Source organism: Motilibacter aurantiacus, from assembly GCF_011250645.1.
Taxonomy (GTDB): domain Bacteria; phylum Actinomycetota; class Actinomycetes; order Motilibacterales; family Motilibacteraceae; genus Motilibacter_A; species Motilibacter_A aurantiacus.
Map to the genome: position 1 here is coordinate 90863 of NZ_JAANNO010000005.1, position 114498 is coordinate 205360.

A 114498-nucleotide genomic window follows, 5' to 3' on the forward strand; every position below is an offset into this window, starting at 1 on the left:
GGCGAGACGACCTACGACGAGGTCGCCCGGGTCGTGCCGCGCTACTGACGGACGTAGCGTCGGACAGGTGGACCGTCAGCCGCGGGGCCGCCCGCCGGGGCGCAGCGAGCGGCTGGGGCTGGCGCTCGAGCGCGACGGCGCGCGCTGCGTCTGGTGCGGGCGCGGCTTCGGCCCGCTCGTCCGGCCGACCACCGAGCACCTGGTGCCGCGGGTCAAGGGCGGCCCGTCCTGGCTGGAGAACGAGGTGCCGGCCTGCGCGCGCTGCAACCGGGAGCGCGGGCACCGCGGGGTCGTGGAGTGGCTCGAGGAGTGCGAGCGCCGGGGCTGGTCCCCGGACGCCGCCGTGCTGGCACGGGCGCTCGACGCGCTGGAGGGCGCGATCCGCGCCCGTGGCGGGCAGCGCCGCGCCCGGGCGTACCTCGACGCCCAGCGGCGCCGGCTGCGACGACGGGCCGCCTGAGCGGCCGAGCCGCTCTCAGTCGTCGAGCAGCTTGCGCAGGACACCGTCGAGCGCGTCGAGGTCCTCCGGGCTCAGGCGGGACATCACGTAGTCGTTGACCCCGCGCAGGTGGGTGCCGGACGCGCTGCGCAGCCGCTCGTAGCCGGCCTCGGTCAGCACGGCGAACAGCCCGCGGGCGTCGCTCTCGCAGGCCTCGCGCGCGACGAGCCCCTCCCGCTCGAGCCGGTCGACCAGCCGGGTCAGCCCGCTGCGCGACAGCATCACCGCGTCGGCGAGCTCGGTCATGCGCAGCCGCCGCTCCGGCGCCTCGACCAGCTGGACCAGGACGTCGTACGAGGCCAGCGGCAGCGCGTGCGCGTCGAGCAGGTCGGACTCGAGCCGGCGGATGATCGTCGAGTGTGCCCGCAGGAAGCGCTTCCAGACCGCGATCTCACGCTCGCCGAGGCGGACCGGGACGCGTGGGGCGGGAAGCGAGGTCATAACGTCACCATGCTAGTCCGCTCGCCCTACCCCGCGCCCGTGGGAACGTCCCCGCGTTCTCGGCGGTTCGATCCCGTCCGCGGGGCTCGTAGCATTCTCGACATGCCCGCCCCCACCGTCGCGTCCGTCGAAGCGGCCCTCGCCCGTGTGATCGACCCCGAGATCCGCCGGCCCATCACCGAGATCGGCATGGTCGAGTCCGTCGACGTCGCCCCGGACGGGGCGGTGACGGTCGGCATCCTGCTGACGACGGCCGGCTGCCCGCTGCGCGACCGGATCAACGCCGACATCGCGCGCGAGGTCGGCGCCGTGCCGGGCGTCACGTCCGTCGGCACCCGCATGGGGGTGATGTCCCAGGAGCAGCTCGCGGCGCTGAAGAGCTCGCTGCGTGGCGGCGCGCCGGAGAAGGAGGTCCCGTTCGCGGCCCCCGGCTCCCTGACCCGGGTGTACGCCGTGGCCAGCGGCAAGGGCGGCGTCGGCAAGTCCTCGGTCACGGTCAACCTCGCGGCGGCCATGGCCGCCGACGGGCTGTCGGTCGGCGTCGTCGACGCCGACATCCACGGCTTCTCCGTGCCGCGCATGCTCGGCGTCTCGGGCAAGCCGACCAAGGCCGGCCAGATGATCCTGCCGCCTGTCGCGCACGACGTGAAGACGATCTCCATCGGGATGTTCGTCCCGGACAACACGCCGGTCGTGTGGCGCGGGCCGATGCTGCACCGCGCGCTGCAGCAGTTCCTCGTCGACGTGGCGTGGGGCGACCTCGACGTCCTGCTGCTCGACCTGCCCCCGGGCACCGGCGACATCGCGATCTCGCTGTCGCAGCTGCTGCCGACCGCCGAGGTCCTGGTGGTCACGACCCCGCAGCTCGCGGCCTCCGAGGTGGCCGAGCGTGCCGGCTCGATCGCAACGCAGACGCACCAGCGGGTGGCCGGCGTGGTGGAGAACATGTCCTACCTGCCCTGCCCGCACTGCACCGAGCAGGGCATCGACCACCGGCTCGACGTCTTCGGCTCCGGCGGCGGCCAGGCGGTCGCCGACGCGCTCGCCCTCAAGCTCGGCGCGTCGGTGCCGCTGCTCGGGCAGGTCCCGCTCGACACGCGGCTGCGCGAGGGCGGCGACGCCGGCGTGCCGCTCGTGCTCTCGGACCCGGAGGCGCCGGCCGCGGCGGCACTGCGCGAGGTGGCCCGGGGGCTCGCGCGCCGCGGGCGCGGCCTGCTCGGGCGCCAGCTGGGCATCACGCCGATCAGCGCCTGAGGCCGGCGCAGCGGGCACGTCGGGCCGCCCGACCCCTCCCGAGGGGACGCGTCCCGGCGTAGCCTGCGGCCATGTGCCGCAGCATCAAGACCCTCCGGCCTCCGTTCACCGAGGGTGTGACCGACGAGGACGTGCACGCCGCCGCCCTGCAGTACGTCCGCAAGATCAGCGGCTTCCGCGCCCCGGCGGCGCACAACGCCGAGGCGTTCGAGTCCGCGGTCGAGGCCGTCACCGAGGCGACACGGGAGCTGCTGTCGTCGCTACGCGTGCGCGCCGGCCACTCGCGCTCCTGACGGGCCGCTGACCCCGCGCCCAGGACTGCTGCCGACCGGCGCCTCAGGTGGCGTCGTCGTCGTAGGCCGGGCGGTCGTTCTTGCTGAAGTCCACCCCGCCGGCCGCGCTCGAGCCGTTCACCGGGGCGGACGGGGCCGTGGCCGCCGCGGGACGCGGCCGGCGGCGGCGCGGCTCGTCGTCATCGTCGTCGTCGTCGTCGAGGCGGACGTTGACGTCGATGTCGTCCAGCGAGTCGTCGAGCAGGTGCTTGGAGACGAACTTGCGCGGGTTCAGGTCACGCACGTCGATGTCGGCGAACTCCGGGCCGAGCTGGTCGCGCACCTCGTTCTGGGCGTCGCGCGCCATGCGCCGGACCTGGCGGGCCATCTTGCTCGCGTCGGACACGAACTTGGGCAGCTTGTCCGGCCCGATGACGACGAGCGCGATGATCGCCAGGATGATGAACTCCCAGCCATTGATGCCGAACATCGCGCTCCTAGCTCGAAACGGGCGCACCGGCGCGGACGGCCGGCGCTTCCTCGCGGGACGACTCCGAGCGTAGCTCCCCGTTCCCGCCCCGGGGAGCGCTCCGCGGCATCGTCCATCCGGGCGCGTCAGTCCGAGGTGGCCGCCCCGAGCGTGACCGTGACCTCCTGGCTGCGGCCGTTCCGGACGTAGGTGAGGGCGATCGTGTCGCCCGGCGCCTTCGCCCGGATCGCGACGATCAGCTCGTCGGCGTCGAGGATCTTGCGGCCGTCGGCCTCGGTGATGACGTCGCCCTCGCGCAGGCCGGCCTGGTCGGCCGGGCCGCCGGGGGTGACGGCCGGCTGCCCGGAGCTCTCGCCGGGCGGGATCCCGATGCGGGCACCCTCCAGCCGGGCGGACCGGTCGAGCGTCACCTGTATGACCGGGTGCGTCGCCTTGCCGGTGCGGATGATCTCCTCGGCGATCCGCTTGGCCTGGTTGCTCGGGATCGCGAAGCCGAGCCCGATGCTGCCGGTCTGGCCGCCGCTGCCCCGCGACAGGCTGGAGATCGCGCTGTTGACGCCGATCACGTCGCCCGCCTCGTTGACCAGCGGCCCGCCGGAGTTGCCGGGGTTGATGGCCGCGTCGGTCTGGATCGCGGAGTAGAACGACTCCTCCGAGCTCGCGCCGGTCTCCCCGCGGGCGGTGACCGGGCGGTTGAGCGCGCTGACGATGCCGGTGGTGACCGTGCCCGACAGCCCGAGCGGGGAGCCGATCGCGATCACCGGGTCACCGACCACCACCGCGTCGGAGTCGCCGAAGCGGGCCACCGGCAGGCCGTCGGCGTCGACCTTGAGGACCGCCAGGTCGTAGCTGGCGTCCCGGCCGACGATGCGGGCGGTCGCGGTGCGGCCGTCCTCGAAGGCGACCCGCACCCCGCCGCCGCTCTCGGCCGCGCTGGCGATGACGTGGTTGTTGGTCAGCACGAAGCCGTCCTGCTGGATCACGAAGCCCGACCCGGAGCCGCCGGACACCTCGATCGACACCACGCGCTGCAGCAGCTGCGCGGCGATGTCCGGCACGCTGCCGGGGTCGCGCTCCTGGGAGCCGCGCGCGGTCGAGGGCAGGCTGGTGCTGCCGGAGATCGACGCCGAGTCCTGCCATTCGGACAGCCGCCAGCCGACGACCCCGCCGGTGGCGCCCGCCACGAGGGCGCCGAGCAGGGCCAGCGTCACCACGAGGCCGGTACGCCGCCCCGCCCGCGGCGCGTCGAGCTGCGGGGACTGCGGATAGCCCGGGTGCCCGGCGCCGCCCCACCCGCCGGAGGCGTACGGCGGGGCGAACGGCGTGCTGAAGGGCGCGTCCTCCGGCCGGCGCGCCTCGGGGGCGAGGCCCGGGGCCAGGGCGGACACGCCGCCGGGGTAGCTCGGGCCGTACGGGCCGGGCCCGGCCGCGTAGCCGCCCCACCCGGGCGGCCCGCCGGCGGCCGTCGCCCAGGCCGGCTCGGGATGCTGCTGGTCGCCGGAGGAGTACGGGCGGGGCCAGACCTGCTCGGGCTGGCCGGCCTGTTCGCCCCATCCGGCCTGCTCGCCCCACCCTGGCTGCTGGGCCGGCGCGGGCTGCTCGCCCCACCCGGCCTGCTCGGGCTGGTCGGCCTGTGTGGGCTGCGCGTCGGTCCCGTACGCGGCACCGGACGGCGCTGCGTACGGGTCGCCGGCGGGGGCGGCGTACGGGTCACCGGCGGGCGGCGGCTGCGCCCCCCAGGGCTCGGCCGGGGCAGGCGTGGCCTGCTGCCGGCCGCTGTCCAGGACCTCGCCGGCCGCCCGGGGCGGCGCCCAGGGGTCGGGGTCGGGCTCGCGGGCCCACCAGGCCCCCTCGGGCTGGTCGCGCTCATCGGTCATGCGGAGGGTCCTGTCCTTCTCGTGGGCTGGGCCGCCCGTACGGCGTTCACGCGCTGGGACTGACGTGCCCGTGGCACTAGCGCCCCCACCGCCCGGGGGCGCGCAGGACGCCCACCGACCGGCTGCGGGCGGGGACGGCCCACGCCGGGCGGGCCGTCGTGGGTGCGCTCTGCTGCACACCGGCGGAGATGCTCGCGGAGGGGATCGTGACCGGGACCATGCGCAGTGCACGCACCGCGGGCAGGCCGGCCGGGCGCGGGGCGACGGCCGAGGAGGGACGCGGGTGCGCGGCGGCGTTCGAGGTGTGCGGCGAGACCGGGGCGACGACGAGCACCGCCGCGCCGAGGGCCAGCCCCATCGCCGACGCCGAGACGGGCCGCAGCCCGCGGGCGACGCTCACCACGCGGCGCGACGGCCCCGCCAGCGGCCGGGGCGCGGGCAACGCGCCGGCCACGAGCGCACCGGGCCCGTCCGGCAGGGGCCGGGCCAGCGGGAGCGGCGCCCGCCGCGGGCCGGCCGGCGCGCTGCCCGCGGCACCGTCGGCACCGTCGGCGGCCGCGAGGGCGAGCAGCCGGCTGGTCAGCGAGTCCGGCACGGAGGGCGCGGACAGGGCGGTGAGGCGCGCCTTCACCTGCCGTGCGGCGTGCAGCTCGGCCCGGCACTGGGGGCAGCGGCTCACGTGGGCGAGGGCGCGGTCGCGCTCGTCGTGGCCGAGCTCGCCGTCGACGAGGGCGTCGAGCCGCTGCCCGAGGTGGCTGCGCTGCCCGAGCGGGGTCATGGCCGGGCCTCCCCTGCCGCGACGTCCGCGAGCGCGAGCACGCCGTCCGCGCCGGAGGCGGGCCCGATCAGCTCCGGCGCCGGGCGCCCGGGTGCCTCGTCGGCGGCCGCCGCGTCGCTCGCCCTCCGGGCCGGGTCGCGGTGGGCCAGCCCGGCGCGCAGCAGCGCGCGCCCGCGGTGGATGCGGCTGCGGACGGTGCCGAGCTTCACCCCGAGCGTCGCGGCGATCTCCTCGTAGGACAGGCCTTCGATGTCGCACAGCACGACGGCCGCACGGAAGTCCGGCGGCAGCGCCGACAGGGCGGCCTCGACGTCGGGGTCGAGGCCCGAGTCGACCAGCAGGTGCTCCGGGCTCGGCTCGCGGCTGGCGAGCCGGTCGCCGGCGTCCTCGGGCAGGGCGTCGAACCGGATGCGCTGCTTGCGCCGGACCAGGTCGAGGAAGAGGTTCGTCGTGATGCGGTGCAGCCAGCCCTCGAACGTGCCCGGCGAGTAGCTCGACAGCGAGCGGAAGACGCGGACGAACACCTCCTGCGTCAGGTCCTCGGCGTCGTGACGGTCGCCGGTCAGGCGCAGCGCCAGCCGGAAGACGCGGGCGGAGTGGGTGCGGACGATCTCGTCCCAGGTCGGCGGCGCCCAGACGGCCCCGTCCGTGACCGCCAGGCCCTCGGCACTGCCGGTAGGAAGGCGGTCCGGGCCCTGCGCGGGGCCCGCCGCGGCCCGGGCAGGCGCGGCGCCGCCCGGGAAGGGCTGCACCCCGGCAGCTCCGTCGCGCACCTGCGTCCTCCTGGTGTCCGTGCCGTCCCCGCGGGCTTTCCTTACCCGCCCGGGGCACCGTTGGCAACGTGTCGGGACGGTGTGTCGTTCCGGCGGAGCTGCGGCCGCCGGCGCCGAGCCGGCGAGGTCCCCGCGATGGCCGCCTGGCCTGCCCCGTTCCGCCCGTCGAGCCTACGTCCCGGGCCGGGCCAACTAGGCTTCGCGCCGTGCGCGAGGCGACATGGGAGTACTCCGAGTCCTGGGCCGGCGAGGACGCCGTGCTCTCCGACGCGCGTGCGCGCGCCACCGAGCTCGGCTGCGTCCCGGTGGGGCGCGGCGGGGCGGCGGCGCTGCGGCTGCTCGCCGCGCTGCTGGACGCCCGGTCGGTGGTGGAGGTCGGGACGGGCACGGGGGTGTCCGGCGTCAGCCTGCTGCGCGGGATGCGGGCGGACGGCGTGCTGACGACCGTCGACATCGAGCCCGAGCACCAGCGGGCGGCGCGCGAGGCGTTCTCCGCGGCCGGCTTCGCGGCCAACCGGGCGCGCGTCATCAGCGGCCGGGCGCTCGAGGTCCTGCCCCGGCTCGCCGACGGCGGCTACGACCTCGTCTTCTGCGACGGGGACAAGACCGAGTACGCCGCGTACCTGTCCGAGGCGCTGCGGCTGCTGCGCCCGGGAGGCGCGGTGGCGTTCGACAACGCGCTCTGGCACGACAAGGTGCCGGACGCCGCGCAGCGCGACGACGAGACCGTCGCGCTGCGCCAGTTCGCCGCCGCCGTGCGCGAGGACGAGCGGCTCGTCGCGGCCCTGCTCCCCGTGGGCGACGGCCTGCTGGTGGCCGTCAAGCGCTGACCGGCGGCGTGCGCCTCAGCGCACCCCCTCCAGCCAGCGCAGCAGCAGCCGGGTGCCGAAGCCGGTGCCGCCCTTGGTGACCTCGTGCTCGTCGCCGTCGGACCGCGCCGGCCCCGCCACGTCCAGGTGGGCCCAGCGCCGCCCGCCGGTGAACTCCTGCAGGAAGAGCGCCGCCGTGATCGACCCGGCGCCGACGTGCTTGTCACGGGTGACGTGCGCGAGGTCGGCCACCGGCGAGGCCAGGGCCGCGCGGTAGTCCTGCTCGAGCGGCATCCGCCAGAGCCGCTCGCCGCTCGCGTCCGCGGCCTCGAGGAGGGCGTCGGCCAGCGCGTCGTCCGTCGCGTAGAGCGCGCCGTGCCGGCGGCCCAGGCCGAGGGAGGCCGCGCCGGTCAGGGTCGCGATGTCGACGATGACGTCCGGCGCCAGCTCGCGGTGGGCGTACGCCATCGCGTCGGCCAGCACGAGGCGCCCCTCGGCGTCGGTGTTGAGCACCTCCACGGTGGTGCCGCCGAACTGGGTGATGACGTCGCCGGGGCGGTAGGAGGCGCCGCCGATCGAGTTCTCGGCGAAGGGCACGAGCCCGGTGACGCGGGCGCGCACGCCGAGCCCTTGCAGCGCGGCCATCACCGCCAGGACGACGCCGCCGCCGGACATGTCGGTCTTCATGGGGACCATGGCCTCGCGCGGCTTCAACGACAGGCCGCCCGAGTCGAAGGCGATGCCCTTGCCGACGAGCACGACGTGCGGGGCACGCCGCCCCCCGCGGCCGGTAAGCGCGCCGTCGCTGCCGGGGGCGTAGCTCAGCTGGACCAGGCGCGGGGGGCGGGCCGAGCCGCCGCCGACCGCGAGCAGGCCGCCGAACCCGCCGGCCGCCAGCTCGGCCTCGTCCCAGACGCGTGCCTCCAGCCCCGCCACGGCGGCGAGCCGGGCCGCCTCGGCGGCGAGCTCGACCGGCCCCGCGACGTCGGCCGGGGTGTTGGCGAGGTCGCGGGCGCGGCAGAGCGCCCGGCCGGTCTCGAGGGCGCGGGCGAGCGCCTCCTCGGCCCGGGCGCGACGGGAGGCGGGGACCACGACGGCGACGGTGCGCAGCGTGTCGCCCTCGGGGGCGAGCCCGGCCCGTGGCTGGCGGTAGGACCCGCCGACCACTCCTTCGGCGAAAGCCCGCAGGCCGGCCGGCCCGGAGTCCGCGGCGACCGTGGTGGCCACCGCGCCGCGCGCGCGGGCGCGGCGGGCGAGGGCCGCCCCTGCCCGGCGCAGCGCCAGGTCCGAGCCGTCGCCGACGCCGACGAGGTAGAGCTGCTCGGCGGCGCGCCCCTCGTCCGCGACCGGCACCTCGACGATCTCGCCGGGCTCCCCCTTGGCCTTCGCCAGCGCGAGCTCGTCGGCGACGACCACTCCGAAGGCCTGCTCGACCTCGCGTGTGCCCGCCCCGGGCCGGGGGCCGTCCGCACCGGGCACGACCGGGATCGCGAGCACGGGCACCGCGGCGTCGACGAGCACCGTGCCCGCGACCGTCACCTGCGGGAGCTGCGGCTCGCGCGGGAGCGCCGCGGGCGCGCCCGTCCGGGCGCGCGAACGGGGGCCGGCGGGGGCGGAGCGGGGCATCGGGCGCCTTCTTCCGACGGGGCAGCCGCCCGCGGGCGCCACGGTCGAGCGCCTGCCGGTCGGCGGGGGTTTGGTGCTGCGCACGCTACGGCCCCGGCCGCACGGGCCCTGAACAGGGGCCGACGACCGGGGCCGGGAGCGTTGCCCGCCGGGTCAGCGGCGAGCCGGGTCGAGGAGCCCGGTCAGGGGACCACGTTCTTCAGCGCGTCGCCGAGGGCGCCCGCCTCGTCAGCGGACAGCTCGACGACCAGGCGGCCCCCGCCTTCGAGCGGGACGCGCATGACGATCCCGCGACCCTCCTTGGTGACCTCGAGCGGGCCGTCACCCGTTCGCGGCTTCATGGCCGCCATGCTTATCCCCTTCCTCGTGGGCGGCGCCGGTCGGCCCCGAAGGGCCGCCGGCGTCGTCGGTCTCGTTCATTATCGTCGGGCTTCCCCCTCGGAGTCACGCTCCTCCCTCGCCGGGCCCCTCCGCGCGGGGCCGGGCAGGCACGGCGCACCCCGCCAGATGGTCGTCCACCAGGCCGCACGCCTGCATCAGCGCGTACGCGGTGGTCGGCCCGACGAACCGCATCCCGCGCGCCTTGAGCTCGCGGGCGAGCGTGGTCGACTCCGGGGTGCGGGCGGGCACGTCGTCCGGGGTGAGCGGCCGCGGCCGGGGCGGCGGGGCGTGGGACCAGACAAGGGCGTCGAGGCCGCCCGGGTACGACCGGGCCAGCTCGACGGTGGCACGGGCGTTGGCGACGGCGGCGAGGATCTTCGCCCGGTTGCGCACGATCCCCGGGTCCGCGAGCAGCCGCTCGACGTCGTCGGGCCCGAAGCCTGCGACGGCCTCGGGCTCGAAGCCGGCGAAGGCGGCGCGGAAGGCCTCCCGCTTGCGCAGGATGGTGATCCACGCCAGGCCCGACTGGAACGCCTCGAGGCACACCCGTTCGAGCAGGCCGCGGTCCCCGTGGACCGGGCGCCCCCACTCCTCGTCGTGGTAGCGCAGGTAGCCCTCGTCGCCGGTGACGGCCCAGGGGCAGCGCGGCCGCCCGTCCGGCCCGGCGGCCGTCACCGCCCAGGCCGCGCGCTCGCCTCCACCACGCGGCGGAACCGGGCGAGGGAGAGGCGCAGGGCGGCCCGGACGAGCGGGCGGGCCAGGGGCCAGCCGGCCCGGCCGAGCGGCCCGAGCGGCAGGTCGAGGAACTCGGACCAGGTGAACCGGGAGCGGCCGCCGGCGAGCCGCTCGATCTCGAAGGCGCCGCCGCCGCGCACGAGGCGGCCGGTGTGCCGGACGGCCACCCGCACGTTCGGCTCCCACCCACGCACCACCATGGTGTCGAGGAACCCGACCGGGCCGACGCCGGTCCAGCCCTCGACGCCGCCCCCGACGCCCTGCCCACCGTTGACCGTGCCGCGGACACGGGTGAGGGGCATCCACTCCCCCTGCCGGGCCCAGTCGGTCAGGACGGCCCAGACCTGCTCGGCGGGGGCGTCGACCTCGACCGAGGCGCTGACGGGCGCCACCTCAGACCTCGGCCGGCGGGGTCGACGACCCGGTGGCCGGGGCGCCGCCCTGGCCGCGTGGACCGTGCAGCGTGTGGGGGCTGTCGGGGCCGTTCACGGAGGCCGTGCTGCCCGTGCTGCCCGTGCTGCCCGTGCTGCCCGTGCCGCCCGTGCCGCCCGTGCCGCCCGTGCCGTCTGTGCCGTCTGTGCCGTCTGTGCTGCCCGGGGCGGGCCGCCCAAAGGCCGCCGACTCCAGCTGCGCGATGCGCGCCTCCCGCGCCGCGAGCTCGGCGGCCAGCCGGTCGAGCACCGCGTCCACCTCGGCCATGCGGTATCCGCGTAGCGCCGTCGGGAACCGCAGGTCACCGAGGTCGGCGGCGGTCAGCGGCCCGGGCGGGAGCGACACCGGGGCGACGTCCGGCTCGGTCTCCTGGAGCCCGTCGCCGCGCCCGGCGGCGACGAGCGCGATGGCGGCGAGCACGCCGAGCGCGAGGAGCAGGAAGAGGATCGGCACGGCAGGATCGTGCCACGCCCGCGACCGCGGGAGTCAGGCGTCGCCGCTGGAGAGCCGCGCCGTCGGGCCGCTGATGGGGAGGGATGCGCGTGCCGCTCCGGCTGGGGACGAGGACGTTCGAGGACACCGACCTGCTCGTCATGGCGGTGGTCAACCGCACGCCGGACTCGTTCTTCGACCGGGGGGCGACGTACGCGGAGGACGCGGCCCTCGACGCCGTCGGCCGAGCCGTCGCGGAAGGGGCGCAGATCGTCGACATCGGCGGCGTGAAGGCCGGCTACGGGCCGGAGGTCGATGCCGCCGAGGAGGCGCGCCGGGTCGTCGGGTTCGTCGAGCGCGTGCGTTCCTCCCACCCCGACGTCGTCATCAGCGTCGACACGTGGCGGGCGGACGTGGGGCGGGCGGTCTGCGCGGCCGGCGCGGACCTGCTCAACGACGCCTGGGCAGGGCACGACCCCGGCCTGCTGGACGTGGCCGCGCAGTTCGGGGCGGGCTACGTCTGCACCCACACCGGTGGGCTGCCGCCGCGTACGGACCCGCACCGCCCGGCGTACGACGACGTCGTGGCGGACGTGCTGGCCACCGTCACCGGGCTGGCCGAGCGGGCCGTCGCCGCAGGCGTGCGCCGGGACGGCGTGCTCATCGACCCCGCCCACGACTTCGGCAAGGCGACGCGGCACTCGCTGGAGGTGACGCGCCGGCTGCCCGAGCTGGTCGCCACCGGCTGGCCGGTGCTCGTGGCCATGTCGCGCAAGGACTTCGTGGGCGAGTCGCTCGGGCTGCCGACGGACGAGCGGCTCGAGGGCACGCTGGCCGCCACCGCGGTGTCGGCCTGGCTCGGGGCGCAGGTGTTCCGCGCCCACGACGTGCGCGCCACCCGGCGGGTGCTGGACATGGTCGGCTGCATCCGCGGGACGCAGCAGCCCGCGGAGGTACGCCGCGGCATGGCCTGAGCGGCGCCGCTCGGCCGAGTGCGACCACGCCGGGCCTGGGCGCCGCGAGCAGGCCCGGCTGCGCGGAGGCCGTTGCCCGGCCTCGGGCCCCTGGGCTGCACCTGCGGGCCCCTGCGCCCGGTCCGAGGTGGCGCTGCGGGGCCCGAGGTGGTGGCACACCCTTCGACGGCCCCCGGCCCTGCCCTACGGCTCGAACTCCAGCAGCTCCTCGGCCTCCTCGCGCGCGGGCCGCTCGACCCGGCCGGCGGCCCAGACCCGGTCGAAGGCGTCGAACGCCTCGTCCACCGTCGTCGCCCACACGCACGCGTCGACGGCGGCCGGGCGGACGAACCGCAGGCCGGCCAGCTTCTCGACCTGCTCGCGCAGCGGGGCGTAGACGCCGTCCGGGTCCAGGACGACGACCGGCTTGTCGTGCAGGCCGAGGCTGCGCGCCACCCAGATCTCGAGCAGCTCCTCCAGCGTGCCGAGCCCGCCGGGAAGGGTGAGGAACGCGTCGGCGCGGGCGTCCATCAGCGCCTTGCGCTCGCGCATGCCCGGCGTGACGACCAGCTCGTCGGCCTCGACGTCGGCCACCTCGAGGTCGCGCAGCGCCTGCGGGATCACGCCGAGGGTGTGCGCGCCGCCGGCCCGGGCCGCGCGCGCGACGGCGCCCATCATGGAGACGCGCCCGCCACCGCTGACGAGCGAGTGGCCGCGGGCGGCGATCTCCGCCCCGACATCCGAAGCCAGCTTCTTGTACGAGTCGTCGATCGCCTCGCCGGAGGCGCAGTAGACGCAGATCGCCGCCACGGCTCAGGCCCCGTCGTAGCGCGTGCCGCGCACCGACTCCATCTGGTCCTCGTGCAGCTCGGTGCCGACCTCGCGGTCCCGGTCCGCCTTGACCACCAGCTCGACGGCCTCCGCGGCGGTGTCGACGATCTCGATGAGCGCCATGTCGGCGTCGCGGATCTTGCCGCCGTCGAGCACCGGGCCGCGCAGCCAGTCCAGCAGGCCCTGCCAGTACGCCCGCCCGACGAGCACGACGGGGAACTGCGTGACCTTCTGCGTCTGGACCAGGGTGAGCGCCTCGAAGAGCTCGTCGAGCGTGCCGAACCCGCCGGGCAGCACGATGAACCCCCGCGAGTACTTCACGAACATCGTCTTGCGGGCGAAGAAGTAGCGGAAGTTCACCCCCATGTCGACCCACTCGTTCATCGACTGCTCGAACGGCAGCTCGATGCCGAGCCCGACGCTGACACCCCCGGCCTCCGAGGCGCCCTTGTTCGCCGCCTCCATCGCGCCCGGGCCGCCGCCGGTGATGACGGCGTACCCCGCGTCGACGAGCAGCCGGCCGAGCTCCTCGCCCAGGGCGTACTCCGGGCTGTCGGACGGCGTGCGCGCCGACCCGAAGACCGCCATCGCCGGCCCGAGCTCGGCGAGGGCGCCGAAGCCCTCGACGAACTCGGACTGGATGCGGAGGACGCGCCAGGGGTCGGTGTGGGTGAAGGAGCCGCCCGCGTCGGAGTCGAGCAGCCGCTGGTCGCTCGTGGTCGAGGGGACCTGCGAGCCCTTCAGCGTGACCGGGCCCTTGCGGTACTCGCGGATGCGGCGGTCGGAAGCCATGGCCCCGACCCTAACGGCCCCCGGCGCGCGGGCTAGAAGCCCTCGGCAGCGTCCATCTCGCGCAGGGTCTGGAGCAGCTGGCGGCCCTGCGCCAGCAGCGCGGCGCGTACCTCGGCGTCCTTGACCTGGTTCTCCGCCCGGGCGAGGTACTGGCCGAGGAACCCGATGGCCCGCGCCTCGCTGCCGGCCTCCGCCGCCGACTGGGCGCGCCCGAGCCGCTCGCGCAGGCTGGCGAGCACGTGGGCGGGCAGGTCGCCGGCGGTGAGGGCCTCGGTGGCGTCGTCGAACCAGGTGCCCTCCTGCGCGGGCACCCCGAGGTCACGCACCCGCACGTTGCGGAAGGTCACGACGTCGGGCGCGGAGCCGTGGGCCTGCAGCCCGATGTGGCCGACGAGGCCGCGGGCGTCGGACAGCGGGTCCAGCGGGCGGCCCTGCAGCGGCACGCCGGGGACGTTCTCGTACTCGTTGATCACCACGCCGTTGCGGATGACGGTGTAGTGCTGGCCGACGACGCGGATCTCGAAGTCGTTCCACACGCCCTTGCCGGTCGGGCGGGCCGCGGCGAGGCCGATGTCCTTGAAGCCGTAGACCGACCCGGTCTTGCGCGGGTCGTTGCTGCCCCCCTCGGGCGAGTCGTTGATCTGGATCTCGTGGCCGCAGTTGACGGCGATCCAGGAGAGGTTGTTCTGCTCGCTGCCGTTGAACGTCGTGGGGCAGCCGGCCACGGGCCCGTTGAGCGCCGGGAAGCGCACCTGCACGCCGCTGTTGCCGCGGGTCGTGCCGGGGGCGTCGTCGCGGAACTGCAGCCGGAGCGAGAAGTCCGCGAACTGCTTCGGGGTGTACCAGAGCGTCCCGAAGCCCCCGGTCGCGCCGACCCGGCTGGTGACCGTGCCGTCGGCGTTGCGGGTGAAGCCGCCACGGCCCGCGTACGCCCACCTGGCCAGCGACTCCGGAGTCCCGTCGTAGATCGTCTCGTACGCCGCGGCCGTGCCGACCGCGGAGTGCGCCGCTGCCTCGACCAGCTCGTCGCGCTCGTCGCGGTCGAGGACGTCCGCGCGCAGCAGGTCGTTGGCCACGGTCTGCACGTGGTGGACGAAGGACCCGTGGTCCGCCCACTCCTGCTCGTCATCGATGAGGTCGTTGACCGAGCAGCCGCCACCCGCGGCGCGGCTCGGCACCCCGCTGTCGGTGTCGAGCAGCCAGACGGTGGGCCGGCTGTCGGCCACCGCGCAGGTGCGGTCCGCCGCGGCGGCGGGGCCCCCGCCGGTGAGCGTGGCGGCCGCGAGCGCGAGGGCTGCGGCCGGGACGAGGGCTCGCCGGCCGGCGACGGCGGGGGCGTGCGTGAGACGCATGGACGGTCCTCCCTGGGACGTCACGACGGTGTGATGCCTGACCGGCATACTTGCGCGTTCATGGTCGAAAGGGAACCCCGGCCGTCCCACGAGGACTGTTGAGCCCGCCGGAGCGCGGGTAGGCAGGGGCCGCGGCGTCGTCGGGAGGCGGGAGGGTCTGGTGGGCCAGGAGGACCGTGGCTCGCTGCCCAGCCCTGACTTCGCGCGGGTGTTCGACGAGGCGCCCGCGCCCTTCCTGCTGCTGACCCCCGACTTCACCATCGTGCACGCCAACCGCGCCCGGCTGCAGGCCACCGCCACGACGCTCGAGGCGACGGTCGGACGCCACCTGTTCGACGTCTTCCCGATGAACCCGGACGACCCGGCGGCCGACGGGCTGCGCAACCTCAGCCAGTCGCTGGCCCAGGCACGCGACACCAAGCAGCCGGTGACGATGCCGATCCAGAGGTACGACATCCCGATGCCGGACGGGACCTACGAGGAGCGGTTCTGGAGCCCGCGCAACGTGCCGATCCTGGACGAGAAGGGTGATGTCGTCCTCCTGCTGCACCGGTCGGACGACATCACCGACTACCTCCGCGACCGGGACGACGCGCGCCGTGAGGCCGCCCGCAGCCAGCAGTGGCGCGAGAGGGTGGAGCAGGCCGAGACGGACCTCTTCGCGCGCACCCGCGAGCTGGAGGCGCTGAACGCGCAGCTGCGGGCGGCGAACGAGCGGGAGCGCCGTAGCGCGCTGCGCCTGGCGGGGCTCGCGCTGACGGCGTCGGCGCTGGCCGGGGCCGAGACGCTCGGCGACCTGCTGGCACGGCTCTTCGAGCACTGCGCGCCTGCGCTGGACGTCGAGGCCGTCGTCGTGGCGCTGCGCCAGCACGACTGCCTCCGGCTGGCCATGACCGACAGCTCCGGCGAGCGGCCGTACCGGGACGGGGAGGCGGTGCCGCTGGACAGCACGATGCCGGTGGGCGTCGCCGCCCGGGGCGTGCCCGTGCTCGTGCACGAGCGCGCCGAGATGCTCGAGCGGTACGGCGCCGAGGCGGAGCGGCTCTCCCCCGCACCCGAGCTCGAGGCGTGGGCGGTCCTGCCGCTGCGCGTGGGCGACGAGCTGCTCGGGTCGCTCGCGCTCGGCTGGAAGGAGCCGCAGGCCTTCGACGAGGACGACGTCCGCCTGCTGTACGCCTTCACGGCCCAGTGCGCGCAGGCGGTCGACCGGGTGATGCGCCTGGAGGCGGAGCGCGACCGGGCGTCGGCGACGCGGACGCTGGCCGAGGCGCTGCAGCGCTCGCTGCTGACCGAGCCGCCGCAGCCGGACCACCTGGAGATCGCGGTGCGCTACCTGCCCGCCTCCGAGCAGGCCCAGGTCGGCGGGGACTGGTACGACGCCTTCCTCTCTCCCGACGGCGCCACGACGCTGGCCATCGGCGACGTCACGGGCCACGACCGCACGGCCGCGGCCGCCATGGGCCAGCTGCGCAACCTCCTGCGCGGGGTTGCCTTCGCCCTCGACCGCGGGCCGGCCGAGCTGCTCGCCACGCTCGACGCCGCGCTCCGCCAGCTGCGCATCGGGACGCTGGCCACCGCCGTCCTGGCCCGTGTCGAGCAGACGTTCGAGGAGCGCGCGGCCGGGCTGCGCACGCTGCGCTGGTCCAACGCCGGCCACCCGCCGCCGCTGCTGGTCGCGCCGGACGGCACTGCGCAGCTGCTCGAGCGGCCGGCAGACCTGCTGCTCGGGCTGGCACCGGACATCCCGCGGGCCGACCACTCGGCGGTGCTCACCCCCGGCAGCACCGTGGTCCTCTACACCGACGGGCTGGTCGAGCGGCGTGGCGAGGAGCTCGACGAGGGGCTGGCCCGGCTCGCCATGACCGCCGCGCGGCTGCACGCGCTGCCGCTGGAGCAGCTCTGCGACCGGCTGCTGGCCGAGCTCGCGGGCGGCGCCGACGACGACATCGCCCTGGTCGCCCTGCGCGCGCACCCGGAGGACCGGCCGCGACCGGCCGGCCTCTGAGCGGTCAGCCGGCCAGCCAGGCCCGCAGCCGCTCCTCGCACGCGACGAGCTGCTCGACCGGCACCCGCTCGTCGTCCCGGTGGGCCAGCGACGGGTCCCCCGGCCCGTAGTTGACGGCCGGTACGCCGAGCGCTGAGAAGCGCGCGACGTCCGTCCAGCCGTACTTCGGCAGCGGCTGCGCGCCGACCGCCCGCACGAAGGCCGCCGCGGCGGGGACGTCGAGCCCGGGGCGCGCGCCGGCGGCGGCGTCCACGACGCGCACCTCGTAGCCCTCGAACAGGTGCCGGACGTGGTCGGCCGCCTCGTCCACCGACAGGCTCGGCGCGAAGCGGTAGTTCACCGTCACCACGCACTCGTCGGGGATGACGTTGCCGGCGACGCCTCCGCGTACGAGGACCGCGTTGAGCCCCTCCTTGTAGACCAGCCCGTCGACCTCGACCGAGCGCGGCTCGTAGGCGCGCAACCGGTCGAGCAGGACCCCGGCCTCGTGGATGGCGTTGCGGCCCATCCAGGCGCGCGCGCTGTGCGCGGCCACGCCGCGGGTCGTCACCTCGGCGCGCAGCGTGCCGTTGCAGCCACCCTCGACCTGGGCGTTGCTCGGCTCCATGAGGATCGCGAAGGACCCGACGAGCCAGTCGGGGTGCGTGCGCGCGATGCGGCCCAGCCCGTTGCGGGCGGCCTCGACCTCCTCGTGGTCGTAGAACACGTACGTCACGTCGCGGGTGGGCGCCGGCACGGTGGCGGCGAGCCGTAGCGCCACCGCGACCCCGCCCTTCATGTCGACCGTGCCGCGGCCGTGCAGGACGCCGTCGGCGAGCCGGGTCGGCAGGCTCCCCGAGGCCAGCGGCACGGTGTCCAGATGGCCGGCGACCACCGCCCGCTCCGGCAGCCCGAGCGAGGTGCGTGCCACGACGGCGTCGCCGTCACGGTCGACCCGCAGCCATGGCACCTGCCGCAGCGCGGCCTCGACGGCGTCGGCCAGCACGGTCTCCGCCCCGCTCACCGAGGGGATGTCGCAGACCGCGGCGGTGAGCGAGACGACGTCCTGCGACAGATCGAGCGACGGCACGGCGATACCGTAACCGCGTGACCGAGGCACCTGGGCCCGTGGCCATCGCTGCGGACGAGACGACACGCAAGGCGTGGGGCTGGGGCCTCGCGACGTCGACGTACGAGGGGGTCACGCTCGACACGTGGTTCCCGGCGCCCGCGCTGGGCGAGCCGACCGACGAGCACGACGGCGGTCACACCGCCGACCAGCTGCGCCGGCTGGTGGGCGACGACGCGGACCGCGGCGTACGCCTCGACACCGTGCGCCGGGTGATCGACCTAGACGCCCCGCCCGTGGACGCGTCAGACGCGTACCTCCGGCTCCACCTGCTCTCGCACCGGCTCGTGCGGCCCAACGACGTCAACCTCGACGGGCTGTTCGGCATCCTCGCCAACGTCGTGTGGACCGAGTCCGGCCCCTGCTCGCCCGACGGCTTCGAGGAGACGCGGCTCCGGCTGCTGGCCGCGGGCCGCAAGGCGCACGTGCGCGGCGTCGACAAGTTCCCGCAGATGACCGACTACGTCGTGCCGGCGGGCGTGCGGATCGCGGACGCCTCGCGGGTACGCCTCGGCGCGCACCTCGCGGCCGGCACCACGGTCATGCACGAGGGTTTCGTGAACTTCAACGCCGGGACCCTGGGCGCCTCGATGGTCGAGGGCCGGGTCAGCCAGGGCGTGGTCGTCGGCGACGGGTCGGACGTGGGCGGCGGGGCCTCGATCATGGGCACGCTGTCCGGCGGCGGCACCGAGAAGATCACGATCGGCGAGCGCTGCCTGCTCGGGGCCAACTCCGGGCTGGGCATCTCGCTCGGCGACGAGTCGGTCGTCGAGGCCGGCCTCTACGTCACGGCAGGCACGAAGGTCACGCTGCCGGACAGCTCGGTCGTCAAGGCGCGCGAGCTCTCGTCCCGCAAGGGCATCCTCCTGCGCCGCAACAGCGTCAGCGGCGCCGTCGAGGCCGTCGCCCGCACCGGCAGCTGGGGCGGGCTCAACGAGGCGCTGCACGCCAACGACTGACGCCGCCTGGGCGCACGCACGACAGCGCCCCTGTCCCGCCACCTCGGTGGCACGACAGGGGCGCTGCTTCCGTGCGGCGCGGAAGCGTCAGGCGGCCGGCGCGTTCTTGACGGCCGAGATGTCGAACTCGAGGACGATCTTGTCGCTGACGAGCACGCCGCCGGTCTCGAGCGCGGCGTTGTAGGTCAGGCCCCAGTCCGAGCGCTTGATCGTGGTCTTGCCCTCGAAGCCGGCGCGCAGGTTGCCGAACGGGTCCTTCGCCGAGCCGGTGAACTCGAAGTCGACGGCGACGGGGCGGGTGACGCCCTTGATGGTCAGGTCGCCGTGCAGGCGGTAGCTCTCGTCGCCGAGCGCCTCGGCGGAGGTGCTGGTGAAGGTGATGGTCGGGTAGGCGTCGGCCTCGAAGAAGTCGCCGGTCCGCAGGTGCTCGTCGCGCTGCGCCTGGTTCGTGTCGACGCTCGCGACCTGGATGGTGATCTGCGCGGTCGACGCGGCCGGGTTGGCGGCGTCGAGGTGCGCGCTGCCCTCGAACTCGCCGAAGTGGCCGCGGACCTTCGTGACCATCGCGTGGCGGGCGACGAAGCCGACGCGGCTGTGGGCGGCGTCGATCGTGTAGTCGCCGGTCAGGTCCTCGATGGCCGAGGTGGGGGCGTCGAACTCGGTGGCGGTCATGTCTGCTCCTCCTGAGGAAGCTGTCTCGGCCGGCGCCGATGCGGACGATGTCCGCACTTCGTTGCTCCGGCAACTACGCTGACGGTACACCGAACGAGGTTGAGCTTTCAACCATTCCCGGGGCAGATTACGCCGTCCGCGTGGCGGCGCGGGAACGCGCCCGCGGTCGGGCACAGTTGCGAACGACGTGCCGCCTCCCACCCGCCGACCGCCCCGACCCGCGTCCTCGACGCGCGGCGGAGCCGGCCCGCGTACGCCCGCGGCCCGGCCCGGACGGCCTGCGACCGGGGAGTCGCGCCCCCGCAAGCCGCCGGCGCGCCGCCCGGCCGCGCACAGGGACACCCGTTGGGGCTGGGCGGCCGTGCTGCTCGGCCTGGGCGTCGCCGTGACGCTGCTCGCCCGCAACCTGCTGGACTGGCTGCCCGACGATCTCCCGCTGATCCCCGGCGACAAGCCGTGCCAGGTCGTCCGGGACGGGGAGACCGTGCTCAGCCTGGAGCTGGACCAGGCCGCCAACGCCTCCACGATCGCCGGCGTCGGCCTGCGCGAGGGGATGAGCCGGCGGGCCGTCACGGTGGCGCTCGCGACGGCGATGCAGGAGTCCGGGCTGCGCAACCTCGACCACGGCGACCGGGACTCGCTCGGGCTCTTCCAGCAGCGGCCGTCGCAGGGCTGGGGCAGCGCCAAGCAGGTGCGCGACCCGGTGTACGCCGCCGGCAAGTTCTACGCCGGGCTGCGCGACGTGGTCGGCTGGCAGCGGATGCCGCTGACCCGGGCGGCGCAGGCCGTCCAGCGCAGCGGCTTCCCCGACGCGTACGCGAAGCACGAGGACGACGCCGCCGCGCTCTCGCTGGCCCTCACCGGCTCGGCGGAGGGAGCGCTCACCTGCGAGGTCGCGCTGCGCGACGTACGCCGCGAGGGGCTGGGCCGCTCCGGCCTCACGCCGCGCGCCGCCGCGGTCCGTACGCAGGTCGAGCGCGTGTTCGGGCGCCAGTCGCTCGGCGGCTTCGCCCCGGGCGGCGTCTCCACCGGCCACATGGAGGGGTCCGCCCACTACGAGGGGCGGGCGCTCGACGTGTTCTTCCGCCCCGCGTCCCGGGCGAACCAGCGCAGCGGATGGGCGGTGGCGCACTGGCTGGTGACGCACGCCCGGCAGCTGCACGTCGCGACCGTGATCTACGACGACCAGATCTGGACCGCGCGCCGCTCGGACGAGGGCTGGCGGCCGTACCGCACGTCGGACCCGTCGAACGACATCCTCCAGCACCGCGACCACGTCCACGTCGACGTCTCCCGCGGGACGTGACGGCCTGCCCGGCGCGAGCGGGAGGAACGTCGCGCCCGCGCGGGTAGTTGAGCAGGCGATGACCGGAACCGCCCGATTCTGCGCACTCGCCCTGGCGGCCGCGGCCCTCGTCTCCGCGTGCACCGACGGGTCGAGCACGCCCTCGGCGGCCGCCCCGCCCTCGGCTGCTCCCGAGCCGGCGGTCGAGCCCTACGCACCACCACCGCCGTGCACGCTCGCGCTCCCGGCGGGGCGCACCGTCCCCCTGGAGGCGGCGCAGGCGCAGCGGCTCACCGACGCGGTCGCCCGCTCGCTACGCGACGGCTCGGGTGGCCTGGCCGCCCGGCGGGCGGTCGCCACCGCGGTCCCCGTGCTCGGGGCCGACAGCGCGGCGGCCGTGCGCGCGCTGCAGCGCCCTGCGGGGCTGGCCTGCACCGCCGAGCGCGACTACAGCCTGCGTGACGAGAAGCTGACCGCCAACGGGCTGACCCCGCGTGGGGCACGGCTGCAGCGCGCCGTCCGCGCCGCGTTCGGCCCATTGCCGATGGGCGGGTTCGCGGCCGGCGGCGTCTCCAGCGGGCACGTGGACAACAGCGCGCACTACGAGGGCCGGGCCATCGACGTCTTCCTCACCCCGCGCAGCGCCGAGCAGACGCGGCGCGGCTGGGTGCTCGCGCACTGGCTGGTCGCGCACGCCGAGCCGCTGGACCTGCTGTCGGTGATCTGGTCCGACCGGATCTGGACGGTGTGGGCCGGGTCGGCGGGCTGGCGGGAGTACGTCCACCCGAGCGGCAACACGACCAACCCCACGCTGCGGCACCTCGACCACGTCCACACGGCCGTCGTCGGGGCGCCGCGTCGGCGCGGGCCGTCGCCGGCCCCGACGGGCTGAGCGCGGCCGCCGGCGGTCAGTCCGGTCGGTAGCGGACGCGGTACATCCACCCGCAGCGGCCGGCGAGGGCCACGAGGTAGCCCAGCAGCAGCACCACGAACGTCCACGGGAGCCGCTGCCCGTCCGATCGCGCGGCCTGGGTGCTCAGCACCGTGAGGCCCGCGAGGAGAAGGAGTGTCGCCGCCCCGATCCAGAGCACGTCCGACCGGAGCCGTGTGCGCAGGGCCGGCACGTTGGCGGCGGATGTCCAGTGGTCGGTGTGCGGGACGTTGACGTACGTCAGCGGGATCCGGCGCACCAGCGCCGCGAGGCCGGTGAACAGCGCCGCCAGAGCCGCGCCACCCAGCGCCGCAGCGGTCACGAGACCGGCACGCGACCCCCAGGCGTCCGGCCTCAGGTCCGCACCCCAGTGGGTCGGCACCCGGTCCGGCAGCACGGCGGCGCTCCAGGCCACCGCCGCGGCATGCGCGAGGGCGGAGACCAGGAACGCCAGACGGGGCACCGGGCGAGCTTCTCATCGGCGTGCGGGTCCTTCTCCGGTGGCCGGGTCAGCGGCGGCGTGCCACCGCGGCTGCGGTCCACCGAGTGCCGGGCACGCGGCCAGGCCTGCCGGGGACGGGACCGGAACAGGCCGGGGCGCCGCGGGCGTGCTCGACCAGCCACTTGTCCTCGTGCACGGTCCGGTCATGTCGCTACGTGGCGACGTCAGCTCCGCGCCTCGACCCGTTGATCGAGGGCCGTCGTGCCGGCACCCGGGCTCGAGTCGCGCCGCTCGGCTCGACCGGTCAGGCACCGGCCTCGCGGGCCCGGATGCCGCCGGCCCGACACCCTGCATCCGGTGCCGTCCTCCCGACCCCGGATGCAGGATGACAGCGGCGTCCTGCCGACCGGCTCCTACGTCAGCGGCTGCCCCCCGGTCACGCCGAGCACCTCGGCGGTGACGTAGCTCGACTCCTGCGAGGCGAAGAACACGTACGCGGGCGCGAGCTCGGCGGGCTGGCCGGCGCGGCCCATGGGCGTCTGCTCACCGAACGACTCCACCTTCTCCTCCGGCATGGTGGCCGGGATGAGCGGCGTCCAGATGGGGCCGGGGGCGACCGCGTTCACCCGGATCCCCTTCTCCGCGAGCATCTGGCCCAGGCCCTTGGTGAAGTTGACGATCCCGGCCTTCGTCGTCGCGTAGTCGAGCAGCGGGGGCGAGGGCTGGGACGCCTGGATCGACGCGGTGTTGATGATGGCTGAACCTGGCTTCAGGTGCGGGATGGCCATCTTCGACAGCCAGAACATCGCGTAGAGGTTCGTCTTCATCACCCGGTCGAACTGCTCGGTGGTGATGTCCTCGATGCCACCGGGCTGCGCCATCTGGTACGCCGCGTTGTTCACCAGGACGTCGATCCCGCCGAGCTGCTCGACGGCGGTGTCGATCACCGTCCGGCACTGCGCCTCCTCGCGCAGGTCCCCGGGGCAGGTGACGGCCTTTCGGCCGGCGCTCTCGATCAGGCGCACGGTCTCCCGGGCGTCGTCCTCCTCGGTCTCCAGGTACGCGATCAGCACGTCGGCGCCCTCGCGGGCGAACGCGAGCGCGACGGCACGACCGATGCCGGAGTCACCGCCGGTGATGATCGCCTTCTTGCCCTCGAGCTTGCCGGTGCCGCGGTAGGTCTCCTCGCCGTGGTCCGGCTTCTCCTCCATGGCCCCGGTCGTCGAGCCGCTGCCGCCGGGCGACTCGATCTGCTCGCCCCCCGATTGCGGCTGCTGGTACTGCTGGGTGGGGTCCTGCGGTGCGTGCTGGTCCTGCTGGCTCACGGAAGGCTCTCCTCGTCGTCTGCATCCCTCAGGCGCAGCCCTGCCTACCCATCCACACCGGGATGACCCCGGGCAATCGCGACGTGGGCGTCAGGAGGCCGGCGATCGTGATCCCGCACACGGAGCCGGTCGCGCCGAGGGGGACGACGGCGACCCCGCCCGGCTGCTCGACGACGTCGTACGTCGCGCCTGTCTGCCCCATGCGTACGACGTCGCGGCGCACCGCGATCTTCTCGCCCTCGAGGGCGATGCGGGAGCGAGCGTCTCGTCGGCCATCTGGGCGCGGTGCCCGCTGGGCACGGGGCCGAACGTCAGACCGCCAGCGCCTCCACGCCGCGGCGCACGGCGTCGTCGGACGCCGTCAGGGCCACCCGCACGTGCTGGGCGCCCGCTGCCCCGTAGAACTCCCCCGGCGTCACGAGCACGCCGCGCTCGGCGCAGGCCCGCACGGTCTCCCAGCAGTCCTCGCCCCGGGTGGCCCAGAGGTAGAGCCCGGCCTCGGAGGCGTCGACCCGGAAGCCAGCGGCGTTGAGCGCGGCCAGCAGCAGCGCGCGGCGGGCCCGGTAGCGCTCCTTCTGCTCGGCGACGTGCGCGTCGTCGGCGAGCGCTGCAGCGGCGGCCGCCTGCACGGGCGCCGGCAGCATCATCCCGGCGTGCTTGCGGGTATCCAGCAGCCGGGCCACCAGCGACGGGTCGCCAACGACGAACCCCGCGCGATAGCCGGCGAAGTTGCTCCGCTTGCTCAGCGAGTGGACGGCGAGCAGCCCGTCGTGCGACCCCCCGCACACGTCCGGGTGCAGGATGGAGACCGGCGCGGTGCCCTCCCAGCCGAGCTCGATGTAGCACTCGTCGGACGCCACGACCACGCCGCGCTCACGCGCCCAGGAGACGATCTTGCGCAGGTGCTCGACGGGCAGCACTCGGCCCGTCGGGTTGGCCGGCGAGTTGACCCACAGGAGGGACACCCGCCCGGGGCCGGCCGCGGTCAGCGAGTCGGTCGCGAACGGCGTGGCGCCCGCGAGCAGCGCGCCCACGGCATAGGTCGGGTACGCCGCCGCGGGGAGCACGACGGTGTCGCCGGCGCCCAGCCCGAGCAGCGTGGGCAGCCAGGCGACGAGCTCCTTGGAGCCGATCGTCGGCAGCACGGCCGCCGGGTCGACCCCCGGCACGCCGAGGCAGCGCGACATCCAGCCGACGGCGGCCGAGCGCAGCGCGGACGTGCCGTGCGTCGTCGGGTAGCCGGGTGAGTCGGCGGCGGCGGCCAACGCCTCGCGGATCACCGCGGGGACCGGGTCCACGGGGGTGCCGACCGAGAGGTCGACGATGCCGGCGTCCCCCGCGGCCTGCTCCGCCGTGCGCCGGAACGGCACGAGCCGGTCCCAGGGGAAGTCCGGCAGGGCGGGACGGCCCACGGTGGAGCCGGCCACGAGGGAAGCGCCGCTCAACTACTCGGCCTGCGGGGGCAGGGCGACGATCAGCGGGTGGTCCTTCTCGATCAGGCCCATCTTCGAGGCGCCGCCGGGGGAGCCCAGGTCGGAGAAGAACTCCACGTTCGCCTTGTAGAAGTCCTTCCACTGGTCCGGCACGTCGTCCTCGTAGAAGATCGCCTCCACGGGGCAGACCGGCTCGCACGCACCGCAGTCGACGCACTCGTCGGGGTGGATGTAGAGCATCCGCTCGCCCTCGTAGATGCAGTCGACAGGGCACTCCTCGATGCAGGCCTTGTCCTTCACGTCCACACACGGCTGGGCGATGACGTACGTCACGGGGTGCTCTCCTCCTCCGAGCCCGGCGGGCGGCGGGATGCCCGCGCCGGCCGCACCAGTATCCCGTCAACGCCGCGCGGGCACACGCATCCCCTCCGTTCTTCCGCGTTCGGGACGTCACATCCGGCGGAGCGGGGCGCCGCGAGCCCGCTCACCCGGCGGCTCCGGGCCACGGCTGAGCGGGCCCGCCGGCCACCTGGCGGGCCAGATCCGCGCCGACCCAGCCGAACAGCGCGGCAACGTCCGGGGCCGCCACCGGGGTGAGCAGCTCGCCGCCCGCGGCCCGTCTGTCCAGCTCGCCCAGTTGCTCGGCCCAGGTGCGGAAGGGCGTGCTGCGCAGGGCGTCCGGGAGCCGGACGTCCACGACTGCCTCCCCCTCCTGCGCGGCGGCCAGGCGCTGGCCCTCGACCGCGAGCAGCACCTCCTCGTGGGAGGTGCGCAGGGTGGCCACGAGCCGCCGGAGGGCCGGGTCCGTGCCGGGGCCCGCCTCGGCGTCGTCGGGGCCGACGAGCAGCAGGCATTCGCGCAGCAACGCCTCGACGTGCTCGCGGAGACGCCCCCCGAGCCCGACGGGGTAGCCGCGGAGCACGAGCTCGCCCTCGGGGCCGGGCGGCGCCGGCTCGTCCGGCCACTCGTCGTCGCCCCAGGCCGCGAGGAGCGCGTCCGGGTCGGGCTCGGCCACCTTCGCCTCCGGGCCCAGCCGGCACCACACCGCCTTGGTCCGCGCGTCCACCCGGTGCACGCCCCACCGCTCGGACAGGCTCGCCACCAGGTCGAGCCCGCGGCCGGTGGCCGCCCGCTCGCTGTGCACGAGCCGCCGGGGCAGCGCGGGGCTGAGGTCGCGCACCTCCAGCAGCACCCCGTCCCGGTCCGGCTCGACGAGGACCTCGACCGGGGTCGCGGCGTGCACGACGGCGTTCGTCACCAGCTCGGACACGCAGAGCTCGGCCCGGTTGGCCAGGTCGGCCGAGCCGTGCCGCAGCCGCTCCCGGACGTAGTGCCGGCAGAGCGGCACCGACGCGGCCATCGGCTCGACGAGCAGCCCGCGCTCGCGCTCGGTGCCTGCCCTGCCCTGCGGCAGCAACGGCGCGGCGAGCCGCCGGACGATGCGCACCTCCTCCCCGGTGGAGGACCGGTCGACCGTGAACGAGTCGCTGGTCGCCGCGAGGAGCACCAGCCCGCGCCCGAGGTCCGTGCTCCCCGGGGGCAGCCCGATGTGCCCGGGGGTCCGCACGATCGCCTCGACCCGGTCCTCGAACAACGACAGCCGCAGCTCGCCGATGGCGGGCTCGTCCGGCGGCGACGTCACGGCGCAGGCCTCGTTGACGGCGACGAGCAGGTCGCTCGTCTCGTCCTCGTCGGCCCCCCAGTGCTGCATCCAGCCGCGCACCTGCGAGCGCACCCGGGCCACGCCCTCGGCGTCGTTGGGCAGCGGCATCTGCACGGCGGCCCGCAGCGCGGCCGGGTAGAGCTGCAGCCAGAGCATGGCCACGTCGTCGGTCGAGCTGCCCGGCGGCAGGAACCGCGCGACGAGCGCGTCGCAGCCGGCCCCCGGCTCGACCGGCGCGGTCGCCATCGCGTGCACGAGGTCGTCCAGCCCGCTGGTGATCGCCGACCCGGGCCGCTCGATGAGGCCGTCGGTGTAGACGAGCAGGCTCCCGCCGGGCTCCAGGAACGCGCTGGTCTCCTCGTACGTCGCGTCGGGGTACGCCCCGAGCACCACGCCCGGGTCGACGGCCAGCAGCTCGGCGCTGCCGTCGGCGCGGCGGACGACCGGCGGCAGGTGACCGGCGCTGACCGCGCGGACGCGGCCGGTCGCCGGGTCCACGGCCGCGAGCGCCAGCGTGGCCATCTCGTCCTCGCCCATGGCGAGCACGGCCTCGTTGAGCCGCTCGGCGACCTCGGCGAGCGCGAGCCCCATCTGCACGTAGATGCGCACGGCGTTGCGCAGGTTGCCCATGACCGAGGCGGCGCGCACGCCGCGTCCCATGACGTCGCCGATGACGAGCAGCACCTCGCCCGCGGGCAGCTCGAGCACGTCGTACCAGTCGCCGCCGACCTGCATGCCGCTCGTGCCCGGGAAGTAGCGGGCGGCCACTGCGCCACCGACGACCGACGGCAGCCGCTCGGGCAGGAGGCTGCGCTGCAGCGCCTCCGCGATCCCCCGCTCCCGCTCGAAGGCCGCGGCGCGGTCCACCGCGAGCGCGACCCGGTCCGCGGCCGGCTGGAGCAGCTGCAGGTCGTCGGAGCCGAACTTCGCCAGCTCCGGGGAGGCGACGGTGAGGACACCGACGACGTTGCCCTCGACGATCAGGGGCACGGCGATGAGGCTGCGCAGCCCGGCCAGCTGCATCGTCGGGCGGTACGTCGGCGCCCCCGTCGCACCGGGCGAGCCGAGGTCGGGCACGATCACCGGCTGGGCGTCGCGGGCGACGCGGCCGCCGACCCCGACGCCGACCGGCATCGACCGGTCCTCCCCCTCCGGCTCGGGCATCCCGTGGGTCGCGCGCACCACGAGCCGGGTGCCGGTGTCGTCGACCAGCAGGACCGAGCCGCTGGTGGCCCCGAGGACGTGCACGACCCGGTCGAGCATCTCGTGCAGCAGGTCGTCGAAGGGCAGCTGCGCCAGGCTCGCCTCGGTGATGCTCTGCAGCTGGGCGAGCCGCTCCCGGGACGCCCGCTCCGACGCCAGCAGCGCGTCGGTCGCGGCCTCGGCCCGCTTGCGCTCGGAGATGTCCGTGACGACGCAGATGACCAGGCCGGGGGCGCCGGCGGCGACCGCGAGCCCGACCTCGACGGGGAACTGGGAGCCGTCCTTGCGGCGGGCCGCGAGGTCGCGCCCGTGCCCCATGAGCCGGGTCTCCGGGTCGAGGAGGAAGCGGCGGCGCAGCCCCGGGTGGTCGATCGCGTCCGGGTGCGGCAGCAGGACGTCGACCAGCTCGCCGACGAGCTCGCCGTGGGCGTACCCGAAGACCCGCTCGGCGGCCGGGTTGATGGCGACGATGCGCCCGTCGGAGTCGACGAGCAGCATCCCGTTGGGCGCCGACTCCAGGATGAGCTGGGCGGTGGCCTCCTGGCGGCGCAGGGCCTGCTCGGCCTGCACCCGCTCGGTGACGTCCGCGACGATCGCTCCCACTCCGACGACCCGGCGGCGGCGGCGGTCGTAGATCGGGTAGAAGCGCTCCTCCCAGAAGCGGCGCCCGGGGGCGGCGGGCGTCTCGCCCTCGATCCGGATCGGCGGCGACACCTCGCCGCGGAAGGCGGCCTCGATCATGGGGAGGTACTGCTGCGGGTCGATCGCGGGCAGCAGCTCCATCGGCGTACGCCCGAGGTGGGCCTCGACGGGGAGCCCGTTCATCTGCGCGAGCAGCGGGTTGATCCGCTGGAACCGCAGCGCCCGGTCGAAGGTCGCGAAGCCGAGCGGGCTGCTCGCGAGCACCTCTTCGATGTCCGGCGCCGGGCTCACCAGTCGGCGCAGGGCGGCCGCCAGCGACGACGCCAGCGCAGGCGCGCGGCCGGCCGCGTCCCGCGGACGAGACACCACGAGCTCCTCCGTCCTACCCGCGGGCGGGCGGCTCCCCACTGCCGCTTCTTGGCACGGGTCGTCGCGACCGGACGACCGGTCCGTACTTACCCGGCCGTCGCTGTTCTACAAGCCTTGCTGCTCGGCGAGGGTAGGCCTCCTCGAGCGGCCGGCGACCTGCCACGCCGGCATGGCCCCCGGACGGCTCAGTGCGTGTGCCGGTGCGCGCCGTACTGCCCGCGGTACCACAGCAGCGGCTCGTCGTCGGCCGGCGTGGCGGCCGAGCGCACCTCGCCCACCAGGATGCTGTGGTCGCCGCCGTCGTGGACCGCGTGGGTCGTGCACTCGAGGGTCGCGAGGGCGGTCGAGAGCAGGGGCACCCCGGTGGCCGCGCCCCGGACGAACGGGACCCGCTCCAGCTGGCCGTGCAGCGGCCGCCCGCGGGTCGCGAGCCAGCCCGCGGTCGCCCGGTCGTGCTGTCCCAGGATCGAGACGCCCCACACCCCCGCCGACACCGCCGCGTCGTGGAACCGCGCCTCGATGTCGACGCACACGAGGACGAGCAGCGGGTCGAGCGAGACCGAGGTGAACGCGTTCGCGGTCATGCCGTAGTCGTTGCCGCCCCACGTCGTGGTGAGCACGGTGACGCCGGTCGCGAAGCGGCCGACCACGCGGCGGAACGCGTCCGGGTCGGGCGGGACGGGCAGGGGGACGGCGGGCACGGTCATCGCGCGCCGAGCCTACGTGAGCGGCGGGCGCCCCTCCGCCGACGGCCGCTTGCGCAACGTGCCCGAAACGTTCACGACCGCGCAGAGGCCGACGACGAGCATCCCGCCGTACGCCCAGCAGTAGCCGATCGTGTCGCCGGGGACGACGACGTCGCCCTCCGGGCGCGCCGCGGCCAACGGGAGCGCTGCCGCCGCCCAGGCCAGCGGGGTGACGAGCGACGGCACCAGGGAGCGGGTGAGCGAGCCGGCGAGGACGACCGCGGCGCCGCTCGCGACCAGCCCCGCCACCAGCCCGGCCGGCAGCCCGCCGGGGCGCGACTCCTGCAGGAACGAGCCGGCGACGCCGGTCACGAGCCCCAGGACCGCGCCGAGCACCGAGGCCACGGCCGCCGCTGCGACATCGGCACGGGTGCTCACGCCGTCGGATGCTACGGCGCCTGCACCGGTCCCGCGGGCCGCACCGGGGCGTCGGCGGCAGCCGGGAGCGGCGCGGGCACGTCGCGCCCCCGCAGGTCGATGACCTCGGGCGCGGCCCCGCCCGCGGCCGCAGCGGTGAGCACGTCCGTGATCTCGGACCCCACGAGCTCGTGCCGCTCGAGCAGCGCGTCGCGCAGCGCCTCGACCAGGTGCCGGTTGCGCCCGAGCAGCTCGCGCACCGCGGCCTTCTGCGCCTGCAGCAGCGCCTCGACCCGCTCGCGCCCCTCCCGGTCGCCGATGACGCGGCCGACCAGGTTGGTGTCCGCGAGGGCGTTGGCCTGCACCGCCGCGTACGACACCAGCGTGTCGTCCATGCCCGCGACGCCGACCATCTGCGCGGCCACGCCGGTGGCGTACTGCAGGTCGCCGCTGGGACCGGTGGAGACGTCACCGAGGAAGAGCTCCTCCGCGACCTGGCCACCCATCGCGATCTGCACGAGCCCGGTGAGCTCGGCACGGGAGCGGGTGAAGACGTCCTCCCGGTCGCCGTGGGCGAGCAGGCCGAGGGCGTCGCGCCGCTTGACGATGGTGAGGATCTCCAACCGGCGCTGCGGGGCGACGAGCCAGGCCACCGTCGCGTGGCCGGCCTCGTGCGTCGCGATGAGCCGCGCCTCGTGGTCGGTGTACGCCACCGGCTGGGCGATGCCGACCTCCAGCAGCATGCGGGCCTGCTCCACGTCGCGCCACGTCATCGCCCGCCGGCCCTCGCGCAGCGCCTGCACGAGCGCCTCGTCGAGCAGGCCCTCGAGCCGCGCCGGGCTGTAGCCCGTGGTCACGGCGGCCAGGGCGTCGCGGCGCTCGGCCTCGTCCAGCTCGTTCGTGTGCGCCTTGCGGGCCAGGAAGTGGTCGACGAGCTCGCGCCGCCCGGCCTTGGTCGGCAGCTCGAAGCTGAGCCGCGCGTCGAACCGGCCCGGCCGCAGCAGCGCGGGGTCGAGGGCGTCGGCCCGGTTCGTCGACGCCACGAGCAGGATGTTCGGCCGCTCCGCGCGCGGGCCGCGCAGCTGGCGGTGCGCGGGGAGCAGCGCGTTGACCGCGTCCACCAGGCGGCCCGCGAGCTTGTGCGCGCCGCTCGGCTCGTCGAAGGACTGCATCTGGACGAGCAGCTCGTTGACGATGTGCTGCACGTCCCCGCCGCCCTGCGTGTACGCGGTGGTCACGGCCCCGGAAGCGGCCGGTGCGGCCTGCGCGGGCAGGCCCTCCAGCCCGCCGCAGCCGAGGACGGTGGCGCGGGCCGGGGCCGGCACGGCGGCCATCCCCCCGCGCGCCATGGCGATCGCGTCGAACTCGTCGATGAAGCCGACCGCGCCGCCGTGCTTGCGGGCCGCCTTGCGCAGCGCGGTGAAGTACTGGCGCACCTTGCGCTGCGACGCCCCCTGAAGACCGGAGACGAACGATGTCGCGGTGGCGAAGAGGAAGGGCACGCCTGCCTCGGCGGCGAGCGCCTTGGCCGTGTGGGTCTTGCCGGTGCCCGGCCCGCCCTCGAAGAGCAGCCCGCGGCGCGGGCGGCCGCCCATCTGCTCGGCGAACTCGCGGTGGGCGAGGAACAGCTGCAGGGAGCGGACGACCTCGTCCTTGACCACGTCGATCCCGACGACCTCGTCGAGGGTGACGTCGAGCTGCTCGGGCCGCACCACGGTGTGCGGGGACCGCCCGCCGGCGCGCATCTGCCACAGCAGCAGGCCGATGAGCGCGACGGGGTAGGCGAAGGCGGCGACGATCAGCCAGTCCGGCTGCGGGAAGCCCCATCCGACCGGGTCGCCGGTCAGCAGCCGGAACCACAGGAAGGCCGCGAGGGGCGCCAGCCACAGGGCGATCCGCCGCAGCCGGCGCAGCCGCTGCCGCTCCCGGTCACGGGCCACGTCCGCCCGGTCGCGCCCGGCGCGCAGGCCTCTCGCCCCCGAGGAAATGTCGAGCAGGGACTCGGGCGGCGCGGCAGGCGGGGTCACCCTGCCGATCCTGCGTCCGCCCCGGCCGGGCCGCCAGGGCTGTCCCCGCCAGAGCACGCGACCGGGGCGGAGAACCACCCGTTCGGCCCATCCAGCCGGCCCGCGACGGGCCGAAGGTCAGAGCCCGGTGAAGAGGTCGTCCTCGACGCCGTCCGGGACCGCCCGCTCGCCGCGCACCTGCCGGTAGTGCTCGATCGCCCAGACCTCGTCGCCGAGGTTGTTCGACAGCGCGAAGAAGGGGCCGTCGAGCGAGATCTGCGTCGCGTGCGCCCGCATGGCCGCGAGCTTGGCCGCGACGTACCCGGTGCCGTCGACGGCCGCGGTGATCTGGTCGTCCGGGACGACGAAGGACGGCATCTCCCCCTCGGGGTCCATGCCCTCGAACGAGGTGGTGTCCCCCGCCTCGCGCAGCCGGCGCAGCCCTTCCCTGAGCCGCGATTCCGGCATCGCGTTCCAGTAGACCTTCTGCGTGCGCCAGGGCTCGCGGCCCTCGGCGTCGACGTGCGCCGGGTCCGCGGCGAGCTCCAGGCCGCGCATCGCGGCGCGGTGGGCCTGGATGTGGTCGGGGTGGCCGTAGCCGCCGTTCTCGTCGTAGGTCACGAGGACCTGCGGGCGCACCTCGCGGATGACGTCGGCGACGAGCCGCGCCGCCTCCTCGAGGTCGGCCTGCCAGAAGCAGTCCGGCCGGTCGTTCGTGGCCAGCCCCATCATCCCGGAGTCGCGCCAGCGGCCGGGGCCGCCGAGGAAGCGGAAGTCGCGCACGCCGAGGGCCTCCATGGCCGTCGCGAGCTCCTCGACGCGGTGCTCGCCGAGCCGGTCCTCGCGGTCGGCCGCGAGGTGCGCGAGCTCGGGGACGAGGACCTCCCCCTCCTCCCCCAGCGTGCAGGTCAGCAGCGTGACGTGCGCGCCCTCGGCGGCGTACTTCGCCATCGTCACGCCGTTGTTGATGCTCTCGTCGTCGGGGTGCGCGTGGACGAGCAGGATGCGGCGTGGGATGTCCAGGATCGCCATCTCGCGCTCGGCCTCCGCGGTCAGCGGGGTCGCCTCGACCGCGGCCGCGGCCTCGTCCAGCGCCGCGCGCTCCTCGGAGAAGGGCCCGTCCTCGGGGGTGCCGGTCGTCATGCGGCCGAGCGTACGGCTCGGCGGTCCCGGAACGCCGGACGGCGCCGCCGGGACCGTGTCCCGGCGGCGCCGTCGCGAGGAGCGGGCGTCAGCTGACGGCGTCGAGCGCGTCCACGAGGCCGTACCCGAACAGCGAGTTGTACGCCGTGGTGCCCGTGCACTGGGCCGCGGCCGCGCCGGTGGTCGGGCAGGCCAGCGGGTCCGCCTGGGCGCGCAGCGCGGCGAGGACCTCGGCCTGGCCGGCCCGCGGGTGCGCGCTCTTGTAGAGGGCCGCGACGCCGGCGACGTGCGGCGATGCCATCGAGGTGCCGCTCTTGAGCCCGTAGCGCCCGTTGAGGACGGTCGAGAGGACGCTCGAGCCCGGGGCGGCCACGTCGATGTGCCCGAGACCGTAGTTCGAGAAGCTCGACTTCGCCTTCGCCTGCGTCACGGACGCCACGCTGACGACGCCGCCGGCCTCGGCCGGCAGGTGCAGGCAGTCGTCGCTCACCGGACGGGTGACGGGGCCGGAGTCGTTCGGGCTGGTGGTGTCCGTCGTCTTGTTCGCGAGGTCGTAGTTCTGGTTGCCCGCGGCGGCGACGTTGAGCACGTCCTGCTTGTGCGAGTACGCGACGGCGCGGCGGACGGCCTCGGCGGCTGCGGCCTGGTCGGGGTCGTTCGCGCACCAGAACAGCCACGGGTCGATGTAGTAGCTGTTGTTGGTGACGTCCATCTTGTGCTCGGCGGCCCACATGAAGCCGCAGATGGCGGACTCGGGGTAGATGAAGCCCTCGTCGCTGACGACCTTGACCGAGGCGATGCGGACGCCCGGGGCCACGCCCACCATGCCGATGCCGTTGCGAGCGGCGGCGACGGTCCCGGCGACGTGGGTGCCGTGGTCGCTGGTGGTGGGCAGCCAGGACGCCCGCGTGGTGTCGGCCTTGCCGGTGATGCATCCGGCCGAGCTGGCCGCGTCGACGTTGGGCGCGAGGTCGGGGTGGGTGTCCTCGACGCCGCTGTCGAGGATGCCCACGAGGACCTTGCGGCTGCCGTCCTCGAGGACCTGGGCCTGATCGGCCTTGATGAGCGGGAGGTCCCACTGCTGGGCCTCGAGCGGGTCGGCGGCGCTCTGCGCGCCGGTCGCCACCGGCGTGTCGATCAGGGTCGTCTCGTCCTCGGACTGCACGACCGCGGTGGTGCGCGTCGCGCCGACCGAGTCGACGACCTTCGGGCCGAGGGAGCGCAGGTTGGCCGCGAAGCCGGGGTCGGTGGACCGGGCGACGACCACGCCGATCTTGCGGTAGGTCTCGACGACCGTGCCGCCGAAGGCCTCGACCCACTCGGCCGCCTCGCGGGTGCTCGAGGAGTTGGCCTTGGTGTTGACGACGTAGCTGAGCAGCGGGCCTTCGACGGCCGCGGGGGCGGCCACGGCGCCGGGCGTCGCCGAGGCGGTCGCCGCGGGGGCGACGGCACCGACGGCGGACAGCGCCAGGACGGCGGCGGCGACACCGAGCCGGGACCGCCGGCTTCTCGCGTTCGGCAAAGCTCCTCCTGGAGCGTCAGGGACAAGCCCGCACAGTTCGGACGAAGCGGGAGAATAGCCCGACCTTCTGCCGGGATCTTTGCCCCCGGCCACGACCGTTGCCGGAGCGTTATGAACCGCCACCCCGCCCCGGACGCGCGACGGCCGCCGTCCCCGCGGGAACGACGGCCGTCGAGGAGAGGGCGCCCCTCCGGCCCGTCGGCCGGCAGCGGGGCGCCCTCGCCCGGCGTCAGCTGACCGCGTCGAGGGCGTCCACGAGGCCGTAGCCGAACAGCGAGTTGTACGCCGTCGTGCCGGTGCACTGCGCGGCGGCCGCGCCGGTGGTCGGGCAGGGCAGCGGGTCGGCCTGGGCGCGCAGCAGCTGCAGCAGCTGGGCGGGGTCGGCCTTGGGGTGGGTCGACTTGAGCAGCGCGGCCACGCCGGCGACGTGCGGGGAGGCCATCGACGTGCCGGAGATCGTGCCGTAGCGGTCGCCGGGGAAAGTCGACAGGATGCTCGAGCCGGGGGCCGCTACGTCGATCTTGCCGTAGCCGTAGTTCGAGAAGCCCGACTTGGCCTTCGCCTGCGTCACCGAGGCGACCTGCACCACGCCCGGCGCCTCGGTCGGCAGGCTGAGGCACTCGGCGTCGACCGGGCGGGTCACGGGCGTGCTGTCGTCAGGGCTCGTCGCGTCCGTGGTCTTGTTCGCCAGGTCGTAGTTCTCGTTGCCGGCGGCGGCCACGTTGAAGACGTCCTGCTCCGTGGCGTACGCGATCGCCTTGAGCACCGCGTCCTGGACCGCGGCCTGGTCCTCGTCGCCCCGGCACCAGAACAGCCACGGGTCGACGTAGTAGCTGTTGTTCGTCACGTCGAAGTCGTGCTGGGCGGCCCACATGAAGCCGCAGATCGCAGCCTCCGGGTAGATGAGGCCGTCAGGGTTGACGACCTTCACCGCCGCGAGGGTGACGCCGGGGGCCACCCCGACGACGCCCACGCCGTTGCGGGCAGCCGCGACCGTCCCGGCGACGTGCGTGCCGTGGTAGTCCGCCGTCGGGCTGGCCGGGCGCCACGAGCCGACGCTCGAGTCCGGCTTGCCGCTCAGGCAGTCGGTCGAGAGCGAGTCGTCGACCTGCGCGGCCAGGTCCTGGTGCGTGTCGTCGATGCCGTCGTCGAGGATGCCCACGACCACGCGCTTGCTGCCCGGGTTGATCTCCTGGGCCTGCGTCGCCTTGATGAGCGGCAGGTCCCACTGCCGCGACTCCAGGGGGTCGGGCGTGACCGCGGACGCCGTCGCCCTCGCGGTCCGCCGGCCGGCCGATGCGACGGCGGTGGCGTCGTCGACGGAGGCCTCGATGCCGGCGGTCCGGGTCTGCCCCACCGACCAGATGTCGCCCTTGGGGCCGCGGGCGCGCAGGTTGTCGGCGAACTCGGGGTCGGACGACCGCGCGATGACCACGCCGATCTTCCGGTACGTCTCCACCACGGTCCCGCCGTTGGCGACGACGGCCTCCGCGGCGGCTCGGGTGTGCGAGGAGTTCGGCTTGGTGTTGACGACGTAGCTGAGCAGCGGGCCGTCCTCGGCCGCGCTCGCCGGGGCCGAGGGCAGCGAGGCCCCCGCGGCCGCGAGCGCCGTGCCGAGGGCCAGGGTTCCGAGCCGGGAGGCCCGGCGTGGCGAAGAGATCAAGGCAATACTCCTGCGACGAGCTGCGCGCCCCGGACGGGGCGACGCCGGAGGCTACCCCGGGTTCGTTTCCCGGGGACGCGACTTCCGGGAAAAATGTGGCCGAAACGGTGCCGCGCCCGGAGCCCTGCTCCGGCGCGCCCGGTGCGCCGACGGGCCGCGACGCACCGCGCGGCGGCTGCTTTGATGCTTCCGTGACCGACCCCACGCCCTCCGGCCCCGACGAGCTGACCTTCCCCCGCCTCTCGGCCCGCAGCCAGCGTTTCCGGCTCGGGGCGCCGCGCACCGTCACGGTGTCGCCCGACGGGGAGCGGGTGGTGTTCGTACGCTCCGGCGGGCCCTTCGACCGGGTCGGGCGGCTGCTGGTGCTCGACGTGCGCAGTGGCCAGGAGCGCGTGGTCGTCGACCCGCACACCCTGCTCTCGGCAGGCGAGGAGGACCTGCCGCCGCAGGAGCGGGCCCGGCGCGAGCGGTTGCGCGAGGGGGCGGGCGGCGTGACCGCGTACGCCGTCGACCGGGACTGCCGGGTCGCGGCGCTCGCCCTCGGGGGGCGCGTCGTGGTGGCCGACCTCGTCGCCGGCACGGCCCGCCTGCTCGGCACCGCGACCCCTGCCGTCGACCCGCGCCCCTCTCCCACCGGCGGGCACGTGGCGTACGTCGCGGGGGGCGCGCTGCGGGCCGTGTCCCTGGACGCCGGGGACGACCGCCCGCTCGCCGAGCCCGACGGCCCGGACGTGACGTGGGGGCTCGCGGACTTCGTCGCCGCGGAAGAGATGCACCGCTACCGCGGCTTCTGGTGGTCGCCCGACGGCGAGCGCCTGCTCGCGGCCCGCGTCGACGAGTCGCCCGTGCAGCGCTGGCACATCGCCGACCCCGCGCACCCGGAGCGGCCGGCGACCGAGCTCGCCTACCCGGCTGCCGGCACGGCGAACGCCGACGTACGGCTCGCCTGCCTGGGGCTGGACGGCTCACAGGTCCCGGTCCAGTGGGATGCATCGCAGTTCCCGTATCTCGCTTCGGTGTCTTGGGCTTCGGGCTTCGACCCTCTCCTGCACGTGCAGGCACGCGACCAGCGGTCTGCCCGGGCCCTCGCCGTCGACGCGGCGAGCGGTGCGACCCGCGTCGTGCACGAGCAGTCCGACGAGCACTGGCTGGAGCTCGTGCCGGGTGCACCCGCATGGCTCCCCGACGGCCGGCTGCTGACGACGCTGGACGACGGCGACACCCGCCGGCTGGCGGTCGACGGGGCGGCGGTCACGCCCCCCGGCCTGCAGGTCGAGGCCGTCACCGCGGTCGACAGCGACGGGGTGGTCTTCTCCGGCACCTCGGACGGCTACTCGGCGGGGCCGTGGCTCTGGCGGGCGGACGGCACGCTGGAGCGGCTCGCCCCGGCCGAGGGCGTGTTCTCGCTGCAGCGGGGCGGCGGCACCGTGGTGCTCACCGGCTCCACTCCGACGACGCAGGCCGCGACGCGCGTCTGCCGGCCGGACCGGCCCGAGCAGGTGTTGCGCAGCGACGCCGCGCGGTTCCCGTTCCCCGCCGCCCCGGACAGCATCTTCGCTGCCGGGCCGCGCGGGGTGCGGACGGCGGTCGTGCTGCCGCGCGCGCAGGCCGAGGGCCCCTTGCCGGTCCTGCTCGACCCGTACGGCGGGCCGGGCCACCGCGAGGTGGTCGCCGCCCAGGGCGCGTGGCTCGAGCCGCAGTGGCTGGCCGACCAAGGCTTCGCCGTGGTGGTCGCCGACGGCCGCGGCACGCCGGGGCGCGGGCCGCGCTGGGAGCGGGAGATCGCCGGCGGCCGCTGGGCGCAGGCCGTGCTGGAGGACCAGGTGGACGCGCTGCGCGCGGCGGCCGAACGCTACCCCGGGCGCCTCGACCTCTCCCGGGTCGCGATCCGCGGCTGGTCCTTCGGCGGCTACCTGGCGGCGCTCGCCGTGCTGCGCCGCCCCGACGTCTTCTGCGCCGCGATCGCCGGCGCCCCGGTCACCGACTGGAGCCTCTACGACACCCACTACACCGAGCGCTACCTCGGCTCGCCCGCCGAGCATCCCGACCGGTACGCCGCGAACAGCCTGCTGGACGACGCCCCCGGCCTGCAACGGCCGCTGCTGCTCATCCACGGCCTCGCCGACGACAACGTGGTCGCCGCGCACACGCTGCGGCTCTCCACCGCGCTGCTGGCGGCAGGCCGGCCGCACACCGTGCTGCCGCTGTCCGGTGTCAGCCACATGACGCCTCAGGAGTCCGTCGCCGAGAACCTCCTGCTGCTGCAGGTGGAGTTCCTCAGGGACGCCCTGCGCCGGCCCGCTCCGCCCGACTGACGCCGAGGGCGGCCGGCGCGGCGAAGCGCCGGTAGAGCGCGACGTGCGCGGCGGCCGCCGCCTCCCAGGTGTGGCGGGCGGCGAGCGCGCGCCCGGCCCGTCGCATGGCCGGGTCCGGCGCGTGGACCAGCTCGCCGAGCTCCCAGGCCATCGCAGCCGGCGACGCCGCGAGCGCGACGGCCCCGCCGAACGTCTCGCGCACCTGTGGCGCGTCCGGCAGCACGACGGGGACGCCGGCGGCGAGCGCCTCGAGGGCCGGGCCGGTCGCGCCCTCGGCGCACGCGACAGCCACCGCCGAGGCCGCCGCGACCAGCGCCGGCATCTCCTCCTCCGGCACCCCCGCGAGCACCAGCGGGCGTACGCCGAGGTGAGCCGCGCGGGCGTCGACCAGCGTGCGGTAGGCCGGGTCGTCGAGCGCCGGCGACGGGCACGCCAGCACGAGCCGGACGTCCTCGAGCTCGGGCCCCAGCGCGGCGAATGCCTCGACGAGCTCGAGCGTGCGCAACCGCTCCTCGACCGGCCCGACCGCCAGGACGTACCTTCCCAGCCGGGAGCGCCAGGACCGGCGCGCCGCCGTCGCGACCGGGTCGGCCTCGTCCGCGGCCGCCACGAAGCGGGCGGCGTCCACGCCGGGCGGGATCACGGTCGCCGCGGTGGCGTGCTCCTTGGCGAGCCGGGCTGCGAGGGCGGAGGACAGGCAGACGTGGGCGTACGCGCCGGCGGGGCCGAGCGGGCGGCCGGGCGCCGCGGGCTCCAGGTCGTGCACGGTGCGCACGCACGCCCCGACGGCCGCCGCGCTCACCGGGTCCTGCGCGTGCACCACGTCGTAGTCGTACGCGCGGAACACGTCCCGGAGCACGGCGGCTGCGGTCGCGGCCCGTTCCGGGGCGGGCTGCGCCGGGTCCTCGGCCACCGGCACCACCTGCAGGCCGACGGCCGGGTGCACGTGCCGGTAGAAGCCGGCCCCCGCCCCCCGGCCGAGGCCCCAGACGGTCACGTCCTGGCCGAGCCGGCCGAGCGCCTCGGCGAGCGCGAGCGTGTGCACCACGTGCGGGCGTGCCCGCGTCGTCCCCGTCACCAGCGCGATGCGGAGCGGTCGCTCACCGGGCGGGCCGGACCGGTCCCGCAGGTCGACTGTGCGCATGCCGCAAGTTGACGAAACAGGTGTTCCGCGGGTGTTGCCGAGCGGCCACGATCCGGTAACGGTCGCCGGGACGCGGAGCCGTCAGCCGCGTCGCGTGCGCCGGTCCCGCAGCCCGCGGAGCAGCCGCAGCCCCAGCCGCTCGCCCTGCCCGTCAGCCTCCTCGCGCGGAGGGCAGGAGGACGACGCCGGCGACGGCCACGAGGACGACGACGACCCAGAGGGCCCGGAGCGGCATGCTCGGGGTCCTTCCCCCGGCACCGCCCGGGCACGCCGGGCGGTGCCGGGGGCCGCCCGGGCGGTCAGCCGGCGAGCTGCTGGACCGTCTTCTCCTCGGCGAAGTGGCAGGCGCTCGGGTGCGGGTGCGCGGCCCGGTCGACGAGCGGCGGCGGCTCGGTCGCGCACACGTCCTGCGCCTTCCAGCACCGCGTCCGGAAGCGGCACCCCGACGGCGGGTTGGCCGGGCTGGGAACGTCGCCGGTCAGCAGGATCCGCTCGCGGGAGTTGCGCTTGGTCGGGTCCGGCACCGGCACCGCCGACAGCAGCGCCTGGGTGTAGGGGTGCGTCGGGTGGTCGTAGATGTCGGAGTCGCTGCCGATCTCCACGATGCTGCCGAGGTACATGACCGCGACCCGGTCGGAGATGTGGCGCACCACCGACAGGTCGTGGGCGATGAAGATGTACGACAGCCCGAGGTCACGCTGGAGGCTGTCGAGCAGGTTCATCACCTGGGCCTGCACCGACACGTCGAGCGCCGAGACCGGCTCGTCGCAGACGATGATCTCCGGGCGGAGCGCGAGCCCGCGAGCGATGCCGATGCGCTGGCGCTGGCCGCCGGAGAACTGGTGCGGGTAGCGGTTGATGTGCTCGGGGTTGAGCCCGACCAGGTCGAGCAGCTCCTGCACCCGCCGGCGGCGGTCGCCCTTGGGCGCCACCTCCGGGTGGATCTCGTACGGCTCGCCGATGATGTCGCCGACGGTCATGCGCGGGTTCAGCGACGCGTACGGGTCCTGCATGACCATCTGGATGCTGCGCCGCATCTCGGCGAACTCGCGGCCCTTGAGCGAGTAGATGTCCTTGCCGCGCCAGGTGACGCTGCCGGACGTCGGCTTCTCCAGCGACATGATCAGCTTGGCCAGCGTGGACTTGCCGCAGCCGGACTCGCCGACGATCCCGAGCGTCTCGCCCTTCCTGAGGTCGAAGCTGACCCCGTCGACGGCGCGGACGGCCCCGATCTGGCGCCGCAGGACGACGCCCTGGGTCAGCGGGAAGTGCTTGACGAGGTCACGGACCTCGAGGACGGACTCACCGTGCGTCGGCACCTGGCACCGCTCCCTGCGCAATGTCGTCCTCCGGCGCCTGCCCGAGGACAGGGTCGGAGGTGTGGTCCTCGGAGGCGGCCCGCTCCTGCGGGCTGGCGAGCACCTCCTCCCAGTAGTGGCACGCGCTGCCCCGCCCCGGCGCCACCTGGTACAGCGGCGGCACCTGCTCCACGCACGGCCCCTGGCGGGCGAACGCGCAGCGCGGGTGGAAGGGGCACCCCGAGGGGATGCGCATGAGGTTGGGCGGCAGGCCCTTGATCGCGTAGAGCTCCTCGCCCTTCTGGTCGACCCGGGGGATCGACTGCAGCAGCCCCTTGGTGTAGGGGTGCGCCGGCGCCGAGAAGATGTCGTAGACCGAGGCCCGCTCGACGATCCGCCCGGTGTACATGACGGCGATCTCGTCGGCGACGTCGGCGACGACGCCGAGGTCGTGGGTGATGAGGATCAGGCCCATGTCGCGCTCGCGCTGCAGGTCCTTGAGCAGGTCCATGATCTGGGCCTGCACGGTGACGTCGAGCGCCGTCGTCGGCTCGTCGGCGATGAGCACGGCCGGGTCGAGCGCGATCGCCATCGCGATCATGATGCGCTGGCGCATGCCGCCGGAGAACTGGTGCGGGTAGTCGTTGACCCGCTCCCGCGCGGCCGGGATCCGGACGCGCTCCATCAGCTCGATGGCCTTCTCCCGGGCCTCCTTCTTCGAGGCGCCGCGGTGCACGCGGAACATCTCCCCGATCTGGTAGCCCACCGACATCACCGGGTTGAGCGAGGAGAGCGCGTCCTGGAAGATCATCGCGATCTTCTCCCCGCGGTACGCCCGCCGCTCGCGCTCGGGGAGCGCGAGCAGGTTGCGACCCCGGAAGCGCACTTCACCTCCGGTCACGTAGCCGGGAGGGGTGTCGAGGATGCCCATGATGGCCTGGGCCGTGACGCTCTTGCCCGAGCCGGACTCGCCGAGCACGGCGAGCGTCTTCCCCGCCTGCAGCGAGTAGCTCACGCCGTTGACGGCGTGAGCCACCCCGTCGCGGGTGCGGAACTCGACGTGCAGGTCGTCCACCTCGAGCAGCGGGGCGGTGGGGTCCTCCCCCGGCGCCGCGGTGCTCTTGCTGAGGTCCAGCGTGCTGCTCATGGTCTCGGCGCTCCTCATCGCAGCTTGGGGTCGAGGGCGTCGCGAACGGCCTCGCCGAGCAGGATGAAGCTCAGCACGGCCAGGCTGAGCGCGCCGGCGGGGAAGAACAGGATGTGACGGGCACGGCCCCAGTACTGCTGGGCGTCGGCGATCTGCAGGCCCCAGGAGATGGTCGGCGGCTTCACCCCGATGCCGAGGAACGAGTACGTCGCCTCGGCCGCAACGACGCCGCCCAGCGAGATGGTCGTCACGACGATGACCGGTGCGAGCGCGTTGGGGACCACGTGACGCAGCAGGATGCGCATCCGGCTGGCCCCCAGCGACCGCGCGGCGCTGACGAAGTCGGCGTCGCGGACGGAGATGACCGCCGATCTGGCGATGCGGGCCGTGCTCATCCAGCCGAACAGGGTGAGCGCGAGGACCACGCCCCAGATGCTCGGCAGGTCCAGCGTGACCAGGATGATCAGGCCGGCGAGGAAGTACGGAATCCCGTTGAAGATGTCGAGGATGCGCGACAGGATCGAGTCCGTCAGCCCCCCGTAGAACCCCGCGATCGCCCCGAGCGGCCCGCCGATCAGGAAGGTGGCGAAGACGACGACGAAGCCGACGGCCAGCGAGTTGCGCGTGCCGTAGATGATGTTCGCGTAGACGTCGCAGCCCTGGAAGTCTCGGCCGAACCAGTGCTCGGAGCTGGGCGAGGCCAGCGACTCGGACAGCACGCACTGGTTGGAGTCGTAGGCGTCGATGCTGCTGAACAGCCCCGGCGCGATGGCGATGGCCACGTACACCGCGATGATCGCGCTGGAGATCCAGAACACCGGGCTGCGCCGCAGCTCCCGCCAGGCGTCGGCCGCGAGGCTGGCGCGGCGCTCCTCGGGGTCCGGTGGGCTCGTCGAGACCGGGCCCAGCTCACCCGCGGGGTCCGTGCCGGGCACCGCTGCCTTGTCGCCGATGCCGCCGGCGCCGGTCTGCACGTTCGTGTCAGTCATAGCGGATCCTCGGATCGAGTACGCCGTAGAGCAGGTCCACCACCAGCGTCGCCGAGACGTAGACGAGGACGAGCAGCGTGACGAGGCCGACGACGACAGGGGCCTCCCCGGCACGGGCCGAGGACGCGATCTGCCGGCCGAGGCCGTTGAGGTTGAAGATCTGCTCGGTCACGATGGCCGTGCCGAAGATCGTGCCGACCTCGGTGCCCAGGAAGGTGATCACCGGGATCAGCGAGTTGCGCAGGGTGTGCACCCCGACGACTCTGCGCCGCGGCAGGCCCTTGGCCACCGCCGTGCGCACGTAGTCGGCGCGCAGGTTCTCGACGATGCTCGTCCGGGTCAGCCGGGACGAGTACGCCAGGCCGAGCAGCGCGGTCGTCAGGCCGGGCAGGATGTACGCCACCGGCCACCCCTGCGTCGTGCCCGCGACCGGCAGGTGGAAGACGTCCCTGCCTTGCACGCCGATGAAGTACTGCAGGACGAACGCCATGACGAACGCGGGGAACGAGACGAACAGCAGCGTCGTGAACAGCACCGCCTTGTCCACGACGCCGCCTCTTCGCAGGCCGGCCAGCAGGCCCAGCCCGAGCCCGAGGATCGCCTGGATGCCCAGGCCGGTGAGCGTCAGCTTCACCGACACCGGCCACTGCTGCTGGAGCAGGTCGGTGACGGGACGCTCGTTGAACGTCTTGCCCAGGTCGCCCGTGGCGAGCTTGCCCATGTACTTGCCGTACTGGACGACGAGCGGGTCGTTGAGGTTGTACTCGGCCCGCAGGAAGGCCGCTCGCGCAGGGTCCGGGCGCTTCTCGCCGGACAGGCGCTGGACCGGGTCACCGGGCGTCGCGTAGACCATCGCGAAGATCAGGAAGGTCGTACCGAAGAAGACCGGGATCATCTGCAGGATCCGGCGGACGGCGTAACGCCCCATCGTGCCCCTCCTCTCCTTGTGCTGGGAACGGCCAGGGGCAGCCGGCCAGCAGGCCGGCTGCCCCACGCGGTCCACGGTGCCTGCCGGGGGTCCCTATCCCCCCGGGAGGCGGCTTCGATCGTGCCGAAGGCCGATCGAGGTTACTTGAGCGAGATGTTGACCTTGTCGATGCGGTCGAAGGCGTCGACGCTCACGTTGGTCACGCGCTCGGAGTTGGCGGCGTTGGTGACGCCGAAGAAGAGCGGGATGACCGGGAACTCCTCGGCCAGGATGCTCTCGGCCTGCTTCCAGTCGGCGATGGCGGCCTCCTCGGTCGCCTCCGTCTGGCCCTTCTTCACCAGGTCGTCGAACTTCGGGTTGCTGTAGCCGTAGTAGTTCGAGCTACCGCCGGTCGTGTAGAGCGGGCCGAGGTAGTTCTGCATCGACGGGTAGTCCATGATCCAGCCGAGGCGGAACGGGCCGAAGCCCTGCTTGCTGCTCTTGGACTTGTCCAGGTCGTCGAGCAGGACGTCGAACGAGGGCTTGGGCTCCGCGACGCACTGGACGCCGAGCGTCTGCTGGATCTGGTTGCAGGCCGCCGTGACCCACTCCTTGTGACCACCGTCGGCGTTGTACGTGATGGTCATGTCGGAGAGGCCGCCACCCTCGGCGAGCAGCTGCTTGGCCCGCTCGGGGTTGAAGGTGCAGAACTCGCCGCACGAGCCTTCCTGGTAGCCCGCGACGACCGGGCTCACGAACGCGTCGGCCGGCTCTCGGGTGTTGTTGAACACCGTCGTGGCGATGGCCTCACGGTCGATCGCCATCGAGATCGCCTGGCGGACCTTGATGTTCGCGTACTTCTGGTCGTACGTCGGGAAGCCGAAGAAGTCGTACCGCGACGACGGGAAGGTCTGGTAGCGGTCGCCCAGCTCCTGCTCGGCGTTGGCGAGCGCGCTCGGCGGCAGCGAGTCCATGACGTCGAGGTTGCCGGCCGTCAGGTCGTTGTACGCCGTCTCGAGGCTCTCGTAGATCTTGAAGTCGATCCCGTCGACCTTGGGCTTGGTGCCCTTGAAGTCGGCGTAGGTGTCGACCGCGATCGACTCCTTGTGGTTCCAGGAGCCGTTCATCTTGAAGGGGCCGTTGCCGATCGGGGCCTCTTCGAACGCCTTGATGTCACCGAACGCGGCTTCGGGCATCGGGTAGAACGCCGTGTAGCCGAGCGAGGTCTTGAAGGTGTTGTCCGGCGCGGTCAGCGTGACCGTGAACTCGGTGTCGGACACCTTCTTCAGGCCCGAGAGGGCCTGAGCGGTCGCCTCGGGGACCTTCTCGTCGTCCGGGTTCGGGTCCTCGGGGTTGAGGTCGCTGTAACCCTCGATGCTCCCGAAGAAGTAGTTGTTGTTCTGCCCGTTGGCGTTCAGCGCGCCGTAGTTCCAGGCATTGATGAACGAGTCCGACGTGACCGGCTCACCGTTGTGGAACGTCCACCCCGGGTTGAGCTTGATGTCCCACGTCTTGTTGTCGCTCGAGTCGACCGCAGCGGCGAGCTCGGTCAGCACCGGCTTGTTCTGCTCGTCGTAGTCGACGAGGCCGACGAACAGGGCGTCGAGCACCTCGGCGCCCGCGGTCTCGTTCGTGTTCGTGGGAACGAGGTACTGCGGCTCCGAGATCTCGATGGAGACCCGGCCTCCCGTGGTGCCGCCACTGGCGGAACCGCTCGACGACGGGCTGCTCGTATCGTCGTCGTCGCCACCGCCGCAGCCGGCGACGACGAGGGACAGCGCCGCCAGCCCGACTCCGAGGCGCGCGACCTTCAGTCCACGCATCAAGACTCCTCCTCCTGGGACCGGCACGCGCGACTCGCGGCGACGGCCGGAACGGCCGTCGAGGTGCCCAGCTCTACCCAGCAATGAACGAGCCACCGGGATCGGTAGCTCGCAAGCACGCTACCTGACGGTGTGTAAACACGGAGGAGGGTGTTCGTTCCAACAATGTAACGGTCACGACACTATTGCCCGCCACGCGGTGTTACGACCGACCGCCTCCGACACGAGTCTAAGTCGTGTCCCGGGGCAACGCGTCCCGGCCCTGGCGCGGCCGCCGGCACGGCCCTCGGTGTGGCCCAGGTGTGGCCCTCGGTGTGGCCCTCGGTGTGGCCCTCGGTGTGGCCCTAGGTGTGGCCCTCGAGCCCGTCCCTGCGACGTCGCGCGGGCTCGTCCCCGGGCTCGTCCCCGGGCTCCTGCAGGACCAGCGCCTCGAGCGCCGCGACGATCGGGGCGTCGGCGGGCAGCCACTCCACCTGGTGCCAGCTCCCCGCGGGGAGCCAGCGCAGCAGGTCGTGGTCCTGCAGGGGCTGCGGCTCGCCCGCCCCCAGGGTGCCCGTCCACACCCGCAGGACGCGGCCCGGGCCGAGCGGCCAGTCGGCGCCGACCCTCCGGCCGAGGCGTACCTCGACCCCGAGCTCCTCGGCGCACTCACGGACGAGGGCGTCCTCGTCACGCTCACCCGGCTCCACCTTGCCCCCCGGCAGCTCCCACCCCCCGGCCAGCTCCGGCGGGAAGGAGCGGCGGGCTGCGAGCAGCGCGCGCCCCCGCAGCAGGGCGACGGCCACGACGACGACGGGTGGGGTCATCCACTCACCCTCGCACCCGCGAGGGGCACGGCAGCCCGGCGCGGCTTCGCGGTGGCGAGCACCGAGCCGAGCAGCACGAGCGGGAAGCCGATGGCGATGCCGAGGGTGAAGGGCTCGTCGAGCAGCAGGACGCCGAGTACCAGCGCGACGGCGGGGTTGACGTACGTGATGACCGAGGCGCGGGCCGGGCCGGCCTCGGCGATCAGGGCGAAGAAGACGATGAACGCCACGGCGGTGCACACGACGGAGAGCACGGCCACCGAGAGCGCGGCCTCCCCCGACACCTCGTCGGGCCAGTGCCAGACGGCGAACGGGGTGTACACCAGGGCCACGACGGCCAGCGAGGACGCGATCACCCCGAGCGCCGGGACCGCGGACAGCCGGCGGGCGACGATGAAGGGCCCCACGGCGTACCCGACGGCCGTGAGCAGTGCCTCGCCGACCGCCACGAGGTCGTCCGCGTGCACGTCGACCCCGGCCAAGGTGACCACCCCGGCCACACCGACCGCGAGCCCGAGCAGTCGGCGCCCGTCGACGCGCTCGGTGCCGCCGACGCGGGCGAGGACCGCCGCGACGAGCGGGGTGGTGGCGATGAGCAGCGCCGCCAGCGAGCTGGACAGGCGCACCTCGGCGTGCGACAGCAGCAGCCAGGGGCCGGCCAGCTCCACCAGCGAGTAGAGCAGCACCCAGCGCCAGTGGGGCAGCAGGGGCCGGAGCATCCCCCGGTAAGCGGCGTACGCGGTCAGCAGCACCGCGGGCGGGGCGGTCCGGGCGAACACCAGCACGTCCGGTGGGACGTCGCGCACGGCGACGCGGATGAGGAGGTACGGGATGCCCCAGATGACGCTCATCGCCAGGAACAGGAGCCATCCACGCCGCGTCACGGCGGTCAGGGTGGCACAGCGCCCGGGCGCGGCTCGCGCGGGTTTCGGCCCTCGCGGTCGAGCCCCACAGACCGGGCCCGCGCTCAGGCGTCGCGGCAGCCGGCCTGCCGCGGCCGCGGGGGCCGGACCATCACGGTGACCAGCCGGTCCAGCTCCGACGCCGGGTCCGCCGTCATGCCCGTGTGCACCGCGGAGGCCTGCACGACCGTCGAGCGCGGCGCCGTCAGCCAGCGGAAGCGCTCACCGGCGGAGCGGCGGCCGTTCACCCCCGCCACCGGCTCGCCCGCGCACAGCGCCCGGACCGCCTCGAGGTGCTGGCGGACGGCGTCGACGTCGGCGTACGGGTCCAGGGCCCGCAGCCGCGCCTCGTCGAGCTCGACGCCGGCGGCGAGGAACCCCGCCGCCTGGCAGTAGACGACGGCACCGGCGTTGAGCGACTCGCCGCGCTCCACCCGGGGCACGACGCGCAGGACCGCCCACTCAAACGCGTGCTGCACGGGACTCCTCCAGGGCCGGGAGCCAGCTGGACCGCGCCTCGACCCGCGCGAGCAGCACGTCCACGTAGCGCGCCCGCACGGCCGCCGCGTCGTCGAAGCCGGGCTCGTCGGAGAGCCACTCGTCGGGGACGAGAGCCGCCGCCTCCTCGAGCACCTCCCGGGTGACCTGACGGGCGAGCTCGGCGTCCGCCTCCGCGACCGGGCCGGCGACGGGCAGCAGGACGTGCTCGGACGCGACGGCGTAGGGCCGGGTGGCGACGTTGGCCGCGCGTGCCCAGTCGTGGTGGAAGTAGAGCGACGCGCCGTGGTCGATGAGCCAGGGGGTGCCGTGCCAGCGCAGCAGGTTGGGGTTGCGCCACGAGCGGTCGACGTTGAGCACCAATGCGTCCAGCCAGAGGACGCGCGCGGCGAACCGGGGCTCGACGACCGTGTCGAGGTCGGCGGCCGGGTCCAGGGTGAGCGAGCCGGGCAGGTAGTCCATGCCCAGGTTGCGCCCGGCCGAGGCGCGCAGCAGGTCCTGCACCTCCTGGTCGGGCTCCCCGGGGGCCAGCCCGGGGTCGAGCTCGACCTCGACGAGCTCGGGCACGGGGAGGCCGAGCCGGCGGGCCAGCTCGCCGACCACGACCTCGGCGACCAGGCTCTTGCGGCCCTGCCCGGCACCGCGGAACTTCACGACGTACGTCCCCAGGTCGTCGGCCTCGATCAGCCCGGGCAGCGAGCCACCCTCGCGCAGCGGCAGGACGTAGCGTGTCGCGTTGACGGTCCGGAGCGGCACCGCGCCACCGTATCCGTCGGCCCGAGCCCGCTGCCCGGAAGGAGCCGCATGCGGCGGTCGTCCCGTCCCCCGTCGCGTCGCCGTGCCGCTCGCCGCCCTCCTCCGCCCGATCGGGTGCGCCGCCGGCTCGGGCAGGCGTGCGACGGCTGTCCCGGCGAGCAGCCGTACGCGCCGGCCGGCGCCCGGTGACCGGGGACCTGGCGGGCCGGCTGCGCCTGCTCCAGCCGCTGATCGGCCGCTGGCGCAGCTCCGGACGGGTGCTGGGGCCGGACGGGGAGGCCGTCGCGACGATCGAGGGCACGGACAGCTACCGGTGGATGCCGGGGCGGCAGTGGGTCGTGCACGAGGTCGACGTGTCGATGGGCGGCGAGCGTGTACAGGCCCTGGAGATGATCGGCGGGGCCGGGCACGTCCCGGGGTCGCTGGCGATGCGGGCGTTCGACGCCTCCGGCGACTACGGCGTCATGAGCCTGTCCGTGCTGCCCGACGGCGCGCTCCTGCTGTCCGGCGACGGGATGCGCAGCGTGCTGCGCGTCACCGCCGACGCCATGACCGCGCACTGGGAGCAGGAGGCGTCGCCGGGCACGTGGGTGCCGTGGATGCAGATGGAGTTCGCGCGCGTCGGGTGAGGGCGCCGGCACGGGCGCGGGGGGGCTCAGGTCAGCCGGACCGTCCGGCCCCCGGCCTGCACGACGTCCCCCACCGCCAGCTGCGCGCCGCGCCGGGTCTCCGGCTGCCCGTTGAGCAGTACCTGGCCGGACTCCAGCAGCTCCTTGGCGGCACCGCCGGTGTCCACCACGCCGACCAGCTTGAGCAGCTGGCCGAGCCGGATCCCGTTGCCGACCTCCACCTCGTCCACCCGCTCATGGTCCCAGCCGTCCCCGCCGCCCTGTCAGTCCCCTCCGGCACGACCCGCCGCAGGAGCGACGAGGGAGGCACGGATGCGGCTGCTGGTGGCCACGGCCGAGGGGCAGGGCGAACGGCCCGACGACGTCGACCGCGCGGTCGAGGCGAGCTGGTCATGCTCGGGGACGTGTGCGCCGTCGACCGGGACGACCGGGACGACCCGGGCGGCGGCTGCGGGTGTGGCCGGGCCTTCGCCGGGCTCGCCTCGCACCCGCCCCACGACCACCGCGCTGATGCGCGACCTGGACGTGACGCCCGTCGTCCTCGAGCTGGCCGTTCGCGCCTCGCTGCATGCGCGGGGGCGGGTGCTCGGCGACGGCGTGCCGGAGGACGAGGCGTACGTGCGCGAGACCGTCGACGAGCTGCTCCGCTCCGGCGGGCTGTGGCCGGCGGCACGGTCGTCGGCCGCCGGCTGGACGTGGTCTTCGTCCGCTCGCTGCCGCTGTCCGGGGCGTGGCTCGCCTGACGCCCGGCGGCCGTCGGCTAATCTGGCCGTGAAGGGGAGTAGCCCTCCCGTCACCGGTCGACATGCTGGCGCTGCGGCGCCCGGTCGGTGAGCTCCCGGCGCAGGGAGTGGGCGAGACCTTCGGCACTGCACTGCTGACCGGTCACGCCCCCGGCGTGGCTCTCGTTGGCGTGGTGCCGGAGGGCCGCGCCGCAGCCCTTCGCATCGCGCCGGAAAGGCCGTCCGTGAGCCTCGACCTCGGCGTCGCCCTCACCGCGTTCGTCCCGCTGCTCCTGCTCGAGCTGCCGGACAAGACGTTCATCGCCACCCTCGTCCTGTCCACGCGCTACCGCCCGCTGACCGCCTGGATCGGCGTCGGCCTCGCCTTCGGCGTGCAGTGCGTGGTGGCCGTGACCGCCGGCGGCGTGCTGTCCCGGCTGCCGACGACGCCGGTGGCCGTCGCGGCCGCGCTGCTGTTCGCGGCGGGGGCCGTCCTGCTGTGGCGCGGGGCCGCGGCGGCCGACGCCGAGGAGGCGCACACCGAGGAGGAGTTCGCCCGGCGCATCACCGGCGGCGGCAGCGGGCTGCGTGCCGTGGGGGCGTGCTTCCTCGTGATCTTCATCGCCGAGTGGGGCGACCTGTCCCAGCTGTTCACGGCCGGCCTGGCGGCGCACTACGCCGACCCGGTCTCGGTCTTCGTGGGGTCGTGGCTGGCCCTGCTCGCGGTCTCCGGGCTCGCGGCGCTGCTCGGCAAGGCCCTGCTGCTCAAGGTGCGGCTGTCCACGATCCGGCGCGTCGGTGCCGGCGTGTGCCTCGTCCTGGCCGTCGTCACGGCGCTGCAGGCCGTGGGGGCCGAGCTGCCGCTCTGACTCCCGCCGGGACCCGCGCCGCCGGCGGCCACTCGTGATCAGCGCGCTTGCCTCAGGCCGGCCCCGTTCCGGCCGATCGAGAACTCGTGCGCACTGGCTGGGACCTCCCCCCGCTCGGTAGCCCGGCGTTGCACGCGCTGGACGTCCGGGTGCACGGTGCGCTGTCCGTCTTCATGGGCCTGCTCTGCCTGGTCCTGGCCCCGCTGGGCCGGCACGGCCTCGTCGTCGCGGGCATCGGCGCGACCGTCGTCCTCTTCGGCGGCCTGCCGACGCTGCTGATGTCCCCGCAGCGGACGTCCCGGAGGTCCCTGACGGTCGGGATGATGGCGGCCAGCGCAGGCATCACCCTCGGCACCAGCGTCGAGGCCGGCGCCTTCGACGTCAGCACCTCCGCGCTCATGCTGGTCAGCGTCGTGCTGCACGCGGGCTTCTTCCGCTCCCGGCGGGAGAGCTGGCTGCAGCTGGCCTGGCTGCTGACGGTCTACGCGGTGCCGCTGATCCTGAACAACGACGGGACGTTCCGGGTCCTCGTCGCATGGGGCCTGCTGGCCACCATGCTCTCGCTGCTGACCGCGGTCGTGGTGTGGGTACGCGCCGGCATCGACGAGCTCATCGCCGAGCTGCACGTCGAGGCCGAGCACGACCCGCTGACCGGCCTGCTCAACCGCGAGGGGCTCCGCCGCCGCTCGGAGCGGCTCTTCGGCGCAGCCGGCGGGCAGGGCGCTGACGTCGCTCTGCTGCTCGTCGACGCGGACCACTTCAAGCAGCTGAACGACCGCTACGGGCACCCGGCGGGCGACGCGGCGCTGTCGTGGCTGAGCCGCCTGCTGACGTCCACCGTCCCGGACACCGGGCTCGTCTGCCGGTACGGCGGCGAAGAGTTCGTGGTCCTCGTCCCGGCGTGCGACCTCGACACCTCCGTCCTGGAGGCAGAGCGCATCCGGCGGCGGGTCGAGCAGGACGGGCGCGCCACGGCATACCCGTTCACCGTGAGCATCGGCGTGGCCGTCGGGCCGTTCGAGCCGGGCCTGGCCGAGCTGTACCGGCAGGCCGACGCGGCGCTGTACCGGGCCAAGCGGGGCGGGCGCAACCGGGTGGCCGCGGCGTCGGTGCTGCAGGCCGCGGCCGAGCGCGCGAGCTGACCTCGGCCCGGCTCTACACCCACGCTTCCGCCGTGCCGGGGGCACTTCCGCGGTGTCCTGACACGGCGGAGGTGCCCCTGGCACGGCGGAGGTCGCGCGGACGCGGCTAGACGTTGAAGCGGAACTCCACCACGTCACCGTCGGCCATGACGTAGTCCTTGCCCTCCATGCGGACCTTGCCGCGAGCCTTGGCCTCGGCCATCGAGCCCGCCTCGGTGAGGTCCGCGTAGCTCACGATCTCGGCCTTGATGAAGCCGCGCTGGAAGTCGGTGTGGATGACGCCGGCCGCCTCGGGCGCCGTCGCCCCCTTCGGGATCGTCCACGCGCGGGCCTCCTTCGGCCCGGCGGTGAGGTAGGTCTGCAGCCCGAGGGTGTGGAACCCGACCCGCGCGAGCAGGTCCAGGCCCGACTCCTCCTGCCCGGTCGACTGCAGCAGCTCCAGCGCCTCCTCGGGCGGCAGCTCCGACAGCTCGGCCTCGAGCTTGGCGTCGAGGAACACCGCGTCGGCCGGGGCGACGAGCTCGCGCAGCTGGGCCTTGAGCGCCTCGTCCGCGAGCTCCTCGTCGTCGAGGTTGAACACGTAGAGGAAGGGCTTGGCGGTCAGCAGGTGCAGCTCGCGCAGCGGCTCCGGGTCGAGCCCGGCGGCGAAGACCGTCGTGCCGTCGTTCAGCACGTCGCGCGCCTTCTCGGCCGCGGCCACCACGGGCTGCTTGTCCTTCTGGTTGCGCGCCTCCTTCTGCAGGCGCGGCAGCGCGTTCTCGATCGTCTGCAGGTCGGCGAGGATCAGCTCGGTGTTGATCGTCTCGATGTCGTCCTTCGGCGCGACCCGGCCGTCGACGTGGACGACGTCGGGGTCGGTGAACACGCGGATGACCTGGCAGATGGCGTCGGCCTCGCGGATGTTGGCGAGGAACTTGTTGCCCAGCCCCTGGCCCTCGCTGGCGCCGCGCACGATACCGGCGATGTCGACGAACGTCACGGTCGCCGGGATCACCTTGGCCGAGCCGAAGATCTCCGCGAGCTTGGCGAGCCTCGCGTCCGGGACGCCCACGACGCCGACGTTCGGCTCGATCGTGGCGAACGGGTAGTTCGCGGCGAGCACGTCGTTGCGGGTGAGGGCGTTGAACAGGGTCGACTTGCCGACGTTGGGCAGTCCGACGATGCCGATGGTGAGGGCCACGAGTCAACGAGCGTACCGGTCCGGCGGCGGGCCGGCAGACGCGCGGCCGGGGACTGTCGGTGCCGCCCGGCATGCTGCGCGCCATGGACGGAACGGGTCTCGCTCTGCTGCTGCTCGGCGTCGCCCTGGGGCTGGCCGCCGGCGTCGGGCTCGGGCTGTCGTTCGGCGCCCGCCGCGGCCTGACCCCCGAGTCGCTCGACGCCCGTGACCGCCGGCTCCTCGAGCTGGCCGACAGCCGCTTCCGGGAGGCGGGGACGCGAGCGGCCGGGGACCTCGCGCTGCGCAGCCAGGCGGTCGAGCACGTGGTCGAGCCGGTGCAGCAGGCCCTGGCCCGCGTCGAGGCCCAGCTGCGCGGCATCGAGTCGGCGCGGGCGGCGTCGGCCGCCACCCTCGCCGAGCAGGTACGCGGGGTCCAGCACGCCTCCGAGGCCCTGCGCGCCGAGACGGCCGCGCTGGCGGGGGCGCTGCGCTCCCCCAACGCCCGCGGCCGGTGGGGCGAGATGCAGCTGCGGCGCGTGGTCGAGGTGGCGGGCATGCTCGCGCACTGCGACTTCGAGGAGCAGGTGGCGCTGTCGACCGCCGACGGGACCGTCCGTCCGGACCTGGTCGTGCGCCTGGCCGGGGGCCGCTCGGTGGTGGTCGACGCGAAGGTGCCGCTCACCGCGTACCTCGAGGCGGCCGAGCAGTCCCGGCCCGCGCAGCGGCAGGAGGGGCTGCGCCGCCACGCGCAAGCGCTGCGCGCCCACGTCGACGCCCTCGCGAAGAAGGAGTACTGGGCGGCGGTCCAGCCCGGGCCCGAGCTCGTCGTGCTGTTCGTGCCCGGGGAGGCGTTCCTCGCCCCCGCCCTCGAGCACGACCCCGCGCTGCTCGACGACGCCATGGCGCGCGGGGTCGTCGTGGCGACGCCGACCACGCTGCTGACGCTGTTGCGCACGGTCGCCTTCGGCTGGCAGCAGGACTCGCTGGCCGAGGGCGCCCGGGAGGTGGTGGCCGCGGGCCGCGAGCTGCACCGTCGGCTCGGCACGCTCGCGGCCCGGGTCGACAAGCTCGGACGGTCGTTGCGGCGCTCGGTCGACGACTACAACTCCACGGTCGGCTCGTTCGAGCGCTCCGTGGTGCCGGCTGCCCGCAAGCTGTCGAGCCTCTCCCCCGGCGCGGCCGCGGGCTCCGCGCGGCCGGAGCCGCTCGACGCGGTGCCCCGAGGGGTCGCCGCGGACCTCCTCGCGCCCGCACCGGGCGGGGAGCCGCAGCTGCCCGAGTCCGAGCTGCTGGAGCGGCCGACCGGGCCGGAGCTGCTCGAGCCCGAGCTCGGCGTCTACGTCGAGGCGCGTCCCGCCGACGCGGAGGGCGCCGCGTGACCGCCGCCGGCTGACGCACCCCGCGTCCCTCCTCCCGGCGCGCCTGCCCGGTGACGGGCGGGTCCCGTCGTTACCGTCCCAAGGTGCACAACCCCGTACGCGCGAAAGCCCCGTCCGATCTCGAGGCCACTGGCGTGGCCCTCGTCGGCGCCGCCGCCGCGTTCACGGGCGCCCTCGTGGACATCGCCGTCGCGCAGAAGCTCGGGCTGGCCTTCCTCGCGACCTTCCTCGTCGTGTCGGTCTGGGGTGCCGCGCGGGTGCGCCGCTGCGAGCTCCCGGCCGCGGTCGTCCTCCCGCCGCTGGTGTTCGCGGTGGTGGCCTTCCTCGCCGGGCAGTTCCTCGGCGGGCACGACGAGGGCTCCTGGCTCGTCGGGCAGGGGCTCGACCTCGTCAGCGCGCTCGCCACGGGCGCCCCCGCGCTGCTCGCCGGCACCGTCCTCGCCGGTGCGGTGGCCGGGGGCCGGCTGCTGATGGAGCGCCGGGCCGCCCGCATGCCCGACGGCGTGGAGGCCGAGCACGACGACGACGTCGAGGGCTACGTCGAGGAGCTCGGCGAGGACGACATCGCCCCCGACGCAGACGCCGCCGACGGCCAGCTCGGGCAGGATGCGGCGGACCGTGCTCCCGCCGGCTCTGCGGCCTCGGCGGGCCGGGACGACGAGGACGGCCCGGCGGCGGGCGCCGAGCCGTTCGCGCCTCCGGCACGTGGGACGTCCGACGGGCGCACGAGCGCGGCACCCGGCGGCTCCGCCGTCGCGGCGGGCCCGGCGGACGGCGTGGCCTCCCCGGTCCCGGGCGCTGAGGGCGCCGCCGACCCCGAGGTCCCGTCTCCCCGCGTCGCCAAGTCCGCCTGACGCGAGCGGCCGGCGGCGACAGCGCGCCGACCGCAGGCTCCCGGCCCGCGTCAGCGCGCGGCGGCCGCCTTCATGTCCCGCCGCAGCTCGACGGGGAGCGCGAAGAGCAGGCTCTCCTGCGCGGAGCGGACCTCCTCGACCCGGCCGAAGCCACGCTCGGCGAGCCAGGCGAGCACGTCGCGGACCAGGATCTCGGGCACCGAGGCGCCGCTGGTCACGCCTACGGTCGAGACTCCGGCGAGCCACTCGTCCTGGCACTCGGAGGCGTAGTCCACGAGGTACGCGGCCTTGGCGCCGTACTCCAGGGACACCTCGACGAGGCGGACGGAGTTCGAGGAGTTGCGCGAGCCGACGACGATCACGAGGTCGGACTGCGCGGCGATGTCCTTGACCGCGACCTGCCGGTTCTGCGTGGCGTAGCAGATGTCGTCGCTCGGCGGGTCCTGCAGGAGCGGGAACTTCTCCTTGAGCCGGCGGACCGTCTCGAGCGTCTCGTCGACCGACAGGGTGGTCTGCGAGAGCCACACGACGCGGGCCGGGTCGCGGACGACGACGTCGTCCACCCCGTCCGGGCCGTCGACCAGGTGGATGTGGTCGGGGGCCTCGCCGCTGGTGCCGATGACCTCCTCGTGGCCCTCGTGGCCGATGAGCAGGATGTCGTAGTCGGCGGACGCGAACCGGCGGGCCTCGTTGTGCACCTTGGTGACCAACGGGCACGTGGCGTCGATCGTCTTGAGGCTGCGCGAGCGGGCCTCGTCGTGGACGACCGGGGCGACGCCGTGCGCGGAGAAGATGACCGTGGCGCCCTCGGGCACCTCGTCGGTCTCGTCCACGAAGACCGCGCCGCGGGCCTCGAGCGTCTCGACGACGTACTTGTTGTGCACGATCTGCTTGCGCACGTAGACCGGGGCGCCGTAGAGCTCGAGGGCCTTCTCGACGGTCTCGACCGCGCGGTCGACGCCGGCGCAGTAGCCGCGGGGCGCCGCCAGCAGGACGCGTCCCCCCGTCCCAGCGGTCGGTGCGGCAGGCAGCGAGCTCGCGTCGGGCGGGGCCACGTCAGCGGTCATGCCTCCCATGGTAGGTGCGCGATGCCTCGGCGGGCTGTCGTCGCGGGAAGCGTGCGACCGGCGTCACGTGTCGCGCGCCGGGGCGCCGGGCACGCAAGGCGGACGACTCCGAGGAGGCTGTCCATGCACGTACCGTTCCTGCCCGCGAAGCCCACCCCCCGCGGGCGCGGGCCCGTCGACGCCCCGGCCGCCGCGATCGGCGCCGTGGTGACCGCGGCGGGCCAGCTTGCCGAGCAGGCGGTCGCGACCGTACGCGGGCTCCCCGAGCTCAGCACCGCCGCCCAGCTGCGCAGGCAGCGCGCAGCGACCGGGCGCCGGGTCGCCGCGGTGGTCGCCGGGGCCGTCGCGGCCGTCGTGCTCGCCCGGCGGCGGGGGGTGAGCGCGCCCCGGTCGGCTCCCGAGCCGCCCCCGGCGTACGAGACGCCCGCGGCGGGGGCGGCGGGCGCACCGGGCGCGGCCGCCGCCCTGGCCGAGGAGGCGGCGCAGGAGGCGCGCACGCCCGACGGCGCGACGCTGCACGCGGACGACCTGCCGATCGAGGACTACGACCACCTGACGGTCGGCACGCTGCATTCCCGGATCCGCTCGCTGACGGTCGGGGAGCTGAGCGTGCTGCGGGCGTACGAGGCCGCCCACGCCCACCGGCTGCAGGTCACGACGCTGCTCGACAACCGGATCGCCAGGCTGCGGGCGCAGGAGAGCGTCCGGGGCGCCGACGGCGAGGGCGCGGCGGCCAGCGACGGGTCCGCGGTACCCAGCGCCTAGCCTCGTCGGGTGCCGCTGGAGACCTCGCCGGAGTCCCCGGCCCCCGTACGCCGCATCAGCGCGCTGCTCGCGCAGTACGTCGGCCGGCTGGGGGCCGTGTGGCTCGAGGGACAGGTCACCCAGTGCACCCGGCGCCCGGGCACCCGCACCGCGTTCCTGACCCTGCGCGACGCGGCCGCGGACGTGTCGCTGCCGGTGACCGTGCCGGTCGACGTGCTCGACGCCCTCCCGGCCCCGCTGCGGGAGGGCGCCGCGGTCGTCGTGCACGCGAAGCCGTCGTTCTGGCCGGCCCGCGGCACGCTGTCGATGGCAGCCGACGAGCTGCGCTCCGTCGGGGTGGGCGCGCTGCTGGCGCGGCTCGAGGAGCTCAAGCGCGTGCTCTCGGCGGAGGGGCTGTTCGCGCCGGAGCGCAAGCGGCCGCTGCCCTTCCTGCCGCACGTCGTCGGCCTGGTGTGCGGGCGCGCCTCGGCCGCTGAGCGTGACGTGGTGGAGAACGCGCGCCGCCGCTGGCCCGCGGTCCGGTTCCGCGTCGAGGAGGTCGCCGTCCAGGGCCCGAACGCCGTGACCGAGGTGGTCGGCGCGCTGCAGCGGCTGGAGGCCGACCGCGAGGTCGACGTCATCGTGGTCACGCGGGGCGGCGGGTCCGTCGAGGACCTGCTGCCGTTCAGCAACGAGGCGATGGTCCGCGCCGTGGCGGCCTGCTTCACCCCCGTCGTGAGCGCGATCGGCCACGAGGTCGATGCCCCGCTGCTCGACCTCGTCGCCGACGTCCGGGCGTCGACGCCGACGGACGCGGCCAAGCGGGTCGTGCCCGACATGGAGGAGGAGCTGGCCCGCGTCGCCTCGCTGCGCGAGCGGGCGTTCGGTGCCGTCTCGGCCCGGGTCTCCCGCGAGCAGTCCGGGCTGGACGCGCTGCGCTCGCGCCCCGCGCTCGCCGACCCGTACCGCCTGCTCGACGCCCACGCCCAGCAGGCGCGGGACCTGCGCGACCGGGCCCGGCGCTGCTTCTGGGCCCGGGTCGACCGGGCGTCCGACGAGCTCACCCACGCCCGCGCCCGGGTCACGGCGCTCTCCCCTGCCGCCACCCTCGAGCGCGGGTACGCCGTCGTGCAGCGCCGCGACGACGGGCACGTGGTGCGCCACCCGGAGGACGCCCCTGCGGGGACTGCGCTCCGGCTGCGGCTGGCCGAGGGCGAGGCCGCGGCGACGGCCGGCTGAGCGCGAGCCACCCGGGTCGCCCGCGACCCGGCGGTGAGCGGGGCCCCCGCACCGACGTCGTCGCCGAGGAGCGGCCCGGCGCGCTGCCGGCGACCCTCGGCCCCGCGGACGCGAGCCGACGGCCCGGCGCCCCCGAGGGGGAGCCGGGCCGTCGAGAGGGAACCGCGTGCGTCAGGCCGCGAGGGCCGGGAGCAGCCCCAGCAGCGCGGTCCGCGCCCCGGCGGCGAGCTTGCCGGTGCGGGCGGACGTGAGCGCGGAGCGCACGGCGGCCAGGTCGCCGGCGGCGGCCAGCTCCTGCACGTCGCGGACGAAGCTGCCCGCCGCCTCGCCCGTGGCGGCGTACGCGGCCAGCCGCTCGGCGACCTCGTCGAGCGCGGCGCGGGTGGCGTCGGCGGTCGGCGCCCAGCTGCCGAGCACCGCGAGCAGCTCGTCCTTGGCCTGCGGGGACACCTTGCTCAGCGGGAGTGCGGCGATGGCCGTCGTGAGCGCGACCGCCCGTGAACGGGTGGTGGCGGCATTGTTGGCGTCCTGCGCCTCGGCCACGAGCGACCACTGCGTGGCGAGGTCGCGGCCGACGCTGCGGGTGAGGCCGCCGCCCGCCACGACCTCCGAAATCGTGTTCCCGAACGGGAAGTCGTACACCGGTACGTCGCCGGCGACCAGGCGCCAGTCGCTGCTCGCGAAGTCGGCCGGGTCGATCTCGCCCTTGGCCGTCACGTAGTCGATGACCAGCTGCCGGTTCTCGACCATCGGGTTGTAGATGATCGGCGCGGACGCGACGTGCGGGGCGCCGCCGCCGCCGTTCTGCCGGTAGTTGTTGATCGCGACGGCGAAGCGCTGCGCGGGGTCGATCGGCGTGCCGCCGAACGTCAGGTTGCGGATGCGCGAGCCGTCGGGCGCGGTGATGTCGATGTCGTAGGACACCCCGGAGACGACGTCGTAGTTGTAGAGCGGCTTGGTGCCGGGGATCGAGCTGCGGGTGTACGGCCCCGGGCCGGTCGCGCGGCGGAAGTACCCCGCGGACCACTCGAGGAAGTCCTTGACCTGCGCGCCGGTGAGCTCGACGGCCAGCAGGGTGTTGTCGTAGATGTACACGCTCGCCGCGTCGCGCACGGACACCCGGCCGGCCGGGATCTTGCCGGTGTTGTTGAACGGGGCGGCGATGGAGAGGACCGGCAGGCCGGCGTACTCGGTGCCGGCGACGCCGGCGCGGACCGCCTCGGTCTGGACGTGGTTGATGAGGTCGAGCGCCGGCACGTCACGCACGTCGGCCTGCGCGAGCGACATCTCTTTGGTCGAGGTGCCGATCGGCGAGTTCACGTAGTCGACGACCCGCTGGTGCTGCGCGCCGGCGAGAGCGACGATCTCCGGGTCCTCGGCCACGCCGGTGGTGTTGAGCAGCGCCGAGGCCTTGGTGACGAGCGTCCAGGCGCCGTCGACCTTGTCGAGGCCGAGGTCGATCACCGACAGGCGGCGGCCCCAGGAGCCCGGCTGGGTGAGCAGGACGCTCTTGCCGGTCGCGGTGTTCGTGACCAGCTGCTGGGCGACGTTGGAGTGCGAGTGCCCGGCGACGATGACGTCGATGCCGGGGACCTGGCGTGCCATGTCGGCGGCGAAGTTCTCCGGGAACGGGATGGCGTTGCCGTACGACGTCGATCCCGAGACGCCGGTGTGCGCGAGCACGACGACGACGTCGGCGCCTGCGGCCTTGACCTGCGGGACGTACTTCGCGGCCTGCTCGACGCCGCCGGTGAAGTCGAGCTGTCCCTCGACGTTGCCGCGGTCCCAGACCGCGCTGCCCGGGGTCGTGATGCCGAGGATGCCGACCTTGACCGGGTCGTGGCCCGGCACCGTCATGGTCTTGATCGTGTACGGCGCGAAGGCGGGCTCCTGCGTGCCGTGCTTCAGCACGTTCGCCGTGACGATCGGGAAGTCGAGCTGGCTCTCGAACGAGCGCAGGAACGGGACCCCGTAGTTGAACTCGTGGTTGCCGGTGACCATGGCGTCGTAGCCCATGGCGTTCATGACGGCCGCGACCGGATGCGTGAACGTGCTGGTCGGCGGCTGGTTCTTCGCGTAGTACGTGCCGAGCGGGGTGCCCTGGACCGTGTCGCCGTTGTCGACCAGCAGCGTCGACGCCGCGCCACGCTCGTTGCGCAGCTGCTTGACCAGGGTCGAGACCTTCGCGAAGCCGGTCTGGTTGGCCGCCGGAGCAGAGTTGGCGAAGTAGTCCCAGTTGAAGATGTTCGAGTGGACGTCGGTCGTGCCGAGCACGGTGAGGTCGACGTGGTCCTCGACCGCGGCGCTCGCGGGCGCGGCAGGGGCCAGGAGCACCGCGGACACCAGCGCGGCAACGGCCAGCGGCAGGCGGCGGAGGCTTCTCGGAGTCATGGGGTGGACGGTCCTCGAGGGTCGTGGCACGCGGTCGTGCCGGGGAGGGCGGGAGCCACGCCGGGCCGGCGGCCCGGGCGGCGGCAGCGGAAGCCTGCCGTGCGAACCTTGCGGCCCGGTGAACGGCGGCCGACCGACGGCTCCAGCCTAGGCTGGAGACATGGCACAGCAGGACGACGCGGCGCGCCCCGACGACTCGGCGGACGAGGCGCCGGGCTACGAGCAGGCCCGCGACGAGCTGCTCGACGTCGTCCGGCGGCTGGAGGCCGGGGGCACCACGCTGGAGGAGGCGCTCGCGCTGTGGGAGCGCGGCGAGCGGCTCGCGGCGGTCTGCCAGGAGTGGCTGGACGGCGCGCGCCGCCGGCTGGACGCCGCGACCGGCGAGCGCCCGGCCGAGGTGTGAGCCTCAGCCGGCCGAGATCACCGGGCCGCGCGGCCCCCCGACCTGCCCGCCGTCGTACGTCAACGACCCGACCAGCTGCTCGAGCTCGTCCCAGGACGCGGTGCCGCCGACGACGGTGCTGACCCCGTTGCGCGTCCGCCAGTAGGCCCGGTGGTCGCGCAGCGCCGCGAAGGTTCGGTTCCACAGGTCGGGGCCGACCAGCTGCGACCCGCGCATGGGCCCACGCTCGGTCATGTCGCCGACGAAGGCCCGGGGGAACCGGTTGCTCTGCTCGATCGACGCGTACGCCCCCGACGGCGTCGCGAAGCCGACGTGCCAGTGGGTGGTGCCGTACCTGCGGTCGATGCGCACGCTGGTCGGCCGCCAGCCGGCGGGCAAGCCGGCCGGTGCGGCCACCGCGAACGGCGCCGAGGCCCGCACGGAGGCCAGCTCCTCGGCGTAGTCGATCTCGCGGACGACGTCCCCGCTCGGCCGCGGGAGCGCCAGCACGAGCGCCACGACCGCGAGGACGACGGCCCCGGCGACGAGCAGCGGGCGTCGCCGCCCGACGCGCCGGCTCCCCTCGTCCGCAGCCGTCGGCCCCGTCGGCCCCGCCGGGCCGGTCGAGGGCCGTGCCTGCTGCACCGTGCCGCTCACCACGCCATGGTCGCCGACGGGCGGGACCGCTGCTCGCGCAGCACCTCCTCGACCGCGTCCAGGACCGCCGCGCACTCCTCCGCGGTGTTGTAGAAGTGCGGCCCGATGCGCAGCCCGACCCCGGGGCGGGCGTCGACGGTGAAGCCGCGCGCCAGCAGCTCGTCGCGGACGTGCAGCGCGTCCCCCGGGTCGATCGCCACGGCACCACCGCGCCGGGCCGGGTCGCGCGGCGAGCGGACGGTGAAGCCGCGCGACAGCGCGTCCTCCAGCAGCGGCTGGGTGAGCGAGACCGACCGCTCCCGGATCCGGCCGACCCCGGCGGCGAGCACCGCCTCGTAGCCCGCACCTGCCGCGTACGCGGACGGGACGCCGGGCGTGCCGCCGGCGAAGCGCATGGCGCCCTCGGCGTACTCCATCGGCCCGAACTCGAAGTCGAACGGGCGCGCGTGGCCCCACCAGCCCACCGCTGCGGGGCGCAACCGCTCGGCCGCGTGCGGCGCGACGTACATCCACCCGGCGCCGGGCCCGCCGCACAGCCACTTGACCGAGCCGCCGACGCAGGCGTCGACCCCGAGCTCGACGACGTCGACCGGCACGACCCCCGCCGACTGGTACGCGTCCAGCACCACGAGGGCGCCGACCGCGTGCGCGCGCTCGACGACCGGGCGGACGTCGACGAGCGCCGAGGTCCGGAAGAGCACGTGGCTGATCGGGACGATCGCGGTGCGCTCGTCGATGGCCGCGACGAGCCGGCCCACCGACGCCTCGATCGCCCGCTCCCCCGGCAGCGACGGGTCCGGCTCGCTGGGCACGACGACGACCTCGGCGCCGTGGCGCGCCTGCTCGGTCCACAGGTAGTGCGACGACGGCCACTCGAGGTCGGAGTAGACGACCCGGTTGCGCGGGCCGGACCAGTCGATCGCCGACGCGACCGCGCCGAGCAGGTCCGCGACGCTCTGGCGCAGCACGGTGGTGCCGGGCGGGGCGCCGACGATCGCCCCGACGAGGTCGGCCACGCGCACGACCTCCGGCCCCCACACCGACCACGACGCGACGCCGCGCTCGGCCCAGAGCGTGGTGAACTCGGCCAGCCGGTCAGGGGTACGCCGGTGCATCGCGCCGAGGGTGTGGCTCGCCAGATAGGTCCCGCGGGAGAGCACCGGGTGGTCCGGGCGCGAGCGCAGCAGGTCCTCGTGGGCGGTCACGGCAGCCATGCGCCGGACCCTACGCGAGCCGGCCGTCCCGGAGCGGCCGCGGCGGCCGTCCGGGCGACCGCATCCGCGGCAGGGATGCCCCGCTCCACGCCCGGCTGCGGCTGCGCTCCTGGGGGGAAGCCCGCATCCGCGGTGTAGCGTTCGACCGTGCCCACCTTCCGTCTGCGCGAGGCCGCCGAGCTGCTCGGCGTCAGCGACGACACGCTGCGCCGCTGGGCCGACTCCGGCCGGCTGACGACCGGCGTGGGCCCGGGCGGCCGCCGGACGGTCGAAGGGGTCGAGCTCGCCCGGCTGGCCGGGGAGCTCGCCGCGACGCCGGTCGAGCGGCCCGTCGCCCGCGAGTCCGCGCGCAACCGGTTCCGCGGGATCGTGACCCACGTCGTCCGCGACACGGTCATGGCCCAGGTCGAGATCCAGGCCGGCCCGCACCGGGTCGTCTCGCTGCTGAGCCGGGAGGCCGCGGACGAGCTGCAGCTCGAGCCCGGGGTGCTCGCGGTCGCGAGCGTCAAGGCCACCAACGTCGTCGTGGAGATACCGGAAGCGTGATGCGCCGAACTGGGATTCCCGTAGCCGCCCTCGTGCTTGCACTGCTCCCGGCGTGCGGCTCGGGTGACGAGGAGGGGGCGTCCCCGACCATCACGGTCCTGGCGGCGGCCTCCCTGCGCGAGACCTTCACCAAGCTCGGGGAGGAGTTCTCGGCGGCCCACCCCGACGTGGAGGTGGAGCTCAGCTTCGGCGCGAGCTCCGCGCTCGCGCAGCAGGTCGTCCAGGGCGCGCCCGCCGACGTCCTCGCGACGGCCAGCACGGCCACGATGCAGCAGGTGGTCGACAACGGCGACGCCCCCGAGGCCACGCCCTTCGCGCTCAACTCGCTCCAGATCGCGGTGCCACCGGGCAACCCGGGCCGGGTCCGCGGCATCGGCGACCTGACCAGCCCGAAGGTCGAGGTCGCGCTCTGCCAGGAGCAGGTGCCGTGCGGCGCGGCGGCGAAGGAGGCGCTGGAGACGGCCGACCTCGCTGTGAAGCCGGTGACGCTCGAGGCCGACGTCTCGGCCACGCTGACGAGGGTGAAGCTCGACGAGGTCGACGCCGCGATCGTCTACGTCACCGACGTGCGGTCGGCCCGCGGTGAGGTCGAGGGGGTCGAGATCCCGAAGGAGCTCAACGTCACCACCACGTACCCCATCGCCCCGCTGCGCGGCTCCGGCAACCCCGAGGCCGCGGCACGGTTCGTCGACTTCGTCCTCTCCGAGCAGGGGCAGGCGGTGCTCGGGGCGGCCGGCTTCCAGCGCCCCTGAGCGCGGCCCGACCGTGACCGCCGACACCCCCGCCCCGGCCCCGGCGCGCGCGCCCCGGCGGGAGGCCCGGCAGGGCGCACCGTGGCCCCTGGCCCTGCCGGCCCTCGTGGCCGTCGGCTTCCTGCTGCTGCCCCTCGTCGCCGTGCTCTGGCGGGCGCCCTGGACGTCACTGCCCCGCCTGCTGTCGGACGCCGACGCGCTCACCGCCCTGCGCCTGTCGCTGCTGTGCGCGACCGCCGCGACCGGCGTGTCCCTCGTGCTCGGCGTCCCGCTCGCCTGGGCCCTGGCCCGCTCCGCGCTCCCGGGCGTACGCGTCCTCCGGGCGCTCGTGACCCTGCCGCTCGTGCTGCCGCCGGTCGTCGGCGGCCTGGCGCTGCTGCTCGCGCTCGGCCGCCGCGGCCTGGTCGGCGGCCCGCTCGAGGAGCACTTCGGCATCTCGCTGCCGTTCACCACGGCGGGCGTCGTGGTCGCCGAGACGTTCGTCGCGATGCCGTTCCTCGTCGTCGCCGTGGAGGGGGCGATCCGGTCGCTGGGGCCGGGGCTGGAGGAGGCCGCCGCGACCCTGGGCGCGTCCCGGGTGCGCACCTTCCTGCGCGTGACGCTGCCCGCGGTCGCGCCCGCCCTGGTCGCCGGGGCGGTCCTCTGCTGGGCCCGTGCCCTGGGCGAGTTCGGCGCGACGATCATGTTCGCCGGCAACTCCCCGGGCCGGACCCAGACGATGCCGCTGGCGGTCTACCTCGCGCTGGAGAACGACCCCGACGCGGCGATCGCGCTGAGCCTGGTCCTGCTGGTCGTCGCCGTCGCGGTCCTCGCCCTGCTGCGTGACCGGTGGCTGCGCGTGCCGGCAGCCTCGTGAGCGGCCTCGCGAGCGGCCTCGCGAGCGGCCTCGAGGCCGACGTCCGGGTGGCCCGGGGCGCGTTCCGGCTGCACGCCTGCCTGCGGGTTGCCCCGGCCGAGACGCTCGCCGTGCTCGGCCCCAACGGCGCCGGCAAGTCCACCCTGCTGCGCGTCCTCGCCGGGCTGCTCCCGCTCGACGAGGGGCACGTACGCCTCGGCCCCGTCGCCCTCGACGTGCCCGCGGAGCGGGTGCTCGTGGCCCCGCAGCAGCGGCGGGCCGGCGTCGTCTTCCAGGACTACCGGCTCTTCCCGCACCTGTCGGCCCGCGACAACGTGGCGTTCGGCCCGGCGGCCGCCGGCGCCTCCCGCCGCGCGGCCCGCGCGCTGGCCGACCGCGAGCTGGCCCGGCTGGGGATCGCCGAGGTCGCCCGGCAGCGGCCGGGGCAGCTGTCCGGGGGGCAGGCCCAGCGGGTCGCGCTCGCTCGGGCACTGGCGACCGAGCCGCGGATGCTGCTGCTCGACGAGCCGCTCGCCGCCCTGGACGCGCGGTCCCGCGCCGACGCCCGCTCGGCCCTGCGGGCCGTGCTCGCCGGCTTCGACGGGCCGGCGGTCCTCGTCACGCACGACCCGCTGGAGGCGCTGACGCTGGCCGACCGGCTGCTGGTGCTCGAGCACGGCCGCGTGGTCCAGGAGGGCACGCCCGCGGTCGTGGCCCGCCACCCGGCGACCGACTACGTCGCCCGTCTGGTCGGGCTCAACCTCTACCCCGGCGTCGTCGCGGCCCCGGGCACGGGGCGGGTGCGCCTCGACCGCGGCGGGGAGCTCGTGGCCGCCCGGCCCGATTCCGACGGCACTGCCCTGGGTGCGGAGGGCCTGCCGGTCGGCACGCGCGTCCTCGTCGCCGTCGACCCCGCCGCCGTCGCGGTGCACCTGCAGCGCCCGGAGGGGCTGAGCCCGCGCAACGTGTGGCCGGGCACCGTCCGGGCCCTGGAACTGCTCGGCAACCGGGTGCGGGCCGAGGTCGACGGCACTCCCCCGGCGCTCGTCGACCTGACCGCCCCCGCGGTCGCGGAGCTCGGCCTGGCGCCCGGGCTGCCGGTCTGGCTGGCCCTCAAGGCGAGCGAGGCCCGTGCGTACCCCGGCTCCGGCGGCTGACCGCTCGCGGCCAGCCCGCGGACGGCGCCGGTCCGTGGCGTACGGCATCGATACGATGCCGCTACCGACCGACACGAACGAGGAGCCCCATGGCTGCGACGCCCGAGCCCACCGCGGTCCCCGCGCCCCTCCGTGTCGGAGCGGAGGCCCCGGACCGCAACCTCGCGCTCGAGCTCGTCCGCGTGACCGAGGCCGCCGCGATGGCCGCCGGCCGCTGGGTGGGGCGCGGTGACAAGAACGGTGCCGACGGCGCCGCGGTGAACGCCATGCGCCAGCTCATCACCACGGTCGGGATGCAGGGCATCGTGGTCATCGGCGAGGGCGAGAAGGACCAGGCGCCGATGCTCTACAACGGCGAGCTCGTCGGGTCCGGCACCGGCCCGGAGTGCGACGTCGCGGTCGACCCGGTCGACGGCACGACGCTGACCGCCAAGGGCATGGACAACGCGGTCTCCGTGCTGGCCGTCACCGAGCGCGGCGCGATGTACGACCCGTCCGCGGTGTTCTACATGGAGAAGATCGCGACCGGCCCCGAGGCCGCCGACGTCATCGACATCACCGCGCCGATCCGGGCGAACATCAAGTGGGTCGCGAAGGCGAAGGGCGGCTCCCCCGAGGACGTCACCGTCGTCATCCTCGACCGTGCCCGCCACGAGGGCCTGGTCAAGGAGGTCCGCGCGACCGGCGCCCGGATCAAGTTCATCTCCGACGGCGACGTCGCCGGCGCGGTGATGGCCGCGCGCGAGGGCACCGGTGTCGACCTGCTGCTCGGCATCGGCGGGACGCCCGAGGGCATCATCGCCGCCTGCGCGCTCAAGTGCATCGGCGGCAACATGCAGGGCCGGCTCTGGCCGCAGGACGAGGCCGAGCGGCGCAAGGCGCTCGACGCCGGGCTCGACCTCGAGGCCGTTCTCGGCATCGACGACCTGGTCAAGGGCGACAACGTCTTCTTCGTGGCCACCGGCATCACCGACGGCGAGCTGCTGCGCGGCGTCCGCTACAGCGGCGGTGTGGCCCGGACCCACTCGATCGTCATGCGCTCGAAGTCCGGCACGGTGCGCGAGGTCCGCAGCGAGCACCAGCTGTCGAAGCTGCGGGCCTACTCGGCGATCGACTTCGAGCACGCCCGCTGAGCGCGCTACGTCCCGCCGCGCAGCCCGCGCGGCTGCGGGCCCACGAGGAGCAGCAGTGATCACCGTCGTCGGCGAAGCCCTCATCGACATCGTCAGCCGGGCGGGCGAGCCGCCGCACGAGCACCCCGGCGGCAGCCCGTTCAACGTCGCCGTCGGGCTGGCCCGGCTCGGCGCCGAGGTGGGGCTCGCGACCCGGGTGGGCAAGGACGAGCGCGGCTCCCGGCTCGTGGAGCACCTGCGCGCGAACGGCGTCCACCTGCTCGGCGACGCCGAGGGGCTCCCCCGCACCAGCACCGCGCACGCGACGCTCGACGCCGACGGGGTGGCGACGTACGAGTTCGACCTCGTGTGGGACCTGCCCGAGGTGCCGCTGCCCGCGGGGACCTCGTGCCTGCACACCGGCTCGCTCGGGCTCACCATCGAGCCGGGCGCCAGCCGGGTCCTCGCCGCGCTGCCCGACATCCGGCGTGACGTCCTCGTGTCGTACGACCCCAACCCCCGCCCCGCGCTGGTGCCCGACCACGAGGCCGCGGTACGCCGGGTCGAGGAGGCGGTCTCGCTCGCGCACGTGGTGAAGGTCTCCGAGGAGGACGTGGAGTTCCTGTACCCCGGTTCGGACTACCGGGACGTCGCGGCGAAGTGGCTGCGGGGCACGGGGACCGACCTGGTCGTCGTGACGCGCGGGGGCGGCGGGGCGTACGGCGCGACCCGCGGAGCCCGGGTCGACCTGCCCGGTGTCCCGACCGACGTCGTCGACACCGTCGGCGCCGGCGACGCGTTCATGTCCGGGCTGCTCGACGCGCTGCGCCGGGCGGGCCTGCTGGCCGTGCCGCGGCTGCAGGCGCTGCGCGCGTTGACCCAGGACGCGCTCCACGGCCTGCTCCATCAGGCCGCCGTCGTGGGCTCGCTCACCTGCCGCCGCGCGGGCGCCGACCAGCCCACCCGCGCGGAGGTTGACGCCTTCCTGCGCCGCTGAGCTCACAGCCGGCTCACAGCCTCGTCCCAGCGGCCGCGAAGGCAGCGGGACGACGCTCGCCTGGTGACGATCACCCGCGAGAGCAGCGACCCGGGCACCACGCACGACGGCCACCCGGCAGCGCGCCGGGCGTGGGTGCGCCACCTGCTCGGCATGCCGTTCAGCGTCCACGTCCGCGGGCCGCAGGCTCTGGGCCCGGAGGTGGACGCCCTGGTGGGCCAAGCGCTCGCGGTGGTCCGCGACGTGGACCGGTGCTTCAACCCGTTCCGCCCGGACAGCGAGCTCTCGCTGCTGAACGCCGGGCTGCTCGCCGGCGAGGACGGCTCCCCGCAGCTGCGGGAGGTGACGGCCCTGTGCGAGCAGGCCCGGGCCCTCACCGGGGGAGCCTTCGACGCCGAGCTCCCGGACGCCCGCGGCCGCCGCCGGCTCGATCCGTCGGGCCTGCTCAAGGGGTGGGCGGTCGAGCGAGCCGCCGCGGAGCTCACGCTGCTCGAGGGCCACGACTGGGTCGTGAGTGCCGGCAGCGACCTGCGGGTCTCCTGCGTCCCGGGCTCCAGCTGGCGGGTGGGCGTCCAGGACCCGGCGGACCCGACGCGCCTGCTGCGCGTCCTGGAGCTCTCCTCCGGGGCCGTGGCGACGTCGGGCGGGGCGCGCGCGGGCGCCCGCGTGGTGCACCCGGCGAGCGGGCAGCCGGCCGACGGGGCCCGGGCCGTCACCGTCGTCGGGGACTCGGCGGTCTGGGCCGACGCGTTCGCGACGGCCGGGGTGGTCAAGGGTGCCGGGGCCTTCGCCTGGCTCAGTGCGCTGCCGGGCTACGAGGCGGCGGTCGTCGAGCGTGATGGCCGGACGCGCAGCACGTGGGGGCCGGGGGCGCGGCCGCGCTGACGCGCCGGAGTTCGCGTGGGGCTAGTAGCGGAAGCTCGCGACGAGCTGGTGCAGGTCCTGCGCCATCCGGCTCAGCTCGGCCACGGCCTCCTCCGACTGCGCCACGCTCTGCGTGGTGACGTCGGCGGCGGACGCCAGCCCGGCGATGTTGGACGCGATCCCGCCCGCACCCTCGGCCGCCTCCACGACGCTGCGGTTCATCTCCGCCGTCACCGCCGTCTGCTCCTCGACGGCGCTGGCGATCCCGCCCTGGTAGCCGTTGATCTGCGCGACGACGGAGCTGATCTCGCCGATCGCGACGGCGGCGCCCTCGGTGTCGGCCTGGATGGCCTCGACGCGGTGGCCGATCTCCTCCGTCGCACGGGCGGTCTCCTGGGCGAGCTCCTTGACCTCCGAGGCGACGACCGCGAACCCCTTGCCCGCCTCACCGGCGCGGGCCGCCTCGATCGTGGCGTTGAGCGCGAGCAGCTTGGTCTGCTCGGCGATGCTGGTGATGAGCTTGACGACGTCGCCGATCTGCCGGCTCGAGTCCCCGAGCTTGCCCATCTGGCCGGTCGTCTCCTCCGCGACCGTGACGGCGTGCCCCGCCACCCGCGCCGCCTCGTTCGCGTTGTGCGCGATCTCGCCGATGGCCGCGCTCATCTCCTCGGCGCCCTTCGCGACCGTCTGGACGCTCTGCGAGACCTGGTCCGCCGCGAGCGAGACCGCCTGCGCCTGGCCGGAGGACGAGCGTGCCGTGCCGGCCATGCCGCGCACGGTCGCGGAGATCTCCTCGGCCGCGGCGGCCACCGAGGCGGCGGACTCGGCCACCGATCCGATGAGCGCGCGCATGCTGCTCTGGGCCTGGTCCAGGGCGTCGGCCATCTCGCCGACCTCGTCTCGGCTGGACACCTGCGCGGGGACGGTGAGGTCGCCGACGGCCATGGCCGCGAGTGAGCGACGGACCCGCTGCAGAGGCCGGGTCACCGAGGTCACGATCGCGTACGCGAGCAGGACCAGCACCAGGGCGGCCACGCCGCTGGTCGTCCACAGCACGTGCGCGGCGCTCGAGCGGCTGTCGGCCGCACGGTCGGCGGCCCGGCGGACGCTGTCGGCGAAGAGCCCGCGCTCGTTCTCGAGCACGGCACGGGCGAGGTAGTTGTCCGCGTCGATCTGCTCCCAGCTCAGCCGGGCCTGGGCCTGGTCCGCCGCAGCGCCGCGGACGAAGCTCTCGATGACGCCGGTGTAGTCGGCGTACACCGTCTCGATGCGGGTGCGCGCGGTGTCGAGGGCCGGCGGAAGGGCAAGCGCGCGGAGTGCCTCGAGCCCGTCCTGCACGGAGTCGAGCTGCTGGGCCAGCAGCGACTGCTGGGTGGCCGGGTCGGGGCGCGCGATCGCCTGCAGGCCCTGCACCTTCAGGTCGCTGGCCATCCGGTCCAGCTGCAGGACCAGGGAGTTGGCGTCGTTGACCGTCTGCAGCTCGCGCTCCGCGGCGGACACGGTGCGCTCGCTGCCGGCGGTGACGCCGACGCACGTGGCGAGGGCGAGCAGGCTGGCCCCCACGAGCGCACCGAGCTTCACGCGCACCGGCAGGTCATTGACGCTCGAGAGTCGTCGGAAGCGGCCCTGCACTGTCGTCCCGCCGTCGGGGCCCATCTCGATCGCTCCTCGTCCCGGCACTCGTCCGGCTCCCAGATTCCTGCTCATGCGTCAGCCGACCTGCTCGGCGGTGTAGTAGCCGCCGTCCACGAGCACCCGCTGCAGGTTGCGGCGGTCGACGGCGATGGGCTGCAGCAGGAAGGTGGGCACCGTCTTCACCCCGTTGTCGTACTGCTCGGTGTCGTTCACCATCGGCGCCCGGTCCTTGAGCAGGGCGTCCGTCATCTGCACGGCGACCTTCGCGAGCTCGCGGGTGTCCTTGTAGACGGTCAGCGCCTGCCCGCCCGCGGCGATCGAGCGGACGGAGTCGAGCTCGGCGTCCTGACCGGTGACGACGGGGCGCCGCTGGCCGCCCTGGCCATAGCCCGCGCTTTCCAGCGCCTCGAGCACCGCGCGCGCGATGCCGTCGTTCGGCGCGAGCACCGCGTCGAGCGGAGCGCCCGCGTCCGGCCCGCGCAGCAGCTGCTGCATCCGCTTGCCCGCGTCCGCACTCACCCAGCCCGGGGTGGCGGCGGCGGCGAACGTGTCCTGGCCGCTCGGGACGGTGAGAAGCCCCGACCGCAGGTAGGGCCGCAGGACGCTCATGGCGCCGTTCCAGAAGAACGTGGCGTTGTTGTCGTCGGGCGAGCCCGCGAACAGCTCGATGCGGCGCACAGCGCCGCCCTTCGCCAGGCCGAGGGCTTCCACGATGTACGTCGCCTGCTGCACGCCGACCTTGTAGTTGTCGAAGGTCGCGTAGTAGCTGACGTCAGCGCTGCCGCGGATGAGCCGGTCGTAGGAGACCACCGGGATGCCGGCGACGGCTGCTCGCGAGAGGACCGACGTGAGCTTCGTGCCGTCGACGGCGCCGATGACGAGCGCCCTGGCCCCGCGGTCGATCATGGCGTCGATCTGCGCAGCCTGCGTCGCCGCGTCGTCGTCGGCGTACTGCAGGTCGGGCTCGTAGCCGAGCAGGCTGAACTGCTTGACCATGTTGTCGCCGTCGCCCATCCAGCGCTGCTGGTCCTTGGTCGGCATCGCGAGGCCGACGACGCCGCGGGCGGGCTCGCTCCCGGCGTCCGCCCCGCCGGAGGAGGAGCACCCGCTCAGCGCGAGCAGCACGGTGGCTGCAAGCACGCCACACAGGGACTTGCGCACGATCGGTTCCCCCGAGATCAATCCTGCCGGCCGTCGAGAGGGACGGCCTGCTGCCGGATGAGTTCATCGGAAGCCGCGGAGCCTGATTTCACGACCGTCCCTGTGGCATGGCTCACTCCGGCCCGCCGCCCGGCCCCGGGCGGGGGCGGGTGCCGTTTCCGCCGCGCCCGCGCGGCAGGATGACCTCATGGCGAATGAGGAGTACCGGATCGAGCACGACTCGATGGGTGAGGTCCGCGTCCCGGCGCGGGCGAAGTGGCGTGCGCAGACCCAGCGCGCGGTGGAGAACTTCCCCGTGTCCGGGCAGCGCATCGAGCGCGCGCACATCGAGGCCCTGGCCCGCATCAAGGCCGCCGCCGCGACGGTCAACGCCGAGCTCGGCGTGCTGGAGCGCGACGTGGCCGACGCGATCGTCGGCGCCGCCGAGGAGGTCGCCCGCGGCGACTGGGACGAGCACTTCCCGATCGACGTGTTCCAGACCGGGTCCGGCACCTCCAGCAACATGAACACCAACGAGGTCATCGCCACGCTGGCGACCGAGCGCCTCGGCAAGCCGGTCCACCCGAACGACCACGTCAACGCCTCGCAGTCGAGCAACGACGTCTTCCCGTCCTCGATCCACATCGCCGCGACGAGCGCGGTCGTCAACGACCTCGTGCCGGCGCTGCGCCACCTCGAGGGCGAGCTGTCGCGCAAGGCCGAGCAGTGGGCGCGCACCGTCAAGAGCGGCCGGACCCACCTCATGGACGCCACGCCGGTGACCCTCGGCCAGGAGTTCGGCGGCTACGCGGCGCAGGTGCGCCACGGCGTCGAGCGGCTCGAGGCGTCCCTGCCCCGCGTGGCCGAGCTGCCGCTGGGCGGCACCGCCGTCGGCACCGGCATCAACACCCCGAAGGGCTTCTCCGCCCGCGTCATCGCCGAGGTCGCCGGAGCCACCGGGCTCGCGCTGACCGAGGCGCGCGACCACTTCGAGGCCCAGGGCGCCCGCGACGGCCTGGTCGAGCTCTCCGGGCAGCTGCGGACGATCGCGGTCTCACTGACCAAGATCAGCAACGACGTGCGCTGGATGGGGTCGGGGCCGCGCACCGGCCTGCAGGAGCTGTTCCTCCCCGACCTGCAGCCCGGGTCGTCGATCATGCCGGGCAAGGTCAACCCGGTCATCCCCGAGGCGCTGTGCATGGTGTGCGCGCAGGTCGTCGGCAACGACGCGACCGTGGCGTTCGCCGGCAGCGCGGGCAACTTCGAGCTCAACGTGATGCTCCCGGTGCTCGCGCGCAACGTGCTCGAGTCCATCCGGCTGCTCGCGAACATGTCCCGGCTCTTCGCCGACAAGTGCGTCGCCGGGCTCGTCGCCAACGAGGAGCGCTGCCGCGAGTACGCCGAGTCCTCCCCCTCGGTCGTCACCCCGCTCAACAAGTACCTCGGCTACGAGGAGGCCGCGAAGGTCGCCAAGCAGTCGCTGGCCGAGCGCAAGACGATCAAGCAGGTCGTCCTCGAGCGCGGCTACGTCGACCAGGGCAAGCTCACCGCCGAGCAGCTCGACGCGGCGCTCGACGTGCTGTCGATGACCTCGCCGTCCTGAGGCCTCTTCGCGGTGTGCGGCGCCTGCTGTCGCGCTGACGACAGCAGGCGCCGCGCGCCTCGCCGCGCCGGCCTCAGACCTGCAGGTCCCCCAGCATGTCGGTCACGAGCGCGGCGATCTGCGAGCGCTCGGAACGGGTGAGCGTCACGTGGGCGAAGAGCGGGTGCCCCTTGAGCGCCTCGATCACCGACGCGACCCCGTCGTGCCGGCCGACCCGCAGGTTGTCGCGCTGGGCCACGTCATGGGTGAGCACGACCCGGGAGTTCTGCCCGATGCGGGACAGCACCGTGAGCAGCACGTTGCGCTCCAGCGACTGGGCCTCGTCCACGATGACGTACGCGTCGTGCAGCGAGCGCCCGCGAATGTGCGTGAGCGGGAGCACCTCGAGCATGCCGCGGTCGAGGACCTCTTCCACGACGGCCGGTGACACGAGGGCGCCGAGCGTGTCGAAGACCGCCTGCCCCCAGGGGCTCATCTTCTCCGACTCCGACCCCGGCAGGTAGCCGAGGTCCTGCCCGCCCACCGCGTACAGCGGGCGGAAGACGACGACCTTGCGGTGCTGGCGCCGCTCCATCACCGCCTCCAGCCCGGCGCAGAGCGCCAGGGCGGACTTGCCGGTCCCGGCCCGGCCGCCGAGGGAGACGATGCCGACCTCGGGGTCGAGCAGCAGGTCCAGCGCCACGCGCTGCTCGGCGCTGCGCCCGTGGACCCCGAACGCCTCACGGTCGCCGCGCACGAGGCGTACCGACTTGTCCGGCGTCACCCGCCCGAGCGCGCTGCCCCGCTCGGAGAGCAGCCGCAGGCCCGTGTGGCACGGCAGCTCGCGCGCCTCGTCGATCTCGACGCGCTCGCCCTCGTAGAGGCCGTCGAGCACGGAGGCCGCGACCTCGAGCTCGGCCATGCCGGTCCACCCGGCGTCGACGGCGGCGCCGGTGTCGTACTCCTGCGCGCTCAGCCCCACCGCCGCGGCCTTCACCCGCAGCGGCAGGTCCTTGGACACCAGCACCACGCCGTGCCCCTCGACCGCCAGGTTGCGTGCAACGCTCAGGATGCGGGTGTCGCTGTCGCCCTGCCGGAAGCCGGCCGGCAGGGCCGAGTCGTCCACGTGGTTGAGCTCCACGCGCAGGGTGCCGCCCCCGGGCACGTCGAGCGGCTCGTCGAGCCGGCCGTGCTCGACACGCAGGTCGTCGAGCAGGCGGAGCGCCTCGCGGGCGAACCAGCCGAGCTCGGGATGGGCGCGCTTGGCCTCCAGCTCGGTGATGACGACCAGCGGGAGGACCACGTCCGCGTCCGGGTAGCGCAGCATCGCGCGCGGGTCGGACAGCAGGACGCTGGTGTCGAGGACGTACGTGATGGGGCCCGCAGCGGACGGCTGCGGCGAGCGGGACGGAGCGGTCACGAGATACCCCCGGAGCGGGCGTGCACCGCCGCCCGCGCCAACGTCAGCGCCGTACGGCGAGCGACCGGGACCTGGCCCGCGGGCCGGGTGCCGGCCCACTTCCTCGACTGACAACCAGCACGAGACCGGGCCTCCCGTGACGACGGGCGGACGCCCGGCGTCGCTCCGAACGCTACGTTCGCCGGGCGTGCGGGGCAGGACGACACGCATGGCATGACCTGAACGGACGATGACGATTGCGTTGCCCGGCGGGGCGCACCCTGCCAGAACCGGAGGAAAGCCGCAGACGCGTCGGCTCCCGAACCGGCGCTCCCGCGCCAGCTGCCGAACCGGTGCTCCCGCGCTAGCTGCCGAACCGGCGCTCCCGCGCTAGCTCCCGAACCGGCGCTCCCGCGCGGCGTAGTCCCGCATCGCGCGCAGGAAGTCGACCTTGCGGAAGTCGGGCCAGTGCGCGTCGCAGAACCAGAACTCCGAGTGCGCGCTCTGCCAGAGCAGGAAGCCGGACAGCCGCTGCTCGCCGGAGGTGCGGATGACGAGGTCCGGGTCCGGCTGACCCTTCGTGTAGAGGTGCTCGGCGATGTGCTCCACGTCGAGCACCTCGGCCAGCTCCTCGATGGAGGTCCCCCGCTCGGCGTGCTCCTGGAGCAGCGAGCGCACCGCGTCCGCGATCTCGCGCCTCCCGCCGTAGCCGACCGCGACGTTCACCAGCATGCCGGCCACGCCCGACGTGGCGTCACCGGCGCGCTTGAGGACGGCCGCCGTCTCCGGCGGCAGGATGTCGAGGGCGCCCACCGGGTGGACCCGCCAGCGCCCGCGGGCCGCGAGGTCGTCCACGACGTCCTCGATGATGCGCAGCAGCGGCTCGAGCTCCTCGTGCGGCCGCGCGAGGTTGTCGGTGGACAGCAGCCACAGGGTCACGACCCCGACGCCGGACTCCTCGCACCACCCGAGGACCTCGGACACCTTCTCCCCGCCCCGCCGGTGCCCCTCGCTCGGGTGCTCGCCGACCGCGCGCGCCCAGCGCCGGTTGCCGTCGAGGATGATCCCGACGTGGCGCGGAACCCGCGGTCGGTCCAGCCGCGCGGACAGGCGCCGGGCGTAGAGGCCGTACACCAGCTCACGCAGTGCCACGGACTCTCCTTGCCCAGCGCCGGCGAGGGCTCCGGCGTCAGCGCCGGCCCCCGGGCCGGCCCGACCAGAGCCGCCCCTCGCAGGCTAGCCCCTGCCGGCCGGCCCCGGTGCGGGACGCCCGGCGCGGTGCGGCGCGATCGGGGTCGGCGCCGCGAACCGGCCCTCGTGGTGCACCAGCGGGCGGCCGGTGCGCCCGGGGCGCACGTCGAGGACGCGCCCGAGCACGAGCAGGTGGTCGCCCAGCGGGATCTGCGTCTCCGTCGCGCACGTCAGCCAGGCGAGGGCGCCGCTGATGACCGGATGGCCGTGCTCGTCGAGCTCCCAGGGGGTCTGCGCGAACCGGTCCACCCCGCGTGTCGCGAACCGGGTGGCGATGTCGGCCTGGGCGGACCCGAGCAGGCTCACGGCGAACGTGTCGGCCGCCTCCACCGCCCCGAAGCTGGAGGAGCTGTTCGCGATGCAGAAGGACACGAGCGGGGGCTGCAGGGAGACCGCGGTGAACGACGAGACCGTGAGACCGGCCGGGCTCTCGCCGTCCATCACGGTGACGACGACGACCGAGGCCGCGTGGCGACGAAGGGCGGAGCGGAGTCGGTCGGGCGCCACGCCCTCACGAGCCCGCACGGGGCGCAGCGGGACAACACTCATCGGTCGCCACCTTCTGAAGAGAGCCGATAGACGGATCAGGGAAATGCAGATGTGCGAAATGAACGTCTGTCATACACGGGGGCCGGGCCTTCTCGCTTGGCCTGACGGGCAGTCCGAGGAGGGCCGGGACAGGGGCTGCCGGGCGCACCCCGACGAGAAGGGGCGCCGGAGGGCGCGGCTCCCGCCGCCGGGCTCAGCAGCCCCGGCGACAGACGGAGCTGGCCAGGCGGCACAGGTCGACGTGCCGCCGGGCGACGAGGAGGAGCCGGCGCTGCATGCAGCAAATCCTTTAATCCCGGTAGGACATGTGTCAAGCTGTAGCCGACGGCGAGCCGCCCACCAGCCCGCCCCCGACCACGAGACCCGAGGAGGGCCGCATGCTCACACCCCCGGCCCTCCACGGCCTCCCCGCGCCGGGCCCCGCAGGCGCGGGCGAGAGAGCTGCCGCCTGGGCGCTCGAGGACTTCTGGCCGGGACGCCGGGGCGATTCCTTCGACGAGGCGTGTCCGGGCGGAGCGACCCCCGCCGGCCGCAACCGCTGACGCCCTCCGGGGCACCGGCGGGCGCGGCACGCCCACACCCGCCATCCCACCGGAGGACGTCCCCGTGTCCCTGCCCCCCACCCGCACCGCCCCACGCCTGGACCTCGGCCTGCTGGCCCTTGCCGTCAGCGACGACGTCGGCTGGCGCCGTAGCGTCCGTTTCGACCCCGACCAGCGCTGGTACGCCCGCGTGGCCGCCACCGCGACCTACGAGGCCTGGCTGCTCAGCTGGCTGCCCGGCCAGGGGACCGGCCCCCACGACCACGGCGGCAGCGCCGGCGCGTTCCTCGTGCTCCGGGGCGAGCTCGCGGAGTCGTCGTACGCCCTGGGCTCGGCGACCGCGCCCACGCAGCGGCTCGGCACCGGGTCGGTCCGCCGGTTCGGCCCGCGTCACATCCACGACGTGCGCAACGTCGGCGCGGTCCCGGCCGTGAGCCTGCACGTCTACGCGCCGGCGCTGCGCGCCATGACGCGGTACGGCTGGGAGGAGGGCGCGCTCGTCGCCCGCTCCCGCGAGAAGGCCGGGTCGGACTGGTGAGCACGACGACCCGCACCATCGACGACGTGCTGGCGGAGGCCAGGGCCCGGCTCGAGCGACTGCATCCGTACGAGGCCGCGCAGGAGCTGCGCGCCGGGGCCGTGCTCGTCGACATCCGTCCCGCCGCCCAGCGCGCGGCCGAGGGCGAGGTGCCCGGGGCCCTGCTGGTCGAGCGGAACGTCCTGGAGTGGCGCTTCGACCCCGCGAGCTCGGCCCGGCTCCCGATCGCCGACCACGGGCTGCGCGTGATCGTGCTCTGCTCCGAGGGCTACACCTCGAGCCTGGCGGCCGCCAGCCTGCACGACCTCGGGGTGACCCGCGCGACCGACGTGATCGGCGGGTTCCGCGCCTGGGCCGCATCCGGGCTGCCGGCGAGCGGCCCGCTGGCGCTCAGCCGCTTCTGAGCCTCCGGCCCGCACCGCCGGCCCCCGTCACGCGGTGCCCCCGGTGCCCCCGGTGGCCCCGCCCTCAGGTCCGCGCGCCCGGACCCGCTCGACCTCCTCCATGGCGGCGCGCAGCTCGGCCAGCCAGTCGTCGGTGTGCTTGCCGACCAACCGGACGCACCAGGCGAGGGCGTCGGCCCGGGAGCGCGCGACCCCGGCGTCCACGAGCGTGTCCAGGACGCGGCGCTCGGGCTGGCGCAGCCGGGTCATCACCGGCACCGAGAGGTTGGTGAAGACGTACGCCTCCTCGCCGCACTCGACGCCCCACGCCACCTTGCGCCCGAACCGGTGCTCGGCCTCGCGGGCGATCTCCATGCGCCGCTCGCGCGTCTCCTCCCGGAACCGCTTGGCGCGCCCGGCGGACGCCGCCGCGCGCTCGGCCGCCGACGCGGCCTCCCCGAGGGCCGGCGCCGCGATCACGCCGACCACGAGAGCCTCTTCCCGGTCGACCGTGACCCGGGCCGCGCCCTCGAACCAGTCCTGCGGCAGCCGCCCGGCGAACCATCCGCGCAGCTGCTCCTCGACCTCTCGGTACGTCATGCGCTGAGGATTACTTGCTTACATCCCCACTCGCCAGCCCCGTTCGCCCTGGGCGCACGGGTCCGGCAACCGGTTCGCCGACCGAACTTAAGAGGTTGCCAAGAGACACTTGACCACCCCCTCCCCCGGACGTACGTTCCGTCCTGGCCTCCAGATGAAGGCCTCAGGCACTCAACAGCCGCCGTACGGGCCGATGCGCCCACAGCCCGACCGCCGCCATCGGCATCGCGCCGGGCTGTCCCCCCCCGGGACGGCGACAGAGCGCTCCCCAGGCGCAGGGACGCCCGTCCCGGCGTTGTCGGCAAGGAGGCCGAAGTGACCCAGCCGTCCCGTCGCGGGACAGCGCCCGTCGCTGCCGAGGCACCAGCCCCGGCGGGCCCGAGCCCCCGGCTGACCCTGACCCGCCTGCGGGTCTTCCTGGCGGTCGTCGACACCGGGGCGATCCCGGCTGCCGCCCGCTCTTTGCACGTCACCGAGATGTCGGTCCGCAACAACCTGCACGAGCTCGAGAGCAGTGTCGGGTCACGCCCGCTGCTCGCGAAGTCTGCCGCCGGCCTGGTGCCCACCGGCCACGGGGAGCGCGTCGCGGCGGTGGCCCGGATGATGCTCGCCCACGCCACAGAGCTGTCCAGTCCCGAACGACTGCGCCCGGTCGTCGCCTTCGCCGCCGGTCAGGCGCGCTGGGTCGTCGACGCATTGCGGGAGTCCGGCGGGCTGGAGGAGGTGGAGCTGCGGGTGCTGACCGAGGCCGACGCGGGCCCGGACACCTCCGACGGGCCGCTGACCGCGCAGTCGAGCGGGCAGTCGAGCGGGCAGCTGACCGGGCAGCTGTTGAGCGGCACCATCGACCTGCTCGTGACCCCGATGCCCCAAGCGGCAGGGCAGGAGACACCCGTCCGCGTGGACGAGCTCTACCGCTCCCAACTGCTCGCCCTCGTCGAGGCCCGCCGGCAGTCGGTGCCCCTCGAGGAGCTGAGGAGCGGCCGCGTCCTCACCGTGCGCAGCGCATGGGCCACGTCGATGCTGCAGGCGGCGGCACGGGTGGAGGGGATCGGCGCGCTGGCCGTCGACACGGCCAGTCCGGACCCGTACGCCCTCGTCGTGCTCGCGGAGGCCGGCATGGGCACCGCCGTGCTCCCCGCCGACATCGCCGCGCTCGTGGCGGACGGCCCTGTCACAAGATCCTGGGCGCCCGTCCTGCACCGGGGGACCGTCCTGGAGACGCCCGTCTGCCTGCTCACCCGGCGGGACGTCTCACGACGCGTGGAGCGCGTCCGCACCAGCCTGCGCCTGGCCGCCGCCGCTCGGCGCGGAGCGCGCCCGGCAGCCGTGGGCGCCGCGGCATCCGCGAGCCCGCCCTGAGCGAGTTTCAGCCGGCCCCCCCGCCAGCAATTTCCTGACCACCCCTTTCGCACCCCGCCTGCACTTCAGGCACCGGGGCACCGCGCCGCGCATTTCTACGCCCGGCGGAAGTCCTGGCTTTCCGGCCGTCGCGCTTCTCGGGGACCGAATCGCCAGGGTCCCAGGCTCCTGCGCGGACGCCTGCGGCCGACGGGTGACCTCGCTCGCTGGGCATCACAACCCCTGCGAGCAAGGGCTTCTGTGCGTCGCCGCGGCGGACGGCCGCGCCCGGTGACGCCCTGCGGCGGCTCCTGCAGCCGGTCGGCAAACCTCAGTTTGAGCCTTCTCAACTTCTGCTGGTCACAAAGGCATAACACCATGCGCCGGCAGAAGTTTCTCCTTGACGGCGGCTTAGCCCTGAAACTATGTTGCGCTGGCGCGGCAAAGCAACAGCCGGCCGCGATTGTCGCCCGACCTTCCCCCGCGACGGGCCCGAGCAGCGATCTCGCCTTCTCCCTCACACGGTCCCACTCGCCCCTGTGCACAACCGCAGGTGAAGGACGCAGGTGTCAGGCCGCGCTCCTGCCCTCGCACGACGACGTCGGGCGGTGGCCCTAGTTCCCAGCAGCAGCGAGGAGTTCCCACGCAATGAAGCGAAGTCGGCTTCGTCTGCTCTCCGTGCCCCTGGCGCTCGCCGTCCCGGCGACCGCGCTCGCGGCAGCGGTGGCACCCGTGGCGTCCGCCGCGGACCCAGACCCGTTGAACTGGAACAACTACGAGAAGATCACGCTCAGCAAGGACGTAGGCGAGCCGATCGACCTCGCCGTCCTGCCCGACAAGCGGGTCCTGCACACGGCGCGCAACGGTGACCTCCGGCTGACCGACTCGACCACGGGCGTCACGAAGATCGTCAACCACCTCGACGTCTACAACAACTCCGAGGACGGCCTTCAGACGGTCTCGATCGACCCGGGCTTCGCGACGAACAAGTGGGTCTACCTCTACTACGCCCCCCGCGTGATGAGCGGCACGGCGCAGAACGGGCAGCCCTACCCGGCGACGACGCCGACCGGCAGCGCCCCCAACACGCTTCCGGCCGGGCAGACGGAGTCGTACTGGCAGCAGTGGCTGGGCTACAACCAGCTCTCGCGCTTCAAGTGGGACGATGCCACCGGCGCGCTCGACCTCACGAGCGAGCAGGTCATCATCAAGGTCGAGTGGAACCGCGGACAGTGCTGCCACAACGCCGGTGACGTCGGCTGGGACGCGGCCGGCAACCTGTTCCTCTCGGTCGGCGACAACACCGCAGCCAGCGCGCCGGGGGCGAACGGCATGGCCCCCAACGTCGCCGTGCCGAACGGCAACCCGGGCAACGACGACCGTCGCGGCGCGGGCAACTCCAACGACCTGCGCGGCTCGATCCTGCGCATCAAGGTCGCCGAGGACGGCAGCTACACGATCCCGGAGGGCAACCTCTGGCCCGTCGGCACCGCCAGGACACGCCCGGAAATCTTCGTCAAGGGCGTGCGCAACCCGTTCCGCATGGACGTCGACCCGGTGACGGGCACGGTGAACTGGGGCGACTACGGCCCCGACGCCGGCGCGCCGATCGCCGGCCGCGGCCCGATGGGCTTCGTCGAGTGGAACATCACCGGTGTCAACCGCCCGCTGCACTCCGGCTGGCCCTACTGCACCGGCAACAACTTCAACTACAACGAGTACAACTACGCGACCAACACCTCCGGCGTGGACTTCGACTGCGGCGCCGGAGCGGTGAACAACTCCCCATGGAACACCGGCCTGCAGCAGCTGCCGCCGTCGACGCCCGCCACCGCGTGGTACGGCGACCGCGTGGGAGACCAGCCCGCTGAGTTCGACGGCTTCGTCAACTTCGGCACCGGCACCGCCCAGTCGCCCATGGGTGGCCCGGTCTACCACTACGACGCCACGAACCCGGCGACGACCAAGCTCCCCTCCTACTGGGACGGCAAGGTCTTCTTCTCCGAGTTCCAGCAGGACTACGCGGCGGCGCTGTCGGTCGACTACGCCGACTACAAGCTCACCGGGCTCGAGGACTTCATGCCCAACGGCAAGGTGACCTCGACCGCCGCTCCCGCGTGGGACGGCACGATGGACATGGAGTTCGGCCCCGACGGCTCGCTCTACGTCCTCGACTACGGCACCAGCTACTTCCGCGCCAACCCGCAGGCCGGCCTCTACCGCGTGGACTTCGCCCCCGGGGACAAGTCGCCGCAGGCCTCCTTCACGACGCAGCCGAGCTCGAGCAGCTCGGCCCCGCTGACGGTCAGCTTCAACGCCGCCGCCTCGGTCGACCCCGAGCGCACGGCCCTGACGTACGAGTGGGACTTCACCAACGACGGCGTCTTCGACGCCACCGGGGTGACCGCGTCGTACACCTACACGCAGGTCGGCGCGTACACCGCCCGCCTTCGCGTGACCGACGCCTCCGGCAAGACCGGCCTCGTGTCGCGCCAGATCTCGGTCGGGAACCAGGCTCCGAGCCTTGCGCTGTCCACGCCGAACGGCGGGTTCTTCGACTGGGGCCAGGCGGTCCCGTGGGCCGTCACGACCAGTGACCCCGAGGAGGGCACCGCGACGGTCTGCTCGCGGGTCGCGATGACCTTCGGCCTCGGCCACAACACGCACGCCCACCCGCTGACCACGGCGACCGGTTGCTCGGGCGCCTGGGCGACCCCGGTGGACGCGCCGCAGCACGGCGTGACGGAGAACATCTTCGGCGTCATCGTCGCGCAGTACACCGACGCCGGCGCGGCGGGCGTCCCGGCGGCGACGAGCGACCTCGGCATCGAGATCAACTCCAAGCTGCAGCAGGCCGAGTGGTTCGACTCGCAGTCCGGCGTCGAGGTCACCTTCGACGAGAACGCGGGCGGCCTCAACAAGGTCACGTCGTTCGACGCGGGTGACTGGCTCGCCTGGGACCCGATCAACTTCACGAACATCACCGGCGCGCAGGTGAAGGCCTCCGGCACCGGCACGCTCTCCTTGCGCTGGAACTCCCCCGACGCCGCGCCGTTCGCGACCGCCGCGTTCGACGGCACGGACTGGCAGACGGTCAACCTGGCCCTCACCGGCTCGGCGCTGCCGACCGGCACGGGCGAGCTCGTCGTCACCTCCACCGGTGGCGTGGTCTTCGACCAGGTCCAGTTCCTCGGCAACGGCATCGCCGACGTGACCGCCCCGGCGGTGACGGCGACGAGCACGCCCGCGGCGCCGCAGGGCGCCAACGGCTGGTACACCTCGGGCAACGTCACGGTGAACATCGCCGCGACGGACAACGGCACCGTCTCCACCCGGCAGTACCGCACGGCCTCGGCGGCGAGCCAGTGCAGCGCCGACGGCGCCACGTGGGCCAACCTGCCCACCAACGGCAACGTCACGGTGAGCCTCGAGGGCACGACGGTCGTCTGCTGGCGGGTCACCGACAACGGCGGCAACGTCGCGACCGGCAACGCCACCGTCCGCATCGACCGCACTGCACCGGCGATCAGCCTGGCGGGCGTGACCGACGGGGCCATCGCCGACTCGGCCTACCTCACCGTGGGCGGCACCGACTCCGCGTCCGGCTTCCTGTCGGCCTCCGCGATCACGGTGAACGGCAAGAGCTACGGCGCCGGCCAGCCGATCGACCTCTCGACCCTGGCACCGGGCAGCCACACGCTCGTGGCCACGGTGAAGGACGTCGCCGGCAACACGCAGACGCAGACGGTCACCTTCACGACGACGGTCTCCTTCGACAGCATCGACGCGCTCATCTCGCGCTACGCGGCGGCGAAGACCATCTCCGCGAGCGCGGCCGCCGGCCTCCGTGACCGGCTCGAGGGAGCGGAGACCCGCGTCGAGCGCGGCCAGGCCTCCTCGGCGGTGAGCTACCTGAACCAGTTCATCGCCAGGGCCGACAGCCAGGTCAAGCAGAAGGCGGCGCACGACGTCCTCGTCCGCGACGCCCGGGCGCTCATCGCCTCGCTCGAAGGCTGAGCGAGCGCCCCGACAGCACGACGGCCGGCCCGGCGGTCATCCGCCGGGCCGGCCTCCCCGGGCCACTTCGCGGCCCAACGCCACCTTCGTGTGTCAGAGGAGAGTCTTCATGAGCAAGCTCAACCGCCGAGGGTTCCTCGGCCTGGCCGGCGCGTCCGCCGTCGGCGTCGCGGCCTCGCCGCTGCTCGGGATCAGCCCCGCGAGCGCGGCCCTCGACGTCGCGGCGCCCGACACCCCGCTCGAGAACCTCGGCCTGCAGCTCTACACCGTGCGGGACAAGATCACGTCGCTCGGCTTCGCGGTCGTGTTCGAGGAGCTGGCGCGCATCGGCTACAAGGAGGTCGAGTTCGCGGGCTACACCCAGTCCACGAGCATCCTCGGCCGGCAGATCACCATCGCCGAGATCAAGAAGGCGCTCGACGACAACGGCCTCAAGGCGATCGGCTCGCACATCGGCGCGGCCGCGCTCGTCGACCCCGCCCAGCGGGACGCGTCGTTCCAGGCCGCCGTCGAGCTGGGCATGCCCTACGTCGGCACCGCGAACGACTTCTGGGGCGCGAGCAGCACCCCGAGCTCGACGAACACGCTCGGCATCTACGGGACCGCGCGCACCATCGCGGACCTGCAGCGTGGTGTCGACTCGCTCAACAAGGCCGCGGTCGTCGCGCGGGACAAGTTCGGCCTCAAGGGCATCTACCAGCACAACCACCAGAACGAGTTCGGCTTCGCCACGGACAACAGCGCGGTCCGCCGGTACGACGTGTGGAGCGCGGGCCTGGACGACAGCACCGGCGCGTTCCTGGAGATGGACATCGCGTGGGCCTTCAAGGGCGCGCGCACCTTCCCCGGCCCGACGGCGGCCACCCCCGGTCAGCACCAGGCGAGCTACCTCGGCGGCTTCGACCCGGCCGACTACGTCGTGGCGAACCCGAACCGCTACAAGCTGTTCCACACCAAGGACGCGGTGCCCACCGCGCTCACGGCCAACACGATCCCCGGTGACCTCACCCCGGTCGAGTTCGGCACCGGCATCGTGCCGTTCCGCGCCTTCTTCGCCAAGGTCGGCGCCAAGGCGGCGGCGACGGGCGTCTACGAGCAGGACACCGCCACCGCCGCGAACGTCCCCGGCGGCTCGCTCGGTGCGGCCGCCCGCTCGTACGACGGCATGTACTACGTCCGCACGCTGACGTGGCTCGACGAGCTGTACGCCCTCGTCGGCCGCTACGTCACCGCGGGCCGGGTCAAGACCACCGTCGGCGACGACCTGCAGGGCCGCGTCGGCAACGCGATCAAGCGCTACGAGGGGGGCCACGAGGAGTCGGCGATCGGCTACCTCGGCCAGTTCGTCGCCAAGGTGAACAACCAGGTCAAGGGCGACGACGCCGCCAAGGCGCAGCTGCTCACGGTCGCCAACGTCGTCCTGGGCTGGCTGCAGACCTCCGAGGACAAGGAGAACGGCGTCCTCTGACACCGCCTCCGCCACCCGGCCGGCTCGCACGTCGTCCAGGGGCCTCGGCGCTTCGGCGCCGGGGCCCCTTGCCGTTCGGCGGGCCGAGGCCGTAGACCTGTCCTGCGTGCCCCTCCGGGCCGCGTGTCCGTCCTCAGCGTGGAGGAGACATGCAGCAGAGCCCTTCCCTGACCCGCCGTCAGGCCCTGCTCGGCGGGGCGGCCGCACTCGCCGGCACCGCCGGGCTGGCCGCCGCGCCGAGAGCAACGGCGGCAGTAGCGGCGGCCCGCGGCGTGACGGGCGAGCCGTGGGGGTCGACCGGGACCGGCGACCAGGTCACCCGCTACACCCTGCGCAACGCCGCCGGGACGACCGCCCGCATCCTGACCCTCGGCGGCGTCCTGCAGACGCTGGAGGTGCCAGACCGGCGCGGCCGGCTGCGCAACGTGACCCTCGGCTTCGCATCGGTCGAGCCCTACCTCGTCAACGCCCCCAACTTCGGCGCGATCATCGGGCGCTACGCCAACCGCATCGCCAACGGCGCGTTCACCCTCGACGGGGCGGCGTACCTGCTGCCGATCAACAACCCGCCCAACACCCTGCACGGAGGCCCCGTCGGCTTCGCCCGGCGCGTCTGGTCCGCTGTCCCCTTCACGACCCCGACGTCGATGGGGGTCCGCCTGAGCTACGTCGACCCGGCCGGCGAAGCCGGCTTCCCGGGGACGCTGAGCACGCTCGTGACCTACTCGCTGACCGAGGACGACGCGCTCCGCATCGCCTTCCGCGCCACGACCGATGCCCCCACCGTGGTCAACCTGACCAACCACGCCTACTTCAACCTCGCCGGGGAGGGGGCCGGCGACGTCTACGACACCCTGCTCCGGGTCCACGCGAAGCGCTACGTCCCGATCGACGCGGTGTCGATCCCGACCGGCAGACTGGCCCCGGTCCACGGCACCCCGTTCGACTTCGCGACCCCCACGGCCATCGGCGCCCGCATCCGCAACCGGCACCAACAGCTGGACAACGGGCGCGGGTACGACCACAGCTTCGAGGTGACCGGGGGCGGCGGGTCGCGGCTCGTGCGCGCGGCCGAGGCGACCGACCCCCGCTCGGGCCGCCGGCTGACGGTCTGGACGACCGAGCCGGGGGTGCAGCTCTACACCGGCAACTTCCTCGACGGCACCCTGCGCGGGACCAGCGGCCGGGCGTACCGGCAGTCCGACGGCTTCGCGCTGGAGACCCAGCACTTCCCGGACTCGCCGAACCAGCCGGGCTTCCCCTCGACGGTGCTGCGGCCCGGGCAGGTGTACCGCACGACCACCGTGTACGCCTTCTCGACCGTGCGGTGAGCCGCCGGGCTCGGGGTCAGGGGGCCGCAGGCCGCTGGCGGGCGCGGAACTCCCCGCGCCCCTCGTCGCCGAGCCAGTCGGCGTACGACTGCCCGGTGAGCTCCTCGAGCTCCTTGATGTCCTCGACCAGCGGGGCGAGCACCTCGCGCCGCTGCTCGACCGTGAGCCGTGGGCGCGCGGTCCCGCTGGCGTGCAGGGCCTTGAGCAGCGGGACGGCCGCCACGCGCCATGCGCGCGGCGGGAGGTACGCGCCGACCGCCGCCCCGGCCCGGATCGCCGTGGCGAGCACGGCGGTGCGCCGGGTCGCCGGGACGTACGGGCGGACGTTCTCCGGCGGGGCGTCGACCGCGTGCCCGCGCGGCACGCCCAGGAAGGAGCAGACCGTGTCGAGGGTCTGCTGCGGCTCGTCGACGAGCTGGCGGTAGCGCAGCACGAGCACCTGCTCGCGGGGAAAGAGCGAGTAGAGGTGCCGCAGCTGCTCCCCGTAGCGCCCGAGCCGGCTGTAGTGCCAGAACGGCGCCCATCCCGCGGCGACGCGGGCGTCCTCGCAGCGGCACGCCTCGACGAAGTCGTCGACCGGCTCCAGCCCGTCGGACCAGAGGTGCATCCAGTTCGAGTACGCCCGGTCGACGGGGTCGCGGACGACCGCGATCAGCTTGGCGTGGGGCACCGTGCCGCGCAGGCGCTCCTGCGCGCCACGGTCGTACAGGTAGAACGGGGTGCTCTCCCCGCGCAGCGCCCCCGGCGGGGCATCGGCGAAGAGCGCTTCGTAGGCGTCGCGCCTCCACACCCATTCACGGGCGCTGTGCGCGTCCCCGGGGCCGCGCTGCCCCGACCGGGCAGGCGGCCGGTCGTCGCAGAGGAAGTACTTCGGCTCCTTGACCCGGGACAGGTGCAGCCCGGGGTGCGCCACCAGCGCGGCATGCAGCGCCGTCGTGCCGGCCTTGGGCGCGCCGACGAGGAAGAAGTCCGGAAGAGCCATGACAGTCCTTCGGTCGGCGCGCCGCGGCGACAGGTCAGAAAGCGGGGAGCACCTCACCCGCCGGCCACTTGGTCTCGATGAACTCCTTGACCTGCGGCGAGTGCAGCAGCTCGTCGAGCTTCAGCAGCGCCGGGTTGGACTTGTCCTCCGTGCGGACGGCGAGGAAGTTCGAGTAGGGGTTGCCCTCGCCGCTCTCGATGAGCAGCGAGTCCTCGGCCGGGTTGAGCCCCGCCTCGAGCGCGTAGTTGCCGTTGATGATGGCCAGGTCGAAGTCGTCCAGCGTCCTCGGCAGCTGCTCGGGGTCGGTCTCCACGAACTCCAGGTCCTTGGTGTTGGAGTCGATGTCGAAGATCGTCGGGTCCTTGTCCCCGGTGTCCTTGAGCGTGATGACGCCGGCCTTCACCAGCAGGTCGAGGGCGCGTGCCTGGTTCGAGGGGTCGTTCGTGATGCCGACCTTCCCCTGCTGCGGCAGCTCGGCGACGTCCTGGATCTTCTTCGAGTACGCGGCGTACGGCTCGATGTGCACGCCCTCGTAGTGGTCGAAGTCGTAGCCCTGCGACTCCTCCTGCGACTCGAGGTAGGGCAGGTGCTGGAAGTAGTTGCCGTCCAGGTCGCCCTCGGAGAGCGCGACGTTGGGCTGGATGTAGTCGGTGTACTCGACGATGTCGAGGTTCAGGCCGGCGTCCTTGGCCAGGTTGTCCTGCACGAAGCGCAGGATGTCTGCGTGCGGGACGGGGCTTGCACCGATCTTGAGCGTGACCGGGCTGGCCGCTGCGGGCGTCTGCTGCGCGGCAGGCGCGGCGTCCTCCGAGTCGTCCCCGCCGCACGCGGCGAGCAGCGCCATCGCCGACAGTGCCGCCGCCAACGTCGTCAGGGTCTTGCGCATCTGTGGTTCTCCTTCAGGAATCGGTTCTCAGCGGTGGTCGAGTCGTCGGACGAGGAAGTCGCCGACGAGCTGCACGACCTGGACGATCAGGATGAGGACGATCACGGTCACGACCATGACGTCGGTCATGTAGCGGTTGTAGCCGTAGCTCACGGCGAGGAAGCCGAGCCCGCCTCCTCCGACGGAGCCGGCCATCGCGGAGTACGAGATCAGGGCCACGGTGGTGACAGTGAGGCCGGAGACGATGCTCGGCAGCGCCTCGGGCACGAGCACCTTGCTGACGATCTGCAGGCGGCTCGAGCCCATGACGCGGGCCGCCTCGACCTTGCCGGGGCTCACCTCGCGCACCGAGGTCTCCACCAGGCGCGCGAAGAACGGCACGGCCCCGACGGTGAGCGGGACGATCACCGCCTTCGGGCCGATGTTGGTGCCGACGATCAGCTTGGTGAACGGGATGATCGCGATCAGCAGGATGAGGAACGGCAGTGACCGGCCGATGTTGACGATCAGGCCCAGCACCCGGTTGACGACGGCGTTGGGCGCGAGGCCGCCGCGGGCGGTGACGTGCAGCACGAGGCCGAGCGGCAGCCCGAGGATCGCGGTGAGGACGGTGCTCCAGCCGACCATCTGGAAGGTCTCCAGCGTGGCCTCCGGCAGCCGCTCCTGGATGACCGGCGAGTCGAAGACGTCGAACATGCTCATCGCACGACCTCCGCGGCGACGCCGTTGCCGGCGAGGAACTCCAGGATCTGGGGCATCGGCGCGCCGGGGCCGAAGCCCAACCGCATCCGCCCGTACTGCCGGCCCCGGTGGGTCTCCACCGTGGCGGCGACGATGCGGGCGTCCACGTCGAAGCGGCGGGCCAGCTGGCTGAGCAGCTCCGTGCCCTTCGCGTCGCCGGAGAAGGTGATGTCGACGACGTCCTCGGCCCGCGCGTCGGACGCGGCGGTGACGAGCGGGAGCAGGTCGTGGGCCAGCTCGGACTCGGGCGCCGTGAGCGCCTCCGCGACCGGCCCCTGCTGGACGATGCGCCCGTCATGCAGCCGGGAGACGCTGTCGCACGCCTCCTTGACCACGGCCGGCTCGTGAGTGATCAGGATGACGGTCACTCCCAGGCGGTCGCGGACGTCCCGGATGAGCTGCAGGATCGAGTGGGTCGTGCGGGCGTCGAGCGCGGACGTCGGCTCGTCGCAGAGCAGGACGGACGGCTCCGCCGCCAGCGCGCGGGCGATGCCGATCCGCTGGCGCTGCCCCCCGGACAGCTGGGAGGGGTACGCCGCCCCGCGGTCCCCCAGGCCCACGAGCTCGAGCAGCTCGGCCACCCGCTCCTTGCGGCGCTCGCGCGGCACCCGGGCGAGCTCGAGCGGGTGCGCCACGTTCTGCGCGGCCGTGCGGTTGTCCAGCAGGTTCACGTTCTGGAAGACCATGCCGATGCTGCGCCGGGCGGTGCGCAGCTCGCGCTCCCCCAGTGCGGTCAGCTCCTTGCCGTCCACGGTCACCGAGCCGGAGGTGGGCCGCTCCACCACGGTCAGGCAGCGCACGAGCGTGCTCTTGCCGGCGCCGCTGGGGCCGACCACGCCATGGATCTCCCCGCGCGGTATGTGCAGGCTGACGCCCCGCAGCGCGAGGATCTCCCGGCTTCCCAGCCGGTAGGCCTTGCGCAGGTCCTGGACCGTGATCACTGTTTCCTCGCCATCGTCCCGTCGTACCACGCCTACGGCGGGCCCCCTGCAGCCCGGGGCCCGGTGGGCAACGCCCACCGGCCCCCGGGCCATTCCCCCCGGTTCCCCCGTCCTCTCCTGGCGCTACCCCTCCAGCCGCGGGGCCAGGAGGCGCGGCTCCGGCGCCGGGCAATCCGAGGCCGCTTCGACCGGCAGCCGTCCCGCGACCACGACGGCGGTGAGCGCGGGCATTGCCGCCGTTCCTCGTGCGGGCATGGGACGAGAACTCCTCGACAGGGAAGCGCGAACGACGGCCGGGCCGGCCGCCCGTGGCGGGCGGCCCGGCGGAGTGGTGCCGACGGCTGCGGGCCGGTCAGCCCGCCGAGGACGCGGTCAGCAGGACGCGTCGGGACGACGACAACACGCCATGGGGGCAGCGCGGCGCAGGTGGCGCGGGGTGCCGGCGGTGGTCGTCATGGAGGGAACCCTAGGTTCCGGCTCGGGCGGCGTCAAAACGGCCTGTCCGCATTCCGAGACGACGGCTCCGGCTCGCCCGGTCGCCGACAGCGGAAGCAGCGTTCATGCAGCAAGGTGCCGGTTTCCAGCTCACGGCCCGGCGGGCACCGGAGCGGCCCCCGCGAAGGGGATGCCGGTCGAGCGCACCGTGGCCGCCTGCAGCGGTGACGTCCACAGCCCGCGCCGGGCGAGGATCGGCAGCACGCCCTCGCCGAACCAGTAGGCCTCCTCCAGGTGCGGGACCCCGGAGAGCACGAACTCGTCGATGCCCAGCGCGGCGTACTCGGCGATGCGGTCGGCCACCTCGGTGTGGCTGCCGACGAGCGCCGTGCCCGCGCCGCCGCGTACGAGCCCCACGCCGGCCCAGAGGTTGGGGTAGACCTGGAGCGAGTCCTTCGTCCCGCCGTGCAGCGCGAGCATCCGCTTCTGGCCCTCGGACTCGCTGCGGGCGAGGCCGGCCTGCACCCCGGCGATCGTCGCGGGGCCCAGCCCGTCGAGCAGCCGCTGCGCCTCCGCCCACGCCGCCTCGGAGGTGTCGCGGGTGATGACGTGCAGCCGGATGCCGAAGCGGGGGGTACGCCCGGCGGCCGCGCCCAGCGCCCGGATCCAGTCGAGCTTCTGGGCGACCTGTGCCGGCGGCTCGCCCCAGGTGAGGTAGACGTCGGAGTGGGCCACCGCCACCGGGCCCGCGGCCGCCGAGGACCCGCCGAAGTAGAGCGGGGGCACCGGGCTGGGGACGTGCGGGATGCGCGCCCCTTGGACCCGCTGGTGCACCCCGTCGAAGTCGACCGTCTTCCCGCGCCACAGCGCGCGGACGATCTGCAGGAACTCGTCGGCCCGGGCGTACCGCTCGTCCTTGGCGAGGAAGTCGCCGTAGGCCCGCTGCTCGTGCGCCTCTCCCCCGACCACGACGTTGAGCAGCAGCCGTCCCTCGGAGGAGCTCTGAAACGTGGCGGCCATCTGCGCGGCCAGGGTGGGCGAGGTCAGGCCGGGGCGGAAGGCGACGAGGAACTTCAGCCGCTCGGTGCCCTCGACGAGCATCGCCGTCGACAGCCAGGCGTCGTCGCACCAGCCGCCGGTGGGGGTCAGCGCGCCCTCGAAGCCGAGCTGCTCGGCGCTGCGCGCGATCTGTCCGAGGTACGCCCGGGTGGCGGGCCGGACCCCGCCGGCGGTGCCGGGCGGCAGGCCGTGCCCACCGCCGACGATGTGCCGGCTGTCGCCGTACGTGGGAAGGAACCAGTGGAAGGTCAGGGACAAGGTCGTTCCTCGCTGCGGGCCGTGCGGCGGTCGGGGTGCCCCCGCCCACCCTTGCCGGTCGACCCTGAGCGCCGCCCCCGGACCGGTCAAGCTCCTCCCGTCACGGTGTCCGCAGGCTGGACAGCACTCCGCGGCAGAGGGCGGCCGAGCCCTTGCCGACCCGGGTGCCCTCGACGATGCGGACGGGCAGGACGGCCGCGTTGTCCTTCTCGTCGGTCTCCAGGAGCAGTCCGTCGGGGTCGGCCTCGAGCAGCAGGCAGTAGCCGCCGTCCGGCAGCGACCGGGGCAGCCGCAGCGCCTGCCCCGGCAGGTAGTGGCCGTAGACGTCGGCCCATCCCACAGCCACGCCCTGGACACGGGCACGGCCGCAGGTGCCGTAGTGACGTGCCTCGACCCGGCCGGTCGCGCCGGGCACCCGCCGGTTGTCCCGCAGGCAGAAGCTCACCTTGTCCGCGGACACGACGGCCCGCCCCGTCTCCGGGTCCAGCAGCGCGTACTTCGCCATCGCGTCGAGGTGCCAGTGGTTGTGCGTCGGATGGTCGAGCATGCAGCCGCCGCCGGCCCGGACGCTGTTGCGGTCCGCGGCCCGGTTGAAGCGGCCGTTGCGGTCGACGTCCTGGTAGATCACCTGCCGCGCCGAGATCTGGCCCGCGCTGCAGGCGCCGCGGCCCCCCGGCTTCACCTCCATCGGCCCGTCCCCCACGTTGGCGAGCGCGGCGCTGAAGCGGAGCAGCCGCTGGGCGCCGGAGCCGGCGATGTAGACGTCCTCGGCCGGCAGGCTGCGCATGTTCGGCAGCAGCGGGCGCGGCCCCGCGGCCCTCGGCGGGCCGCTGGAGGTGGGCGTCGGGGTGGCGGCCGTCGGCGTGGCCGCCGTCAGGACGGGGCCGCTCTCGTCCCCCCACGCCAGGGCCAGCACGCCGCCGGTCGCGAGCGCGGTGACCGCCGCAGCGGCGGTGCAGGCGCGTACGACCCGGCCTCGCAGCCGGGACTCGGTCCGTCGTCGGTCGCCCACGAGCATCGCCCCCAGAGCAGAAGGACCGGGGCCGCCGCCCCGCAAGCTCCCACCTTTCCCCAGATCGGGGCGTTCCGCCCACCGGAGCGCGGCCCCCCGGGCGTGTCGCGGCGGAGGTCGCGTTCCTCGACCGGCCGGCGGACGCCGGATGGGCCGCCCGGCTCGACCCGGCGCGGTACCTCCCCGACGAGTTCCGCGTGCGCGGACGGGAGGTCTACCTGCGCTGCACCGGCAGCAGCGTGCGGACGGCGCTCGGCAGCGGCTTGCCGAGGGGGCTGTCGGCGACGGCCACCACCCGCAGCTGGAACACGGTGCGCCGGCTCGAGCAGCTGGCGCGCGGCTGACCCGGCGGGCGCGTGGAGCGCGCCGCGCCGGCGGGCGGGGGAAGGGGCCGCCCGCCGGCGCGCAGCCGGTCAGGAGCGCGCGGTCAGCGAGCCGACGAGGACGACCTCGTGGAACTGCGAGACCCGCACGCGGACGGTCACCGAGTAGGTGCCGGGGAAGGGCAGCATGCCGCGCGCGCTCCTGCCCGCAGCCTTCCACACCAGGGCGGTCGGCAGCTTCGGGTGGCTGAGGCTGACCGTGCCGTCGATCGCGCGCACCGGAAGAGCGAGGCTGCGCACGCCCACCCGGTCCCCGCTTAGTCGGGCCGTCCGCTTCTTGCCGCTGCCGTCGGTCATGCTCAGCGTCTTCGCCGGGGCCGCCGGGGTCGGCAGCCCCACCGAGAAGGCGCGGGCGCTGGTCACCCGATGGCCGTCGCCGCTGACGACGGACCAGACGAGGGCGTAGCGGCCCTTGGGCAGGCCCGGTGTGGCGGCCGAGACCGACGAGCCGGAGTAGGTCGCCGGCCGCGACCGCACCGCGCCCTTGACGTCGAGGACCCGCAGCCCGGTGCTGGCGCCGCTGACCTTCTCGCTGAAGGTGACGTGGACCGAGGCCGGCGCCTTGGCCACGGTGCTGTCGGCCGCCGGAGTGGTGGCCTTCAGCTCGGCGTGCGCCCACGCGGGCGAGACCGGCAGCAGTGCCGTCGCGGTGGCGGTCAGGACGGCCGTGCCGGCCAGCATCCCGCGGCGCAGGAGGCCGGCCGGCGTACGGCTGCGGAGCGCAGTGCTCATGCCTTGTCGGTGGCGAGGACCTGGCCGCCCACCACGAGCTCGACGACGTCGTTGCGCTTCACCTTGGCGGCGGTGGCGCCGGTCGCCGTCCAGCCGACGTCGCCGGCCTTATCGAGCCGGACCCGGGCCACGACCGCCTGCGACTCCTGCACCCGCAGGGTGGCGAGCTTGCCCGCGTGCACCGCGGAGGCATCCGCGTCGACGCGCACGTTGCCCTTGGCGTTCTTCACGACGCTGAAGTCGGCCGTGGCGCGCACCGGGGAGGCGACCGTCACCAGGGTGGGGGCCGGGTGCTCGGCCTCCTGGTCGGCGCCGACCCAGGCCACCTCGGTGGCGCCGCACCTCTGGACCGTGTCGAAGGCGACGGTCTCGCCGACCTTCTCCGGGAGCCGGACGGACAGGCCGAAGTCCTCGAAGGCAGCGTCCGGCACGTTGCCGCCGGACCAGGTGACCATCGTGACCTTGCCGCTGGCGTCCTTGGCGATGTCGAGCGCCCACCCGGGCTTGTTCTGGGGCCGGGCCGAGGGGACGTTGGCGGGGATCTTCACGGTCACCGCCGTGGTGGCCGCGCCCGAGCAGCCGTGGCCGGCACGCAGCCAGACGGTGACGGACTTGCCGGCGACGGGGCTCGCGCCGTAGAGCTGCGCGGAGAAGTGCGCGGACGCGGGCGCCGCGTTGACGAGCGCCAGCGCGCCGGCGGCGAGCGACGTGGCGGCGGCCGCCACAACGGAACGACGGAACATCAATGGTCCTTCCACGAAGTCAGCAACAGGAACTGTGGGTGGGAGATCAGTCGGTGACGTCGAGCCTGAAGAGGAGGAGGCCGCTCTCGTGCGTCTCCACCTCGTACGACCCCGACGGCTTGGCCACGAACGTCAGCTGGCCCGGGACGTCGGGGTCGAGCGACAGCTCGGCGTCGATCCCGTGGACGTGCACGGTGTCCTCCTGGTCGCTCGTGGCGTCGATCCGCACGACGTCCCCCGTCTTCACGGTGACCGTCGTCGGCTCCGGCACGACCTTGCCGTCCTGCACGCTGACGGTGACGACCTTCGACGGCTCGGCGGTGACGGCCGCGGCGGGCTGGTCGGCGGCGGGCTCGGCGGCGCTGGTGTCCCCCGCGGAGCCGCAGCCGGCCAGAGCGGTCAGGGCGAGGGCCAGCGCAACGGCCCCGGCGAAGGCGCGGCGGGCGGGTCGGACGGTGCGGGCAGGCACAGGGGTACTCCGGCTTCGGTCTGGCTCGGGTGGGGCGAGGGGTGCGCGGGCGGGACGGTCGGGGCTCACGCCCTCCGGCGCAGCGCGAGGGCGCCGAGCACGCCGGCGGCGAGCCCCACGACCAGGCCGGCCACGCCGATCCAGGTCGCCCGGGCGACGTCGGAGTCGGTGGCGGCGTCCGCCGGGGCGGCCGCGGCCGGAGCACTGCCCGGGTCGGCGGCGGCGGTGTCCCCGTCAGCCCCCTGCGCGGCGGCCGGCTTGAGCGTGAGGACCGGGGCCGGCAGGTCCGGCTCGTCGGTCGACCCCGGCGCCGCCTGCTGGACCCACGCGACGTCCTCGCCGTCGCTGTAGCTCTGCACGGCCTTGAAGACGACCTGCTCGGCGTCGGGCATCGGGCCGGCGCTCACGTCGAACTCGTCGAACTCGCCGGGCTTGATGCCGTTGTCGCCCGTCGCGGTCCACGTGATCTGGGAGACCGCCTCGGTGATCTGCTGGCCGTGCGCCTCGATCGGGGTCGCGAGCGTCTCCTTCGTCACCTCGTAGGTCCAGCCCGGGTGCGGCTTCACGCTGACCGACGCGAACGGGGTGTCGATCGGGAACTGCACGGCCAGCTTCGTCGTCGAGGCGCTGTCGCTCTCCGTTGGCACCCGGAAGGTGAGGGCCGCGTACCCCCCCTGGGTCGCCTCGGAGGGGTTGACGGTGACGTGGGCTGCGGCGGGGCCGGCGGTGGCGACGAGCAGGACGAGGCCGACACCGGCGAGGGCGCCGGCGCGGCGGTACGAGCGGAGCACGGGAGGGACCTTTCCGAAGGGGTGAGGTGCGTCGGGTCGAGGGGTCATTCGACGGACAGCCGGGCCTCGGCGGTGATCTCGTCGTACTCGTCGAAGCCCACGGTGAAGTCGAGCTCCCACTCGCCGGCCGACGGCAGCTGCAGCCCGCTGCTGGCCCAGCGGCTGTCCTCGCCCGTGCCGTCCATCCGGACGGTGAGCGGGCCGAGTCCCTTCGCGGCGAGCGTCAGGTCGGCATGCATGTGCTCGGCGGGCTCGGGGCGGCCGTCCGGCCCCAGGACCGTGACGACGAGCTGGGCCGGCCCCGGCCGAGCCGGGTCGAGACGTACCTGCGCGACCCGGCCGCCGCCCAGGTCGACCGAGGCGTCGGCGACGGGGGCGTACGCGGCACGGGCGGGGGTCATGCCGACGAGCGCCGCCGTGACCGCGAGGACGACGAGGGCCCCGGCGAGCTCGACTCCCACCGCACGCCGCAGGGCCAGCACGCCCGGGCGCGGGTCGGCGACCGTGCCCGGCCCGGCGAGCGCCACGACCGGCGGGCGCGCAGGGATCCGGCGCCGGACGAGCGCGCGCGACCCCGCCGCGACGAGGACGATCCCGGCGACGAGCGCCACCTTGATCAGCAGCAGCCGTCCGTAGGTCGTGTCGGTCAGCGCCGCCACGCTGCGGACCTGCAGCCACCCCTGCCAGCTGCCGGTGACGGCCAGCACGGCGACGCAGCCCAGGGCGACCGTGGAGAAGCGGCGGACGGCCTCGACCGGGGAGGCGCCCTCGACGCGGGGCGGGCGGAGCGCGACGACGGCCAGCGTGGCCAGGCCGCCCAGCCACACCGCCATGGCCAGCAGGTGCAGCGCGTCCGAGGCCAGGGCGAGCACGAGCGGGTGCTCGGCCCGGGGATGCCCGGCCATGCCGAAGCTGACCGCCAGCGCCCCGGCCGCCAGCACGCACACCGCGGCGACCTCTCGGCTCACCCGTCGCTCGGTCGAGTGCAGCGCCCAGGGCAGGACCGCGACCAGCACCGCGGCGGCGCCGAGGCGGAGCGCGATCGCCTGGCCCACCGGCCCCTCGGCGCCCGCCCGCAGCACGTCCCCCGAGAGGAGCTGCCCAGCGGGCAGGCCGGAGACGGCCAGCCCCTGCACGAGCAGTTGGGCGACCGCCGCCACGATCACCGTGCCGAGCCCGACGGTGACGACCCGCTCGGTCGTCCGCGAGCGTCCGCCCGGCCAGCAGAGCACGACGAACGCCGCCACGCCCAGGCCGGCCACGAGGCCGAGGTACGCCACCCCGCGGACCACGGCCGCCGGCCCGGAGTAGGGCGTGCCCATGTCGTCGGCGCCGGGGTCGACGAGCCCACCGGGCCGGACCGTGCCGACGCTGAACGACCAGCCGTCGGTGATCGGGTGGGAGTCGGCCGAGACGATGCGGTAGGACACGAGGTAGGTCCCCGGCGGCAGGTCGGCCGCCAACGGCACCGTGATGCGGGTGGCGTCCTGCGGGTCGACCTGGGGGTCGCCCGCTGTGACCGAGCGTCCCTCCGCGTCGACGACCGTGAGCCCCCGCGGCGCCAGGCTGACCGGCTCGGAGAAGTCGGCGACGACCTCGGGGGGGGCGGTTGGCAGGCCCTCGCCGGCGGCGGGGGCCGTGCTCTCCAGCCGGGCGTGGGCCGCAGCCGGCCCGGCCGCGGCGACGAGCCCCACGAGGCCGACGAGGGCGGTGACGAGGGCGAGCAGCAGCGCGGCGGCGGCGCGCCGCGACGACCGGCCGGGGGCACCGGCCGCCAGTGCGACACCGGTGGCGCGGCCTCGACGGCGGGCAGCACCACCGGCTCCGTGCCGACGGCTGCGCGCCGCCTCTGCTCCGCTCACCTGCCGCCCCATGTCCGGGTAGTCCGTCGACGCCGTGCGAAAGTTCCCCGGGCCGGCCCGGATGTTCCTCCCCCTCGTTCGCGGGCGGACACCTGCACGGGGCCGGGCAGAGCGGCCCATGCTCGCAGAACCTCGTGCAGGGCCGGGTAGGAACGGCGAGGACCGGCGAGAGCCCGGGCGACGGGCCCTGCGACCTGCCGGCGACAGCACGAAGGCCCGCCCCCGGGAGGGAGCGGGCCTGTGCAGGCGGCAGGGTCAGCCGCGGGCCGAGGCGACCGACATCCGCGTAGCGTCGGCACCGCCGCCGACGACCAGGACCGGGGTCGGCCCGACCGCGATCCGGTCGCCCGCGGCCCGGGCCACGACGCTGCCGTCCAGAGCGACCACGGCGGAGGTGCCGGCCGGGGCCGTGACCCCGCTGGAGCCGTCCCGCCGCCAGACCACCTGCGCCCAGCCGCCGCTGTTGGGGCGCAGCGAGCAGGCGTGGACCCCGGAGACCTCGGTGCAGCCGACGAGCAGGGAGTCGCTCAGCCAGCCGGACACCCGCGACCAGGCCTGCGCCGGCGCGGAAGGGCCCTGCGCGGTCTCGGCCACGTGGATGCCGAGGATGCGGGAGGCACCCCACGCGTACCAGAAGACGCGGTCCACGCCGGCGGCCCGGTCGAGCAGCAGGGTGCGGGCGACGTACGCGCTGCCGAGCGGCTCGGGGATCGCCACGGCGTCGTTGATGCCACCGACCACGCCGTAGTTGACCTCGGTGTTCCACACCGGCTTGCTCACGCCACGGTTGCGCAGCGTCGTCGCCAGCGTCTCCAGCTGGCCGACCGCGTCCTCGGGGTCCTGGTCGGCGAAGGGGTAGAGGTGCAGCGAGAGGGCGTCGACGTCACGGGCACCGGGCGCGTCGAAGTAGCGGTAGATCCAGCCGATCTGGCCCTTGGTCCGCGTCGCGAAGCCCGGGCTCAGCACCAGGGCCCGCGGGTCGGCTGCCTTGACCGCCTTGTGGGCGAGCGAGCTGAGCTGCGCGAGCTGCTCCTCGCTGCCGTGGAAGTAGTCACCGACGAAGTTCGGCTCGTTCCAGATCTCGTACGCCTCGATGCGGCCCTTGTAGCGGGAGGCCACGGCGCTCACGTACGCGCTCCAGCGGCCCATGTCGGCCGGCGGCATGCTCGACCCGGCGGCGATCACGCCCGGGGCAGCGGGGTCGGACGACGCCCACGTCGGGGTCTGCCCCAGGACGAGCAGCGGCTTGAGCCCACGCGCCTCGGCCGCCGCGACGACGGCGTCGAGCGTGGCCCAGGCCCACTGGCCCGGGGCGGGCTCGAGCTCGGCCCACGTGGTGCCGGTGTCCCAGAGCCGGATGCTGGCGAAGGAGGAGGCCATCGCGGCCGGCCACGAGGTGGCGGACGCGCCACCCGTGACGTGCAGGCCGAAGAAGTCCGGTCGGGTGCGCCCGAGCGGCTGCACGCTGGGGACCAGCGGGGCGTCGACCGGCTTGGCGACGGGGCCCGGCTGCGGCTTCGTGCTGACCACGGGCAGGCAGGGCAGCGGCAGCTTGGGCGCGGGCTTCGTGACGACAGGCTTCTTGGGCGCGGGCTTCTTCACCGCGGGCTTCTTCACCGCCGGCTTTTTCACCGCCGGCTTCTTCACCGCCGGCTTCTCGACCGCCGGCTTCTTCACCACGACCTTCTTGGCCGGCGTCCGCACGAGATTGGACGCAACGAGCTTCGCCGCAGCCTTCTTCGCCGCAGCCTCCTTCTGCGAAGCGGTCTTCTTCTTCGCGGCGGGCTGCCGCTTGGCGGCAGCCTTCTTCTTCGCGGCCGGCTTCTTCTTCGCGGCGGGCTTCTTCTTCGCGGCCGGCTTCTTGACCGCCGGCTTCTTGACGACGGGCTTCTTCGCGACAGGCTTCTTGACGACGGGCTTGTTCGCCGGCGTGCACGCGGCCGCAGCGGCCACGGCGTCGGCCGTCGACACCTCGGACGCCACAGCGCGCGCGCCGCCCGCGGGCAGCAGGCCCGCCAGCAGGGCGAGGCCGAGGACGGCCAGGCCGACCAGCCGCGACCGTCGCTGCGGGGCGGAGGTACGCAGATGCACAGGATGCTCCGGGAGGTCGTTGGGGAGCCCGGATCGGCTCCGCGACCTTCATCGGCAGCACGGGCCCCGCCCTGAACCCCCGGTCCCGGCCGCGCGGGGACCTTCGCCCCTCGTCCGCCGGGCGCCTCTGCCCCCGTCCCGGATCAGGCGCCGGGAGTCGCCCGCCCGTGCGGTCGCTTCGGCTGCGCGGCCTCGTCGGCCTTCTCCTCGAAGCGCACCCGGCCCAGGTGCCGGTTCATCGACCGGATCAGCAGCCACAGCGCGGCGCCGAGCAGCGCGAACAGCAGGAAGCCGGTGAGGCCGGGCGTGATCTTCGACTCGTCGATCTGCTCGGCCGCGAGGGGCAGCGCCAGCAGGGTGGTGGTGCTCATGCGGCGGGCTCCCCGAGCTCGGAACGGATGCCGGCGAACAGGTCGTCCTCCGGCAGGCTGACGGGGACGAGCGAGCGGGCGAGCTCGAAGTCCTCGGTCGGCCAGGCCTTCTGCTGCATCTCCAGCGGGCAGGCGAACCACACCCCGTCCGGGTCGACCTGCGTCGCATGGGCGAGCAGCGCCCTGTCGCGCACCTCGAACCAGGCCGCGCAGTCCACGTGCGTGGTCACCGCACGGTCGGCGCGGTCGGCCCAGCGCTCGAGCCACTCCTCGTAGGGCGAGGGCAGGCCCGCGGCCAGCAGCGCCTCGTGCAGCGCCGTCGTGCGCGGGCGGGAGAAGGTCTGGTTGTAGTAGAGCTTGAGCGGCTGCCACGGCGCGCCCGTGCCCGGGTACGCCGCGGGGTCGGGCGCGGCGTCGAAGGCCGCGGCCGTGATCTTGTGGCACATGATGTGGTCGGGGTGCGGGTAGCCGCCCTCCTCGTCGTACGTCGTGATGACGTGCGGGCGGAACTCCCGGATCACCCGTACCAGCGGCTCGGCCGCCTCCTCGACGTCCTGCAGCGCGAAGCAGCCCGCGGGCAGCGGCGGCAGCGGGTCGCCCTCCGGCAGCCCGGAGTCGACGAAGCCGAGCCAGGTCTGGCGCACGCCGAGGATCTCGCGGGCGCGCTCCATCTCGCGGCGCCGGATCTCCGGCAGGTTCGCCGCGATCTCGGGGTCGCCCTGCAGCCTGGGGTTGAGGACGTCCCCGCGCTCCCCGCCCGTGCACGTCGCCACGAGGACGTCCACGCCCTCGGCGACGTAGCGCGCCATGGCCGCGGCGCCCTTGCTCGACTCGTCGTCGGGGTGCGCGTGCACCGCCAGGAGCCTCAACTGCTCCGCCACTTGCCCCTCCAGCTGCCAGACCTCGCGCGTTCCCGCTCGGGGCGGGTGCGCCCGCTATGGGAACATGGGCGGCAGGCGCGCTTCTTCCGCCGCCCGACAGTCCATCATCGCCCGCCCGCCGCCGCGGCGCGCCCGTCCCGAGGGGTCGACCTGTCCGTCCCGCCCTCCGCCCGCCGGCCGCCCGAGCGCTACGGCGACCTCACCCGGGGCCGCCGCAGGGCCCTCGTCGCCGGCGTGGCCGCCCTCGCGGTCGCCGGGGCGGGCTGGCTGGCGTGGGCCGGCATCAGCGCGGGCGACAAGGACGTGCACGCGCGCGTGCTGTCGTACGACCCCGTGGACGCCCGGGGCGTGGCCACGCGCGTGGAGATCCGCAAGCCGCGCGACGAGGAGGCGGTCTGCCGGCTGCGGGCCCTGGACCGGGCCTTCGCCACCGTCGGGCGGGCCGACGCGGTGGCGCCCGCCGGCACCGAGAAGACCGTGCTCGAGCTCACCGTGCCGACGACGGCGCAGGCGGTCAACGCCGAGCTGGTCCGCTGCGCGTTGCGCTGAGGCGGCTGCCGGCCGGGCCCGCCGACGGGGCCGCGGACGGTGCGCCGGTGGGGCCGGACCGCGCTGCGCGGGCCGGTAGGATCGGCGATTCATCACGTACGACCACAAGCCGCCGCGACGGTGCGGGGCTGTCCTTGTCGAAGACTGGAGCGATGGCGTGACCGAGACGAGCGCGACCGCGACCTGGCTGTCCCAGGAGCAGCACGACCGGCTCCAGGCCGAGCTCGACCACCTGCGTGGTCCGGCACGAGCCGAGATCGTCAAGCGCATCGAGGCCGCCCGCGAGGAGGGGGACCTCAAGGAGAACGGCGGCTACCACGCGGCGAAGGAGGAGCAGGGCAAGCAGGAGGCGCGCATCCGCCAGCTGCAGTCCCTGCTCGAGAACGCCCGGGTCGGGGAGCCTCCGGCCGCCGCCGACGGCGTCGTGACGGCCGGCATGGTGGTGACGGCCGAGGTCGCCGGTGACGAGATGACCTTCCTGCTGGGCCTGCGCGAGGGCAGCTCCGGCGACGTCGACGTCTACTCCCCCACCTCGCCGCTGGGCACCGCGATCTCCGGGGCGAAGGTGGGCGACCAGGTCAGCTACACCGCGCCCAACGGCCGGGAGATCCCGGTCGTGATCAAGGCCGCGAAGCCGTACGCCGGCTGACGCGCACGCCGTCGCCGAAGGGGCGCCTCCCGCTGCGGGAGGCGCCCCTTCCTCGTTCCCGCCGGGCCGGCGCCGGGTCGCCGCTCTCCCCCGGGTTATTCACTTGCGCGGCGCAACCAACTCTGCGTAGCCTACTTGCATGCCCCAACCAACCGACTGTCGTCCGGCGCCTCCGGGCGCCGACGCCGGCGACGTCATCGGAGACGCGCTCCTGCGCGCGGTCCGGGCACTCAAGGGAGCGCGCGGCAGCGCTCCGGTCGACGGGCCGTGCCTGGGCGTGCTGCACGCCATCTCCACCCGGGGCCCCGTACGCCCCGGGGACGTGGCCGCCGAGATCGCGCTCGACGCCTCCACCGTGAGCCGTCACGTGCAGTCGCTCGAGCGGCTCGGCCTCGTCGGGCGCGAGCGCGACCCGGCGGACGGCCGCGCCCACCGCGTCGCCGTCACCAGCGCCGGGGACGAGGCGCTCGACAGCGCCCGGGACGCCCGACGCGCCGTGCTCGATGCCGCCCTCGCCGGCTGGGAGGCCGCCGACCGCGAGCGCCTGGCCGGCCTGCTGGCCCGGCTGGCCGACGAGCTGACCCGCCCCTCTGCACCCGCACCTACCGGGGAGAACCGATGACCACGGAGCCGATGACGCCCGAGGCGCCGACGTACCTCTCCCACCGCCAGATCCTGGCGGTGATGAGCGCCCTCATGCTCGGCATGCTCCTCGCCGCGCTCGACCAGACCATCGTCTCGACCGCGCTGCCCACCATCGTCGGGGAGTTCGGCGGGGTCGAGCACCTGTCCTGGGTCGCCACCGCGTACCTGCTGACGTCCACGGCGTCGACGCCGCTCTACGGCAAGATCAGCGACCTCTACGGGCGCAAGCCGGTGTTCCAGTTCGCGATCGTCGTGTTCCTGCTCGGCTCGGTCCTCGCCGGCCTCTCGCAGAACATGGGCCAGCTGATCGCCACCCGGGCGATCCAGGGCATCGGCGCGGGCGGCCTGATGGCGCTCGTGTTCGCGATCATCGGCGACGTCATCCCCCCGCGCGAGCGCGGCCGCTACCAGGGGCTGTTCGGCGCGGTCTGGGGCCTGTCGAGCGTGGCCGGCCCGCTGCTCGGCGGCTTCTTCACCGAGCACGCGTCCTGGCGCTGGATCTTCTACATCAACCTGCCGATCGGCGCCGTCGCGCTCGTCGTGGTCGCGGTCGTGCTCAAGCTGCCGGTCAACAAGCAGCAGCACACGATCGACTACCTCGGCTCCACGCTGCTCGTCGCGAGCACCTCCGCCCTGCTGCTCTACCTGTCCTGGGCCGGGACGGAGTACGGCTGGCTCGACGGCAGGTCGCTCGTCCTGCTCGTCGCCGCGATCGTGCTCGGTGTCGTGTTCGTATGGTGGGAGACCAGGGCGAGCGAGCCGATCCTGCCGCTCGACATCTTCCGCAACGACATCGTCTCGGTGACGAGCGCGATCGGCTTCCTGCTCGGCTTCGGCATGTTCGGCGCCATCATCTACATCCCGATCTATCTGCAGGTCGTCGACGGGGTCTCCCCGACCCAGTCGGGCCTGCTGATGCTGCCGCTCATGCTGGGCATCCTCGTGTCGTCGATCTGGTCGGGCCGCGCGATCACGTCCATGGGCCGCTACAAGGTCTTCCCCGTCGCGGGCACGGCGCTGATGGCGGTCGGGCTGGCGCTGCTCTCCACGCTGGGCACCGACACGTCGCGCTGGCTCAGCGGGCTCTACATGTTCGTCGTCGGCGCCGGCCTGGGCCTGGTCATGCAGGTCCTGATCATCGCCGTGCAGAACGCCGTCGACTTCCGGGTCATGGGCGTCGCGACCTCCGCGTCGACGTTCTTCCGCTCCATGGGCGGGACGCTCGGCATCGCCGTGCTCGGCGCGGTCCTGACCTCGCGGCTGGCCGCGAACCTCGAGGACGAGCTGCCCGCCGGCGCGGCCGACACGATCCCTCCCGGGGACCTGACCGGCAGCCCCGACGTCATCAAGGCGCTCCCGCCGCAGGTGCACGGCCCGGTGGTCGAGGCCTTCGTGGACTCGCTGCAGACCGTCTTCCTGTGCGCCGTGCCCGTCGCGGTCCTGGCGTTCGTGCTCGCGCTCTTCCTCCGCGAGATCCCGCTGCGCGGCCAGGGCGGCGCCAAGGACGGCGAGCAGTCCGACGCCCCGCCCGCGTTCGCGATGGACTAGCCCCACCGCAGCGCCCTCCCCACGGAGTGCTGCGGACGTGGCGAGCTGCCCCGAGCCTGGGGCAGCTCGCCGCATCTGCAGGACCGCCGCGGACGGCCCGGGCGCATTCCCTGCCTCGTTACGCGGTACGCGGACAGCTCGGCGCTCGCGGAGGCGCCGGCCCCGGACGTACGGTGAGTCGTGACCCGAGCGGCAACTTTGGGCGCGCTGCGCGCCACCGGACACGTCCACCGCACCGTCAAGGAAGAGCTCCGCGACAACCTCCTCGCGAGGATGCGCACCGGCACCACGCGGTTCCCCGGGATCGTCGGGTTCGACGAGACGGTCCTCCCCCAGCTGGAGCGGGCGCTGCTCGCCGGCCACGACCTCGTCCTGCTCGGCGAGCGCGGCCAGGGCAAGACCCGGCTCATCCGCACCCTCGTCGAGCTGCTCGACGAGTGGACGCCGTTCATCGCGGGCTCCGAGCTCCGCGAGCACCCCTACCAGCCGATCACCGCGGCGTCCCAGCGCCTCGTCGCCGAGGCCGGCGAGGACACGCCGATCGAGTGGGCGCACCGCAGCGAGCGGTACGGCGAGAAGCTCGCCACCCCCGACACCAGTGTCGGCGACCTCATCGGCGACATCGACCCGGTGAAGGTGGCCGAGGGCCGGCGCCTCGGCGACCCCGAGACCGTTCACTACGGCCTCGTCCCGCGGACCAACCGCGGCATCTTCGCGGTGAACGAGCTGCCCGACCTCGCCGAGCGCATCCAGGTCGCGCTGCTCAACGTCCTCGAGGAGCGCGACATCCAGATCCGCGGCTACCAGCTGCGGCTGCCCCTGGACCTCCTGCTGGTCGCGAGCGCGAACCCCGAGGACTACACGAACCGCGGGCGCATCATCACCCCGCTCAAGGACCGCTTCGGCGCCGAGGTCCGCACGCACTACCCGCTGCGGCTCGAGGACGAGGTCGACCTCATCACGCAGGAGGCGGTGCTCGCCGCGCACCTGCCGGACCACCTGGTCGAGGTCGTCGCCCGGTTCACCCGGCACGTGCGCGAGTCCCCGTCGGTCGACGCCCGCAGCGGCGTCTCGGCCCGGTTCGCCGTCGCCGCCGCCGAGACGGTCGCCTCCTCGGCCCTGCGCCGCTCCGCGCTCACGGGTGAGGCTCCGGCCGTCGCTCGGTTCTGCGACCTGCCGCCGGTCGTCGACACCCTGCTCGGCAAGGTCGAGTTCGAGGTGAGCGAGGAGGGCAACGAGCGGGAGGTCCTCCGCCACCTGCTGCGTCGCGCCACCGTCGAGGCGTTCCGCGGCCGGTTGGGGGCCAGCGACCTGCCGGCGCTGCTCGAGCGGTTCGACGAGGGGCTGGTCGTCGAGAGCGGAGACCTCGTGACGGGCGCCCGCCTCCTCGAGCAGGTCGGCCCGCTGCCGGGGCTCGGCCGCATCATGGAGCGGCTGGGCATGGACGACGCCGTGGACTCCCCCGCCTACGCCGCCAGCGCCCTGGAGTTCGCCCTCGAAGGGCTCTTCCTCAACCGCCGCATCAGCAAGGAAGAGGGCGCGGGGACCGCCGGCGAGCCGGGCACGCGCACCCTCTACGGGGCCTGAGATGGCGTACCGCTACGGCTCCTACGCCGACGGGCCGGACCCGCTCGCCCCGCCGTACGACGTCCGCCGGGCACTCGACGCGCTGGGCGACGACGTGCTGCAGGGCTCGTCGCTGCGGGACGCGCTGCGCGAGATGATGCGGCGCGGCATGGACGGCCGGCGCGGCCTGGACGACCTGCTTCGGCGGGCACGCCAGCAGCGCAGGGCGGCCCGCCGCAGCGGCCGGCTCGACGGCACGCTGGAGGAGGTACGCCGGCTGCTGGACGAGGCGCTCGGCCAGGAGCGGGCGGCGCTCTTCCCCGACCCCTCGGACGACGCCCGCTTCCGGGAGGCGCAGCTCGACGCGCTGCCCCCGGAGGCCGCACGGGCCCTGCGCGAGCTGACCGACTACGACTGGCGGTCCCCGCAGGCCCGGCAGACGTACGACGAGATCCAGGGCCTGCTGCGCCGGGAGGTGCTGGACTCGCAGTTCCGTGGGATGAAGCAGGCTTTGGAGAACCCCGATTCCGGAGCCATGCAGCAGGTCAAGGACATGCTGTCGGACCTGAACCGGATGCTGGCCAAGGACGCGCGAGGAGAGGACACGCGGTCCGACTTCCAGCAGTTCATGGACAAGCACGGGGAGTACTTCCCCGAGCAGCCGGAGAGCCTGGAGGAGCTGGTCGACGCGCTCGCCCGCCGGGCCGCGGCGGCCGAGCGCCTGCTCAACTCGATGTCCCGGGAGCAGCGCGCCGAGCTCGCCTCCCTCGTCGAGCAGACGCTCGGGGACCTCGACCTGCAGAGCCAGATGGCCCAGTTGCAGGGGCACCTGCGCGGTCGTCGGCCGGACCTGGACTGGCAGGGCCGCCAGCGGATGGACGGCGACCGGGGGCTCGGGATGGGCGACGCCACCAGCGCCCTCGAGGAGCTGGCCGACCTCGACGAGCTGGAGGCGGCGCTCGCGCAGGACTACCCGGGCGCAAGCCTGGAGGACATCGACGAGGAGGCGGTGCGCCGCGCCCTCGGGCGCAGGGCGGTGGACGACCTCGAAGCGCTGCGACGGCTCGAGCGGGAGCTGGAGCAGCAGGGCTACCTCTCGCGCACGGCGGGCCGGCTCGAGCTCACGCCCAAGGCGGTCCGCCGGCTCGGGCAGACGGCGCTGCGCCGGGTGTTCAACGACCTGGCCGCTCCCGGCCGCGGGACCCACGACGTCCACGACGCCGGGGCCGCGGGGGAGCCGACCGGTGCGAGCCGGCAGTGGGAGTTCGGGGACGAGCAGCCGATCGACGTGGTGCGGACGCTGACCAACGCCGTACGCCGTGGCGGCGCGCAGGACGGCCGGGTCCGGGTGCAGGTCGAGGACTTCGAGATCGTCGAGACCGAGCGGCGGTCGGCGGCCGCGGTCTGCCTGCTCGTCGACCTGTCGTACTCGATGGTGCTGCGCGACACCTGGGGGCCGGCCAAGCAGACCGCGCTCGCGCTGCACGCCCTCGTGTCCGGGCAGTACCCCCAGGACGCGGTCCAGATCATCGGCTTCTCGTCCTACGCCCGCGTCCTGCAGCCGGGCGAGCTCGCCGGGCTCGAGGCCGACATGGTGCAGGGCACGAACCTGCAGCACGCCCTCATGCTCGCGAGCCGTTTCCTGGACAAGCACAAGAGCGCCGAGCCGGTCGTGCTCGTCGTGACCGACGGCGAGCCGACCGCGCACCTGCTGCCCGACGGCAGGCCGTACTTCGCCTGGCCCCCGGAGCACGAGACGATCACCGCCACCGTCGCGGAGGTGGACCGCTTGACGCGGCGCGGCGCTGCGCTGAACGTCTTCCTGCTCGACGACGACCCGCGGCTGGTCGACTTCGTGCGCGAGGTCGTGCGCCGCAACGGCGGCAGGATGCTCCAGCCGTCCGCCGACCGGCTGGGGGCGTACGTCGTCAGCGACTACCTGCGCATGCGCCGGGGGCGCGGGGCGCGCCGGGCCTCCTGAGCCGTCATCCGGCACGCCGGCCGTAGACCAGCCGGCGCAGCGCAGCCTCGGCCGGGCCGGGCCTCCCGGCCCGGTCGAGGGCGTACGCGATGCCGACCGTCGCGGCCCACACCAGCACCGCGACGGCTGCGGCGCGCGCCCCGTGCAGGCCGTCGCCGAGGCCGAGGCCCCAGGCCGCCAGCAGCGGCGCGAACAGGACGGACTGGAGCAGGTAGCACGTGAGCGAGCGGCTGCCCGTCGCCGTCAGGGCGCGCCGCACCCGGGCCGGCGCGACGCCCTCCCGGCGGGTCGACCAGTGCGCCAGGGCCGCGACGTACCCGATGCCCGCGAGGACGCCGGTGGCGTCGTGCACCGTCTCCATCGCGGCGTAGGCCGCGCCCGGCTCGACGTCGACGACCCCCGCGACCGCGAGGGCCGCCGGCAGGCCTCCCAGGACGCCCGCACCCACGCCGCCGACGGCGAGCCGGCGCAGGAGCGGCAGGTGCTCGGCGGGCCGGTCGAGCAGGCCCCGGCGGGCAGCAAGCACGCCGACGAGCATGAGGGGCAGCATCACGGGGGCCACCGGCGTGACGGCGAGCGAGACCGCCCAGAAGCCGAGGCGCTCGGGGACGGAGGCCAGGTATCCGGGCGTCGGGCCGAGGACGTCACCCACGGCAAGCAGGCCGCTGCCCCCGCCGAGCAGCAGGGCGCAGAACGCCGCGGTCGCCACCGCCCAGCGCACCAGCACCCGACGGCGACGGAACATCAGGTACGGCAGCAGCAGCCCGGTGAGCCCGTAGACGCCGAGCACGTCGCCCTCGAAGAGCAGGGCCGCGTGGACGCCGCCGAAGGCGACCAGCCAGAGCTGCCGTCGGCGCAGGACGGCCCGCGCCTCACCGCGTGAGGCCCCCGCTTGCTGCTGACGGCGCACGATGTGCCAGGCGCCGTAGCCCACGAGCAGGGCGAACGCGGGGTAGGACCGCTGGTCGACGAGGAGCACCGTGAGAAGGTCGACGGCCCGGTCGAGCCTGTCCCCGCCCTGCAGGCGGCCGCCCAGGCCCGTCTCGCCGCCGTAGGCGTAGACGGCGACGTTGGCCAGCGCGATGAAGAGCAGCAGCCCGCCACGCGCCAGGTCGGGCGCGGTCGAGCGGCCCACCCTTCCCAGCGGCCCGGCAGGCGCCACCGCTCGCACCGCTCGGCCCCCCTCCTGCGGGGGCACTCCCCCCGGCTCCGGGGCCGAGGCTAGCCGCAGACGATCATGAGCGGAGCTGTTCGCGCTCGCAGGCGTAGCAGTCGCGCCCGTCCAGCGCCCAGGCCCGCACCTGCCCGCCGCAGCCCCGGCACGCCTGCTGCTTGTAGACGTAGCGGGCCTGCTCGGGCGGGGTGTCGTCGGGTGCGTCGTCGACGGTGAGGATCGACCCTACCCGCACGCCGCGGGCCATCAGGGAGCGCAGGTCCTCCCACATCGCGGCGTACGTCTCCGCGGGCACCTCGCGTGCCGGTGTCCGCGGGTCCAGCCGGTGCCGGTAGAGCACCTCGGCGCGGTACACGTTGCCCACGCCGGCGATCGCCGCCTGGTCCAGCAGCGCGGCGCCGACCGACCTCGGGTGCGCGAGCAGCCGGCGTACGGCTTCGTCCCCGTCCGCCTCCGGGCGCAGCGGGTCCGGCCCGAGGCCCGAGAGCAGCCGGGCCACGGCCGCGTCGTCCAGCAGGGTGCAGGACATGGGGGCGATGAGGTCGTACGCCGCCCGCTCCCCGGCCAGGCGCAGCCGCGTCCCCTTGCGCGGCTCGGCGCGGGGGTCGTCGTAGCGCAGGAAGAGCCCGCGCAGCCCGAGGTGGACGTGGACGGTGCCGCCGGCGGTGAAGGCGAGCAGCAGGTTCTTGCCGTACGCCTCGGAGCTCTCCAGTGTCGTGCCGTCGAGCAGCGCCGCTTCCGCCGCGAACTTCCCCTGCGGGCTCGAGGCCTGCAGCCGCTCGCTGACGAGGTCGGCGCGCAGCGCGTCGGCATAGCGGTGCAGGGAGTGTCCTTCGGGCATGGCCCTCCCCTACCCCGCGGCGGGCCCTGCGCGCGCCCTCACCCGGCCCTGTCCCCCACGACCGTCGCGCCCGCGACGAGCGCCGCCTCGGGGTGCTCCGCCTCGGCCCGGGAGACCGTGCGCCGGGCGCGCGGGACCAGCAGCGCCGCCAGCGCGGCGAGCGCCGCGGCCCCGGCCAGCGCGGCGAAGCCCCACGTGTAGCCCGACTCGGCGGGAAGCCCCTCTGACGAGGCGCCCGCCGTCACGATGCCGGACATGACGGCCGCGCCCACGGACCCGCCGATCGTGCGGATGTTGGCGTTCATGCCGCTCGCGACCCCCGTCTGCTCCGGCGGGACCGCGTCCACGATGAGGGCGGACATCGCGGAGAAGGCGAGGCCGAAGCCGACGCCGAGGACGGCGGTCGCGAGGCAGAGCTGCCAGACCGTGTCGTGGGCGAAGGCCATGAGCAGGAACGGCACGACGGCGACGCAGGAGCCCGCGAGGACGACCGCCTTGGCTCCGTGGCGCGCGACCAGCCGGCCGGACGCGAGCCCGGCGGCGAACATCGTGACGCTCCACGGCAGCAGGATCAGCCCGGACTCGGTGATGCTCGAGCCGAAGCCGTAGCCCGCGCTCGCCGGGGTCTGCAGGAACTGCGGGAGGAAGCCGAAGGTCGCGTACATCCCCACCCCGATCAGCAGTGCGACGAGGTTGGTGGTCCAGACCGCGGGCAGCCGCATCATCGCCAGGTCGATGAGCGGCGCGTCCGACCGCTGCTCGGCGGCCGCCCAGGCGACGGCCAGCGCCACGGCGGCGGCCAGCAGGCCGAGCACGCGCACCGAGCCCCAGCCCCAGGTGTGCCCCTGGCTGACCGGGAGGAGCAGGCAGACCAGCCAGGCCGACAGCAGGGCGGCCGGGAGCACGCTCACCCGTCCCGGGGTGCGGACCGGCGACGCGGGCACCAGCGCGTAGGTCGCGAGGGCGGCGAGGGACACGATGATCAGCGGGAACCAGAAGAGCCAGTGGTAGTCGAGCGCCGAGACGATCGGGCCGGCCAGCACGATGCCGAGGCCGCCGCCGACCGCCATCAGCGCCGCCAGCGCGCCCACGGCGCCGGCCACCCTCTCCCGGGGGAACTCGTCGCGCACGATGCCGAACGCCAGTGGCAGCACGCCCCCGCCGATGCCCTGGACCACCCGCGCCGCGATCAGCACGCGCACATCGGTGGCGAGCGCGGCGAGCAGAGACCCGGCCCCGAGCGCGGAGAGCGTGACGAGGAGCATGCGCTCCTTGCCGACCGCGTCCCCGATGCGGCCCACGATGGGGGTGAAGATCGACGCCGAGAGCAGGTAGGCGGTCAGCACCCAGGTGGCGGTCGCCTGGTCGGTGCCGAGGTCGTGCTGGATCGTGGCGAGGACGGGCGTCACGAGCGACTGCAGGAGCGCGAACGCGGCGACCGCCGCGGCCAGGACGGCGAAGGTCACCCGGTGGTCGGCAGGCGCTGTGCGCTCGTTCGGATCGTGCATCGTTCCGCTCCTCCACCGTGCGGTTGATCTGGAGGTACCTCCACTTGAGCGACCAGCCTAAGTGGAGACTCCTCCGGCTCGCAACGGGGTTTTCCTGCCCCGGCCGGCCCCGCCGCCGGGCGGGCCGACCCGTCCCGCGCGGATAGGGTCGCGGCCGTGCGACGACTGTTCGGCGGGCTGCCACCCGAGGTGATGGTGCTCTCGGCCGTGGCGTTCGCGGTGGCCCTGGGCTTCGGCGTGCTCGCGCCCGTCATCCCGCTCTTCGCCGAGAGCTTCGGGGTGGGAGCCGCGGCGTCGGGTGCGGTCATCAGCGCGTTCGCGCTGACCCGGCTGGCCTTCGCGCTGTCGGGCGGGCGGCTCGTGGACCGGTTCGGCGAGCGGTCGATCCTCGCCCTCGGCGTGGGCATCGTCGCCGTCTCCAGCGCGGTGGCCGGCCTCTCCCAGACGTACGCCCAGTTGGTCGCCCTGCGCGGCATCGGTGGCGTCGGGTCGGCGATGTTCACCGTGTCCTCGATGAGCCTGCTGCTGCGCGTCGTCCCGGACGACCTGCGCGGACGGGCTGCCGGCCTCTACCAGGGCGGCTTCATCCTCGGCGGCATCAGCGGCCCGGCGCTCGCCGGCCCCTTCAGCGCCTGGTCACTGCGGGCGCCGTTCTTCTTCTACGCCGGCACGCTCGCGGTCGCCGGCGGCATCGCGGTCGCCTACCTCAGCCACGTCAGCCTCCGCGAGCGGTCGGGGGCGGCGCCCGCCGAGGCGACGCGCATGCGCGTGGGGGACGCCCTGCGCAACCGCGCCTACAGCACGGCCCTGTTCGCCAACTTCGCCACCGGGTGGGTGGCCTTCGGCGTGCGCGCGTCGCTGATCCCGCTCTTCGTCACCGAGGGCCTGGACAAGGGCCTCGGCGTGGCCAGCATCGGCTTCACGATCTCCGCCGCCGTCCAGGCGCTGCTCCTGCTGCCCGCGGGCCGCCTGGCGGACCAGCGCGGGCGCAGGCTCACCCTGAGCCTGGGCATGGCCCTCAGCACGGTCAGCCTGCTGCTGCTCACCTTCGAGGAGACCGTGCCCGGCTTCTTCGTGGCGATGGCCTTCTTCGGGGCCGGGTTCGGCCTGGTCTCCCCCGCATCCGGCGCCGTGGTCGGGGACATCGTGCGCGGGCGTGGAGGCAGCGTGGTCGCGGCGTACCAGATGGCCGCCGACGTGGGCTCGATCACCGGCCCCCTGCTGGCGGGGTGGCTCGTGGACGAGGTGTCGTACCCGGCGGCCTTCGGGACGGCGGCGATCATCGTGGCGATCAGCGCCTTGCTCGCCACCACCTTGCCCGAGACCCGCCGCTCCGCCCGGCCCTCCGCGCCCGCCCCGTAGGCCGGTCGGCGGGCCCCGGGGCGGGGCCCGCCGCTGCCGGCCGCCGTCAGCTGGTCGGCATCAGGACCGAGTCGATGAGGTAGACGGTCGCGTTGGCGGTCTGCACGCCGCCGCAGATCACGTTCGCGTCGTTGACCTTGAGCGAGTCGCCGCTACCGGTCACGTCCACGTCGTCGCCCTCGACCGTCGTCTGCATGCCGACGACCTGCTCGGGAGACAGCTGCCCGGGAACCACGTGGTACGTGAGGATCTGCGTGAGCAGGGCGTCGTCGGTCTTCAGCGTCTCGAGGGTCTTCGCGTCGATCTTCGCGAAGGCCTCGTCGACCGGGGCGAACACCGTGAACTCACCGCCGTTGAGCGTGTCCACGAGGTCGACCTTCGGGTTGAGCTTGCCCGACACCGCGGAGACGAGCGTCTTGAGCAGCGGGTTGTTGGAGGCAGCGGTCGCCACCGGGTCCTGGGCCATGCCCTCGACAGACCCGGCCCCGCTCGGCACGGCGGCCGCGTAGTCCGCGCAGCCCGGCCCGACCGGGCCGGACGCGGTGCCCGTGCCGCCCGTCCCCATGGACGCCTCCATCGAGGGGGTCGCCGACGGCGTCATCGGCATCGTCGGCATCGTCGAGGACATGCCGGCCTCGCCGGTGGTGCTCGCTGCGGTGTCGTCACCGTCGTCGCCGCAGGCGGTCAACCCCAGCGTCAGGGCGGCGAGGACACCGGCGACGGCGAGCGGCTTGCGGGTCGCGAGATTCATGATCTGCCTTTCTG

107 protein-coding genes and 4 pseudogenes are annotated in these 114498 nt (G+C 74.5%); 43 read left to right on the forward strand and 68 right to left on the reverse strand.

Annotation, left to right across the window (positions count from 1 at the left end; all coding sequences use genetic code 11):
* The first annotated feature begins 67 nt into the window (after positions 1–67).
* Positions 68–460 (forward strand): HNH endonuclease, encoded by a 393-nt coding sequence (locus G9H72_RS10700; protein WP_166170789.1) that lies wholly within the window; start codon positions 68–70, stop codon positions 458–460.
* Between the two features lie 15 nt (positions 461–475).
* Here G9H72_RS10700 and G9H72_RS10705 read toward each other — a convergent pair whose 3' ends face one another.
* Positions 476–940 carry a MarR family winged helix-turn-helix transcriptional regulator gene (locus G9H72_RS10705; RefSeq protein WP_166170791.1) on the reverse strand — a complete coding sequence of 155 codons (465 nt, stop codon included), beginning with the start codon at positions 938–940 and terminating at the stop codon, positions 476–478.
* Between the two features lie 102 nt (positions 941–1042).
* Between G9H72_RS10705 and G9H72_RS10710 the strand changes: the two genes are divergently transcribed.
* Both G9H72_RS10710 and G9H72_RS10715 read left to right on the forward strand, forming a co-directional pair.
* Positions 1043–2194, forward strand: a complete 1152-nt coding sequence (locus G9H72_RS10710) for an Mrp/NBP35 family ATP-binding protein (protein ID WP_166170793.1) — start codon at positions 1043–1045, stop codon at positions 2192–2194.
* A 71-nt stretch (positions 2195–2265) separates the two neighbouring features.
* Entirely contained in the window at positions 2266–2487 is a 222-nt protein-coding gene (locus tag G9H72_RS10715) for a DUF2277 domain-containing protein (RefSeq protein WP_166170795.1), read from the forward strand.
* 43 nt (positions 2488–2530) lie between these two features.
* On the opposite strand, the gene G9H72_RS10720 is transcribed toward G9H72_RS10715, so the two are convergent.
* The 4 genes from G9H72_RS10720 to sigE all read right to left on the reverse strand — a co-directional run bounded on the left by G9H72_RS10720 (position 2531) and on the right by sigE (position 6384).
* Positions 2531–2956 (reverse strand): sec-independent translocase, encoded by a 426-nt coding sequence (locus G9H72_RS10720; RefSeq protein ID WP_166170797.1) that lies wholly within the window; start codon positions 2954–2956, stop codon positions 2531–2533.
* A gap of 125 nt (positions 2957–3081) precedes the next feature.
* Complete coding sequence (locus G9H72_RS10725) at positions 3082–4833, reverse strand: trypsin-like peptidase domain-containing protein (protein ID WP_166170799.1); 1752 nt, start codon at positions 4831–4833, stop codon at positions 3082–3084.
* Between the two features lie 76 nt (positions 4834–4909).
* A complete protein-coding gene (locus G9H72_RS10730) occupies positions 4910–5611 on the reverse strand; it encodes an anti-sigma factor family protein (protein ID WP_166170801.1) in 702 nt (233 codons plus the stop codon).
* Positions 5608–6384, reverse strand: a complete 777-nt coding sequence (gene sigE, locus G9H72_RS10735) for an RNA polymerase sigma factor SigE (RefSeq protein ID WP_331272180.1) — start codon at positions 6382–6384, stop codon at positions 5608–5610. The genes G9H72_RS10730 and sigE overlap by 4 nt, the downstream gene beginning before the upstream one ends.
* A 206-nt stretch (positions 6385–6590) precedes the next feature.
* On the opposite strand from sigE, the gene G9H72_RS10740 reads away from it, so the two are divergent.
* Positions 6591–7214 (forward strand): O-methyltransferase, encoded by a 624-nt coding sequence (locus tag G9H72_RS10740; protein ID WP_166170802.1) that lies wholly within the window; start codon positions 6591–6593, stop codon positions 7212–7214.
* Positions 7215–7229: 15 nt separating this feature from the next.
* Here the strand turns inward: G9H72_RS10740 and G9H72_RS10745 are convergent, their stop codons facing one another.
* From G9H72_RS10745 to G9H72_RS10765, 5 genes are all read right to left on the reverse strand, one after another.
* Complete coding sequence (locus tag G9H72_RS10745; protein WP_166170804.1) at positions 7230–8819, reverse strand: leucyl aminopeptidase family protein; 1590 nt, start codon at positions 8817–8819, stop codon at positions 7230–7232.
* A gap of 182 nt (positions 8820–9001) precedes the next feature.
* Positions 9002–9169 carry a DUF3117 domain-containing protein gene (locus G9H72_RS10750; protein ID WP_166170806.1) on the reverse strand — a complete coding sequence of 56 codons (168 nt, stop codon included), beginning with the start codon at positions 9167–9169 and terminating at the stop codon, positions 9002–9004.
* 94 nt (positions 9170–9263) lie between these two features.
* Positions 9264–9875 (reverse strand): DNA-3-methyladenine glycosylase I, encoded by a 612-nt coding sequence (locus G9H72_RS10755; protein ID WP_166170808.1) that lies wholly within the window; start codon positions 9873–9875, stop codon positions 9264–9266.
* On the reverse strand, positions 9872–10327 hold the full coding sequence (locus tag G9H72_RS10760) for an SRPBCC family protein (RefSeq protein WP_166170810.1): 456 nt from the start codon (positions 10325–10327) through the stop codon (positions 9872–9874). The genes G9H72_RS10755 and G9H72_RS10760 overlap by 4 nt, the downstream gene beginning before the upstream one ends.
* A 1-nt stretch (position 10328) precedes the next feature.
* On the reverse strand, positions 10329–10820 hold the full coding sequence (locus tag G9H72_RS10765) for a DivIVA domain-containing protein (protein ID WP_331272182.1): 492 nt from the start codon (positions 10818–10820) through the stop codon (positions 10329–10331).
* An 83-nt stretch (positions 10821–10903) separates the two neighbouring features.
* Here G9H72_RS10765 and folP point away from each other — a divergent pair, with 83 nt between their 5' ends.
* Positions 10904–11773, forward strand: a complete 870-nt coding sequence (folP, locus tag G9H72_RS10770) for a dihydropteroate synthase (RefSeq protein ID WP_166170812.1) — start codon at positions 10904–10906, stop codon at positions 11771–11773.
* Positions 11774–11956: 183 nt separating this feature from the next.
* Here the strand turns inward: folP and G9H72_RS10775 are convergent, their stop codons facing one another.
* The 3 genes from G9H72_RS10775 to G9H72_RS10785 are packed head-to-tail and all read right to left on the reverse strand — an operon-like array spanning position 11957 to position 14727.
* The gene (locus tag G9H72_RS10775) at positions 11957–12562 is read right to left on the reverse strand and encodes an LOG family protein (RefSeq protein ID WP_166170814.1); all 606 of its coding nucleotides are present in this window, start codon (positions 12560–12562) and stop codon (positions 11957–11959) included.
* Between the two features lie 3 nt (positions 12563–12565).
* Positions 12566–13375, reverse strand: a complete 810-nt coding sequence (locus tag G9H72_RS10780; RefSeq protein ID WP_166170816.1) for an LOG family protein — start codon at positions 13373–13375, stop codon at positions 12566–12568.
* A 32-nt stretch (positions 13376–13407) separates the two neighbouring features.
* Entirely contained in the window at positions 13408–14727 is a 1320-nt protein-coding gene (locus G9H72_RS10785) for a 3-keto-disaccharide hydrolase (RefSeq protein WP_166170818.1), read from the reverse strand.
* A 160-nt stretch (positions 14728–14887) separates the two neighbouring features.
* On the opposite strand from G9H72_RS10785, the gene G9H72_RS10790 reads away from it, so the two are divergent.
* Complete coding sequence (locus G9H72_RS10790) at positions 14888–16732, forward strand: SpoIIE family protein phosphatase (RefSeq protein WP_166170820.1); 1845 nt, start codon at positions 14888–14890, stop codon at positions 16730–16732.
* A 4-nt stretch (positions 16733–16736) separates the two neighbouring features.
* On the opposite strand, the gene dapE is transcribed toward G9H72_RS10790, so the two are convergent.
* Complete coding sequence (gene dapE / locus G9H72_RS10795) at positions 16737–17807, reverse strand: succinyl-diaminopimelate desuccinylase (protein WP_166171194.1); 1071 nt, start codon at positions 17805–17807, stop codon at positions 16737–16739.
* Positions 17808–17818: 11 nt separating this feature from the next.
* On the opposite strand from dapE, the gene dapD reads away from it, so the two are divergent.
* The gene (dapD, locus tag G9H72_RS10800; RefSeq protein WP_331272184.1) at positions 17819–18799 is read left to right on the forward strand and encodes a 2,3,4,5-tetrahydropyridine-2,6-dicarboxylate N-succinyltransferase; all 981 of its coding nucleotides are present in this window, start codon (positions 17819–17821) and stop codon (positions 18797–18799) included.
* 87 nt (positions 18800–18886) lie between these two features.
* On the opposite strand, the gene G9H72_RS10805 is transcribed toward dapD, so the two are convergent.
* A complete protein-coding gene (locus tag G9H72_RS10805) occupies positions 18887–19471 on the reverse strand; it encodes a YceI family protein (protein WP_166170822.1) in 585 nt (194 codons plus the stop codon).
* 361 nt (positions 19472–19832) lie between these two features.
* Here G9H72_RS10805 and G9H72_RS10810 point away from each other — a divergent pair, with 361 nt between their 5' ends.
* Both G9H72_RS10810 and G9H72_RS10815 read left to right on the forward strand, forming a co-directional pair.
* Complete coding sequence (locus G9H72_RS10810) at positions 19833–20777, forward strand: hypothetical protein (protein WP_166170824.1); 945 nt, start codon at positions 19833–19835, stop codon at positions 20775–20777.
* A 58-nt stretch (positions 20778–20835) separates the two neighbouring features.
* On the forward strand, positions 20836–21648 hold the full coding sequence (locus G9H72_RS10815) for a hypothetical protein (RefSeq protein ID WP_166170826.1): 813 nt from the start codon (positions 20836–20838) through the stop codon (positions 21646–21648).
* A 16-nt stretch (positions 21649–21664) separates the two neighbouring features.
* On the opposite strand, the gene G9H72_RS10820 is transcribed toward G9H72_RS10815, so the two are convergent.
* The 12 genes from G9H72_RS10820 to G9H72_RS10875 all read right to left on the reverse strand — a co-directional run bounded on the left by G9H72_RS10820 (position 21665) and on the right by G9H72_RS10875 (position 36201).
* Positions 21665–22150, reverse strand: coding sequence for a DUF1648 domain-containing protein (locus tag G9H72_RS10820; RefSeq protein ID WP_166170828.1), 486 nt, complete (start codon positions 22148–22150; stop codon positions 21665–21667).
* A gap of 392 nt (positions 22151–22542) precedes the next feature.
* A complete protein-coding gene (locus G9H72_RS10825) occupies positions 22543–23454 on the reverse strand; it encodes an SDR family oxidoreductase (RefSeq protein WP_331272185.1) in 912 nt (303 codons plus the stop codon).
* A gap of 28 nt (positions 23455–23482) precedes the next feature.
* Complete coding sequence (locus G9H72_RS10830) at positions 23483–23677, reverse strand: NUDIX hydrolase (protein ID WP_166170830.1); 195 nt, start codon at positions 23675–23677, stop codon at positions 23483–23485.
* A gap of 88 nt (positions 23678–23765) precedes the next feature.
* Positions 23766–24899: a succinyldiaminopimelate transaminase gene (dapC, locus tag G9H72_RS10835; RefSeq protein ID WP_269205170.1), complete on the reverse strand. Its 1134-nt coding sequence runs from the start codon at positions 24897–24899 to the stop codon at positions 23766–23768.
* Positions 24900–25220, reverse strand: a complete 321-nt coding sequence (gene fdxA / locus G9H72_RS10840) for a ferredoxin (RefSeq protein WP_166170832.1) — start codon at positions 25218–25220, stop codon at positions 24900–24902. It lies immediately after the preceding gene.
* Between the two features lie 151 nt (positions 25221–25371).
* The gene (locus G9H72_RS10845; protein ID WP_166170834.1) at positions 25372–28764 is read right to left on the reverse strand and encodes a SpoIIE family protein phosphatase; all 3393 of its coding nucleotides are present in this window, start codon (positions 28762–28764) and stop codon (positions 25372–25374) included.
* A gap of 185 nt (positions 28765–28949) precedes the next feature.
* Complete coding sequence (locus G9H72_RS10850) at positions 28950–29471, reverse strand: flavin reductase family protein (protein ID WP_166170836.1); 522 nt, start codon at positions 29469–29471, stop codon at positions 28950–28952.
* Between the two features lie 12 nt (positions 29472–29483).
* Positions 29484–29888, reverse strand: coding sequence for a DUF6113 family protein (locus tag G9H72_RS10855; protein ID WP_166170838.1), 405 nt, complete (start codon positions 29886–29888; stop codon positions 29484–29486).
* An 11-nt stretch (positions 29889–29899) separates the two neighbouring features.
* Positions 29900–31894 carry an AAA family ATPase gene (locus tag G9H72_RS10860; RefSeq protein ID WP_331272186.1) on the reverse strand — a complete coding sequence of 665 codons (1995 nt, stop codon included), beginning with the start codon at positions 31892–31894 and terminating at the stop codon, positions 29900–29902.
* A gap of 117 nt (positions 31895–32011) precedes the next feature.
* Positions 32012–32905, reverse strand: coding sequence for an N-acetyl-1-D-myo-inositol-2-amino-2-deoxy-alpha-D-glucopyranoside deacetylase (gene mshB / locus G9H72_RS10865; RefSeq protein WP_196791094.1), 894 nt, complete (start codon positions 32903–32905; stop codon positions 32012–32014).
* Positions 32906–33104: 199 nt separating this feature from the next.
* The gene (locus G9H72_RS10870) at positions 33105–34538 is read right to left on the reverse strand and encodes a S8 family peptidase (protein WP_166170840.1); all 1434 of its coding nucleotides are present in this window, start codon (positions 34536–34538) and stop codon (positions 33105–33107) included.
* Positions 34539–34767: 229 nt separating this feature from the next.
* Positions 34768–36201: a S8 family peptidase gene (locus tag G9H72_RS10875; protein ID WP_166170842.1), complete on the reverse strand. Its 1434-nt coding sequence runs from the start codon at positions 36199–36201 to the stop codon at positions 34768–34770.
* 191 nt (positions 36202–36392) lie between these two features.
* On the opposite strand from G9H72_RS10875, the gene G9H72_RS10880 reads away from it, so the two are divergent.
* Positions 36393–38516, forward strand: coding sequence for a S9 family peptidase (locus tag G9H72_RS10880; protein ID WP_331272187.1), 2124 nt, complete (start codon positions 36393–36395; stop codon positions 38514–38516).
* Here the strand turns inward: G9H72_RS10880 and G9H72_RS10885 are convergent.
* The 10 genes from G9H72_RS10885 to G9H72_RS10930 form a co-directional block, all read right to left on the reverse strand.
* Complete coding sequence (locus G9H72_RS10885; protein WP_166170844.1) at positions 38479–39660, reverse strand: glycosyltransferase; 1182 nt, start codon at positions 39658–39660, stop codon at positions 38479–38481. The two genes, G9H72_RS10880 and G9H72_RS10885, sit on opposite strands and share 38 nt — an antisense overlap.
* A 299-nt stretch (positions 39661–39959) precedes the next feature.
* Positions 39960–40979, reverse strand: coding sequence for an ABC transporter ATP-binding protein (locus G9H72_RS10890; protein ID WP_331272188.1), 1020 nt, complete (start codon positions 40977–40979; stop codon positions 39960–39962).
* Positions 40963–42105, reverse strand: a complete 1143-nt coding sequence (locus tag G9H72_RS10895; protein WP_166170848.1) for an ABC transporter ATP-binding protein — start codon at positions 42103–42105, stop codon at positions 40963–40965. Before G9H72_RS10895 ends, G9H72_RS10890 begins: the two co-directional genes overlap by 17 nt.
* Positions 42106–42119: 14 nt before the next feature.
* Positions 42120–43094: an ABC transporter permease gene (locus G9H72_RS10900; RefSeq protein ID WP_166170850.1), complete on the reverse strand. Its 975-nt coding sequence runs from the start codon at positions 43092–43094 to the stop codon at positions 42120–42122.
* Entirely contained in the window at positions 43087–44022 is a 936-nt protein-coding gene (locus tag G9H72_RS10905; RefSeq protein ID WP_166170852.1) for an ABC transporter permease, read from the reverse strand. The genes G9H72_RS10900 and G9H72_RS10905 overlap by 8 nt, the downstream gene beginning before the upstream one ends.
* Positions 44023–44162: 140 nt before the next feature.
* Positions 44163–45815: a peptide ABC transporter substrate-binding protein gene (locus tag G9H72_RS10910; RefSeq protein ID WP_407939586.1), complete on the reverse strand. Its 1653-nt coding sequence runs from the start codon at positions 45813–45815 to the stop codon at positions 44163–44165.
* Between the two features lie 353 nt (positions 45816–46168).
* Positions 46169–46630: a (deoxy)nucleoside triphosphate pyrophosphohydrolase gene (locus tag G9H72_RS10915; RefSeq protein ID WP_166170856.1), complete on the reverse strand. Its 462-nt coding sequence runs from the start codon at positions 46628–46630 to the stop codon at positions 46169–46171.
* Positions 46627–47514, reverse strand: a complete 888-nt coding sequence (locus G9H72_RS10920; protein WP_166170858.1) for a DMT family transporter — start codon at positions 47512–47514, stop codon at positions 46627–46629. The genes G9H72_RS10915 and G9H72_RS10920 overlap by 4 nt, the downstream gene beginning before the upstream one ends.
* Positions 47515–47597: 83 nt before the next feature.
* Positions 47598–48011, reverse strand: a complete 414-nt coding sequence (locus G9H72_RS10925) for a DUF3037 domain-containing protein (RefSeq protein WP_166170860.1) — start codon at positions 48009–48011, stop codon at positions 47598–47600.
* On the reverse strand, positions 47995–48786 hold the full coding sequence (locus G9H72_RS10930) for a HipA family kinase (RefSeq protein WP_166170862.1): 792 nt from the start codon (positions 48784–48786) through the stop codon (positions 47995–47997). Before G9H72_RS10930 ends, G9H72_RS10925 begins: the two co-directional genes overlap by 17 nt.
* 185 nt (positions 48787–48971) lie before the next feature.
* Between G9H72_RS10930 and G9H72_RS10935 the strand changes: the two genes are divergently transcribed.
* Positions 48972–49415, forward strand: coding sequence for a DUF1579 family protein (locus G9H72_RS10935; RefSeq protein ID WP_166170864.1), 444 nt, complete (start codon positions 48972–48974; stop codon positions 49413–49415).
* A gap of 26 nt (positions 49416–49441) precedes the next feature.
* Here G9H72_RS10935 and G9H72_RS10940 read toward each other — a convergent pair whose 3' ends face one another.
* On the reverse strand, positions 49442–49645 hold the full coding sequence (locus G9H72_RS10940; RefSeq protein WP_166170866.1) for an RNA-binding S4 domain-containing protein: 204 nt from the start codon (positions 49643–49645) through the stop codon (positions 49442–49444).
* 6 nt (positions 49646–49651) lie between these two features.
* Between G9H72_RS10940 and G9H72_RS23580 the strand changes: the two are divergent.
* From G9H72_RS23580 to G9H72_RS22960, 4 genes and pseudogenes are all read left to right on the forward strand, one after another.
* A pseudogene (locus G9H72_RS23580) lies at positions 49652–49858 on the forward strand (hypothetical protein); the annotation flags it as partial.
* Positions 49788–50249, forward strand: a pseudogene (locus G9H72_RS23585) (hypothetical protein); the annotation flags it as partial. The pseudogenes G9H72_RS23580 and G9H72_RS23585, both read left to right, overlap by 71 nt.
* Positions 50250–50382: 133 nt before the next feature.
* The gene (locus tag G9H72_RS10945) at positions 50383–51006 is read left to right on the forward strand and encodes a TMEM165/GDT1 family protein (RefSeq protein WP_331272189.1); all 624 of its coding nucleotides are present in this window, start codon (positions 50383–50385) and stop codon (positions 51004–51006) included.
* Between the two features lie 86 nt (positions 51007–51092).
* On the forward strand, positions 51093–52148 hold the full coding sequence (locus G9H72_RS22960; protein ID WP_166170870.1) for a GGDEF domain-containing protein: 1056 nt from the start codon (positions 51093–51095) through the stop codon (positions 52146–52148).
* A 106-nt stretch (positions 52149–52254) separates the two neighbouring features.
* On the opposite strand, the gene ychF is transcribed toward G9H72_RS22960, so the two are convergent.
* Positions 52255–53328: a redox-regulated ATPase YchF gene (ychF, locus tag G9H72_RS10955; RefSeq protein ID WP_166170872.1), complete on the reverse strand. Its 1074-nt coding sequence runs from the start codon at positions 53326–53328 to the stop codon at positions 52255–52257.
* 83 nt (positions 53329–53411) lie between these two features.
* Between ychF and G9H72_RS10960 the strand changes: the two genes are divergently transcribed.
* Entirely contained in the window at positions 53412–54686 is a 1275-nt protein-coding gene (locus G9H72_RS10960; RefSeq protein ID WP_166170874.1) for a DNA recombination protein RmuC, read from the forward strand.
* A gap of 83 nt (positions 54687–54769) precedes the next feature.
* Positions 54770–55540, forward strand: a complete 771-nt coding sequence (locus G9H72_RS10965) for a DUF6542 domain-containing protein (protein ID WP_166170876.1) — start codon at positions 54770–54772, stop codon at positions 55538–55540.
* A 50-nt stretch (positions 55541–55590) separates the two neighbouring features.
* Here the strand turns inward: G9H72_RS10965 and G9H72_RS10970 are convergent, their stop codons facing one another.
* A complete protein-coding gene (locus G9H72_RS10970; protein ID WP_231126798.1) occupies positions 55591–56607 on the reverse strand; it encodes a 4-hydroxy-3-methylbut-2-enyl diphosphate reductase in 1017 nt (338 codons plus the stop codon).
* 123 nt (positions 56608–56730) lie between these two features.
* Here G9H72_RS10970 and G9H72_RS10975 point away from each other — a divergent pair, with 123 nt between their 5' ends.
* Together G9H72_RS10975 and xseA are read left to right on the forward strand one after the other, a co-directional pair.
* Positions 56731–57372, forward strand: a complete 642-nt coding sequence (locus tag G9H72_RS10975; RefSeq protein ID WP_166170880.1) for a hypothetical protein — start codon at positions 56731–56733, stop codon at positions 57370–57372.
* A gap of 9 nt (positions 57373–57381) precedes the next feature.
* Positions 57382–58590, forward strand: a complete 1209-nt coding sequence (xseA, locus tag G9H72_RS10980; RefSeq protein ID WP_166170882.1) for an exodeoxyribonuclease VII large subunit — start codon at positions 57382–57384, stop codon at positions 58588–58590.
* 171 nt (positions 58591–58761) lie between these two features.
* Here xseA and G9H72_RS10985 read toward each other — a convergent pair whose 3' ends face one another.
* Complete coding sequence (locus G9H72_RS10985) at positions 58762–60981, reverse strand: bifunctional metallophosphatase/5'-nucleotidase (RefSeq protein ID WP_196791067.1); 2220 nt, start codon at positions 60979–60981, stop codon at positions 58762–58764.
* A 160-nt stretch (positions 60982–61141) separates the two neighbouring features.
* Here G9H72_RS10985 and G9H72_RS10990 point away from each other — a divergent pair, with 160 nt between their 5' ends.
* Positions 61142–61384, forward strand: coding sequence for an exodeoxyribonuclease VII small subunit (locus G9H72_RS10990; protein WP_166170884.1), 243 nt, complete (start codon positions 61142–61144; stop codon positions 61382–61384).
* A 3-nt stretch (positions 61385–61387) separates the two neighbouring features.
* Here G9H72_RS10990 and G9H72_RS10995 read toward each other — a convergent pair whose 3' ends face one another.
* Both G9H72_RS10995 and G9H72_RS11000 read right to left on the reverse strand, forming a co-directional pair.
* Positions 61388–62020, reverse strand: a complete 633-nt coding sequence (locus G9H72_RS10995) for a DUF4245 domain-containing protein (protein ID WP_166170886.1) — start codon at positions 62018–62020, stop codon at positions 61388–61390.
* Positions 62017–63234, reverse strand: a complete 1218-nt coding sequence (locus G9H72_RS11000; RefSeq protein ID WP_166170888.1) for an aminotransferase class V-fold PLP-dependent enzyme — start codon at positions 63232–63234, stop codon at positions 62017–62019. The genes G9H72_RS10995 and G9H72_RS11000 overlap by 4 nt, the downstream gene beginning before the upstream one ends.
* Before the next feature lie 147 nt (positions 63235–63381).
* Between G9H72_RS11000 and G9H72_RS11005 the strand changes: the two genes are divergently transcribed.
* The 8 genes and pseudogenes from G9H72_RS11005 to G9H72_RS11030 all read left to right on the forward strand — a co-directional run bounded on the left by G9H72_RS11005 (position 63382) and on the right by G9H72_RS11030 (position 69518).
* A complete protein-coding gene (locus G9H72_RS11005; RefSeq protein WP_166170890.1) occupies positions 63382–63780 on the forward strand; it encodes a TOBE domain-containing protein in 399 nt (132 codons plus the stop codon).
* A gap of 32 nt (positions 63781–63812) precedes the next feature.
* Positions 63813–64532 (forward strand): molybdate ABC transporter substrate-binding protein, encoded by a 720-nt coding sequence (modA, locus tag G9H72_RS20965; RefSeq protein ID WP_331272190.1) that lies wholly within the window; start codon positions 63813–63815, stop codon positions 64530–64532.
* A 13-nt stretch (positions 64533–64545) separates the two neighbouring features.
* Positions 64546–65388, forward strand: a complete 843-nt coding sequence (locus G9H72_RS11010) for an ABC transporter permease (RefSeq protein ID WP_331272191.1) — start codon at positions 64546–64548, stop codon at positions 65386–65388.
* A gap of 38 nt (positions 65389–65426) precedes the next feature.
* A pseudogene (locus G9H72_RS23405) lies at positions 65427–65891 on the forward strand (ATP-binding cassette domain-containing protein); the annotation flags it as partial.
* Positions 65877–66524 (forward strand): TOBE domain-containing protein, encoded by a 648-nt coding sequence (locus tag G9H72_RS23410; protein ID WP_407939587.1) that lies wholly within the window; start codon positions 65877–65879, stop codon positions 66522–66524. The pseudogene G9H72_RS23405 and the gene G9H72_RS23410, both read left to right, overlap by 15 nt.
* 89 nt (positions 66525–66613) lie before the next feature.
* The gene (glpX, locus tag G9H72_RS11020; protein ID WP_166170906.1) at positions 66614–67657 is read left to right on the forward strand and encodes a class II fructose-bisphosphatase; all 1044 of its coding nucleotides are present in this window, start codon (positions 66614–66616) and stop codon (positions 67655–67657) included.
* A 55-nt stretch (positions 67658–67712) separates the two neighbouring features.
* Positions 67713–68633, forward strand: a complete 921-nt coding sequence (locus G9H72_RS11025) for a carbohydrate kinase family protein (protein ID WP_166170908.1) — start codon at positions 67713–67715, stop codon at positions 68631–68633.
* Between the two features lie 63 nt (positions 68634–68696).
* Positions 68697–69518 carry an FAD:protein FMN transferase gene (locus G9H72_RS11030; protein ID WP_166170910.1) on the forward strand — a complete coding sequence of 274 codons (822 nt, stop codon included), beginning with the start codon at positions 68697–68699 and terminating at the stop codon, positions 69516–69518.
* Between the two features lie 21 nt (positions 69519–69539).
* Here G9H72_RS11030 and G9H72_RS21550 read toward each other — a convergent pair whose 3' ends face one another.
* Positions 69540–71084 carry a methyl-accepting chemotaxis protein gene (locus tag G9H72_RS21550; protein ID WP_331272193.1) on the reverse strand — a complete coding sequence of 515 codons (1545 nt, stop codon included), beginning with the start codon at positions 71082–71084 and terminating at the stop codon, positions 69540–69542.
* A gap of 123 nt (positions 71085–71207) precedes the next feature.
* Complete coding sequence (locus tag G9H72_RS11040; RefSeq protein WP_331272194.1) at positions 71208–72293, reverse strand: sugar-binding protein; 1086 nt, start codon at positions 72291–72293, stop codon at positions 71208–71210.
* 187 nt (positions 72294–72480) lie between these two features.
* On the opposite strand from G9H72_RS11040, the gene G9H72_RS11045 reads away from it, so the two are divergent.
* A complete protein-coding gene (locus G9H72_RS11045) occupies positions 72481–73875 on the forward strand; it encodes a class II fumarate hydratase (RefSeq protein WP_166170914.1) in 1395 nt (464 codons plus the stop codon).
* Between the two features lie 73 nt (positions 73876–73948).
* Here G9H72_RS11045 and G9H72_RS11050 read toward each other — a convergent pair whose 3' ends face one another.
* The 4 genes and pseudogenes from G9H72_RS11050 to G9H72_RS23415 all read right to left on the reverse strand — a co-directional run.
* A complete protein-coding gene (locus tag G9H72_RS11050; RefSeq protein WP_331272195.1) occupies positions 73949–75274 on the reverse strand; it encodes a PhoH family protein in 1326 nt (441 codons plus the stop codon).
* A gap of 369 nt (positions 75275–75643) precedes the next feature.
* Positions 75644–76405 (reverse strand): isoprenyl transferase, encoded by a 762-nt coding sequence (locus G9H72_RS11055; protein ID WP_166170918.1) that lies wholly within the window; start codon positions 76403–76405, stop codon positions 75644–75646.
* An 84-nt stretch (positions 76406–76489) separates the two neighbouring features.
* A complete protein-coding gene (locus G9H72_RS11060) occupies positions 76490–77053 on the reverse strand; it encodes a flavin reductase family protein (protein ID WP_166170920.1) in 564 nt (187 codons plus the stop codon).
* A 193-nt stretch (positions 77054–77246) separates the two neighbouring features.
* Positions 77247–77318, reverse strand: a pseudogene (locus tag G9H72_RS23415) (putative leader peptide); the annotation flags it as partial.
* 341 nt (positions 77319–77659) lie between these two features.
* Here G9H72_RS23415 and G9H72_RS11065 point away from each other — a divergent pair.
* Together G9H72_RS11065 and G9H72_RS11070 are read left to right on the forward strand one after the other, a co-directional pair.
* Positions 77660–78133: a cysteine dioxygenase gene (locus G9H72_RS11065; RefSeq protein WP_331272196.1), complete on the forward strand. Its 474-nt coding sequence runs from the start codon at positions 77660–77662 to the stop codon at positions 78131–78133.
* Positions 78130–78537 (forward strand): rhodanese-like domain-containing protein, encoded by a 408-nt coding sequence (locus tag G9H72_RS11070; protein ID WP_166170922.1) that lies wholly within the window; start codon positions 78130–78132, stop codon positions 78535–78537. The genes G9H72_RS11065 and G9H72_RS11070 overlap by 4 nt, the downstream gene beginning before the upstream one ends.
* 27 nt (positions 78538–78564) lie before the next feature.
* Here the strand turns inward: G9H72_RS11070 and G9H72_RS11075 are convergent, their stop codons facing one another.
* On the reverse strand, positions 78565–79116 hold the full coding sequence (locus G9H72_RS11075; protein WP_166170924.1) for a hypothetical protein: 552 nt from the start codon (positions 79114–79116) through the stop codon (positions 78565–78567).
* Between the two features lie 315 nt (positions 79117–79431).
* Between G9H72_RS11075 and G9H72_RS11080 the strand changes: the two genes are divergently transcribed.
* From G9H72_RS11080 to G9H72_RS11095, 4 genes are all read left to right on the forward strand, one after another.
* Positions 79432–80478, forward strand: a complete 1047-nt coding sequence (locus tag G9H72_RS11080; RefSeq protein ID WP_166170926.1) for a LysR family transcriptional regulator — start codon at positions 79432–79434, stop codon at positions 80476–80478.
* 657 nt (positions 80479–81135) lie between these two features.
* Positions 81136–84474: a PQQ-dependent sugar dehydrogenase gene (locus G9H72_RS11085; RefSeq protein ID WP_331272197.1), complete on the forward strand. Its 3339-nt coding sequence runs from the start codon at positions 81136–81138 to the stop codon at positions 84472–84474.
* Between the two features lie 109 nt (positions 84475–84583).
* Complete coding sequence (locus tag G9H72_RS11090) at positions 84584–85942, forward strand: sugar phosphate isomerase/epimerase family protein (RefSeq protein WP_166170930.1); 1359 nt, start codon at positions 84584–84586, stop codon at positions 85940–85942.
* A gap of 149 nt (positions 85943–86091) precedes the next feature.
* Positions 86092–87273, forward strand: coding sequence for an aldose epimerase family protein (locus tag G9H72_RS11095; RefSeq protein ID WP_166170932.1), 1182 nt, complete (start codon positions 86092–86094; stop codon positions 87271–87273).
* 16 nt (positions 87274–87289) lie between these two features.
* On the opposite strand, the gene G9H72_RS11100 is transcribed toward G9H72_RS11095, so the two are convergent.
* The 6 genes from G9H72_RS11100 to G9H72_RS22965 all read right to left on the reverse strand — a co-directional run bounded on the left by G9H72_RS11100 (position 87290) and on the right by G9H72_RS22965 (position 93587).
* A complete protein-coding gene (locus G9H72_RS11100; protein ID WP_166170934.1) occupies positions 87290–88255 on the reverse strand; it encodes a sulfotransferase family protein in 966 nt (321 codons plus the stop codon).
* Between the two features lie 34 nt (positions 88256–88289).
* Entirely contained in the window at positions 88290–89141 is an 852-nt protein-coding gene (locus tag G9H72_RS11105) for a MetQ/NlpA family ABC transporter substrate-binding protein (RefSeq protein ID WP_166170936.1), read from the reverse strand.
* A 27-nt stretch (positions 89142–89168) separates the two neighbouring features.
* Entirely contained in the window at positions 89169–89843 is a 675-nt protein-coding gene (locus G9H72_RS11110) for a methionine ABC transporter permease (protein ID WP_166170938.1), read from the reverse strand.
* Positions 89840–90823 carry a methionine ABC transporter ATP-binding protein gene (locus tag G9H72_RS11115; RefSeq protein WP_166170940.1) on the reverse strand — a complete coding sequence of 328 codons (984 nt, stop codon included), beginning with the start codon at positions 90821–90823 and terminating at the stop codon, positions 89840–89842. Before G9H72_RS11115 ends, G9H72_RS11110 begins: the two co-directional genes overlap by 4 nt.
* A 585-nt stretch (positions 90824–91408) precedes the next feature.
* Positions 91409–92575 carry an LLM class flavin-dependent oxidoreductase gene (locus G9H72_RS11120; RefSeq protein ID WP_166170942.1) on the reverse strand — a complete coding sequence of 389 codons (1167 nt, stop codon included), beginning with the start codon at positions 92573–92575 and terminating at the stop codon, positions 91409–91411.
* A 100-nt stretch (positions 92576–92675) separates the two neighbouring features.
* Positions 92676–93587, reverse strand: coding sequence for a lysyl oxidase family protein (locus tag G9H72_RS22965; protein WP_166170944.1), 912 nt, complete (start codon positions 93585–93587; stop codon positions 92676–92678).
* A gap of 197 nt (positions 93588–93784) precedes the next feature.
* Between G9H72_RS22965 and G9H72_RS11130 the strand changes: the two genes are divergently transcribed.
* On the forward strand, positions 93785–93931 hold the full coding sequence (locus G9H72_RS11130) for a hypothetical protein (protein ID WP_166170946.1): 147 nt from the start codon (positions 93785–93787) through the stop codon (positions 93929–93931).
* A 69-nt stretch (positions 93932–94000) separates the two neighbouring features.
* Here G9H72_RS11130 and G9H72_RS11135 read toward each other — a convergent pair whose 3' ends face one another.
* The 8 genes from G9H72_RS11135 to mca form a co-directional block, all read right to left on the reverse strand.
* A complete protein-coding gene (locus G9H72_RS11135; RefSeq protein WP_166170948.1) occupies positions 94001–94702 on the reverse strand; it encodes a copper resistance CopC family protein in 702 nt (233 codons plus the stop codon).
* Positions 94699–95445 (reverse strand): YcnI family protein, encoded by a 747-nt coding sequence (locus G9H72_RS11140; protein WP_166170950.1) that lies wholly within the window; start codon positions 95443–95445, stop codon positions 94699–94701. Before G9H72_RS11140 ends, G9H72_RS11135 begins: the two co-directional genes overlap by 4 nt.
* 46 nt (positions 95446–95491) lie before the next feature.
* Positions 95492–95914, reverse strand: a complete 423-nt coding sequence (locus G9H72_RS11145; protein ID WP_166170952.1) for a cupredoxin domain-containing protein — start codon at positions 95912–95914, stop codon at positions 95492–95494.
* 65 nt (positions 95915–95979) lie between these two features.
* On the reverse strand, positions 95980–96705 hold the full coding sequence (locus G9H72_RS11150) for a YcnI family copper-binding membrane protein (RefSeq protein ID WP_331272199.1): 726 nt from the start codon (positions 96703–96705) through the stop codon (positions 95980–95982).
* Positions 96706–96749: 44 nt separating this feature from the next.
* The gene (locus tag G9H72_RS11155) at positions 96750–98567 is read right to left on the reverse strand and encodes a copper resistance CopC/CopD family protein (RefSeq protein ID WP_166170956.1); all 1818 of its coding nucleotides are present in this window, start codon (positions 98565–98567) and stop codon (positions 96750–96752) included.
* Positions 98568–98822: 255 nt separating this feature from the next.
* Entirely contained in the window at positions 98823–100658 is a 1836-nt protein-coding gene (locus G9H72_RS11160) for a cellulase family glycosylhydrolase (RefSeq protein WP_166170958.1), read from the reverse strand.
* 143 nt (positions 100659–100801) lie between these two features.
* Entirely contained in the window at positions 100802–101029 is a 228-nt protein-coding gene (locus G9H72_RS11165; RefSeq protein WP_166170960.1) for a hypothetical protein, read from the reverse strand.
* Entirely contained in the window at positions 101026–101910 is an 885-nt protein-coding gene (mca, locus tag G9H72_RS11170) for a mycothiol conjugate amidase Mca (protein WP_166170962.1), read from the reverse strand. The genes G9H72_RS11165 and mca overlap by 4 nt, the downstream gene beginning before the upstream one ends.
* A 45-nt stretch (positions 101911–101955) precedes the next feature.
* Between mca and G9H72_RS21560 the strand changes: the two genes are divergently transcribed.
* From G9H72_RS21560 to G9H72_RS11200, 6 genes are all read left to right on the forward strand, one after another.
* Positions 101956–102459 (forward strand): DUF4307 domain-containing protein, encoded by a 504-nt coding sequence (locus G9H72_RS21560; protein ID WP_331272200.1) that lies wholly within the window; start codon positions 101956–101958, stop codon positions 102457–102459.
* Between the two features lie 157 nt (positions 102460–102616).
* Positions 102617–103108 (forward strand): transcription elongation factor GreA, encoded by a 492-nt coding sequence (gene greA, locus G9H72_RS11180; RefSeq protein ID WP_166170966.1) that lies wholly within the window; start codon positions 102617–102619, stop codon positions 103106–103108.
* A gap of 139 nt (positions 103109–103247) precedes the next feature.
* On the forward strand, positions 103248–103730 hold the full coding sequence (locus G9H72_RS11185; protein ID WP_166170968.1) for a MarR family winged helix-turn-helix transcriptional regulator: 483 nt from the start codon (positions 103248–103250) through the stop codon (positions 103728–103730).
* Complete coding sequence (locus G9H72_RS11190; protein ID WP_166170970.1) at positions 103727–105301, forward strand: MDR family MFS transporter; 1575 nt, start codon at positions 103727–103729, stop codon at positions 105299–105301. Before G9H72_RS11185 ends, G9H72_RS11190 begins: the two co-directional genes overlap by 4 nt.
* Before the next feature lie 180 nt (positions 105302–105481).
* The gene (locus tag G9H72_RS11195) at positions 105482–106888 is read left to right on the forward strand and encodes a sigma 54-interacting transcriptional regulator (protein ID WP_166170972.1); all 1407 of its coding nucleotides are present in this window, start codon (positions 105482–105484) and stop codon (positions 106886–106888) included.
* Position 106889: 1 nt separating this feature from the next.
* The gene (locus G9H72_RS11200) at positions 106890–108848 is read left to right on the forward strand and encodes a vWA domain-containing protein (protein ID WP_166170974.1); all 1959 of its coding nucleotides are present in this window, start codon (positions 106890–106892) and stop codon (positions 108846–108848) included.
* 4 nt (positions 108849–108852) lie between these two features.
* Here G9H72_RS11200 and G9H72_RS22970 read toward each other — a convergent pair whose 3' ends face one another.
* The 3 genes from G9H72_RS22970 to G9H72_RS11215 form a co-directional block, all read right to left on the reverse strand.
* Positions 108853–109983 carry a DUF418 domain-containing protein gene (locus G9H72_RS22970; RefSeq protein WP_166170976.1) on the reverse strand — a complete coding sequence of 377 codons (1131 nt, stop codon included), beginning with the start codon at positions 109981–109983 and terminating at the stop codon, positions 108853–108855.
* Between the two features lie 100 nt (positions 109984–110083).
* On the reverse strand, positions 110084–110863 hold the full coding sequence (locus tag G9H72_RS11210) for an Fpg/Nei family DNA glycosylase (RefSeq protein WP_166170978.1): 780 nt from the start codon (positions 110861–110863) through the stop codon (positions 110084–110086).
* 38 nt (positions 110864–110901) lie between these two features.
* Complete coding sequence (locus G9H72_RS11215; protein WP_166170980.1) at positions 110902–112371, reverse strand: MFS transporter; 1470 nt, start codon at positions 112369–112371, stop codon at positions 110902–110904.
* 156 nt (positions 112372–112527) lie between these two features.
* On the opposite strand from G9H72_RS11215, the gene G9H72_RS11220 reads away from it, so the two are divergent.
* Positions 112528–113733 carry an MFS transporter gene (locus G9H72_RS11220; RefSeq protein ID WP_166170982.1) on the forward strand — a complete coding sequence of 402 codons (1206 nt, stop codon included), beginning with the start codon at positions 112528–112530 and terminating at the stop codon, positions 113731–113733.
* Positions 113734–113779: 46 nt separating this feature from the next.
* Here G9H72_RS11220 and G9H72_RS11225 read toward each other — a convergent pair whose 3' ends face one another.
* Positions 113780–114484, reverse strand: a complete 705-nt coding sequence (locus G9H72_RS11225) for a fasciclin domain-containing protein (RefSeq protein ID WP_166170984.1) — start codon at positions 114482–114484, stop codon at positions 113780–113782.
* Positions 114485–114498 lie beyond the last annotated feature (14 nt).

Coding starts and splice junctions, on each gene's coding strand:
- G9H72_RS11215 (WP_166170980.1), bottom strand. CDS start 112,371: ATGCACGATCCGAACGAGCGCACAGCGCCTGCCGACCACCGGGTGACC.
- mshB (WP_196791094.1), bottom strand. CDS start 32,905: ATGGCGATCCTGGACATCCCACGCCGCATCCTGCTCGTCCACGCGCAC.
- G9H72_RS10850 (WP_166170836.1), bottom strand. CDS start 29,471: ATGACCGTGCCCGCCGTCCCCCTGCCCGTCCCGCCCGACCCGGACGCG.
- G9H72_RS10815 (WP_166170826.1), top strand. CDS start 20,836: ATGACCGGAACCGCCCGATTCTGCGCACTCGCCCTGGCGGCCGCGGCC.
- G9H72_RS11210 (WP_166170978.1), bottom strand. CDS start 110,863: ATGCCCGAAGGACACTCCCTGCACCGCTATGCCGACGCGCTGCGCGCC.
- G9H72_RS10805 (WP_166170822.1), bottom strand. CDS start 19,471: ATGACCGCCACCGAGTTCGACGCCCCCACCTCGGCCATCGAGGACCTG.
- G9H72_RS10710 (WP_166170793.1), top strand. CDS start 1,043: ATGCCCGCCCCCACCGTCGCGTCCGTCGAAGCGGCCCTCGCCCGTGTG.
- G9H72_RS10885 (WP_166170844.1), bottom strand. CDS start 39,660: ATGCGCACAGTCGACCTGCGGGACCGGTCCGGCCCGCCCGGTGAGCGA.
- G9H72_RS23410 (WP_407939587.1), top strand. CDS start 65,877: ATGCTGCTGCTCGACGAGCCGCTCGCCGCCCTGGACGCGCGGTCCCGC.
- G9H72_RS11075 (WP_166170924.1), bottom strand. CDS start 79,116: ATGACGTACCGAGAGGTCGAGGAGCAGCTGCGCGGATGGTTCGCCGGG.
- G9H72_RS10960 (WP_166170874.1), top strand. CDS start 53,412: ATGGACGGAACGGGTCTCGCTCTGCTGCTGCTCGGCGTCGCCCTGGGG.
- G9H72_RS10785 (WP_166170818.1), bottom strand. CDS start 14,727: ATGCGTCTCACGCACGCCCCCGCCGTCGCCGGCCGGCGAGCCCTCGTC.
- G9H72_RS10900 (WP_166170850.1), bottom strand. CDS start 43,094: ATGACTGACACGAACGTGCAGACCGGCGCCGGCGGCATCGGCGACAAG.
- glpX (WP_166170906.1), top strand. CDS start 66,614: ATGGCTGCGACGCCCGAGCCCACCGCGGTCCCCGCGCCCCTCCGTGTC.
- G9H72_RS10715 (WP_166170795.1), top strand. CDS start 2,266: ATGTGCCGCAGCATCAAGACCCTCCGGCCTCCGTTCACCGAGGGTGTG.
- G9H72_RS11060 (WP_166170920.1), bottom strand. CDS start 77,053: ATGAGTGTTGTCCCGCTGCGCCCCGTGCGGGCTCGTGAGGGCGTGGCG.
- G9H72_RS10730 (WP_166170801.1), bottom strand. CDS start 5,611: ATGACCCCGCTCGGGCAGCGCAGCCACCTCGGGCAGCGGCTCGACGCC.
- G9H72_RS11110 (WP_166170938.1), bottom strand. CDS start 89,843: ATGAGCATGTTCGACGTCTTCGACTCGCCGGTCATCCAGGAGCGGCTG.
- G9H72_RS11095 (WP_166170932.1), top strand. CDS start 86,092: ATGCAGCAGAGCCCTTCCCTGACCCGCCGTCAGGCCCTGCTCGGCGGG.
- G9H72_RS10725 (WP_166170799.1), bottom strand. CDS start 4,833: ATGACCGATGAGCGCGACCAGCCCGAGGGGGCCTGGTGGGCCCGCGAG.
- G9H72_RS10970 (WP_231126798.1), bottom strand. CDS start 56,607: ATGACCGCTGACGTGGCCCCGCCCGACGCGAGCTCGCTGCCTGCCGCA.
- G9H72_RS10985 (WP_196791067.1), bottom strand. CDS start 60,981: ATGACTCCGAGAAGCCTCCGCCGCCTGCCGCTGGCCGTTGCCGCGCTG.
- G9H72_RS10780 (WP_166170816.1), bottom strand. CDS start 13,375: ATGGCTTCCGACCGCCGCATCCGCGAGTACCGCAAGGGCCCGGTCACG.
- folP (WP_166170812.1), top strand. CDS start 10,904: ATGCGCGTGCCGCTCCGGCTGGGGACGAGGACGTTCGAGGACACCGAC.
- G9H72_RS10915 (WP_166170856.1), bottom strand. CDS start 46,630: ATGACCCCACCCGTCGTCGTCGTGGCCGTCGCCCTGCTGCGGGGGCGC.
- G9H72_RS10895 (WP_166170848.1), bottom strand. CDS start 42,105: ATGAGCAGCACGCTGGACCTCAGCAAGAGCACCGCGGCGCCGGGGGAG.
- G9H72_RS11185 (WP_166170968.1), top strand. CDS start 103,248: ATGCCCCAACCAACCGACTGTCGTCCGGCGCCTCCGGGCGCCGACGCC.
- G9H72_RS10750 (WP_166170806.1), bottom strand. CDS start 9,169: ATGGCGGCCATGAAGCCGCGAACGGGTGACGGCCCGCTCGAGGTCACC.
- G9H72_RS11190 (WP_166170970.1), top strand. CDS start 103,727: ATGACCACGGAGCCGATGACGCCCGAGGCGCCGACGTACCTCTCCCAC.
- G9H72_RS11000 (WP_166170888.1), bottom strand. CDS start 63,234: ATGGCTGCCGTGACCGCCCACGAGGACCTGCTGCGCTCGCGCCCGGAC.
- G9H72_RS10975 (WP_166170880.1), top strand. CDS start 56,731: ATGCACGTACCGTTCCTGCCCGCGAAGCCCACCCCCCGCGGGCGCGGG.
- G9H72_RS10705 (WP_166170791.1), bottom strand. CDS start 940: ATGACCTCGCTTCCCGCCCCACGCGTCCCGGTCCGCCTCGGCGAGCGT.
- G9H72_RS11140 (WP_166170950.1), bottom strand. CDS start 95,445: ATGTTCCGTCGTTCCGTTGTGGCGGCCGCCGCCACGTCGCTCGCCGCC.
- G9H72_RS10905 (WP_166170852.1), bottom strand. CDS start 44,022: ATGGGGCGTTACGCCGTCCGCCGGATCCTGCAGATGATCCCGGTCTTC.
- G9H72_RS11200 (WP_166170974.1), top strand. CDS start 106,890: ATGGCGTACCGCTACGGCTCCTACGCCGACGGGCCGGACCCGCTCGCC.
- G9H72_RS11105 (WP_166170936.1), bottom strand. CDS start 89,141: ATGCGCAAGACCCTGACGACGTTGGCGGCGGCACTGTCGGCGATGGCG.
- G9H72_RS11090 (WP_166170930.1), top strand. CDS start 84,584: ATGAGCAAGCTCAACCGCCGAGGGTTCCTCGGCCTGGCCGGCGCGTCC.
- G9H72_RS11165 (WP_166170960.1), bottom strand. CDS start 101,029: ATGAGCACCACCACCCTGCTGGCGCTGCCCCTCGCGGCCGAGCAGATC.
- G9H72_RS10990 (WP_166170884.1), top strand. CDS start 61,142: ATGGCACAGCAGGACGACGCGGCGCGCCCCGACGACTCGGCGGACGAG.
- G9H72_RS11045 (WP_166170914.1), top strand. CDS start 72,481: ATGGCGAATGAGGAGTACCGGATCGAGCACGACTCGATGGGTGAGGTC.
- G9H72_RS10720 (WP_166170797.1), bottom strand. CDS start 2,956: ATGTTCGGCATCAATGGCTGGGAGTTCATCATCCTGGCGATCATCGCG.
- G9H72_RS11135 (WP_166170948.1), bottom strand. CDS start 94,702: ATGAGCACTGCGCTCCGCAGCCGTACGCCGGCCGGCCTCCTGCGCCGC.
- G9H72_RS10745 (WP_166170804.1), bottom strand. CDS start 8,819: ATGCCCCGCTCCGCCCCCGCCGGCCCCCGTTCGCGCGCCCGGACGGGC.
- G9H72_RS11100 (WP_166170934.1), bottom strand. CDS start 88,255: ATGGCTCTTCCGGACTTCTTCCTCGTCGGCGCGCCCAAGGCCGGCACG.
- G9H72_RS11225 (WP_166170984.1), bottom strand. CDS start 114,484: ATGAATCTCGCGACCCGCAAGCCGCTCGCCGTCGCCGGTGTCCTCGCC.